This window comes from Novosphingobium sp. TK71, assembly GCF_055361505.1.
Map to the genome: position 1 here is coordinate 866071 of NZ_JBSZKA010000001.1, position 115343 is coordinate 981413.

A 115343-nucleotide genomic window follows, 5' to 3' on the forward strand; every position below is an offset into this window, starting at 1 on the left:
CAATGACCACGTCAATCGCGGACAGTCCTCCAACGACAGTTTTCCAACCGCGCTTCATGTCGCGGCAGTCGTGTCGATCGAGGACGACCTCGTGCCCGCGCTGGACCGGCTTACCGCGTCGCTCGATGCCAAGGCACAAAGCTGGCAGGACATCGTGAAGATCGGCCGCACGCACTTGCAGGATGCCACCCCGCTCACCCTCGGGCAGGAATTTTCCGGCTATGTGCAGCAGCTTCGCGATGCCTATCAACGCATCCGCGATGCCGAAAAGGGCGTGCTGCGACTGGCGCAGGGCGGTACGGCGGTCGGCACCGGCCTCAATGCCCCGGAGGGCTTCGGGCTGGCTGTCGCCGCCGATCTCGCGGAGCAGACCGGCAAGAACTTCGTCCAGGCGCCCAATACATTCGAGGCGCTCGCCAGCAATGACGCGCTCGTCCAGCTTTCCGGCACACTCTCCACCCTCGCCGTCGCGCTCACCAAGATCGCCAACGATGTGCGTCTGCTGGGTTCAGGCCCGCGTTCCGGCCTCGGCGAACTGGATCTCCCGGCGAACGAGCCCGGCAGTTCGATCATGCCCGGCAAGGTCAATCCGACCCAGTGCGAGATGCTGACGATGGTGGCCGCGCAAGTCATCGGCAACCATCAGGCCGTTACCGTCGGCGGGCTGCAGGGAGCATTCGAGCTTAACGTGTTCAAGCCGATGATTGGCGCGGCGGTGATCCGCTCGATCGATCTGCTCGCCACGGGCATGACCAGCTTTGCCGAACGCTGCGTGGACGGGATAGAGCCCAACCGTGCGCGTATCTCCGAACTGCTCGAACGCTCGCTGATGCTGGTGACCGCGCTTGCGCCCGAGATCGGCTACGACAATGCCGCCAAGATCGCCAAACATGCTCATGCAAAGGGCCAGACCCTGCGCGAGGCGGCGCTGGAGCTCGAACTCGTGGACGATGCGACTTTCGACCGGCTGGTACGGCCCGAAACAATGGTCTGAAGGAACGACCGGTTAAGGCTATCAGCCTTCAGGAAGCGGCGGCGCGCTCAAGGAAAGCGCCGCCACTTCCTGTTTCAGCTGTTGCCCCCGACCTCAGGCTCCTGCGGCAGCATGAGCGAAAATCGGCAGCGAAGCCCCTTCGGATCGAACTCCATCGACGACTGGCCCTTGTCGGCCGCAAAGCTGCGTTCGATCAGACGGGTACCGAACCCGCGGCGGACCGGCGGCGAGACCATCGGGCCGCCGCTTTCAAGCCACTCGATCACCAGCCTTCTGCCGTTTTCCTCATCCAGAATTCGCCAGTTTATCGCGATTTCCCCCGAGACCGACGACAGCGCGCCGTATTTCACGGCATTGGTCGCCAGCTCGTGCATGGCCAGCGCCATCGATACCGAGGCGTGCGGCACGAGCAGCACCGACGGGCCATCGATGCGCACCCGGTCGATGGCCGATCCTACCGCAGCCGCAACCGTGCCGCGCACCGTCACGCTCAGTTCCGCAGGTTGCCAGCTTCGTTCGGTCAACAAATCGTGCGCAACGGCGAGTGCCCGCAGCCGCCCCTCGAAAACCAGTCTCGCGTCGGCAAAGGATTTCGGGTCGCGGAAGGACTGGGTGGCAAGGCTCTGCACGATGGCGAGCGTGTTCTTGACCCGGTGGTTAAGTTCGTCGATCAGCAATTGCTGCCGTTCGACCGCTTCGAACTGCTCTGTAACGTCCTGACCCTGCACGAAAATCTGTACGACCGAACCTCGCTCATCAAGGATCGGCTGATAGATGAAATCGAGATATCGATCCTCGAAACGTCCGGTCCGCTCGCTCTCCAGAGAGACCCGGGAACCGCGTCCGATATAGGGGATCCCGGTACGATAGACCTCGTCGAGCAGGTCGACGAACCCCTGCTCCACAACTTCCGGCAAACCTTCCGCCACCGTCTTGCCGATGATCGGACGGCCCGCCGTCAATTGGCGATAGGCATTGTTGGCGATAGTGAAGACGTGGTCCGGCCCATCGACGATGGCGATGAAGCCCGGTGCCTGATCGTACATCGTCTTCAGACGCTGACTTTCCGCCGCCAGGTCGCGATTACGGGCCTGCACTGCCCTGGCGCGCTCGACGACATGCTTCTCGTCCCGCAATTGCCGCAGCCCGTGAAGTTCGGTCACGTCTACGGTGTGCTGGAGAATATGCGCCACCTGCCCGTTGCTGCCGAACAGGGGGGTGTGGGTTGCACTCCAGTAGCGACGCTCCATTCCGCCATCGGCGCGTGGTATATCGTAACGAACAAAGGCCAGTTCATCGGCACTGGCCGTTTCAAGGACCCTCTCGAAGGAAGCCTTTAGCATCTCATGACTTTCCGACCCCGGCTCGCTCGGGAAAGCCTCGAAAATGCCCAGGCCGGTCAGTTCCTCCCGGCTCCGCATGGTCGCGCGCGAATAGGCATCGTTCAGCCAGGCAATATCGAGATTGCGGTCAACGACGATGTAGGGGTTGGGAGAAAGCGCGAAGAGCGCCTCGAAATCGATGGACAATCAGGGCTCCATGCCTTCACGAAGAGCCCGTGCGCCCCGCGACGACAAGCACTGCGCCGAGCCCGGTTCCAAGTCAATCGGCTGCGATCCGTGTACCGGCGCCGCCTTGCCGCGAGGCAAGGTACATCAACAGCGCGCCGAGCGGTCCGAAGGCCGCCGCCATCGTCGTCAGCGAGAGATTGAGGCCGTGAGCGCCGTAGACGCGATCGGTGAGCAATCCGACCATGACCGAGCCGAATGCCCCGCCGGTGAGATTTACGAGCGCCATGTACAGCCCGGTGTAGAGCCCTCGCAAGGTGGGCGGCACCACCGCAACGATCAGCACGAAGATCGAGGCGACGGATATCGAGCTCACGAACAGGTTCACGTAGGACATCGCCACTGCAAGCTGCACCGTGGGCACGATCGGGCCGACCAGCGTGGTCACGGCCAGCACCGCCATCGACGAGAAGCTGAGGTAGTAGGCCGCCCTGTCGCCGAAGCGGGAGCGCAGCCACTTGTAATAGGGATGAACCGCAAGGCACCCTGCGATGCCGCCCAGCAGGAAGGCGGGACCATATGTGGTCGCCACCAGACCGGGGGTCATTTCGTAGGAACGCATGAGCATCGCCGGGTACCAGTTCAGCAACCCGTAGTTGTTCATCGACCATGACACGATGCCGAGCGCCAGCAGCACGATGAGCTTGCGGTTGGCGCGGGCGAAGGCAAGGGCTTCCCCCTTGGCGGGCGCCGCGCGCTGTCCGCCGCCACGCTCTTCCCTGACGGATGACTGGACCAGCAGCGCCACGAACAGCCCTGGCACGGCCAGAAGCAGGAACACCACGCGCCAGGGCTCCGCGCTGTCGATGAAGGGCAGATCGTATGGCCCGCCTGCGGCAAACCGGGTGAGCAGATGCGCGCCCAGCATCATGGCTATGCCGCCGCCGACGTAGAGCCCGGTGGTGAACAGCCCGATCGGCTTCTGCACCTTGTCCTGCGGAAAACGGCTTGAAATGATGCCGATCGCCGCCGGATTGAGCCCCGCCTCACCCACGCCGACAAACATGCGGGCAATGAACAGGGTGACGAAACCGGTGGCGAGGCCGCTCGCCGCCGTGGCGACAGACCAGACGAGGATGCAGGCGGCCAGGATTGTCACTCGCCGTCCCCGATCGAGCATGCGCCCAATGAAGACACCGCCGAAAACATAAAGCACGGCGAAGGCCATGCCGGTCACCGCCCCCAGTTCCGCATCGGATAGCGAGAGATCGGCCTTGATGTCCTCCACCAGGAAACTGAGGATCACCCGGTCGATATAGCCGAGCACCGAAACCGAGAAGAGAATGGCGACGACGTACCAGTCGTAGGCGCCGGCGGTCCTGGGGCCGGATGCCGCTGGCGACGCCTCTTCGATTTTCATCGTCGCTGTCATTTCCTCGATCTCCCGCATCTTGTCTTTATCGTTTTCGGGCGACCTAGCGGCCCTGGAACACCGGCTGGCGCTTTTCCCGGAAGGCGGCAATCGCCTCCTTCGAATCTTCCGACTTCGAAAGCTTATGGGTGTTGTTCTGCTCGTAGCGATAGCCGTCGCGCAGGGTCATGTTCTCGATCGTGCGCATGGAATCCTTGGCGAGGCGGGTTGCCATCGGGCTCTTCGAAGCGATGGTCCGGGCCATGTCCATGACCCAGGGCATCAGTTCGTCCTGCGGCAGGCAGGCCTCGATCACACCGCGCCGGTAGAGTTCGGCGGCAGGCGCCCGCCAGCCGGTCAACATCATGCGGCGGGCCATCGAATGCGGCAGGATACGCGCGGCATGTTTCCCGCCGCCCATCAAGCCGACGTCGACCTCAGGCAGCCCGAACACCGCATTCTCGGACGCCACGATGATGTCGCAGCTCGCGGCAAGCCCCAGTCCGCCGCCCAGAGCCGGGCCATTGACGGCGGCGATCACCGGCTTGTTGCATTCGATGATCGCATAGCTGGATTCCCGCACCGCGCGGTTCCGCTTCCAGGTCGAACCCGGTGCTGACAGGTCGGGGCGGTTCTTGAGATCGGCCCCGGCGGAAAAGCACTTGCCCGCGCCCGTCAACACCGCGACGCGCACGTCGTCGCGATCGCTGATCTCGTCGAAGGCATCGGCAAGGCCGTGGATCATTTCCATCGACTGGGCATTGACCGGCGCATTGTCCATGGTGACCACGGCGACATGGTCGGCAACTTCAAGTCTGATCATCTTCCAGCATCCTCTGTTCCGCCCGCCATCAGACCTCAGGACGCCACCTTCCGTCGCGCTTCCGAACCTGCGGAGCGGGTTAATTCCATATGCGATTGAAGGCTCACTCGACCTCGGCCGCATCACCGGCGTCGCCGAAGGCGGACCAGCCGCCATCCACCGGCACGATCGCTCCGGTGAGGTAGGACGCACGTGGTCCGGCAAGGAACGCGATAGCCTCGGCGATCTCCGCAGGATCGCCCAGCCGGCCCAGCGGAACCCGGCGGCGAACAGGGCGCAGCGACCGCTTGCCCTCTGCCTCCAGCGCGGAAACGCCGGGCGTCGCGATATAGCCGGGGGCAACGGCATTCACCCGCACGCCGCACGCCGCCCATTCGCAGGCCAGGGAACGCGTCATCGCTTCCACCCCGGCCTTCGCGCCGCAATAGGCATTGCGCCGGGGCAAGCCTCCGCGCGCTGCTATCGAGGACATGTTGACGATTGCGCCGCCACCATTGCGGGCCATCACCCTCGCCGCGGCCCGCGCCAACCGGAAAGGCGCCATGAGGTTCACGGCAAGGCTAAGGTCGAACGCAGCCAGCGTCTGGTCTACCGTGGGCAGGAAATCGTCGGCGATCGCAGCGTTGTTGACCAGTACGTCGATGCGCCCGTGACTTTCGGCAATCCCGGCGATCGCGGACTCCACGGCTTCGCCGTCCGTAATGTCGAGCACATGGCCCACGCGCCCGGACGGCAGCGCGGCAAGAGCGCTCTCGTCACGGTCCAGCACGATGACCCTGGCGCCTTCGGCTTCGAAGCGATCCGCCGTCGCGGCGCCGATGCCCCTCGCGCCCCCTGTAATGACGACCACGCGCTGCGAAGGCGGGTCAGCTTGCGGTGCAGGACCGGTCGCTGCGGCATCGGAACCGCCGTAGACGCCGTAACCGCCATCGGCGACCACGCTTGCGCCGGTGACATAGCGATTTCCCGCCAGCCAGTAGACCGCCTCGCCGATCTCCTCCGGCATGGCCATGCGGCCCAGCGGCACCCGCCGCGCCACCGCCGAGGTATCGACCTTGCCTTCCGCCACCAGAGAGGCGACGATCTCGGTCTCGACATAGCCCGGGAGCACCGCGTTGACGCGCACGCCGCCATGCGCCCACTCGCACGCCAGCGCCCGGGTGAAGCCCAGCAATGCCGACTTCGACATGGCATAGGCAGCGCGCCCGGGGATCGTCAGGAACGCAATCAGCGAAGAGAGATTGATGATGCAACCCTCTCCCTGCCGCAACATGGCCCGGCCCGCTTCACGCGCGGCGAGATAGCTTCCGGTCAGGTTGACCCGCAGGAGGCGCTCGGCGGTTGCCATGTCGATATCAAGCGCGGACCGGCCTTCCGGATCAACGATCCCGGCATTGTTGACCAATACGTCCACCCGGCCATGCCGCGCGAGAACCGCCGAGATTCCCGCAACGATGCTGCTCTCCTCCGCCATATCCATGACCAGGGCGGAATGCGGCGCCCCCAGCGCCCGCGCCGCCTTAGATACGGCGCCTTCGTCCCGGTCCGCCAGCACCACGATATCTCCGCGCGAGGCGAAAAGGCGGGCCGTGGCAAGGCCGATCCCGGCTCCTGCGCCCGTGATGACGATGATCCTCGATGGCAATGGCATCTGCGCGTTCTCCCATGGCTTCCGGTCTCGGGCCGGCTTCGTGGTACGGTCGTGAAATAAGGGCCAAGCATTTGCCGGAGACGCCCTCAATCGCGGGTGCCGTCCACTGCCGCCTATCACCTATGCGATAAGCCGCCCCGCCCTGCGCTGCGCTTTGGCCGCGCCTCCCCCGACTATTAAGCGCCGGAGGAAAGGACGGAGAAGATCATGTCGGAAAGACTTTCAGGACGGGTGGCTCTCGTAACCGGCGCCTCGCGCGGTTTGGGACGGGCTATCGCCGAACTCTACGCTGCGCAGGGAGCTGCGGTTGCCGTGCTCGATCTCAAGGAGCACTGGGCGCAGACGGTGGTGGACGGGATTGTCGCACGCGGCGGACGCGGCATCGCGGTCGGCTGTGACGTATCGGATCGCGAGGCGGTACAAGCCGCCGTCAGCCGCACCGTGAACGAGCTGGGCGGCCTCGACGTGGTGGTGAGCAGCGCGATGTGGAACCGCTATGAACCGATAGCGGATATCGCTCCCGAGACGCTGGCCCGCATGTCCGGCGTCGGGTTCGACGGGATCGTCTGGATGATCCAGGCTGCCGCGCCGCACATGAGCGCGAAGGGCGGCTCCATCATCAACATCGCCTCGGTCTCGGCGCTCAAGGGCATGAAGAACGCATTGCTCTATTGCGGCATCAAGGCGGGCGTCGGCGGATTGACGCGTGCCGCTGCGGTCGAGCTGGGTGCTCAAGGCATCCGGGTGAACGCCATCGCGCCTGCCACCGTGGCGACCGAAGGGGTCAAGTCGATGCTGGATGCAGAAGCGCTGGCCGAACGCGCCGCGCGCATTCCGCTCGGACGATTGGGCGAAGTGGAGGATATCGCCAATACCGCACTGTGGCTGGCATCCGAGGAATCCGCCTTCGTCAACGGACAGATGATTACCGTGGACGGAGGCCTGGCCAACGGCATTCTCTGACGCGAAATGGGGCGGCTTTGGCCGCCCCGCACCGTCAAAGCCAGTCGGCCTCCACCGCGAACAGATCCGACGAAGCCGTGCAAGGCGCGAGCCATGCGGCGATGCGCGGTATCTCGCAATCGAAGAAATACCGGCAGGCCGCCAGCGTACCGCCCTGCAGACGCGGCGAGGCCGCGCGCGCGGCTATCGCAAGATCCAGCCATACCCATCCGACAACGCCGTGCCCGAATGCATGGAGAAACGGCGTCGCCCGTGCCAGGGCCTGCTCCTGCGGCATCGTGCGCAGCACATCGAGCGCCGCCTCGATCGCATGCCATGCCGCCGACAGCGCATCGCCCATCGTCGCCAGTTCAGGCAGTTTGCCGGCAGCCCGGGCGGTTGCGGCGATGCGGGCCTTCAGCACCGCCGCGCCTTCTCGGCCACGCAGCAGTTTCCGGCCAAGCAGGTCAAGCGCCTGGATGCCGGTCGTTCCTTCGTGGATCGGGTTCAGGCGATTGTCGCGATAGAGTTGCTCGACATCGAAATCCCGCGTGTAGCCGTAGCCACCATGGACCTGCATGGCGAGGGCATTGGCCTCCAGCCCGAACTCCGACGAAAAGGTCTTCACGACGGGTGTCAGCAGGGCAAGCAGAGCGGCGCTTTCGGGATCGTGTTCCTCGTCCACCAGGCGGGCGGCAAACAGGCAGAGGGCAAGCGCGCCTTCGGCATAGCTCTTCTGGGCCAGCAACATCCGTCGCACGTCGGCATGCGCGATGATGGGAACCGCGCCTGTTGACCCGCTGCCCTGCACGCGTCCCTGCAAACGCTCCTGCGCATAGCCCAGCGCATGGCCGAAGCCCCGGCACGCGATGGCCGCCGCACCCAGTCCGACAGATATGCGCGCCTCGTTCATCATCATGAACATCTGGCGCAGGCCCTGCCCCTCCTCGCCGACCAGCCAGCCGGCCGCACCTTCCTGTTCGCCGAATGCCAGCAGGCAATTCGGGATCGCCCGATAGCCCATCTTGTGATTGAGCCCCGCCACCGCAATCTCGTTACGCGAACCATCGGGAAGCACGCGCGGGACGATGAACAGCGACAGGCCGCCCGTTCCATCCGGCAAGGAGCCGTCCTCCCGCGCGACCTTCGCAAGCACGAGATGGACGATGTTGTCCGCGGCATCGTGCTCACCGCCGGAAATCCACATCTTCGAGCCCGTCAGGCGGTAGCGGCGGCCGAGGCCGTCTTCGCCGTGGAATTCGGCGCGGGTCCGCACCGCGCCGAGATCGGACCCCGCCTGCGGTTCTGACAGGCACATCGTGCCGAACCATCGGCCCTCGATCTGCGGCCGGGCAAAGGCTTCGACCTGGGCGGGGCTGCCGAACGATGCGATCAGCCGCGCGTTGGCCACCGTCAGCATCGCATAGGACGATGTGGCGATGTTGGCGGCGGCGAACCAGGCAAAGGATGCGCTCGCGGCCAAGAAGGGCAGGCCGTGACCTCCAAGGTGCTCCGGGAAACCGGCGGAGAAGAAGCCGAGCCGGGCATATTCCCCCAAGGCTGCGGCAACCTGCGGGTGAATCTGCACGCCGTCCGGTCCGAACCGGGGTTCTTCGGCGTCTCCTTCCTTGAAGTGCGGCAGGAAGATCTCCCGCGCGACCTCTTCCGAAAGGTCGATCACCGCATCCACCGTTTCGCGACCATGTGCCGCGAAGCGCGGCTGCGCCAGCACTTCGCCGATATCCAGCCAATCATGCAGCAGGAAATCGAGGAACTCGCGGTCCAGCAGACGACTGCTCATCGCGAGAGCAGCACCAGCGCATCAAGCGGCACCACGCCTTCACCCACTGGCATGACCCTGATAGGATTGATATCGACCCCGGCAAGCCGGTCCTGGTTGGCAGCGGCAAATCGCGAAAGCGCCGCCAGCGTTTCCGCCAGAGCGTCGATATCGGATGGCGGCGCGCCGCGAACCCCTTGCAACACCTTGCCGGCATTGGTTTCGGCAATCATCCGCCTCGCCTCATCCGCGGAAAACGGCACGGCACGGAACGAAACATCCTTGAGCACTTCGACGAGGATACCGCCCAGACCGAACATGACGACCGGACCGAGCGTCGGGTCCAGGCTGACACCGGCGATCACTTCCACGCCGCCCGCAATCATCGGCGCCACCAGAACGCCCTCTATCCGCGCTCCCGGCATGGCTGCCCTTGCCCTTTCGATCAACAGGCTGGCAGCCTCTCGAACGGCGGCTTCGTCCTTCACGTTCACCGCCACACCGCCGACTTCGGTCTTGTGCGCGATGTCGGGCGAACAGATCTTGAGCACGACGGGAAAACCGATCGCCCGCGCCGCGATCACGGCGTCTTCCGCATCGCCGGCAAGCCGTTCATCGGGGAATGTCATCCCGGCTGCCGCCAGCACCCGTTTCGCGCCATGTTCGGAGAGCGCGCCTCTGGCTTCTACTGGCGAGGGCAGCGGGGGAACAGGCTCTGCATGGCTGGCCGCCCGGGTAAAACTCCGCCGGAAGTGCACAAGCGCTCCCAGCGCGCGGGTCAGCGCCACGCTGTCCTCAAACACGAGGAAACCACGCTCCTCATAACGGCGTACGACATCCTGCGGGGCTGACATGGTGACGGCCTTGATGATCCCGTCATGCCCCGTTGCCGCTGCATCCAGCGCTTCGGCCAGGCGCGCCGAATAGGACGGCAGAGCCGGCGCGGTGCCAAGAACGGCCACGAAGATATCGTAGCCGCCCTGCTCCATCACCGTGCGGATGTAACGGGTCATCAACGGCAAGTCGGTCATCGCCTGCGCCGTCGCGTCGATGGGATTTACCGGCGAGGCATAGGGCAGCAAGGCCTTCAACTCCGCCTGTGCGGCCTCGGGCATGGGGGTCACGGCAAGGCCCGCCTCATCCGCGTCGTCCGCCATCTGGATACCCAGCCCGCCCGACATCGAAAAGATGCCCAGCTTGTCGCCTTCCGGCACCCCGGCCCGGGCAAGGGCATAGGCAACGTCGATCTGCTCTGCAGTGCTGCGGGCACGGTGGGCGCCGAACTGGCGGCAGATTGCATCGAAGACCGCGTCCGACCCCGCCAGAGCAGCGGTATGGCTGCCGACGGCATGAGCGCCGACTTCCGAACGGCCGACCTTGAGCAGCACCACGCCGATACCGCGCCGACGCGCCACATCCAGCGCCTCGAAGAACAGGGCGCGGTTCCGCACGCCCTCGGCATAGGCCATGACCACTTTCACGCCCTCGCGGTCCACCACCCAGCGCAGGGCTTCCGCCATGTCCACGTCGCACTCGTTCCCGGTGGTGATCCAGTGCCTGATGCCCAGCCCGCGAGACCGCGCAAGCTGCGCGATATGCGAACCATAGGCGCCGCTCTGCGAAACGATGGCAACCGGGCCCGGCTCCAGGAAACCGTCATCGAGCATGACCGAGAAGGTGCCGTAATAACCGATCGAGGAATCGGCCGCGCCAAGGCAGTTCGGACCCAGCAGCCGCAGCCCCCCTGCCCGCGCTATGTCCACTATCCGCGCCTGCTCGGCCCGTCCTTCCTCACCCATTTCGGCAAATCCCGCCGCGAAGACGATCGCCGCCTTCACGCCTGCCGCCACGCAATCTTCCACCGCCTGCCGCGTAGCCGCGGCCGGGACGGCCAGCAGGGCAAGGTCCGGCGCTTCCGGCAAGGCCGAAAGCGAAGCGTAGGCCGGCTCGCCCTGCACCGTTTCGCGCTTGGGATTGACGGGATAGACCGGGCCGGAGAACCCGCTCGCGCGGAGGTACTTGAGCGGCCGCCCGCCGATACGCGCGGCATCGTCGGACGCGCCGACCAGTGCGATCGAACGCGGCGCGAAAAGCGCGTCGAGCCCGCCGCGCGATGCGCCGATGGCTGCCGGTTGTTCAGGCTGGGACAGGGTGGCTTGGCCGCTGGTCGTCACGATCACCTCTTCCGATGGTTCAGGCTTTTTCACGCAAGAGCCGTGGCACGGGGCCGGCACGCCCGATACCGATCGGCCGGCGGGGCCGCATGTTTCATATCCGTGATATGGCTGGGCGATCCGTGCAGACGCGGGACGATATGCATCGCCCCACTTCCCCTGTTTCCCATTTGTGATAGCGACCGCGCGGCGCCGCTGAAATCGATATCAGCCTTGTGATAATCCCCCTCGAAACCCGGCTCCGAATTGAACCGGACGCCATCAGCAGGGATGCCTTGGGCGTCTGAAACGGAGGCGGCACCCGCAACAACGGGCCGCACGAGACAAAAAAGAACATGAAGGCGCGACGCGCCGGGATTTTGGGAGGATCGCTGAGTGAACATCTCCAGGACCATCAAGGCTGGGCTCTTGGCAACGAGCGCCGGGCTCGTGCTGTGCCACGCCTCTGCCGCGCTGGCGCAAGACGCCGCGCCGCAGGCGGACACGGCGCAGGAATCGAACAACGGCGGCCTTGATACCATCGTCGTTACCGCCACCAAGCGGGGCCAGGCATCCAACGTGCAGGACGTCCCCTTCGCGGTCACCGCATTTGGCGCGGCGCAGCTTGAGGAACAGCACTTCCAGACGTTCCAGAGCCTCAGCTACTCGATGCCGAACGTCCAGCTCAGCCAGATCGGCACCACCCCCGGCTACGCCAACTTCTCGATCCGCGGCCTGGGCATCAACAGCTCGATCCCCTCGATCGACCCCACTGTCCGCGTGTTCATCGACGGCGTCTACCTCGGCGTGAGCGCGGGCGTCGTCTTCGGCAACTTCGATATCGAAGGGCTTGAAGTGCTACGCGGCCCGCAGGGGCTGCTGTTCGGTCGCAACGTCACCGGCGGCGCCGTGGTCGTGCGCACCACCGTTCCCAAGGATCACTTCGCCGCCGACTTCAAGGCCTCGGTTTCGTCAGGGCCGGAATACAAGGTCAGCGGGACGATCACCGGCCCGATCGTGCAGGACAAGATCTCGGCCAAGCTCGCCGTCTACTATGACAAGGACGAGGGCTACTTCCACAACGATTTCAACGGCAACGACCACCTCGGCAAGAACCGCACCCTCATCGTGCGTCCGGCCCTGCGCTTCACGCCGATCGACGGGTTCGAAAGCATCTTCCGTTACGAATACGGCAAATATGACGGCGATGGCGCCGTGGCGACCAACCATGGGCTCTACCCGGTCAAGAGCTTCCGCGTGAACCTCGACGAAGAAGGCTTCGCGCACAACTACTGGCACATGGCCTCGAACGAAACGAACATCGATACCGATTTCGGCAACGGCAAGATCACCAACATCATGGCCTACCGCGAGTACAACTCGAACGTGGCCAACGATATCGACGCTTCACCGGTGCACAGTTTCCATTCGGGTAACACCACGCACCAGAAACAGATGAGCGACGAGCTTCGCTATGCCGGAACTTTCGGCAGAGTGGACGTAACGACCGGACTTTATTTCTTCACCCAGCGCATCGCCTACATCGAACAGCGCACGCTTTCGGGCGGCACGCGCACCCTTTCGGGCGGCGGCATCCAGAACCAGGATACCTACGGCGCATTCGGCGCGGTGGACTGGCACTTCACCGACAGCCTGACGCTGAACCTCGGCGCCCGCTATTCCAGCGAGACCAAGTCCGTGAAGGTCGCCAACCTCACCGCGACGGGCTGCGATTACGAAGCGCAGACCTGCGACTTCACCTTCCACGGAAAGAACACCTGGAAGGGCCTGACGCCGCGTGTCGGCCTGCAATGGCAGCCTGATCCCGAAACCCAGGTCTATGCCTTCTGGGCCAAGGGTTTCCGCAGCGGCGGCTACAACTTCCGCAACGTCAACCCGGCCGTCGATCCGGGACCGTTCGATGACGAAGTGCAGAACTCCTACGAAATCGGCATGAAGAAGGATATCGGCGGCATCCTGCGCGTGAACGTTGCCGGTTTCTGGAACAAGATCGACGGCGTCCAGCGCGAAATCCAGACCCCGGTTCTGGGCAGCGGCACGGCGCAGATCATCACCAACTCGGCCAATGCCCGCATCCGCGGCGTGGAAGGCGAAGTGACGCTGCGCCCGGGCGCCGGTTTCACCCTGAGCGGCCAGTTCGGCTATACCGAAGGCAAATACACCAAGATCATCTACGACCTGAACAACGACGGCGTCATCAACGACGTCGACTACGGGCTGAAGCTGCCGCGTCTCGCACCGTGGACTTATGGCGGCACGCTGGCATGGAGCCATGATTTCGACCAGTTCGGCGTCGATGCCCGCGTCAGCGCCAACCACCGCGATGCCGACTGGTACAACGACGCCAACACCGGCCTGCTGCGCGGCGCCACCATGGTCGATGCCAACCTGACCTTGCGCCATGGCGGTTACAGCATCTCCGCCTATGCCACCAATCTGCTGAACGAGGCGACTTACGGCACCGAGGCCCCGTTGCCGTTCTTCGCCGGATCGACCTTCGCCCCGCTCAACAAGGGCCGCGTCTACGGCATCGAACTGGCCGCGAAGTTCTAGGCAATCCGGAACTTCCCAATCCACTTGGAGACTGTCCGGGAGAGCATCTCTCCGCACATCCCGGACAGTGCCTGAGGGGCCGGCGGGCACCAACCCACCTTTTATGCCCGCCGGTCCTCTTTTTGCTGCCCCCCTGACCCGCAAGCGACACTGGCGCGAGTGCGCAGCACTTCTTGCGCCAGACTTCAATATACCATAGGGGGGTATCCTATGGCTCACTTGACCGAAAACAACGACGCGCTCGTCATGCGCGTCCGCCGCCTCATCGGGCAGCTCCAGGCCGTCGAGCGTGCGCTCGTCGGCGGGGAAGACTGCGCGAAGACGCTTCACCTGGCCGCAGCAGTACGCGGCGCGATCAATGGTCTCATCGACGAACTGATCGCCGATCATGTGAAGGCGCACGTCGCAGCCCCGGACCTGACGCAGGACGAACGAGAAGAAGGCGCGGAAGCCCTGATCGCGGCGATCCGCCGCTATGCCAAGTAGAAGGCGCTGCGCCATGGCCACTCACTTCGACCTCGATCGCTTCGCACACGACCACGACTTTCTCGGCGCCTCTCATGACGAGAACGCGCGGCGAACCCTGTGGGTCGTCCTGCTCACTGCCCTGATGATGGTGGGTGAAATCGTCGCCGGCTACCTGACCGGCTCCATGGCCCTGCTGGCGGACGGTTTCCACATGGCCACTCATGCCGGCGCGCTGAGTGTCGCCGCCATTGCCTACCGCTATGCCCGGCGGAATACCCGCAATCCGGCTTTCAGCTTCGGCACCGGCAAGGTCGGCGATCTTGCCGGGTTCGCCTCGGCGCTCGTGCTCGCGCTCATCGCGCTGGGCATCGGCGTGGAATCGTTCCTGCGCCTGTTCCGCCCGATCACGGTGGCATTCGGCGAGGCAACCGTGATCGCGGTCATCGGCCTGGCCGTGAACATCGTCAGCGCCCTGCTGCTATCCGGCCATCATCATCACGATCACCATGGACACCACGAGCATGGGCACCACGGCCATAGTGGTCATGGCCACGGGCACCATGGGCATGGCGACAACAACCTGCGTTCGGCCTATGTCCACGTTCTTGCCGATGCGCTCACTTCGGTTCTGGCGATCGCGGCACTGCTGGCCGGACGCTACCTCGGCTGGATCTGGCTCGACCCGGTCATGGGCATCGTCGGCGGCGTCGTCATCGCGCGCTGGGCCTGGACGCTCATGAAGGAGACCGCCTTCGTCCTGCTGGACCGCACCGACACGCACGTCGCCGAAGAAGTTCGCGAGGTCGTGGAAGGGCCGGGAGATGCCCGCATCACCGACCTCCACGTCTGGCGGATCGGTCCGGAGGCCCACGCGGCAATCATCGGCGTCACCGCCCACGACACCGCCGTGGACACCGCCGAATTGCGCCGACGGCTCACCCCGGTCCACGAACTTCGCCACGTCACCATAGAACGGCATTGACTGCCGCAAGGGTCACGGGCGCAGCACCCATCCTCCGTCGACATGGATGGTCTGCCCCGTGATCCACTGGCCCGCCTGCGAACAGAGCAGCAGCGCGGTGCCGACCAGTTCGTCTGGCTCTCCGCGCGGACGCAGCGCGCAGGTCATCTTGAGGAACTGGATGAAAGGGGAATCGTCCGGCACCAGCATCTTTCCGGCATCGGACATGACATTGCCCGGCGCGATGGCGTTGCAGGTCACGTTATCCTTGCCGAACTGCTTGGCAAGCGTGGTGGTGAGCCCCACCAGCGCCAGCTTCGAGATACCGTAAAGCCCGGTTGCCGGGAATGCCCCGCCCGACGTCTGGTTGACGATACGCCCACCCCCGCGCGCGCGCATGGAAGGCAGGACAGCCCTTGCACAGAGCAGTGCGCCGTTGAGGTTCACGGCAAAGGCCCGGTTCCAGGCATCGAGGCTGATCGTCTCGCAATTGTCGTAGCTGACATCGACCATGAGCGCGGCGTTGTTGATGAGGATATCGATCCCGCCAAAGGCATCGGTCGCTGCAGCAGCCATGGCCAGGGTCGATTCCTCGCTTGCGACATCCACCTGCACGGCCAGCGCCCTGCCGCCCGCCGCGGCGATCTCGTCCGCAACAGCCTGAGCCCCTTCTTGATTGAGATCGGCAACCACCACGGCCGCGCCTGCATCGGCAAGTCCAAGTGCATAGGCCCTGCCGATCGAATTGCCGCGCCCGCCCGCTCCGGTGACGACAGCGACTTTTCCGTCAAGACGGAACTGGTCGAGAGTGAAGCTCATGGATGGGTCTCCGTAAGGTCAGCGCCGATCGCGGCGGAAAGGAAAGGTTCGGCGGCAATGCGAAGCGCCTCGGCGCCCGCCGCTTCGGGAAGCGTGGCCTTGAGCAATTTCACGTCCTTCACCAGCAAGGGCGCGCCGTGGGAGAAGGCCTGCGGTGACGGCAGTCTGGCATAGACCTCGAAACCGAAACTGCGGCCGCTGCTGGCCTTGACCAGTTCGCGTAATGCCGCACCTTCGAGCCCCAGTTCCGCACCTGCCTGCATCGCGGCATGGGCAAGCCCCATGTTCGCGGCCATCAGTGCGTTGTTGACGATCTTGGCCCGCTGGCCTGCGCCTGCTGCGCCGAGGAGGACGATCATCCCGCCGAACGTCTCGAAAACGGGCCGCGCCGCCGCGAAGTCGTCAGCCTGACCGCCGCACATCACCGTCAGCGTGCCGGCTGATGCCCCCGCGCCGCCGCCACTGACAGGAGCGTCCAGGAAGGCGATACCCTTCGCCGCGCACCGCGCCGCAAGCCGCTGGCAGTTCTCAGGCAGGATCGTGGAATGGACCACGATGCGGCTACCCGGCCGCATCGCCGCCAGCAGTTCTTCGACGATGGCGGCCACACCGTCATCGTCGACCACGCAGATGCCGACGTGATCGCAAGCCGCGCCAAGCTCCGCGATGGTCGCCGCCGCCCGCGCTCCTGCGTCCACGAATGGCTGAAGCGCCTCGGGACGCCGCGCCCAGACGGTGAGCGGATAGCCCGCCGCCGCGATGCGCTCGGCCATGGGGCCGCCCTGGCTGCCGAGCCCGATGAAGCCGATGGTTTCCTTCGCGCTCATCCCGCGGTGATCCCGGCGTCGATCGAGATGCAATTGCCATGATAGCCGCGCCCGGCAGGCGAGGCGAGCAACGCCACCATGTCGGCCACATCGTCCACCTCCACCGTCCCGCGCATTCCGGAGAAGCGCTTGAGCAGTTCGATGTCGCAGCCTTCGGGCGGCTTGTAGTTGACGGCGATGTTCGTGATCATCCCGCCCGGCGCCACCGCGTTGATGCGGATGGGCTTGCGCATATACTCCATCGCCATGGCCTTGGTCATGTTCACGAGACCTGCCTTGGTGGCGCAATAGGCCGCGGCATAAGCCTCACCGATGAATGATGCGCAGGACGCCACGTTGACGATCGCGCCGTTCGCTTCCAGCAGATGCGGGATTGCCGCCTGCGAAAGCATGAAGGGTGCCGTCAGGTTGACCGCCATAGTGCGGTGCCAGAGTTCCTCGGCCATCTCGTGCGAATGGGCGAGATAGATGAGCCCCGCCACGTTGCAGAGGGCATCGAGCCGACCGAAGCGTGCCGTTGCCGCCGCAACGGATCCCTTGCAGGCGGCGGGGTCCGAAAGGTCGGCGGCATGGACCAGCACTTGCGCGCCGATATCGGCCAGGGCGCCTTCGGTCTCTGCCAGCCCTTCCGCATTCACGTCCACGATGCAGAGCGCGGCTCCGGCCTGCGCCAGCTTCAGCGCCACCGCACGGCCGAGACCCGATGCGGCGCCGGTAACGAGGGCCACTTTGCCCGTCATGTCGATTGCAATGGTCATGTCGGTTTCCTTCGCCTCACCCGTTCCAGGGCAGGCCCTTCTCGAACTTGGCGGCCATCTCGAAGACCACGCCCTGAACCACCGAGGCTTTCGGCCATCCCGCGTGGACCGCATATTGCAGCACGAATTCATGGAGTTCGGCCGGCGTGCAGTTCCCACTCGCCATGGCGGCATGGAAATGGCTGCCGATCGGCACGACCGCGGCGGAATCCGCAACGCCGACGAGCGTGAGGAAACGGCGCGAACGCTGGTCCAGCCCTGGGCGGCACCACATCTCGCCGAACACGAAGTTGAGGATGCCGTGTTGCAGGTACGGCATTCCGTTGCCCACGCGCGGGCCGTCGAACGTCATGACTTCGCGGAAGGCGGCAAAGCCCTGTTCCATGCGTGTCTGCGGATCCCACGGTTCGCCGCGGATCGGTGCCCAGGGCGCCGGGTCGAGGCCCAATTCCGCCTCCACGCGCGTGATCGCGGCATCGAGATCGCCGCCCTTGTCCCACCCGGCATAGACCGCCACGTGCAGCGCCGCTTCCCGCAATTCGGCCAAGGTCAGGTCGCCAGTCGTCAGAGCGCCCCTTACATAGCCGTCAAGCGCATCGCGCGGGCCATTGCTTCCGGCCGACGAAGCCATCGAGATCAGGAAACGCGCACGCCGATCCAGCCCCGGACGCGACCAGATTTCCGCATATATGAAGTCGCGCCAGCTTTCCTGCAGCAGGCTTGCAGGCTGGGCTGCCGCCCTGCCGGTCACTTCCGACTGGACCGCGATGCCGCGCGAGGTCCGCTCACCCGGATCGAGCAGGCTCACGAGTTCACCTCCGGGGCTGCCATGCTCATCCAGACGTTTTTCGGCTGGAGAAATTCGTGAAGGCCCTCCACCCCGCCGAGCCGCCCATGACCGCTCTTCTTGAAGCCACCGAAGGGACAATTCGGCTGCATCGCCTCCCCGGAGCCGTTGACGTGGATCATGCCGGACTGAAGTTCCCGCGTGACGTGGTGTGCGCGGCGCAGGTTCTGCGTATGGACATAGGCGCCAAGGCCATATTCGGTGCCGTTGGCCAGGGCGATGGCTTCTTCCTCGGTATCGAACGGCGTGGCCACCAGCACCGGGCCGAACACCTCGTTCTGCGCGATTTCACAATCGTTGGCGACGTCGGCGATGACCGTTACCGGCAGGAAGAACCCGTCCGCGAATTCGCCGCCAAGGCGCTCGCCCCCGGCCACCACGCGGCCGCCATCGGCAACGCCGCGATCGATCATGCCCTTGATCCGTTCCAGGGCGCCCCCGCTGATGACCGGGCCGAGCACAGTGGCCGCATCGAAAGGATCGCCGCTTTTCACATGACCGGCCATGGCAGCCAAGATCTGCAGATACTGGTCGTAGACCCCGCGCTGGACGAGCAGGCGCGTTCCGTTCACGCAGCCCTGACCATTGGAGGAAACGGCGCCGGTCAGGCCCTTCTTGGCGGCCAGCATCAGGTCGGCATCGTCGAAAACGATCACCGCCGACTTGCCGCCAAGCTCCAGCCCCACGGGCTTGAGCGATTGCGCTGCCGTGGTCAGCACCTTTTTGGCGGTGGCGCCGGAACCGATGAATTCGATCTTGTCGATACCCGGATGCGCGACCATCGCTTCCCCGACATCCGCCGCACCGGTCACGAGGTTGACGACGCCTTCGGGAAGACCGGCCTCGTGGAGGATCTCGACCAGCTTCATCACGCTGTAGGGAGCAAGGTCGGGCGCCTTCAGAACGATGCAGTTGCCCGCCGCCAATGCGGGCGCCATCACCATCGTTGCGGCGAACAGCGGGCCGTTCCAGGGGACGATGATGCCGACCACGCCATAAGGTTCGTAAGCGACGTGATCGTGCGCGGGCGCGCCCCACATCGGGATCGTTCGCCCGTGGATCTTGTCGCACCAGCCCCCGAAGTAACGGAACTTCTGTGCAGCGTCGTAGCCCATGTAAGGCGCCGTCATCGCGACCGAACCGTTTTCGGATATCAGGCTCGGCGCAAAATCGGCGGAGCAGGCCTCGAACAGTGCGGCGATGCGGAACATGAGATCGCGGCGCTTGTCCACCGGCATCGCCCGCCATGCGGGAAAGGCCTTGCGAGCGGCCGCGACCGCGCGGTCCACGTCATCGGCGTTGGCCATGCGGATTTCCCGCGTGACCTTGCCGGTGGCCGGATAGACATGCGCCAGCATTTCGCCGCCGCCTTGCTCTTCATGCCGCCCACCGATGATCAGCGGATGACGCGGCAGTGCGTCAATGGATGGATTCCTGAAAGCCATGGCATTCGCTCCCTGGCCGGCAGGTGCTCCGGCCCTGTGTTATACCGCATTCGGTCTTGTTGCCGAATATAACGGGCATGTTTTGATTCTATCAAGCCGATCCGCCGCAAGATCGCCCTTGCGAAATCATAATAATATGCTCATTTTTACAGGATGACATCGACAGAGGCTGAACGGGCAACCGGCCGCAAGAGCGGCGAAAAGCGCCAGGTGGTGCGAAATACGGCAGAATGCCTGCGCAACCGGATATTTTCCCTTCCGCCCGGAGAGCAGATCGGCTCGCTCCCGGAGCTTGCCCGGGAGTTCGGCGTGGGCATCGTCACCGTTCAGCAGGCGGCGCGAATTCTCGAGCACGAGGGCCTGCTCGAAGTGAAACGCGGACCCGGCGGGGGCTACTACGGCAGGAGGCCGGGCCGGGCCGACCTTGAAAGAGTGCTCAGCGCCTATGTGAGAAGCGAAAAATCCTCCTGGCGGGAAGTGCTCGACATAACCTCGCTCCTGTTCAACCGCCTCTGCGCGGCATCGGCGCGCTGCAGCGATCAGCCGCTTCGAGACGAACTGCGCAAAGTCAGGCAACATATCGCGCAATGCGCCGATGAAGCCCAGCTCGGGCCGCTTGAATCCGGGTTGCAGGAAACCCTGTTCCGCATGGTCGATCAGCCCTTGTTCGAACTGCTTACCCGCGTGGCGCTTGAAACCTCCCGCAACACCCACCCCGATGGACCGATGCAGGGGATGTTCGGGCTGGACCAGTGGAAGGCGGGACGGTTGAAGATCATCGATGCCATCCTGGAGCAGGACCCGGCGCTTGCGCGGTTCGAGGCGGATCGACAGAACCGGCAGACCCTTGTCGCGCTCTACGGGCTCGACGACATCTGATCTGGTGAGACCATCCGCCCACTTTGCCGCGCGGCCTCCGGCGGCTAGGGCATGGCGATGCAATACCGACTACTTCTCGACGGCCGCCTGAAACAGGGCGCTGCCGCAATGGACGTGCTCAATCCCGCAACCGGCGAGGTGATCGCGGCAAGCGGATGCGCCGATGCGGCGCAGGCGGAGGAAGCCGTCGCCGCCGCGCTGCGCGCCTTTCCCGGCTGGCGCGCACGTTCGCAGGACGAGCGCGCCGCCTGCCTCGAAGCGATGGCACAGGCCCTTGCAGCCCGGAGCGAGGAATTCGCGCGCCTGCTGACGCAGGAACAGGGCAAGACGCTGGCCGAGGCACGCGGCGAGGTCGAAGGGTCCATCGCCGCGCTGCACTACCATGCCGGGCTGCGACTGGAGCCCGTGGTCCTCAAAGAGAACCCTTCCGAGAGAGTGGTGGAGCAGCGCTATCCGCTCGGCGTCGTCGTTGCGATCGTGCCGTGGAACTATCCGCTGCTGCTGCTCATGCTCAAGCTCGCTCCGGCGCTGCTCGCGGGCAATTGCGTTATCGCCAAACCCGCACCCACAACGCCGATTACGACGCTGCGCTTCGGCGAACTCGTCGCCGACCTGCTTCCGCCGGGCACGTTCCAGACGCTGGGCGACCGCGGCGACCTTGGACCGGTGCTGACGGCACATCCCGATGTGGCTCATGTAAGCTTCACCGGTTCCACCGCAACCGGGCGCAAGGTACTTGCCAGCGCCGCGGGCACGCTCAAACGCTTCACGCTCGAACTGGGCGGCAACGACGCGGCGATCGTGCTGGACGATGCGGATATAGCCTCGGTTGCGCCACAGCTTTTTGCCGGTGCCACGGCCAATGCCGGTCAGATCTGTCTCGGCATCAAACGCATCTACGTCCACCGCGACAAGGCCGATGCGCTTTGCGAGGCGCTGGTCGAACTGGCGCGTGCCGCCGTCATCGGCAATGGTCTGTCGGAAGACACCACACTGGGCCCGGTTCAGAACGCGGCCCAACATGCCCGCCTGGGCAGCCTGCTGGAGGAAAGCCGAAGGCTCGGCCAGGTCCTCTGCGGCGGTGTGCTTCCGGACGGCCCGGGCTGGTTCGTTCCTCCCACCGTGGTGCGAGGGCTGCCGGACAATGCAAGGCTCGTGCGCGAGGAACAATTCGGTCCGCTGATCCCGGTCATGGCCTATGACAGCCTCGACGAGGCCATCGGGCGCGCCAACGCCAGCGAATACGGGCTCGGCGCCTCAGTCTGGAGCGGCGACGTGACGCGCGGGATGGCCGTGGCAGAGCGGATCGACAGCGGCCTCGTCTGGGTGAACCGGGTGTTCGACCTGCCCTTCGAAGTCCCCCTTGGCGGCGCGCGGCAATCGGGCATGGGGCGCCATCAGGGACTTGCGGGTGTGGAGGAATTCACGCAGGCCCGCATCGTCAACGCTGCACTCCAGGTCATCGCTGAGAGGTCGTAATGTCGGATATCCTCCTTTTCTCCTACGGAACTCTCCGCCAGCACGAGGTCCAACTGGCGCTGTTCGGCAGGCTGGTGGAAGGCGAACCGGATGCGATACCGGGCTGGCGCCAGCGGATGATCGAGATCACCGACCCCGAAGTCATCGCCAAGAGCGGCACCCGCTGGCATCCCATGGTCGAACGGAGCACCGATCCCCAGGATGCCGTCGAAGGCACCCTGTTCCGCCTGTCCGAGGCCGATATCGCCGCCGCCGATGCCTATGAGGTCGATTACATCCGCAAGGAAGTGCGCCTGAAGTCAGGTACGCTCGCCTATATCTACGGGGACCCGGCGGAATGATCGTCCGCCCCAAGCCGGGACTTCGCGAGGTTGCCTTCGCGGTGCACGGCTCCATCCTGCCCCGCATTCTCGGCCGTTTGTTCTCGATCGCGGCGATCGGCGTGGTCGCAGTGCTGGCCGCAAGGTCGCATCCCGGCCTGTTCGCCCAGATCAGCGCGATCCCCTTCACCCTGATCGGGATCGCGCTTTCCATCTTCATGAGCTTTCGCAACAACGCCTGCTATGATCGCTGGTGGGAAGGAAGAAAGCTCTGGGGCTCGCTGGTCATCGCCTGCCGGTCCTTCGCCCGCCGCATCGCCACGCTGGACGAGGCGGACCGGCAGTTCCTGCTGAAGGGCTGCATCGGCTTCGCCGCCGGTCTCGCCGCCCGCCTGCGCGGCGGCGAGGAAGTGGCTGCGATAGCCGGCCCTTGCGGCCGGGGCACATGGAACGATGCCGTCAACCCCACGGACGCATTGCTGGTCCAGATGGGCCGCCGCTGCCTCGACCTCATGCAGCAGGAGCGGATCGGAGCGATCCACCATTCGCTGATCGAGGAACAGCTTCATCTCATGGCGCAGGTCCAGGCAGGCTGCGAGCGTATCGCGCAGACGCCGGTGCCCTTCAGCTATTCGCTGCTGCTGCACCGCACCGCCTATATCTTCTGCCTGGCCCTGCCTTTCGCTCTGGCCGGATCGCTGGGCTGGTGGACGCTGCTGCCGGTGCTGCTGGTCAGCTACACATTCTTCGGGCTCGACGCATTGGGGGATGAACTGGAAGATCCCTTCGGCCTCGAACCCAACGATCTCCCGCTCGACGCGATGGCCCGCACGATCGAGCGCGAGATGTTAAGTGCGCTGGGCGAAACCGACCTGCCCGCACCGATCGCGGCGCGGGAGCACCGCCTCAGTTGATCCGTCAGCAGGTGAAGAAGCGGTTGAGCCCCAGCGCCTTGAGACCGCGCCGATACGTCATCGAACTCATGTCGGCGGGAATATGCGCCTCCTCCGCCGGATCGAGGGGCAGCCATTCGGGCATCTGCGCCTCGACGATGGCCTTGTCCTCCTCGAAGATGCGCAAGTTGAAATCATAGACGTCCTGCACCGGCAGGTCGGTGTCGAAATTCCGGCCGATCGGCGCGAAGAGGCGCGTCACCCTGGCGGAAACCGGCGAAGCCGCATTCATGATGACAAGCCGGTCCTTGCCGGGGAAATGGATTTCCAGCGTTGCCGTGAACGGCAGATGGCAGCGGAAGTGGCGCAGCCAGTTGAAGCCCGGCACGCCGCGCTGCGACACGCCTATCGGATAGTTCCCCACGCTGCTCCAGTATTCCGCCTCGAACCCGTAATCCGTGCGCCGGGGCGTATAAGTGGGCACTTCGGCATTGTCGGGATCGGCAAAGGTCGCATGGTGGACGAAAGCGAAGTGAGCGACATCGAGGAAGCCTTCGAGCTGACGGCCAGCAAAGCCGTTGATGTCGATCCATGGACAGACGATCTGCTGGAATTCCGGCTCGTCCCAATGGGGCATGTCGGCAATGGCGCCGGGCGGAGGCGCGGTGTCTTCGGTATCGAGGCAGGTCCAGACGAGGCCATAGCGCTCGATGCTCGGATAGGCCTTGAGGCTCAGCCGGGCCGGGATATCCCGCGAGGGATGTGCCGGCACATGGACGCATTTGCCGCCCTTCCCGAATGTCAGCCCGTGATAGGCGCAGACGACGCCGCCCTCCCCCGCGGTGCCCATGCTCAGCGGCACGCCGCGATGAGGGCAGACATCAGGCGCGACGACGACCTCGCCATCGACACGATAGAGCACGAGAGGCTGGTCCAGCAGTTTGGCCCCGAGCGGCTTCTCGTCCACTTCACGGGACAGCGCGACCGGATGCCAGTGGCGGGCGAGGATGGCCCAGTCCTCCGGCTCGAAAGTGCAACCGCGCGGTGGCACCGCCCCGGTTGTCGGTCGTTCGAGAGTGGCGGTGCTGGCGGCGGTGGTCATGGGCAGGTATCCGGTTGCGAAAAGGCGGCTCCACCCATCCCGCGATCAGACCTCTCTATCAAACGCAATGATTCACACGTTGCGTTGCAAAAATAAGGTACCCCGTGATGCGAGCCGCTCTTGACGGCTAACCTGCAAGCCCGCCAAACGAGCGCCCCCGATCCCTTCCTGGAGCCCGTGCATGTCCGCCACCCCTGCGAGCCGCGAAGCGGTGGGACCGCGCTACGACCTTGATACCATTCGCCTTGCACAGGCCCGGTCCTGGCTTGCGCTGGAGAGGATTGCCGCCATCGTCCGGCCCGGAATGCGTGAAAGCGAGGTCCACGAGGCAGGCCGTGCCGTGCTGGCGGAACTGGGCATGGAAATGTCCTGGCACCCCCTGCTGATCCGCTTCGGCGCCAATACACTCAAGATCTTCAGCGACCGTTCGCAGGGCGACGCCGTGCTGGCCGGAGACGATATTTTCTTCATCGACATGGGCCCCGTGTTCGACAGCCACGAAGGCGATGTGGGCGCGACTTTCACGGTGGGCGACGATCCGGAGATGAAAGCCTGCGCCGCCGCCTCGAAACAGTTGTTCGAGCGCGTCCGCACCATCTGGAACGCGGGCGCGGTGACCGGCAGCGCACTTTACGACCGCGCCGCGCAGGAAGCGCTGGCGATGGGATGGGAACTCAATCTCGACATTCGCGGACACCGCGTGAGCGACTATCCGCATTCGGTGCACAAGGGCGGGAACCTCGGAGATTTCGAAGCAGTGCCCGGCAAGGGACTGTGGATCCTGGAAATTCAGATCCGCCATCCAACCCGGCCGTTCGGCGCTTTCTACGAAGACCTGCTGGTCTGACACGCCTTCGAAACGGCAAAGGCCCCGGAAGCAGGACGCTTCCAGGGCCTTCTTTCGTAAAGCGGTGCGATCAGGCGGTCGTTTCGGGAACGCCCGCACGCTCGAAGGCGATGCCGGGATAGTCCTGCGACGCGGCCTCTTCGCAGGCTTCGCGATAGGCCTTGAAACCACCGGTATACATGGTGAGCCCGCGCGATTTTCCCGCGATATTGGTGCCGGTGTACCAGGTCTTCGCCTTGGACACGAGCGTGCCTTCGGCAAGTCCCGCCACGAGGTCCATCCAGCCCTGCTCCGCCTCTCCCGTGGGTTCCATCGCGGTCAGGCCATGGGAGCGCATGTGGCTGATGGCGTCGGCGATCCAGTTCACGTTCTGCTCGTTGATCGTGAAGATGTTGGCAAGCGCCGAAGGTCCGTTGGGGCCGCAGATCATGAAGAGGTTCGGGAAGTCCTTCATCATCAGGCCTAGGTGCGAATGCGCGCCCCCCGACCAGCGTTGATTGACCGTTTCTCCGCCGCGTCCCACCACGTCGAAAGCCATGAGCGCGCCGGTCAGCCCGTCGTAGCCGGTGGCGAGTATCAGCATATCCAGCTCGATCTCGCGGTCGCCCACCTTGATGCCGTTATCGGTGAGGGTGTGGATCGGCTCCCTGAAACAGTCCACCAGCCTGACGTGCGGCAAATTGAAGGCTTCGTAGTAGTGGGTGTCGAGGCAGGCCCGGCGTGCGAAGATCGGATAGCCGCGCGGCTTGAGCATTTCGGCGGTTTCGGGATCATTCACGACCTCGCCGATCTTGCCGCGGACGAATTCGGCCACTTCCTCGTTCGCTTCCTCGTTCTGGAGAAGGTCCGAAAACGTGCCGAGGAAGGTGTGTCCGCCGTTCTTCCAGGCATCCTCCATCAAGGAAATGCGCTGCTCGGGCGGCACGCTGAAATAGGGCCGCGTGGACGAGGGACGCACCCCGCCAAGCGGACTGTTGCGCGCCGACGCGCGCATGGCGGGCAGGTGGCGCTTGATCTGTGCCTGGTACTCCGGCGTGTAGGCGTGATTACGCATCGGCATCGTGAAGCTCGGCGTGCGCTGGAACACCGTGAGTTCCTTCGCCTCCTGCGCCACCACCGGCACGATCTGGATACCGGTGGAGCCGACGCCGACCACGCCCACCCGCTTGCCCTCGTAGCTCACCGGCTCCTTCGGCCAGCGTCCCGAGTAATACAGTTCGCCCTTGAAGCTGCCGTTCGCCACGAATTCGGGCACCTTGGGCACCGAAAGCGGTCCCGTGGCCATGACCGCGTAACTTGCCTCGAAGACCTTGCCGGTATCGGTATGGAACTGCCAGACCTGACGGGCCTCGTCGTAGGCCGCCCGCTCTACCCGCGTCCCGAACAGGTAATCCTTGCGCAGTTCGTGACGGTCGGCCACGAAATTGATGTATTCCAGGATTTCGGGCTGCGCTGCGAACTGTTCCGACCACGACCACTCCGCGTCCACTTCCGGCGAGAAAGTGTAGCAGTAATCCACGGTCATCAGGTCGCACCGGGCGCCCGGATAGCGGTTCCAGTACCAGACCCCGCCGACATTGTCGCCCGCCTCGATGCCGAGCACCGAGAGGCCCATTTCGCGCAGCTTGTAGACCATGTAGAGGCCGCCGATGCCGGCGCCGACGACAACCGCGTCATAGGCGGCATCCACCCGACCAGCGCTGTTTGCTTCAACCATTTTGCCCATCATCTCCCGGAGCATTGACCCGCCGATTATGCGGGAGGGATGGTCGGTAATCCGACCGTTTGGAGCGATGCGGAGCCAAGATCACATCCGTGAACGCGGCCCCGCGAGATGCACGTCTCCCGCGCGTCAGGCGGCGCTTGCGAAGCGCGAAAGGTGATGCTCGGCAGAGCCGTAGGCGCAATCGAGCATCATCAGCCGCTTGAGGTGGTGGCTGATGACGAGTTCGTCCGAGAACCCGACGCCGCCGTGAAGCTGGACCGCCTGCCGCCCGACGTAGAGCCCGCATTGCCCCACGCGCACCTTGGCGGCGCTGACCGCGCGGCGGCGCTCGGCCACCGGCCGGTCGAGGCTGAGCGTTGCCCGGTAGGACATCGAACGCGCCTCTTCGAGGGCGATGGCCATGTCGACCGCCCGGTGCTGAAGCGCCTGGAACGTGCCGATGGCGACGCCGAACTGCTTGCGGGTGCGCAGGTATTCCAGCGTGGCCAGATGCGCCGCCTCCATCGAGCCGACCGCTTCCGCCAGGTTTGCACAGATCGCCCTGTCCACCGCCGCCTCGATGACCGACAAGGCCGATCCGGCGCGGCCAACGGGGATCGCACCGGTCACATTCTCGAAGCGCAGGCGCGCGTGGCGATGCTGGTCGATGGCCCGGAACCGCTCCACGGCAAGGCCGGGCGCGGCGGCGGGAACAAGAAACAGGCCGATGCCTTCCGCATCCCGCACATCTCCCCCCGTTCGCGCGGAAACGACGAACCAGTCGGCGCCTGCCCCATCCTCGACGTGAAGCTTCTCGCCGCTGAGCGTCCAGCCTTGTGGACCTTGCGTGGCGGAAAGACCGACATGGGACAGATCGTACCCACCGCCCGCTTCGAGCAGCCCGGCCGCGGCGCGGGCACTGCCCTGCGCGATCGCCGCCAGTACGTCGGCAGCCGCCGGGTTGCCGCCGATCAGGGCGGGAACCAGCACACTGCTGGCGGCATAGGGGACCGGCACGAGATGGCGGCCAAGGCCCTCCATCAGCGCCATGACGTCAACCGCCGATCCGCCAAGGCCGCCATCGGCCTCCGCGATGGGCAGCATCAGCCAGCCCAGCTCGGCCATCCGCGCCCATGTTCTGGCGGAGATTTCCTCGAAAGCGTCGATATGGCGAAGCCGCTCAGCCGCCGGCCAGAGGTCGCCGCCGAGACGGTCGGCGCTGTCCTGCAGCATGCGCTGCTCGTCGGAATATTCGAAGTTCATGGCAGCCTCACAGACCCAGCGCGCGGCGGGCGATGATGTTGTGCTGGATCTCGCTCGATCCGCCGTAGATCGAGGTGACGCGGGAATAGAGCGCGCCCTGCATCGCATAAGGCATGTCGGGGACCGCATCCCCGTCCAGCGCCCGGAAATGCGCGGCCTCGGGCCCAAGCGCTTCCATCCACAGCGCCATGCCGCGCTGGTAGAGATCGGACCAGCGCAGCTTCACCATCGAGCCGCGCGGGCCGGAATCCTGCCCCGCCGCCAGATCGGCGAGCAGCCGAAGCACCATGGTCTCGAGCGCCATCGCCTCTATCTCGATCTGGGCGAGCTGCGCGGCGAAGGCCGGGGTCTCGACCAGCGGAATGCCGCCCACGCGCCGGGCCGAGGCAGCCTCCCGCACACCGTCCAGCACTTGCGGCAAATGGAGCGCGGTGGCCGAGCAGACCATCCGCTCCCGGTCGAGCAGGACCTTGCCGTATTCCCAGCCCCGGCCTTCCTCACCCACGAGATTGCCGACCGGCACCCGCACTTCGTCAAGGAAGACCTCGTTGGTGGTATATTTCTCGTCCATGGTCTCGATCTTGCGGATCGAGATGCCGGGGGTCTTCATATCCACCAGCAACAGCGAAATGCCCTGCTGGCGCCGGGCTTCCTGCGATGTGCGCGCCAGCACGAACATGTGGCTGGCGACCTGGGCAAAGCTGGTCCACATCTTCTGCCCGTTGAGGATGTAGTGATCCCCGTCGCGCACCGCCGTCGTGCGCAGGGAGGCGAGGTCGGAACCGGCGCCGGGCTCGGAATAGCCCTGGCACCACCAGTCATCGGCGTGGATGATACCCGGCAGGTAGCGGTCCTTCAGCGCCTGCGAGCCATATGTGAAGATGATCGGGCCGATCAGTTCGAGGCCCTGATGGAACTGGATCGGCGCGCCGGCACGGGCGGATTCGCTTTCGAAGATGTAGATCTGCGCAGGGCTCCACCCGGTGCCGCCGTATTCCACGGGCCAGGTCGGCGCGCCCCATCCCCTTGCGGCGAGCGCCTTCTGGTAAGCGATCAGTTCTGCGGGTTCGAGGCGCAGCCCCGATCTTACGCGGGTGAGCCAGGTATCCGGCACATGTTCGGCGAAGAAGGCGCGTACCTCATCGCGAAAGGCCAGTTCGTCTATTGTGAAATCGAGGTCCATGCCCGTTTGACTGCACGGGGACGGGTGCCCGCTTCCAGTGTCAGCCGGGCTCTGCGGGCACTAATTCCAAGTGTGATTGTCTGGAACGAAGCGCGCCTCGCCGATCCCTCGTGCACCGAGCCCGGAAATCGCCAGCATCCGCCCCGCATCCGGGTGATCGGATTTCAGTTTATGCCCGGAATCGGAAATCGTCGTGACATAGAGCGTGGCCATATCCGGGCCGCCGAAGGCCGGGCACGAGGGATAGGGCACCGGCAGGTTGACAAGGCGCAGCAGTTCTCCCTCAGCAGACAGGCAGGCGATCTGCGCGGAGATCACCAGCGCAACCCAGATGCGCCCCTCACTGTCCACCGTGGCGCCGTCCGGCGCGGTGCCGGCAGCTGCAAAATCGAACAGCGCCTTCATCGGCCCGAGCGCGCCGGTTTCCGGATCGTAAGGATAGCGGCGCAGCACGCCCTCCAGCGAATCCGAGACATAGAGCCAGCGCCCGCACGGCGAAAAGCACAGCGAATTGGTCAGCCGGAAGCCATCCAGCAGCTTCTCGGCATCGCCGCCCCGGCCAAGCCGCCATAGCGTGCCCAGCGCGCTTTCCTGCCCGCCATGCTGCATGGTGCCTGACAGGAAGCGCCCCTGCCGGTCCATCTTGCCGTCATTGAAGCGGATCGCCCCCTTGCCGATCGCGGGGCGGACGAGATCGCGCACCCGGCCGTCGAGGTCGATCAGCGAGAAGCCGTCGGCAAAGGCGGCTACGAGGCCATCTTCGGCCAACCCGATGGAGCCGACCTGCCGGTCGAAAGTCCAGTCGCGCACGAGCGTTCCCGATGTATCGACGGCCATGACCCGGCCCTTGCGGATATCGATCCACCAGAGCCATTGGCGTTGCCCGTCCCACACCGGGCTCTCCCCGAGATCGCTGGCGATCGGGGTGAAGAAGGCAATGTCCATCGGCTCTACTCCTGCGAAGCGCGCATCACGGCCGGAATGCCTTCGGAACAGGCATGGAGACCAAGGTGCGCGACAAGCTGGAAAACCTGAGCGATTTCGTCAACGCCCGCCCCCAGTTCCAGCGCCCGGCGCGTCTCGGTCCGCACCGCCTCCTGGCTGAGGTGCGTGGGAGAGGCGGCCAGCGCCATACGGATCAGGGCCCGCTCCCTGGCAGTCAGGCGCGAGGTGCCGTCAGCCGTTTCAAGCAGATCGACCAGCACCCGCGCCCATTCCGGGGAGACGGCCGCCATCGCCGCCAGCCAGCCAGGCCGGTCGCCGTGCAGCGCCTCGTAGCGATCCAGCACCGCGCTGTCCGCCTGCTCTACTGGTAGCGCGCGGCCCATTGCCGCCAGTTCCTCTTCCAGAACAGACATGCCCAGCACCACGCTGTCGAGCCCCTGCATCGTCGCCAGTTGCAGGACCTCGACGAGCTCACCCGGCGTGCAGCCCACCTGCAAGGCCAGACGGACATGAATCTCCAGCCCCGCCAGAAAAAGATGCGTGGTGGAGCCATCGACAGCGACGTAGATCAATTCGCGCATCCGCGCCGAAAGCGGCCCGACGCGCGCCGGGGTCGAGGAATAGGCGAGGTAGGCCTCAAGCCATTCGGGGCTGTGTTCCAGAAGGCCGTCGTTGAATTCGACCCAGTAGCCCCGCGCCTCGATATAGGCGCGCCTGAAGGCCTGCTTTTCTGTTTCGGACCGCAAGGCTCTCTCCCTTTTGCGCAGCCCGCAGAACGTCTGGGGGCAGGCACGGCGATGTCGAACCCGCCGTGCCTGCCCCCACAACTATCACGTCCGTGATCGCCCGCTACTCGGCCGCTTCGGCATAGTGCTGCTCTTCGCGAAAGGCCTTGAACTCGGCGATGCACTCCCGCATCGCCTCGATGATGTCGTACTGAGACTTGGCAATACGTTCGGCGAGCCCGCCCACGCCGATCGCCAGCGGAATGCCGTGGATCTTCTCGCCCAGCGAGATCGAGATCTGCGACACTTCCTTCAGCGGCTTGTGAGCAAGGTAGGCATGGCCGATCTGCCGCGTCCAGCGGATTTCCCGCATCAGTTCGGCGTGATCGAAGCGGCGCCCCTCAGCTAGCTGATAGTAATTGGTGTAACGGCAGATCTTGTCGATCTCGCGGTCCTTCATCTCGCTCATCAGGGCCAGACCGCTGGAGGAATCGACCAGCAACCGCATCGTTCCCACCGGCGGCACCATCTTGAACTCGTGATCGGGCGCCTTAAGCAGGATGTACTGCACGAACAGATCGTTCTGGGTGGAAAGCCCCACGGTCTCGTCAGTGCGGCGCTGGAGTTCGTCCACCAGCCAGCGATAGCTTTCGTCCGAATAGACGAACCCCGGCAGCCAGTTGCCCAGCGCGCCGACACGCATGGTGGGCAGATAGGTGCGGGTCACGCGATTGTAGTTGAGGTAACCCATGACGACCATGGATTTCAGGAGGTTGGTGGCGCTGGACTGCGGATAGCCCAGGATCGTGTAGACCTCGTGCAGACGCATGGGCCTGCGTTCCTCGGCAAAGAGTTCGAGGACCTCAAGGGTCCGTGACGCCGATTTGACCGTTCGCCGGATCATTCTCGCCTCTCCATTTTTATCCGGAGCTTTCGCGCTCCTTTTTTCTCGTGCCGATTGGTAACGCCGTTCCGCCGGGCAAGGGAATGGCCCGCAATCGATATCACATATGTGATTCCACGGGATCGCGGCGAATGCAACTTCGCGGGTCAGGCGCGTTTCGGGCCGCGACTATCCAGCCTGTGATATTCCATCCGCAGCCTGCTCCCTGCGTTGCCGCTCCCGCCCGCCGGCCACATCAAGGCCCTCAATCGCCGGGAGAAACCCGCGCGGAACGTAGAGGAGCCTGCCGCACCATGATGGGGCTGATGCAATGCCTGCCGCTGACCATCGGCAGCGTGATCGACCACGCAGAACGCAACCACAACGACACCGAAGTGGTATCGAGAGGCACAGAAGGCACGCTCGAACGCTCGACCTGGGGCCGCGTTGCCCAGCGGTCGCGCCGCGTCGCCGCCGCCCTGGAATCGCTCGGCGCGAAGCCCGGTGATCGCATCGCCAGCCTCGCCTGGAACCGGCTTCCCCATCTCGAACTCTATTACGGCGTTCCCGGCGGCGGCTATGTCCTCCACACGCTCAACCCCCGCCTGTTCGAGGAGCAGATCCGTTTCGTGCTGGCCGATGGCGGCGCGCGCATCCTGTTCGTCGATCCCGATCTTCTTCCCTTGGCGGAGGGCGTTCTTGCCATTCACGATGCGCCGGTGACCGTGGTGGTCCTGTGCGAGCGGAAGGACCTGCCGGAATCGCCGCTGGCCGATATCGTCGCCTACGAGGACCTCCTTGCCGCTGCCGAACCGCTGGCAGCCTGGCCGGACATCGACGAGCGTTCCGCCGCCGGGCTCTGCTACACTTCGGGCACGACCGGCAATCCCAAGGGCGTGCTCTACAGCCACCGTTCCACCGTGCTTCACGCCATGTCGCTCTGCTCGGCGGATTCGATGGCGCTGTCGGCGCGGGACCATGCGCTGCTGCTGCCGCCGATGTTCCACGTCAATTCATGGGGCGTGCCCTATGCCTCCGCCATGTGCGGGGCCAAGCTGGTGCTGCCCGGCAGCGCGCTGGACGGGGCTTCGCTCCACGCGCTGATCCGGGATGAGGAAATCACGTTTTCTCTCGGTGTTCCAACGGTATGGTTCACTATCCTCGACAGGATCGAGGCAACGACCACGGCCGAGGAACGCGCCGCGCTCAAGCTGGACCGCGTGTTCATGGGCGGCGCCGCCACCCCGCGCGCGCTCGTCCAGCGGTTCCGGGACCTTCTGGGCGTGGAGACGATGCAGGCCTGGGGCATGACCGAAACGAGCCCGGTCGTCGCGGTGTGCCGCACGGCAGCCCGCCACCGCGACCTTTCGCCAGAGGCGCATCTGGACTTGCGCGCCAAGGCCGGGCGTTGCCTGTTCGGCAGCGAGATCGGCATCGGCGCGGAGGATGGCAGCGTCACCGGGCCCGGCGGCGAAAACGTCGGCCCGCTGCTGGTACGCGGGCATTGGGTGGCCAGCGGCTACTTCGGCAAGGAGCCCGGCTCCGCGCTTGATGCCGGGGGCTGGTTCGACAGCGGCGACATCGCCCGGATCGACGGTGACGGCTTCATCCAGATCACCGACCGCGCGAAGGATGTCATCAAGTCCGGTGGGGAGTGGATCTCCTCGATCGAGCTCGAGAACGTCGCCGTCGCCCATCCCGCCGTGCGCGAAGCCGCGGTCATCGGCGTCCCGCATCCGCGCTGGCAGGAACGGCCGCTGCTGTTGCTCTGCCTCCATGAAGGGGCGAGCGTTAGCTGCGCGGAAATGCTGACGCACCTGGCCGATCACGTCGCGCGCTGGTGGCTGCCGGACGACGTCGTCTGCGTGGACGAACTGCCGCACACCGGCTCGGGCAAAGTCATGAAGGCCGAACTTCGCCATCAATTCCGCAGCCATCTGGAACAGGCAGGCTGACATGAAGAAGATCTACGCGGTATCCGCCGCCCGCACCGCCATCGGCGCCTTCGGCGGCACGCTCAAGGACAGGACGCCCGGCGACCTTGCCGCCCACGTCGGCCGCGCGGCGATCGATCGCGCCGGGATCGCGCCCGAAGCGGTGGGCAACGTGGTGTTCGGCCACGTCATCACCACGCATCCGCGCGACCATTTCGTTGCCCGCATTGCCGGGATCGGCGCCGGCGTGCCGGAGGAAGTGCCCGCGCTGACCGTCAACCGGCTTTGCGGCTCGGGGCTTCAGGCCCTGATAAGCGCCGCGCAGTCCATCATGCTCGGAGACTGCGAACTGGCCCTTGCCGGCGGAACCGAGGTCATGAGCCGCTCGGCGCATTACCTTCCGGACTTGCGCTGGGGCCGCAAGATGGGCGACGCCCGCGTGATCGACGGCCTCAACGGCGCGCTGACCGACCCGTTCCACGACATTCTCATGGGCGTTACCGCGGAAAACGTCGCACGCCGCTACCGCGTGACGCGTGAGATGCAGGATGCACTGGCACTTCTCAGCCAGCAGCGGGCGGCGCGGGCGATCGCCGAAGGGCGGTTCCGCGAACAGATCGTCCCCGTCGATATCGCCGCCCGCAAGGGCAACGTGCGCTTCGATACCGACGAATACGTTCGCCGCGATGCGCAGCCGGAGGATTTCTCGAAGCTCCGTCCCGTCTTCGCGGAAACGGAAGGCACCGTCACCGCCGGGAATGCCTCGGGCATCAACGACGGCGCCGCCGCACTGGTGCTGGCAAGCGAACAAGCGCTCAGCGATCATGGGCTCACCCCGCTGGCCCGTCTCGTTTCCTACGGCCATGCCGGGGTTTCGCCGGAATACATGGGCATCGGCCCGGTTCCGGCGACCCGCAATGCCCTTGCCCGCGCGGGCCTGACCGTCGCCGATCTCGACGTGATCGAAGCCAACGAGGCATTCGCCGCGCAGGCCTGCGCGGTGACGCAGAAACTGGGGCTCGATCCCGAACGGGTGAACCCCAACGGCAGCGGCATCGCGCTGGGCCATCCGGTGGGCGCCACCGGCGCCATCATAACCGCCAAGCTGCTCTACGAACTGCGCCGCAGCGGCGGCCGCTACGGTCTTACCACCATGTGCATCGGCGGAGGACAGGGCATTGCGGCGATCTGGGAGCGTATCTGAGATATCCTTCCCAAACCGATGAAATAACACGGCATTGCAGGCATGGAACGTTCCCATGCCCGCAATGCCGCATGGGAAGGCGGCCTCAGACGCGGCCGGTGCGGCAGCTTTCGTAAAGGAACCACGCGCGGCGCTCGGTCTCGTCGATCCAGACCTCGATCAGGCTGGCGCTGGCGATATCGCCATATTCATCGCAAAGCGCGTGAACGGCGCGCATCTCGGCCACGAGCTGCTTGTTGTCGCCATGGAGTTCCGCCAGCATGTCCAGCGGATCGACATAGTCGGCATTGTTGTCGAGCAGGCGCTGGTGGCCGGAAATGTCGGAGATCGAACGGATCGTGGTGCCGCCCAGCTTGCGCGCGCGCTCGGCAATGGGGTCCGTCATCGCGAAGATCTGGTCGCCCTGCTCGTCGAGCAGAAGGTGATAATCGCGGAAATTGGGGCCGCTCATGTGCCAGTGGAAGTTCTTGGTCTTGAGATAGAGCGCAAAGACATCCGCCAGCAGTGCCTTGAGCCCGCCGGAGATATCGCGCGTCGCATCGGCGCCAAGGTCGGTGGGCGTACCCAGGCGGCGCTGGGCGGGTGTGACGAGGGTGTGCGTGTCGGACATGGGAGAGGCTCCTTCTGACGTGGCGGCGTCGGATGCCGCCATCCGGTCAGCCAGATAGGCCCTGCGCGCCGCCTGACCCAGCCACACCTAGGTATGGCCCGATGCCGGTATGGTACTGGCGGTATGGTCCGGTATCAGGCCAGCACCGCCTCGATCGCCGCCAGCAGCGCATCGGGGTCTATCGGCTTGGTGAGAAAGGCCGCCGCACCGCCAGCCTCTGCCTGCGCGCGCGCGGCGGGGGTGGGATAGGCGGTCATCAGGATCACCGGCTGCGTCCAGCCCTGCCGGGCCAGCTCGGACTGGAGTTCGAGCCCGGTCATCTCCGGCATGTGCAGGTCGGTGACCACGCAGGCGATCCGGGCGCGCAGGCCGCTTGCCAGCAGGCCAGCCGCGCGGTCGAAACCCAGGCCGACCATTCCCGCCGAACGCATCAGGCTGTCGAGGCTGCCCCGAACCCCGCTGTCGTCGTCGACGATGGCCACGATCGGGGGGGAGGCGGATGGATCGGGAAACGGGGCGACCAATGTTATCTCCGGCGTCTTCGGGCGGGGCCTTTCCCTCGCCCTGCTGGCCCCCCCTAGCCCAGTTGGCCCGGGGCGAGCACGCCCGCCATCATACTCAGGTGTTATAGCGATGGATGGATTCGTCCCGCACGCCCAGCATCTCGGCCATGCGCACCAGATCGGCGAGCGACTGCGCCGCCATCTTGCGCATCACGTTTCCGCGATGGATCTTCACCGTGATCTCGGACAGGTCGAGCCGGGCGGCAACCTGCTTGTTCATCAGCCCGGTCACCACCAGCGCCATGACTTCGCGTTCGCGCGGCGTCAGGCTCTCGTAGGTTCCCCGCAGGAGCGTGCGGCCCTCCAGTTCGGCGCGGCGTGCGCGGTCGGAATCCAGCGCCGCCCGGACTGCCTCCAGCAATTGCCCATCCTCGAAAGGCTTGGGCAGGAAATCTATCGCGCCAGCCCGCATGGCCCGGACGGTCATCGGGATGTCGCCGTGCCCGGTGATGAGGATCACCGGGATCGCCAGCCCCTCCGCCGCGAGCCGCTCCTGGAAATCGAGCCCGCTTTCGCCCGGCAGGCGGATGTCGAGCACGAGACAGCTCGCCACCTCGGGGCGGCGGGCTGCAAGGAACTGTGCCGTGGAGGCGAACAGCGCGACCTCGAACCCGCTTGCCCGCAGCAGGCTGCCGATGCTGCCGCGCACTTCGGCATCGTCGTCCAGCACGCAGACCAGCGCGGCAGTTTCGCTTCCGTTACCCGTCATGCCGGCACGATCTCCATTTCCATCCTCGCGGGAAGGCGCAAGCGGAACGTCGCGCCGCATTGCGCATTGTTGGCGGCGGTCAGCGTGCCGCCATGCTGTTCGGCGATGGAACGGCAGATCGCCAGCCCCATGCCCATGCCTTCACCCTTGGTGGTGAAGAACGGCCGGAACAGAGCTTCCGGATCGCCCTCGATCCCGGTGCCGCAATCGGCGATCTCGACCGTCACGCCGCCCTGCCCGTCCGGCGAGGCGCGAACCGCCAGCGCGCGCCGTTCGGGCGCAAGCGGCGCCATCGCCTGTTCCGCGTTGAGCATGAGGTTCATCAGCACCTGCTGCAACTGCACCCGGTCCCCCAGCAGCTCGGGCAGGCCCGGCGCTAGCACGATGTCGAGCGCGACGCCCTTGGCCTGGAAATCGCGCCGCAGCAGGGCCGCCGTCTCCTCCACGAGCAGAGGAAGCGCGATGCCTTCGCGCTTGGGATCGGCCTTGCGGGCGAGTTCGCGGATGCGGGCGATGACATCGGCGGCGCGGGTGCCGTTGCTCGTGATATGGTCGAGACAGTCGGATACTTCGGCGGCTGAGGGCGCCTCGCGCTCCAGCCAGCGCTTGCCAGAGCGGGCATATGTGATGATCGCCGAAAGCGGCTGGTTGACTTCATGCGCGATAGAGGCGGCAAGCTGGCCCAGCGTCGTCACCCGCGACATGTGTGTCAGCTCCGCCTGAGACTGGGCGAGCCGCGCCTGGGCGCGGTTGCGCTCGGTCACGTCGAGCGCCATGACCAGCACGCGCTTCCATCCGCCGTGATCGGGCGGCAGCGATACTTGCAGCAGCACGTCGATCACCTCGCCCGCGCGGGTGACGAAGCGGGTCTCCTCCTCGATCGATTCCGCGCCGTCCAGCAAGCCCGAATAGATGCGCGACAGGGACTCGAAAGCCGCCGCGGTCGCGAATTCGCCGATGGTGCCGCCGATCAGCTCGGCCCGGTCCGCCAGCCCGAACAGCCGCGCCGCGGCATGATTGGCGTTGCGCACGCGCGCGGAACCGAAGGCCATGTCGACCATGCCGTCTTCGATATCAGAGCCTTGCAGCGCGCCGAACAGGCGATAGGCGCCCGACCAGTCTGATTCCCATATCGGAAAGCCCGCCGCCGAGAAGATCGTGCGATAGCGGGCATCGGATCGTTCCCGCTCCGCCCCTTCGGCAAGCTGGCGCAGGAACAGGACGGTAGTGACCAGAAGCGCCACGAGGCTCACCGCAAGCCGCATCGCGGGCGAACCCATCGGCGCGCTCCAGTGCGAGACGCAGTAACCCGCGAATGCGAGCACCGCGCAGAACACCGCCGCGAACAGCACCAGTTCACGCGACTGGGTGCGGCCCACCAGCACCACCACCGTGGTATAGAGCACCGCGACCGCACCCTGGAACGGGCTCAGCACGTCAAGCGCAAAGATCCCCAGCGCCAGAAGAGCGGCCGATAACGCATAGATCTTGCTGACCAAACTTCTTGCCTCGGCATCGCCGTGCATCGCCGCCTCCTGCCAGGAACCGTACCGGGGCCTGACGGGGAACGTGCCGGGGAGTTTTCCGGGGCGCAACCACAACCTTCGGTTAGGTCCGCTCATGCCAGCGGGACGGCAAGGACCACGCGGGTACCGGGGCGGGCATCCTCCCAGACCAGCGCCGCGCCGATCCGCGCAGCCAGCATCGCGATCAGCCGGGCACCGAAACCGGCGGAAGGCAGCGCGCCGCCATGCCCCGCGCCGTCGTCCTCCACCGTCAGCCTCAGGGCATGGGGTCCTGCGAGGCTCAGGCCGATCCGCACCTCGCCGGGCGCTTGCGCGGCATAGGCGTACTTGCAGGCATTGAGCACGCATTCCGATGCGATGAGCCCCATCGCCGCCGCGAGCCGGGCGGGCACCAGAACAGCATCCGAACGGACCCGCAACCGCCGCCCGGCCGCCGCGTCGCAGCACCCCGCCTCGATCTGCCGCGCCAGCGTGCGGAGATAGCCGCCGATATCGACCACGGCCGAAGCCGCCCCAGCCCCAGCCCCTGCCCCTGCCCCTGCCTCTGCCGTCCGCGTAAGCTGGCGGTGGACCCCGGCGATCGCGCCGATCCGCCCCAGCATCCGGTCCAGTACAAGCCCGGCTGCAGGATCGGAAACCTCGCGCTTTTCCGCAGCGATCATCGCCATGAGAAGCTGGAGATTGTTGGCGATGCGGTGATCGCTTTCCTCGGCTGCCAGTGCGGCTTCCGGCCAGGCTTCCCCGCTTCCGGGCAGCGGCGCGGCATGGCGGGCAGGACCTTCCCGGTTCGGCGTGCGTTCAGCCATCGGCATCGGGTTTTCCTCCTGGGCTGGCCGCTCCGGCCGGTTGGGATGAGGACTTTTCGCCGCACGGCCCGCGTCTGGCCATCATACGCAGGTTTGGGGGCTTAGGCGGTTTGGGGCTTGGGTTCGGGCCCTTAAACCTGCGTATGATGGCGCGGGATGCCGCCCGGCCCGATAACCATCGGTACACGGCGGCGCAGCCCGTCCGACCATGTCCAGATTTCGCCTTGGAGACCGGCATGAGCACGATCGAAACCCGCGAATACCAGATGTTCCCCGTGCTCGCCCCCGCCGAGATCGCGCTTGCCCGCCGCTTCGCCAGCGGCCCGGAGCGGCGTTTCGAGCCGGGCGAGACCGTATATGCCATCGGCGACCGCGAAGCGCCGACCTGGCTCGTGGTCAAGGGTCAGATCGAGGTGCTGCGCCGCGACGGGCTCAATCTCGACGGTTCCGGGCGCGAGGTCCACCTTACCACGCACGGCCCCGGCCAGTTCACCGGAGAGATCAACCAGCTAGCGGGTCGTCCCTCGATCGCGGGCGGCCGGGCGGGCCCCGAAGGCTGCACCGCCCTGCCCATCGATGCCGCGCACTTGCGGGCACTGATGATCGGCTCGGCCGAACTGGGCGAGAAGGTCATGCGGGCGCTTATCCTGCGCCGTGTCGGCCTGATCGAGGAGGGCGGAGCGGGAACCATCCTGATCGGCGTGCCGGGCAGCCCGGACGTGGTGCGCCTGCAGGAATTCCTGCGCCGCAGCGGTTATCCTTTCCTCGTGCTCGACGTGAGCGCCGATGCCGAAGGCAAGGCCATGGTGGAGCGGCTGGGCGTGGCGCCCGCCGAATACCCGCTCGTCGTCTGTCCGACCGGGCCGCTGCTGCGGCGCCCCCGGAACGAGGAGCTGGCCGCCTGCCTGGGGCTCACCTCCCATATCGATCCCGAGACCGTCCATGACGTGGCCATCGTCGGCGCGGGGCCGGCCGGGCTGGCGGCGGCGGTCTATGCCGCGTCCGAGGGGCTGTCGGTGGTGGTGCTCGATGCGCGTTCGATGGGCGGGCAGGCAGGCGCCTCCGCCCGGATAGAGAATTACCTCGGCTTTCCCACCGGCATCTCCGGGCAGGCGCTGGCCGGGCGCGCCTTCAACCAAGCGCTCAAGTTCGGTGCCAAGATCGCCATCCCCGTCGCGGTGGAGAAGCTGGAACGCCGGGACGGACACTTGCAGCTCGCCCTTGCCGGGGCGCGAAAGGTGCAGGCGCGAACCGTGGTCATAGCTTCCGGCGCGAAATACCGCCGCCCCGCCATCGCCGGGCTGGAGCGTTACGAGGGTTCGGGCGTGTTCTACTGGGTTTCGCCGATCGAGGCGCGGCTCTGCGCCGGAGAGGAGGTCGCCCTGGTGGGCGGGGGCAATTCGGCCGGGCAGGCGGTGGTGTTCCTGGCCCCGCAGGTCAGGCGGCTTCACCTGATCGTCCGGCGGGAACTGGCCGAGACGATGTCCCGCTATCTGGTGGACCGCATTGCCGAACTGCCCAATGTCGAGGTCCATGTCGCCGCCGAAGTGGTGACGCTGGAGGGCGACGAGACGGGCCTGATGTCCGGCGTCGAAATAAGGCACAATGCCGACGGTTCGCTGCACCACCGGGCGCTGCGCCACCTGTTCCTGTTCATCGGCGCCGATCCCAATTCCGACTGGCTGCCCGGCGAGGTCGAAACCGACGGCAAGGGCTTCGTGCTGACCGGCCGGGGAGACCGGGGGGCGCAACCGCTCGAAACGGGAATGCCCGGCGTATTCGCCATCGGCGACGTGCGCGCCGGCTCCACCAAGCGCGTGGCTGCCGCGGTGGGTGAAGGCGCAGCGGTCGTGGCTCAGATCCATGCCACGTTCAGCCAGGAACTTGCTGAAAAGACGGAGAAAGCATCATGACCGGCTGTTCGCATAGCATGACGATCAACACCGTGACGCCAAGCGCGAAAGGCTGCGAGGAATGTCTGCGGATCGGCAGTCCCTGGGTTCACTTGCGGCTGTGCCGAAGCTGCGGACACGTCGGCTGCTGCGACGATTCTCCGCACCGCCATGCCCGCGCCCATTTCCACGAAACGCATCACCCGATCATCGAGGGCTACGATCCACCCGAAGGCTGGGGCTGGTGCTATGTCGACGATATCGAAATCGACCTGCCCGACCAGACACCGCAATGGGGCCCGATACCGCGCTTCTATTAGAAACGCGGTATCGGAACGGTGCTTATCCTCCCCCGAAGCGCCGTTCCGCCTCAGCCGGGCAGTGGAGGCGATATCCCTCCCCCGACCCTCGCAGCCGCTGCCCGGCGCTTCTTCGTCATATCCGGCGTCTCGCCCGATCAGGCGACCTTGAACTGCGAGGCATGGGCGGTCAGCCGGTCCACCTCGTCGGTCAGGCTGCGGGCTGCGGCGGAGGCCTGCTCCACCATGGCCGCGTTCTGCTGCGTGGCGATATTCATGGCGCCGATGGCGGCGGTAATCTCGCTGACCGACGTGGCGGAAGCGCGGTTGCCGGCCGCCATCCCGCCCAGGAGCTGATGGACCTGGCCGACATCGCCCGCGATATTCTCGAAGGCGCCGTCCACCCGTTCCACCGCGCCCACGGCGGTAACGATCTCCGCCTGGGTAACGGTAAGTTGCTCGCGCGCGCTGCGGGCCTCTTCCTCGGAACGCATGGCCAGCGCCGAGACGAGATCGGCCACGACCGCGAAACCGCGCCCTGCCTCCCCGGCACGGCCCGCCTCGACGGCGGCATTCATGGCAAGGACGCGGGTCTGGAAGGCGATCTTGTCGAGCCCTTCGATGACGCTGTCGATGTTGGTGGCGCTTTCGGCCACGCGGCGCATCGCGCCCACCGCTTCGGCGGCAACGTCACGGCCACCGCCGACCGTGGCGATCGCCTCGTCCGCGCGGGCAACGGTCTGGCTTGCGGCATTGGCGCCCGCCTTGAGCCGATTGTCGATTTCGGCCAGCGCGGCAGAACTCTGTTCGAGGCTGGCTGCGCTGGCCTCGGTCCGGCGGGCGAGATCCTCGGAAGCCTGCGCGATCTCGAACGAGCCGCCCCGGATCGCCGCCGTGCTGGCGCTGGCCGCGCCGATCAGGCCGCGCAGTTCCGAAAGCGCGGCATTGTAGTTGCGGCGCAGCTCCTCGTAGCCGTCGGGGAAGGCGCGGGCGATTTCCGCGGTGAGATCGCCCGAGGAAAGCTCCGCAAGGCTCGAAGCCAGCGTCTGGACGACCTGGCGCTGCTGCGCGTCCGCCGCTTCCTTGGCAATCGCCGCATCGCGGAACACCACGAGGGCGCGGGCGATCCCGCCGATCTCGTCAGGCCGGTCCGTTCCGGTGATTTCGATGTCGAGCTGGCCTTCCGCCAGATGTCCCATCGCCGCTTCCGCCGTTTCGAGCGGCGCGAAGAGCTTGCGCGCACCGCGCATGTAGCCGGCGGCCGCCAGCGCGGTCACCAGGACGGCAACCAGCAGGATATTCCAGCCCAGGCTGTTCACATGGGCATAGAATTCGTCGGCGGACACGCCCACGAACAGGATGCCGATCACTTTGCCGGACCGGTCCTTGATCGGATCGTAGGCCGCGAAATAGCGCTTGCCGAGGATTTCGGTCTCACCGCGATAGGGCTTGCCGGCGTCCAGCACCTCGTCGTGCACCGGACCTGCGGCCAGACGGCTGCCAAGCGCGCGGCCGCCCTGCTCGTTCAGGACATTGGTGGCGACGCGCGTGTCGCCCATGAAGATCGTGGCGGTGCCGCCGACCAGTTCCTTCATGCGGTCCACCGCGGCGTTGTTGTCGTTAAGCACGACCTCGCCGGCGTAGAGCCGGCCTTCGCGCAGGCTGTTGTCCAGCCCGTTCTGGCGGAGCACGGACCAGGCCACGCGCATGTTGGTATCCAGCCGTTCGGTGCCTTGCTCGCGCGCGCTGCTCACGAGCAGGAACCGGGTGCCGAGGAAGATCGCGGCCGACAGCAGGACAAGCGCGGCGACGGCCATCAGGGTAACCTTGGCCGAAAGATGTTGTCTGTTCAGGAATTCACGAAAACGTGTCATGACGAATTCTCTGCTGGGGGGAAGAAGAGAGCGGACATCGCATTCGAATGGAGCTGATCTTCCACGCGAAACCGCGATTGCAATCGTTATAGGACGGCTGTCCGGCTTCAGGACTCCAGCCCGCCATTTTCCGCCGAAAATGCGTTTGAACCGGCCCCGGCATCAATTCGGAAACATGAATCTTTTGTAACCTGGCCTCCACGCGGGCTCCATGCCCGCCGGGTTAGAAAGGCCGTGCGGTCCGGGAACCGTTTGTGACATTCGCACCCTCGTCATTGCCTCTGGTTCCCGGCCCGCACCCCCAAATACCAAATACTCCGGGCGGCGCCCCCCGCGCCGCCCGGATCTTTGCGAGAAACGCAGTGGCAGCACCCGTCTTCTTCGATCCCACCGGCAACCGGCGCGTCCGGGTTCGCCGCATGGGTCTTTTCCTGTTGCTCGTGGCTCTCGCGGCCTGCGCGATCTTCGCGACGACCGTTGCCAGCGTTCCCGCCCCGCCGCCGCTGCCGATCGCCTACGAGCACGCCTCGCCGCTGCCGTTCCGCGCGCAGATCGGGCACCTGACCCGCCGCGCCCGCAAGTTCCTGTTCGGAAAGGCCACCGTGCCGGCGCCCACGCCGGGCGCTAAGCCGATCACCGTCGGCTTCTACACGCCGTGGAGCGACGACAGCGCCACCTCGCTCGAGCGCCATATCGACCGGCTGGACTGGGTCGCCCCGGCCACGCTCTCGGTCGACGGGACCGGCGCGCTCAAGATCGAGGACGACGCCCGCCTCGCGCATATCCTCGCCACCGCGCTGCACCGCCCGCTGGTGGTTCCCGTGCTGCAGAACACCCTCGACGGCGAGTGGCAGGGCGATGCCGCCGCCGCCCAGCTCGCCTCGCCCAGCCGCCGCCATGCACTGGAAGCGCAGGTTTCCGCCTATCTCGACAAGACCGGCTACGCCGGCGTCATGGTCGACTTCGAGACCATGCCCGCCGCCAGCCTGCCGAACCTGCGCCTGTTCCTTGGCGAACTGCGGGCGCAGCTGGCGCCCCGGCACCGCATCGTCTCCGTCACCATGCCGATCGACAATCCCGAATGGTCGCCCCGCGCCTTCGCGCAAGTTGCCGACCGGCTGGTGCTGATGGCCTATGACGAACACTGGCAAGGCGGCACCCCCGGCCCGATCGCCTCCAACCCGTGGTTCGCGCAGAAAGTCGCCCATGCACTGGCCGGGCTGCAGCGCGGCAAGGCGATCATCGCGCTGGGCGAGTACGCCTATAACTGGCACGACGGCAAGGCGGACAGCATGACCGTCGAGGAAGCGTGGCTCGACGCGCACGACAGCACCACCGCGCCCCAGTTCGACGCGATGAGCGGCAATGCCGGCTATTCCTACGACGATGCCCAAAGCGACGGGGATCACCGCCACGACGTCTGGATGCTCGACGCCGCCGCGACGTGGAGCCAGATGAAGATCCTCTCGCGCCTCGGCGTGGGCGACATCGCGCTCTGGCGGCTCGGCTCGGAGGACCCAGGGTTCTGGAACACCGTGAAGGCGTGGCGCACGCACAGCCTGCCCAACCTCGCTCACCTCGTGCAGGCCGCCAATGTCGATGTGGAAGGCCAGGGCGAGATCCTCGACGTGACCGCCACCCCGCAGGACGGCAGCCGTGCCGTCACCTTCGACAAGACCACCGGGATGGTCTCCTCGGAGCGCTATGTCCGGCTTCCCACGCCCTATGTCGTCCACCGCACCGGCGCGCTGCCCAGGAAGCTCGCGCTGACGTTCGACGATGGCCCGGACCCGACCTGGACCCCGCGCATCCTCTCGATCCTGGAACAGTACCACGTTCCCGGCACCTTCTTCATGGTGGGCGAGAACGCGCTGACCAATCGCGACCTCGTCAAGCGCATCGCCGACGATGGCGACGAGATCGGCAATCACAGCTACACGCACCCCAACATGGCCGAGGAAGCCGCCACCGGGATCGGCCTCGAACTCAACGCCACGCAGCGCCTGATCGAGGCCACCACCGGCCATTCGATCCGCCTGTTCCGCGCGCCCTATTTCGGGGATGCCGAGCCGACCACGGCAGACGAACTCGTCCCCGCCGCCATCGCGCGCCAGCACGGCTATACCGTCGTCGGCCTGCACGTCGATCCGGACGACTGGAAGCGCCCCGGCGTCCAGCACATCATCGACAGCACCATCCAGCAGGTGGAATCGGCCTCGCCCGACCGCTCGGAGAACGTGATCCTGCTGCACGACGGCGGCGGCGACCGTTCGCAGACCGTGGCGGCGCTTCCCGTCATCATCGAGCGCCTGAAGCAGGACGGCTACACGTTCGTCCCCGTCTCGACGCTCGCCGGTCTCTCGCACGACGCGGTGATGCCCAAGGTGGACGGCGTGGACCTCTTCGCCGTGCGCGCCGACGTGGCCCTGTTCGGGGCGCTGGCGGCCATTCTCGTGGCGCTGAACTGGACCTTCTTCTTCGCGATCTCGCTCGGCGTGCTGCGTTCCGTCGGCCTCGCCTCGCTGGCCAGCCTGCTGCGCCGCCCGCAGCCGATAGACGCGCCGGAAGACACCTGCGCGCCGCTCGTCACCGTGATCATCCCCGCCTACAACGAGGAGCGCGTGATCGAATCCTCGATCCGGCGCGTGCTCGAAAGCGACTACCGGCAGCTCCAGATCATCGTCGCCGACGACGGATCGAAGGACCGCACCAGCGCCATCGTTGCCGAAGCCTTTGCCGGCGATGCCCATGTCGAACTGCTCACCCTCGTCAACGGCGGCAAGGCGGCCGCGCTCAACCGCGCGCTCAGGGATGCGCGCGGCAGCGTGATCGTGGCGCTCGACGCCGATACCCAGTTCGAACGCGAGACGATCTCGCGCCTCGTGCGCTGGTTCGCCGATCCCGCCATCGGCGCGGTGGCGGGCAATGCCAAGGTCGGCAACCGCGTCAATCTCGTCACCCGCTGGCAGGGCGTGGAATACGTCACCGCGCAGAACCTCGAAAGGCGCGCGCTGACCCGGCTCGATGCGATCATGGTCGTGCCGGGCGCTGTCGGCGCGTGGCGGCGCGAGGCGCTGGACGATGTCGGCGGCTATCCGGAAGACACCCTGGCCGAGGACCAGGACCTCACCATCGCTATCCAGCGCAAGGGCTGGAAGATCGCCTACGACGAGGACGCCGTGGCATGGACCGAAGCGCCGGAAAGCTTCAAGGCCCTGTCAAGACAGCGTTTCCGCTGGTCTTTCGGGACGCTCCAGTGCCTGTGGAAGCATCGCGGCACGCTCAGGAAGGGCCGTCCCTCCGGCCTCGCCTTCATCGGCATGCCGCAGGCCTGGCTGTTCCAGATCGTCTTCGCGGTGATCTCGCCGGCGATCGACCTCGCCCTGCTGATCTCGATCGCCGGCACCGCCCTTCGCGTTTCCCAGCACGGCTGGGCCCAGACCCAGACCGACGTGCTGCGCATGGGCGCCTACTGGCTGGCCTTCACGCTGGTGGACCTCGCCTGCGGCTGGATCGCCTATCGCCTCGACACCCGCCGCGAACGGTTCCGCCCGCTGCTGCTGCTGGCCCAGCGCTTCGTCTATCGCCAGCTCATGTACAGCGTGGTGATCCGCGCGGTGGGTGCGGCATTCGCGGGCAAGGGCATCGGCTGGGGCAAGCTGGAACGGACCGGCCGCGTCAACGCCAGCCCTGCGGCAACCACCGCTTCGCCTGCGGTGGCAGCGCAGCCGGAACTGGAAGCGGTGCCGTAAATCCCTGCCTGACGCCGCGTTGGGAAACAGGCCCGTCAGCCGGCGGAAGGATCGGTGGGTTACCGGCTGTCCGCCGTCACTCCCTGGCCCCCAGCAACAGCCGCACTTCAAGCCCGCCCCCCGGCGCATCGGCCAGTTCGACGCGGCCGTCGTGCAGTTTCGCCACCGCTTCCACCAGCGCAAGGCCGAGGCCCGATCCCGCCACGGAGCGGGTGGGATCGAGGCGGCCGAAGCGCTGGAGCGCGGCCTCGCGCTGAGCTTCGGGAATGCCCGGCCCATCGTCGCGAACGCCGAGCACCACCTGCCCCTCGGACTTGCCCGCGAACAGCGTGATCGCGCTGCCGCCGCCGGCGTACTTCACCGCATTGTCGATGAGATTGCCCAGCGCCTGCCCCATCAGTTCGCGGTGGAGCAGCACCGAAAGGCCCTCCGGCGCCTCGGCGGCGAGCGTGAAACCCTCCTCCTCGGCATAAGGTTCGTAAAGCGCGGCGAGGTCTTCCAGGAAGCCGCCAAGTGCCGCTTCCTCGAACCGTTCGCGGCCTATCCCTGCTTCCGCGCGGCCGATCTGAAGCGCGGTGGCAAGGATGCGCGTCAGCGTATCGGCCTCGGCCAGCGCGCGGTTCATCGCCGCCTCTGCCGCGGGATCGCTTGCCTCCAGCGCGGCCTGTTCCAGCGCCGAGCGCAGCCGGGTGACGGGTGAGCGCAAGTCGTGCGCCAGCCCTTCCGCCACCACGCGCAGTTCGCCCACCAGCGTCTCGATCCGCGCCAGCATCGCGTTGATCTCTCCCGCCAGTTCGTCGAAAGCATCGCCCGAACCGTCGAGCGCGACCCGCGCGTCGAAAGCGCCGCTGCCCACCCGGTGCGCGGTCTGCGCCATGTCGTGGACGCGCTGGCCCACCAGCCGCGAGGTCAGCACCGCCACCAGCATCGCCAGCGGCAGGGCAAGGAACAACGCCGCCACCAGCGCCTGCTCGAAACTGTGCTGGAGCTTGAGGTCGCGCCCGATCTCGATCCCGGCCAGCAGGGTGGCCCCATCCGGCAGCCGCGTCTCGGACAAGGCCATGTGCTGGGGCTGGGTGCTGTCGCTGCGGTAGAGCACCGTCTCGAACAGGCCGCCCGCAGCGGGATCGGGCGGCGGGAGCGCCGAGAGGTTTCCGGCAAGGCTGCGGCCCTGCGCATCGGCAAGGAGAAGCACCGGCGCGCGGCGTCCTTCGCTGCCCAGCCTCCGTTCGATATTGGCTGCCAGCGCCGTGACGCCGCCGTCCTGGTAAGTGTCCAGCAGGTCGTCGCGCAGTTCCTCGACCAGCGCCTGCTGTTCGTCGCGCACGCTCTGCTGCCCCGCGATCCACACGAACGACAGCACGCCCCCGGTCGCAACGAGCTGGAAGAGGACCACCGGAACGAACAGCCGGAAGGTGGTGGAGCGCAGGAACGGCCGCAGGCGCTTGCCCAGCCGCGCCCTCAAGCGGCGGTACCCAGCCGGTAGCCCGCCCCGCGCACGGTGTGCAGCAGCGGCGCGGCCCCCGCCTCGTCGAGCTTGCGGCGCAGGCGGCTGACATGGACGTCGATGACATTGGTGCCGGGATCGAAATGATAATCCCACACCGCCTCCAGCAGCATGGTGCGCGTGACCACTTCGTCGACATGGCGCAGGAAATATTCGAGCAGGCGGAATTCGCGTGGCTGCAGGTCCACCGCGCGGCTGCCGCGCTTCACTTTGCGCGCCAGCAGGTCCATCTCGAGGTCGCCGCAGGCCAGCCGCGTCTCCACCGCCGCCTGCCCGGCGCCCCGCTTGACCAGCAGCCGCACCCGGGCGAGCAGCTCGGCGAAGGCGAAGGGCTTGGTGAGATAATCGTCGGCCCCCGATGTCAGCCCGGCCACCCTGTCCTCGGTCGATCCCAGCGCCGAAAGCACGATCACCGGCGTTTCTATGCCGCCCGCGCGCAAGGCGCCAAGCACGGACATGCCGTCCATCTGTGGGATCATCCGGTCCAGCACGATGGCATCGTAAGTGCCGTCGCTCGCAAGGAACAGCGCATCGCGCCCGTTGCCCGCCCGGTCCACCACGAAGCCTTCCTCCGCCATACCCTTGGCGATGTACGTGGCCGTGGCATCGTCATCCTCGACGACCAGCAGCTTGTGACCCATGTTCTCGTCCGGCCCCTTCACGCCTCGTGGATCACGTCCTGACCGTCACGGAGCCTTGCGGCCCTGCTCGCCGGCGAGGTCGATCATCCGAACCGCGCCCTGACGCACCACTTTGAGATGCATAGGGCGTGGACCCTGCGCAGACAACTCTTCCGCCAGCGCCTGAAGGGATTCGGTATGCTGGCCGTCCGCGCTCTCGATCCAGTCACCCACGGTGAGCCCTGCGCGCTCGGCGTTGCCGCGTGCGCGAACGCTGGTGACGACGAGGCCCGGCTGCGGGCCGGGAACCGGGTCCGCGGTGAAATCCAGCACCCGCCGCCAGGCCTCGCCCGGCTGCGCCACCGGACCGTGCGGCATGGTGTGCCCGAGCAGGCCGAAATGCCGCTGCGCCCAGATATCCCCCCAGGTAAGCGCGCCCGTCACCGCGAGCAGCGCGCCCAGCATCGGCAGCAGGTTTATGATCCGGCTCCTGTTCCCGCTCGTCTCGGTCATGCGCAATGGTCCTGCGAGCAGGCGTTCGGCCGGGGAGAAGGGGGCGAAATGGGCATGCCTTGGAACGGTCCTCGATGCCAGTTCGCGACTGGCCGCAGTCTGCACCCTTGCCCGGCACTATCGCAGCAGCGCTGCGCGAAGTCACATTAAGGAAAGTCCATGTTTGCTCCACCCTGCGGCAAGGTCTGCAGGCGCAGACCGGCACCATGACCAGGGTAGCAACACGCAGGCGCCGGCGCTGGATCGGGCCGCTCATCACGGGAATCGTCGTTTTCGCGGTGCTTCTCGGCGCCGTGTTCGGATGGCTCGGCGCCTGGAACGCGAGCCCCTTCACCGATCTGCCCGGTAAGACAGGGGCAGGGTCAGGCGCGCGCGCGCAGGGCTATGCCGCCGTCGTCCTGTCGGGCGACATGGGCCCGCGTACCGGGCTCGGCGGTGAAATCGCCGAGCGCCTCGCAAGCCATGGCGTCGCTACCGTCGCCGTCAATTCGCTCAACTACTTCAAGGTGCGCCGCACGCCAGAGCAGGTCACGGCCCTGCTGTCGGACGCGATCCGGCGGGCCATGGCGCTGGGCCATGTCGGCCGCGTGGTCGTGCTGGGCCAGTCGTTCGGGTCGGACATGGTCCATGTCGGCCTCGAACACCTCTCGCCCGACATGCGCCGCCATGTCGCGCTGGTCGTGCTGACGGTGCCCACGCAAACGGTGTTCCTGCGCGTCTCGCCGCTGGAATGGCTCGACCGTACCCCGCCCGATGCCCCCGCCATCGCCAGCGCCCGCAAGCTCGACTGGCTGCCGGTGGTGTGCATCCATGGCCAGGATGAGGCCGACAGCCTCTGCCCCCTGCTTCACCTGCCGCGGCTGACGCAGATCGTCCTGCCCGGCGACCATTATCTCAACAAGGATGCCGACCGGCTGTTCGGGGTGATTCATCAGGCGATCGCCCGCCTCGTGCCTTCCGGTCCGGAGACTGCCCGATGATCCGAGTTCCCTTTCCCCTGCGCTTCCTCCTCCCGGTACTGGGCATCGCCCTCGCCGCGACCGCCCCGGCCCAGCCGTCGAACGCGCCCAGCCCTTATGGACGCTGGCTCAATCCGCACGGCGACGTGGAGGTTTCGGTGGCGCCCTGCGGGGCCATGCTTTGCGGCACCGTCACCTGGGTCGGCGGGCAGGCGCTGGCGGATGCCGCCGATGCGGGCGTGCCCCATCTGGTCGGCACCCAGCTCCTGCGCGACTATCATCCCGAAGGCAGCGGCGCCTGGCAGGGCGAGGTCTATGTGCCCGACATGGGCGAAAGCTTCTTCTCCCGCATTCACCAGAGCGATCCCGCGCACCTGAAGATCAGCGGCTGCATCCTGCACGGCCTGCTCTGCAAGTCGCAGACATGGACGCGCCGGCCGTGAACGCGCACCTCAAGTCGCTGGCAGCGCGGCTGGCGGTTCCCGCCCAGCTCGCCGTCGCCGCGCTGGTGCTCGGCCTTGCTGCGCTCTGCCTGCACCGGCTGGCCACATCGCTGGACATTCACGCCGTGCTGCGGACCGCGCGGGCGATCCCCGGCTGGCGGCTGGCGGCGGCGTTCGCGCTCACGGCCGGCAGCTACCTGCTGCTCACGGCCTACGATGTCATGGCCCTGCGCACGATCGGCCGCCCCCTGCCCTACCGCACGGCCGCGCTCGCCTCCTTCACCAGCTACACGCTGAGCCACAATCTCGGCTTCGGCATCCTTACCGGCGCAGCCGCGCGCCTGCGCATCTACGGTGCGAAAGGCCTCGGCACCGGCGAAGTCGCCCGCGTGACCGCCATCGCCGGGGTGACCTTCTGGACCGGCGTCTTCGCCTCGGCCTCGCTGGCGCTGCTGGTCCACCGCCGTCCGCTTGCCGTCGCCGGGCACGTCGTCTCGATGGGCGCGCAGCACGCGGCAGGCGCGGGCCTGCTGGCGCTGCTGGTGGGCGCCACGCTGATGGCGCGGCGCTGGCACCTGCCCCGCCCTGCCGCCATTGCCCGCATGACGCTGGTCGCCCTGGCCGACATCGCCGCCGCCTGCGGCACGCTCTACGTCTTGCTTCCGCACCTCGCCATCGCGCTCTATCCGCCGCTGCTGCTAGCCTATGTCCTGGCCATCGTCGTCGCGCTGGTGAGCCACGTTCCCGGCGGCCTCGGCGTGTTCGAGGCAACCGTAGTCGCGCTCTGCCCGCAAATCCCGCCCGGAGAACTGCTCGCAGCGCTGCTGGTCTACCGCATCGTCTATTACCTGCTGCCGCTGGCGCTCGCCCTCGTGCTGCTGGTCCGGCACGAACATGCGCGCTGGCGCCGTCCGGCAGCCCTTGCCGCGCGCGCGGCGGAGACCATGATCGTCGGCCTCGCGCCGCGCGTGATTGCGCTGCTGGTGTTCTTCGGCGGAGCGATCCTGCTGCTGTCCGGCACGACCCCGGCGCTGCCCGAACGCATGGCGGCGATCCGGGGCGTGGTGCCGCTGCCTTTCGTCGAAGCCTCCCAGATCGCCGCCAGCCTCGTGGGAACCACGCTGCTGCTGCTCGCCCCCGCGCTCTACCGACGGCTCGACGCGGCTTTCCTGCTGACCCGCGCCCTGCTGCTGGCCGGGGCCTGCTTTTCGCTGGCGAAAGGCCTCGACTATGAAGAGGCGCTCACCCTGCTGGCGGTAGCGGGCGTTCTGCAACTGGCGCGCAAGGGTTTCTGGCGGCGGACCGCGCTCACCACCGACGTGATGAGCGTGAACTGGATCATGGCTATGGTCGCCACGATCGCGCTGATGATCGTGATCGGCTACTTCACCCAGACCTTCCCCGCCTATCGCAGCAGCCTCTGGTGGAAGTTCGCATGGTCGGGCGATGCCTCGCGCTACATGCGCACGAGTTTCGCGGTGGCGGTGCTGACCGGCGCTTTCGTGCTGCTGGCGTTCCTGCGCCCGTCCCGCCACGCGGTCCAGCCCGGAGACGCCCCGGTCGACGTGGCGCAGGCGCTGACCCATGCGGTGCGCAGCGAGGCGATGCTGGCGCTGACCGGGGACAAGCTGTTCCTTGCCGGACCCGACAGCCGCAGCATGCTGATGTATCAGGTGCAGGGCCATTCCTGGATCGTCATGGGAGACCCGGTGGGCGATCCGTCCGACTGGCCCGAACTGCTCTGGCGCCTGCGTGAGCGCGCCGACGCCAACCAGGGCCGCGTCCTGCTCTATCAGGTGACCCCCGCCGTGCTGCCGATCGCCATCGACATGGGCCTGCAACTGATGAAGTACGGCGAGGAGGCCCGTGTGCCGCTGGCCGAATTCGGGCTGGACGGCCCCGCCGCCCGCCCGCTGCGCCACGCCATGCGCCGCGCCGAGCGCGAAGGCGCGGAATTCGCCATCGTCCCGGCCGCCCGCACCGGCGCGATCATGGGCGAACTGCGCGCCGTTTCCGACGCCTGGCTGCACGCCAAGGGCCAGCGCGAGAAAGCCTTCAGCGTCGGCCGTTTCGAGGCGGACTACATCGCCCGCTGCGACATCGCCGTGGTCCGCTGCGAGGGGCGGATCGTCGCTTTCGCCAATCTCTGGAAGACGGCGGGCCGCGAGGAGCTTTCGGTGGATCTCATGCGGCACTGCGCCGAAGTGCCTTACGGCTGCATGGACTTTTTGTTCACCCGGCTCATGCTCTGGGGGCGGCAGGAAGGCTATCAGTGGTTCAATCTCGGCCTTGCCCCGCTCTCCGGTATCGAGGCACGGCGGCTCGCCCCGACATGGGCGCGCGCTGCGGGGATGCTGTTCCGCCACGGGGAAGCCTTCTACGGGTTCGAGGGCCTGCGTAACTACAAGGAAAAGTTCTGCCCGGTGTGGGAGCCGCGCTTCATCGCCTGCAACGGCGGCATGGCGACCGGCCGCGCGCTGCTCGATCTCCAGTCCCTGATCGCCGATGGCAAGGGCAGCGCGGCGCGTCAGCAGGCGCGGCTCCGCCTTCGCGATGCGGAAAGGCTTCAATTGGCCTGAGCGAAGCGCTCCCTGCGGTTCAGGCTGAACTCGATCGGCACGGACACGTCGAGTTCGTCGGGCCGGTCGCGCGGGATTTCCGGCAGGGGCTCCGCGCGCCGCACCATGCGAAGCGCTTCGGCATCGAGCGCGGCAAAGCCCGAGCGGCCCACCACTTGCGCGGAAAGCACTTCGCCTTTCCGGTTCATCCGGAAGCGGAGCTGCACCACGCCCTGCTGCCGGCGGCTGAGCGCATCGGCAGGATAGCGGCGCATCTCCTCGATCCGGGCGAGCAGCAGGCCCTCGAAAGTGGTGTCGCCCTTGCGCGGCTGCGGGGGAGGCGGCACGTCCACCGCATCGACAGCCATCCGCACCGGCTCGAACGTCAGCGCGGCGGGCGCGAATTCCACCGGCGGCGCCAGCACGAGCCGGGGCAAGGGCGCCGCCATGGCCGGGGCGACCGGCAATGTGCGGGCCGGAACCGGGGGCTCCCGGCTTTCCTTGGGCCGCGAGGGATGAAGAATGCGCACCGGCGCGGCCGGCAGGGCCTTGAGCCGCACGACCGTGACAGGCGGCGAAGGCGGCTGAACCGGGGCCGGGCCAAGGCGCCACTGCATGAACAGCACCGCCCCCAGCAGAACATGGAACCCGGCTGCCATCGCGGCGGCCATGCACTTCCTGGTAACCGAGACCTGATCTGCGACGCGAGCCATGCCGCGCCTTATACGCTAATGCGAATTATTCGAAACACTTGCCGGTTCGGGAAGAAATCTCCGGCGTTCAGGACGCCGCATCGGTGAGATAGGCGCCGGGCTTGATGTCCCGCATGGCCAATGTCGTGTTGAAGTGCCGCACGCCGGGGAGTCTTCGCAGCCGGTGGCGCAGGAATTGGTCCAGTTCCGGCACCCCGCCGGTCATGACGTGCAGCAGATAGTCGAAATCGCCCACCGTCGCGTGGCATGCCAGGATCGCGGGCTGATCGAGCACGGCGCGTTCGAATGCCTCGTGATGGTCGAACTCGATGGAAACATGGACGAAGGCGCTGGTGGAAAGCCCGATCGCGGCCGGATCGATCGTGGCCCGATACCCGGTGATGACACCCGCCTTCTCCATCGCCTGCACGCGTTTCCAGCTTGGCGTCTTCGACAGTCCCGCCGTTTCGCCCAGGCTGGCGAAACTGAGCCGGGCATCACGCTCAAGCGCTTCGAGCAGGCGGGTGTCGAGGGCATCGAGGACCAGCGGCTTTCGCATCGGAACGTTCGTTCTCCAAAACCTGCTATATGTTACCATACGTTCCGGTGACTACCGGAAATGCCACGATATTTGGGCCAATGTCCCGGAACCGCAGTGCTAAACGTCCTCTCACACAAAGGATTGGGAGGCAATATGGAACGCCGCAAGGTCTACGAACTGCTCGAAGCGCCCGCGACGCTGGACTACGAGCTCTATCTCGACACCGAACGCCTGCTGTCCTGCCAGAAGCCCTTCGACGAGCTGTGCAACCGGGACGAACTCCAGTTCCAGATCGTCCATCAGGTCGAGGAGCTCTGGATGAAACTCATGGCCTATACCATCGTTGAGGTGGACGAGTATCTTCGCGCCGGGCACGCTCTGCGCGTCACCACCCTGCTCGCCCGCTGTCATCGGCTCCTGCGGATGATGATCGACCAGCTCGACGTCCTGGAAACCATGTCGCCCAAGGAGTACCAGCAGATCCGGCTTCAGCTTGGCAATGGAAGCGGCCAGGAATCGCCCGGTTTCCGCGTGCTCCTGCGCATCATTCCCGATCTTTGGCAAAGCTTCGAGGCGACCTATCTCACCGCCGCCGGCCGCACCGTGCGCGACGTCTACGACCATGGCTACGCGCATGACGAAGCCTATGTCGTTGCCGAGGCGCTGATCGAGCTGGACGAACTGTTCGGCAAATTCCGCTGGCATCACCTGTTCCTCATCCACCGCTCCATCGGCATGGGCTCCGCTTCGCTGAAGGGCCGCTCGGTCGACCTGCTCCAGGCGGGCGCGAAGCACCGCTTCTTCCCCGCGCTGTGGGACGTCCGGGTCGAGATGACGGACGAATGGGGCCACGATTATGGACGCGTGCGCGAAAGCATCGCCGAAGCCGGAGCCCACTGACCCTCATGCGCGACCTGTTCCACCTTCCCTCCGGCGGCCCCTATCTGCTCAGCCACTCGGTAGGCTGCCTGCCCCGCCGCGCCCGCGCCGCGCTGGAGACAGGCTACCTCGAACCCTGGCAGCAGACGGGCGGCGCCGCCTGGGGGCCATGGCTGGAGACGATCGAGGGCTTTCGCGCCGCACTGGCCGCGCTGATCGGTGCCGACACCGCCGAGGTCGCCCCGCAGCAGAGCGTATCGGCCGCGCTGTTCTCCTTCCTTTCGGGCCTCCGGGCGGTCGGCGGGCGGAACCGCATCCTGATGTCGGAACAGGCCTTCCCCACGGTCGGCTTCGTCGCTGCGGGGCTGGAACGACTGGGTTTCGAGACCGCGTTCATCCCCGCCGCACGCTCGCCGGGCGACGCGGCGAACTGGGAGAGCCACATCGACGGCAGCGTCGCCGCCGTCGTCGCCATGCATGTCCACTCCAACACCGGGGTGGTTTCGCCGCTCGCCGAAATTGCGGCGCTGGCACGCCATCATGGCGCGATCTCGGTCGTCGATGCCGCACAGTCTGCCGGAATCCTGCCGATCACGCCTCGCGAATGGGGGGTCGACGCGGTGATCGGGTCGAGCGTGAAATGGCTCTGCGGCGGACCGGGCGCAGCATGGCTCTGGCTCCGCCGCGAACTGGCAAGCGTGATCGAGCCGCTGGATCTCGGCTGGTTCGGCCACGAAGACCCCTACGCCTTCGATATCCGGCATTTTCGCCATGCCGCCGATGCCCGCCGCTTCCAGGGCGGCAGCCCGTCCATCGCGCCATTCGCCCTCGCCCGCGCCGGGATCGAGACGATCCTGGAGATCGGGCAGGACGAGATCCTGCGCGGCAATCGCGCCTGCATCGCCGCCTTTGCGGAAGCCGTGGGCCGCCCGGTCGACATGACGGATCGCGGCGGCACGCTGTGCCTCGCGTTCGATGATCCGGCCGCGATCGCCTCGGCGCTGAGCGCGCAGGGCTTTCATTTCGACATGCGCGGCAAGTGCCTGCGCACCTCGTTCCACGCCTGGAACAGCCCGGAAGAAGCCGCCCTGCTCGGCCGGACGATCGCAGACACGAGGCTGGCGTTCCGCGCCGCGGCCTGACCGCCGCCGCATGTCCTTGGGGATCGGAAGGCCCGCCCGGCTTTTCGTGACCCGGCAGGAATGCTAGTCGGTGCCTCCTGAAAGCGCGATCCCGCCGGATGCGGGACATATCCGGGAAAGACAGACAAGACGATGACCGAAGCAATCCAGCCCGCGCCCGCCGCGCTGCCAAAGACCCTGTCCTGGCCGCACCTGCTGGCGCTCGGCGTCGGTTCCATCGTCGGCACCGGCATCCTGACGCTGATCGGCGTCGGCGCCGACCGTGCCGGTCCGGCGGTGCTGGTTTCCTTCGCCATCGCCGGTGCCATCTGCGCCTGCGCCGCGCTCGCCTATGCCGAGCTTTCGACGATGATGCCCACCGCCGGCAGCGCCTACAGCTACAGCCACAAGGTGCTGGGCAGCACGATAGGCTGGATCGTCGGCTGGAGCCTGATCCTCGAATATTCGCTGGTGGTATCGACCGTCGCGGTCGGCTGGTCGGGCTATGCCTCGCCGCTGCTCCACGCAGTGGGCTTCCCGAAGGCACTGACCGAGGGCCCGGAACTGGGCGGTCTCGTCAATGTCCCCGCGGTGTTCATCATCGCCGTCGTCGCGGGCCTGCTCGCCTTCGGCACGCGGGAAAGCGCGCGGATCAACACGGTGCTTGTCGTCATCAAGATCCTGACGCTCAGCCTCTTCGTCGCCGTGGCCCTGCCCGCCTTCGACGCCGCCAACCTTTCCCCCTTCATGCCTTACGGCTTCGGCAAGTCGATGAGCCCCGACGGGATCGAACGCGGCGTCATGGCCGCCGCCGCGATCATCTTCTTCGCCTTCTACGGTTTCGATGCGATCTCGACCGCGGCCGAGGAAACCCGCAATCCCAGCCGGGACCTCGTGATCGGCATCATCGGCTCGCTGGCGATCTGCACGCTCGTCTACGTGCTGGTTGCCGCCGCCGCGATCGGCGCGATGCCCTTTACCCGCTTCGCCGACAGCCCCGAGCCGCTCGCCCTGATCCTGCGCCAGATGGGCCGCGAGCCGGTCGCCCGCGTCGTCGCCATCGCGGCCGTGATCGCCTTGCCCACCGTGCTGCTCGGCTTCCTCTACGGCCAGAGCCGCATCTTCCTCGCCATGGCCCGCGACGGCTTCCTGCCCGCCTCGCTCGCAAAGCTCTCCTCGCGCGGAACCCCGGTGCGGGTCACGACGATGACGGCGGTGATCGTGGCCATCCTGGCCGGCATCCTGCCGATCTCGGAAATCGCCGCGCTCGCCAATGCCGGCACCCTCATCGCCTTTGCAGCAGTGGGCACCTGCCTGATCGTGCTGCGAAAGCGCGAACCCGGCGCGCACCGCCCCTTCCGCGTGCCCGCCGGCATTCTCGTCGGCGTGCTGACGATCGGCGGCTGCCTCTATCTCTTCGCGAGCCTGCCGAACAAGACGCTGCTGGCCTGCCTCGGCTGGAACGTCCTGGGTGCCGCGCTCTTCCTGCTCCATGGTCGCCGCCGCGCCGCCTGACGCGCGCGCCCCGACCGGACCGGTGAACTCCCGTTCATCGGCTTGCAACCCTGTAATCCGCCCATTACCGATGGCCGGATGATCGCCTTTACCCGAACGGCCGCTGCGGTCGGCGCGCTGCTTGCGCTTTCCCTTGCCGCCCCGCGCACCGTCCAGCCTGCAATGGCTGCCGAACCGGTCGTCCCCGTGCTTTACGGCGGCGCCACGGTGATCGACGGCACGGGCGCAGGCGCCCGCGCCAATCAGGACATCCTCGTCCGGGGAGACCGCATCCTCGCGATCGGCCCGCACGGTTCACTCCCGGCGGAAGAGGTCGCAGGGGCGCGCAAGGTCGATCTTTCCGGGCGCTGGGTCATTCCCGGCCTGATCGACACGCACGTGCACATGGCGACCCCGCCGAACCCGAAGCGCGCGCAAGGCCAGCTCCGCCGCCTGCTCTATGGCGGCGTGACCTCGGTGCGGGACATGGCGGACGACCTGCGCTCGGTCAGCGAACTCGCGCGCGCGGCCCTCGTCGGCGAAATACCGGCGCCGGACATCTATTCCGCCGCCGTCATGGCCGGGCCGCCGTTCTTCGGCGATCCCCGTGTCGGCGCGGTCAGCATGGGATACACGCCCGGCACCGCGCCCTGGGCGCAATCGATCGACGCCAGGACCCCGATCCCCACCGCGATCACCCTGGCGCGCGGCACCGGCGCCACCGCGATCAAGATCTACGCCGACCTTCCCGCCGATCGCATCGCCGCGCTCACCGCCGAGGCACACAGGCAGGGCATGAAGGTCTGGGCGCACAGCGCCGTCTTCCCGACACGCCCGGCCGACGTCATCGCCGCCGGGCCCGACGTGGTCAGCCACGCGTGCTACCTCGCCTATCAGCTCGAACCGGTCATGCTCGCCTCCTACGAGGACCATACGCCCGTTCACGAAAACCTGCTGGCGAAGAAGGGCGACGATCCCGTGATCGCCGGGCTCTACCGCGACATGCTGGCGCGTGGCACCCTGCTCGACGCGACCGGGAGCCTGTTCGTGCGCTATGACCGGCTGCGCAGGGAACACCCGGAAACCCGCGCGCTGCGCTGCACCGGCGCAGCCACCGCGCGCCTCGTGCGGCAGGCATGGAAAGCGGGCGTGCCGGTATCGACCGGAACCGATTTCGAGGCCGATACCGCCAGCCCATGGCCCGCGCTTTACGACGAGCTGGACTTCATGGCCCGCGATGTCGGGATGCCGCCGCTGGCCGTGATCCATGCAGCAACGCTCATAGGGGCCAGGGCCGCCGGGCAGGAGAGGGACACCGGATCGATCGAGGCGGGCAAGCTTGCCAACTTCGTGGTGCTCGGCGCCGATCCGCTGAAGGATATCGCCAACATTCGCAGCATCGAAAGCACGGTGAAACGCGGCACGGCCTATGCCCGCGCCGATTACAAGCCCGTGACGACCGAGGAAATGGGAACGGACGATGATTGACCGGCGTGCACTGATCGCCCGCGGCGCGATGACCATGGCCGCCGCGACTTTCGCGCCGCGCACGGCCATGGCTGCGGCGGCATCCGCAAAGGGCCGGATCGACGACTGGATCGTCATCAATGCGCTGGGCGGCCTCGCCGATCCCAACAGCGAAAGCGGCGCCGATGTGGAGCAGTTCACGCCGCGCGTGTTGGCCGAAGCGGCGGCCTCGGGGCTGACGGCGGTGAACGTCACGCTGGGATATGTCTCCGGGCCTGCCGAGCCTTTCGAGTTCAGCGTGCGCGAAATCGCGCAAACCGATGCCGCGATCCGCGCCAACAGCGGCAGGCTGGCAAAGATCCTGACCGCCGCCGACATCCGCAAGGCCAAGGCGGACGGCAAGGTCGGCGTGATCTACGGCTTCCAGAACGGCGCGATGATGGGCAGCGATGCGAGCCGCGTCGATATCTTTGCGGGCCTTGGGGTGCGCGTTTTCCAGCTTACCTACAATCCGGCGAACCAGCTTGGCGACGGTTCGATGGCACCGGAAAACCGGGGCCTGACGCCGTTCGGCCGTGAGGTGGTGGAGCGGCTCAACGCGGCGAAAGTGATGGTCGATCTCTCGCACAGCGGCGAGCGGACCTGCCTTGAGGCGGCGCGCCTGTCCCGCGGGCCGATATCGATCAACCACACCGGCTGCCGCGCCGTAACCGACCTGCCCCGCAACAAGACGGACGCCGAACTGCGGCTTGTGGCGGAAAAGGGCGGGTTCGTGGGCATCTACTTCATGCCCTTCCTCAACGCTTCGGGCCATGCCACGGCGCAGGACGTGGTGCGCCACATCGATCATGCCGTGAACCTGTGCGGCGAGGATCATGTCGGCATCGGCACGGATGGCACCGTCACCCAGATCGACGACCTCCAGCACTACCAGAGCGTCCTTGCAAAGGAGATCGCCGAACGCCGGGCCGCCGGGATCAGCGCCGCGGGCGAACGGCCGGACACCTACCCCTTCGTCACCGACCTGCGCGGCCCCGACCAGTTCCGCGAACTGGCCCGCCTGCTCGCCGCGAAGGGTTATTCGAGCACGCGGATCGAGAAGATCATGGGTCTGAACTTCCTGCGCCACGCGCAGACCGTCTGGGGCGGCTGAGCCCGCCCCGTCAGCCGTGCGTGATCGCGCCCGCTTCCCAGAGCGGGGCGCCACGGGTTTCGCGCAAGGAGGGGATCGTGCGGCCATCCCGGTCGGTCACGCCGTATTCGGCGGCGAGTTCGGCGTTGATGAATGTCCCGCCGGAGCGCACGTGCAGGTTCGGGTCCATGGCCAGCGCCGCGATCACCCGCCCCGGGAACTCCGGCGAAGAACCGGCCGCGCTGTTGAGCTGGCTGGCCATGCCGGGCACCGACTTGAGGTTCTCCAGCGCGCGCTCGGTATACGTGAAGCCCTGCCAGAGCGAGAGCGCCGTTACGCCTGATTCGCGCAGTTCGTGGCCCATGTCGCGCATCATCCGGTCCGTCGCGGTCTTGGTCGTGCCGAAGACCACGTCGTAAGTGTACGTCACCCCGACATAGCCGGAAAGCGCCGCGATCAGGCCCGATCCCTGCGGCACCATGATCCGCGCGGCGTGCCAGGCCGCGATGTAGGCGGCGCGCAGCCCGGTATCCCAGACTTCCCATTCCGCCAGCGGCTTTTCCCAGAAACCGTCGCGCCGGGTCATCGCCTCGGGAATGGCCATGGCGTTGTTGACGAGCAGATCGAGCCGGCCCTCCTCACGCTCGATCCTTTCGAAAACGGCCGCGATCTGCGCCTCATCCGCAAGGTCCATCTGCACGGCAATGCCCTTGCCGCCGCGCGCATCCACTTCGGCCACCGTTTCCGCCAGCGTTCCCGGCAAGGCGCTCTGCCCCGCCTCCACCGTTCGGCCGGTGACGTAAACCGTGGCGCCATGTTCGGCCAGGGCACAGGCGATGCCCTTGCCGATGCCGCGACTGGCACCCGTGACGAGCGCGACCCGGCCGACCAGCCCGTCGGAAATCCGTGCCATCAGCCCTGCTCCCTGGCCGGATTGCGCGGCGCGCGGCGATTGACCAGCGGCCGCTGATAGGAGGGGTCTTCCGCGTTCCGGCTCGATACGCCGTTCAGCGCGATATCGGGTACGTCGGCGAAGGGAATGGGCATCGGCTGCGGCACGAAGCCCCATTCGATCACATTGGTCCGCAGCGCGATTTTCCACTGCCCGGCCCGCCTTTCGAGCCGGTCGATATAGCGCCCGCCGGCCACCCAGAGGCTTTCATCGCGGTTGCGGCCGGTGAACTGGTAGTAGGTTTCGGTATGGGCCGTATCGCCGTCGAGGTCGATCGTGGTCTGGAGCAGGGCGTGATGGGTCAGGATCTGCCCCGCCTCATGCATCGGGATCGCCCAGTCCCAGCAATCCGCCGCACTGCCGACGAACGGCCCCGCCGCCGTTTCCGCATCCTCGTGGAAGGCCGACAGATAGATGTCCCGATCGAAACGATCCATCCCGCGCGAAAACCGCGCGAGGCACTCCATGATATCCTGCTTGTCGAGCAGTTCGCCGAGACGGCTTTCACGGTCACTTGCCACGATAATCGACCTCCGAAATCGGCTTCCAGACCGGAGAGCCCCGGCTTGCACGGGCCGAGGCGATCACGCTGCCGTCCACGTCCGCAATCCCGTATTCCTGCGCCAGTTCGGCTGTGACGAATTCCCCGCCCGATCGTTTCATGATCTGCGGATCGGCTGCCAGCGCAGCCACGACGCGGCCGGGGTGTTCCACCGAACTGCCCTGCATCGAGGTGATCGAGGTGGTCATCCGGTCGCCCATCCTGGCGAGGTTGTCCCGCGCCTTCTCGGTGAGCGTCAGCCCCTGCCAAAGGGTGAGCGAGGCGACGCCGTGCGGCTCCAGCTCGATCGCCATGTCGCGCGCCATGCGGTCTACCGCGGATTTCGAGGTACCGAAGATCACGCCGTAAGTATACGTTACTGCAGCAAAGCCGGAGATCGCCACGATCAAGCCCGAGCCCTGCGGCGCCATGATCCGCGCCGCATGCCACGCCGCAACATAGTTGGAACGCACGCCGACATCCCACATCTCGAGATTGGAAAGCGGCTTTTCCCAGAAACCCTTGGGCTCCAGCAGATCGTCGGACAGCGTGAAGGCATTGTTGACTAGAATGTCGAGCCGGCCCTGCTCCCGCTCGATCTGTTCGAACAGGGCCGCCACTGCCGCATCGTTTCCATGGTCGCAGGCGACCGCCACGCCGCTACCGCCGCTGGCGCGCCCGCGTTCGTCACATTCGGCCGCAGTGCCGCCGACGGTGCCGGGGAGGTAATAGTCCCCCTCGCGCACGGTGCGTCCGGTGACGTAGACCGTCGCGCCCTGCTCGGCCAGCACCAGCGCGATGCCCTTGCCGATACCCCGGCTGGCGCCCGTGACCAGCGCGACCTTTCCGGACAGCGGCGCGCTCATCCGCGATCTCCCGCGAACCATGCCTCGCTGTAATCGCCCTTGGCCCGGCCCGGGAAATGTTCGGCGGTAAAGGGATAGCCCATGACGCCCCTGGACCAGTCCGCCGCGGCGCCCCAGTCCTGCTCCCAGTCGTAGAGCATCACCCGCCCGGCGATGCGCCATACTCCTCCGCGCTTCTCGAAACTGTCAAGATAGCGGCCGCCGATGCAAGTGTCGCGGTCGCCATTGCCCATGTCGACGCGGTGATAGGAAAAGACGTGCGTTTCCGCCTTCGCACGGTCTCCGTCCAGTTCGATGAACGATTGGCCGATCAGGTGCTGGGTGTCCTTGATCGCATCCGCGCCCGGAACGACCCATGCCAGATAGGTTTCGAAATCGCCGCTGTGGACGCCGTAGTCGAAACGGGCCTCGGGCCACCAGCAGCCCCGGATAAGCTCCGCGCTGCGCCGATCCTCGCCCCGCCCCAGCCGCGCGACACAATCCCGGATGGCTTCGCGATCGACGAATGCCGCCAGTTCAGGGCTCATGCTTCCTCTCCGTTATCGGTTCTTTCAAGCCCGTATCGCATCGCCATGGCCGTTCGACTTGACATATCCGGACAGAACCCCGGCATCGCCCCGGCGTCTCGCCGGGGCGATGCCGGACCTCAGCGGAACTTCGCTCCGAACTGTACCCCGTAAGTCACCGGCGCATTCCATACCGAGCCGGTGCCAAGCGTATTGAACAGCACCTGCGTGCGATAGCGGCGGCCCGTCACGTTATCGCCGTAGACCGCCACGGTGTAGCGGTCGGAGGGATCGGTCCATTCCGCGCGCAGGGCGAGCACTTCGTAGCCCTTCTGCTTGAACTGCTGTTCGGGGTCGAAGTAGAAGCTCGAGGTGTAGTAGAGGTTGCCCGACAGCATGAGCCTGCCGCCGCCGAGATCGAGACCGTAGCTGGCGCCGATATTGCCGGTGAATTCGGGCGCGCGCTGCATCTTGTAGCCGGAGGCATCGGTCGTCGTCTGGGTAAGCGCGCCGGGGCCTATACCGCCCAACGCCGTGGGAATGCAGGCGATCGGGTTCGTCAGATCCGCAACGGTCGGGTCGCAGTAACTGTAGTACGGAGCGTTCGGGAACGACTTGTAGCGCGCATGGGTCCAGGCAGCGCCGCCCAGCAGGCTGAAATCGTTCGTCACCTTGTAGCGGAGCTGGGCTTCCAGTCCGTAGATTTCCGAGGATGCGGCATTGCGGATCTGCGCCGCGCCGCTCTGGAAGCTGGAAACCTGGAGGTTCTTGTAGTCGTAGTAGAACCCGGCAAGGTCGGCCTGGAGGCGGCGGTCGTCGTACTTGAAGCCCACTTCGAAGGCGTTGATCTTCTCCGGCTTCACCGGCTGCTGCGAATAGCCGCCCACGTTGAGGATGCCGGCCTTGTAGCCGCGCGTGAACGAGGCATAGACGCTCGATTCCTCGCTCGGCTTGTAGCGCACGACCACGCGCGGCGTGAAGCTGTCGTTCTTGAGCGTGTTGACCGGGATGCGCACGCCCGCTCCCCCGGAATAGGGCACGACTTCGCCGTTGGGGCCGATATAGGACGTGGTGGTCGCGTTGGTGACGAAGTAGCCGTCATCGACGATATCGTGGCTGTAGCGACCGCCGAGCGTGAAGAAGAGGCTGTCGCTGACCGCATAAGTGGCATCGAGGAAGGCGGCGTAGGACTTCGTATTGGTGTTCGAACCGCCGAACTGGCCGTAAGGCGAACCGCCGAAGCTTGCCCCGATGTCCCAGGTATCGCGGATCTGGAAGTAATTGAGCCCCGCAGTCCACTGGAGCGGCGACCCCGGCTTGGAATTGAACAGGAATTCCTGGCTCCAGGTCTCGTCATTGACGCCGACGTAGATGTTGAAGAACGGCAGCCCGGTGGCGTCGAGATCGCCGTAATAGGGCGACAGGTCCTTGCGATACTGGGTGTAGGAGGTGAAGTCCGCCACGCCGAGGTCGGCCTTTATCGTGGCCTGGAGCGCGTCTGAATTGGTGCGGAAGCTGACCGGCGTGTTCAGCAGGACATCGCCCGGCTTGGTCGCATAAGTGGAGCTGGGCGCGTAGAGATAGACCAGCGGCAGGCCCTTCGAGCTCGAAGTCCCGTAGAACGCCTGCCCGGCGGAGGAAATCTTGTCGAAGAAGCCCGCGCCGCCCGACTTGTCGACATAGGCATTGACCAGCTGGGTCGTGGGATCGTCGGTCTCCGCATGGATCCAGCGCAGCAGCAGCGAGACGTCGTCGGTGATATCGGCCTTCAGACCGACCCGGATCGACCAGTTTTCATACCTGCCGATGTTGTCGTCATCGTTGGACAGATCGGTGAAGTAGCCGTCTCCGCGCCGGTAGAGACCCTCCACGTCGAGCGCCACGCGGTCGCTGATGCCGAAGGTGGCATAGGCCTGCGCCTTCACGGCGTTGAAGCGGCCATAGCTGACCTTGGCCTGGGCGCTGGTTTCGGTGCTGGGTTCGGCCGTGGAGACGATGATCGCGCCGCCGGTGGTGTTGCGTCCGAACAGGGTGCCCTGCGGCCCCTTCAGCACTTCGATGCCGCGCACGTTCAGCAGATCGAAGTCCGACATGTAGGTATTGGCCTGGAAGAAGCCGTCGACATAGATGCCGACATTGGGGCCGCCGCCGGAGGTGGTGATGGCGGTGCCGACGCCGCGAATGGTCGGCTGGACGGCGGGGCCCTGACTGTCGAAGCGCAGGCCCGGCGTCACCCTTGCGGTATCGGAAAGCTGGTTGACGTTGGCGGTGGCAAGCTGCTCCTGCCCGAGCGAGGTCACGCTGATCGGCACATCGCGCGATTGTTCGGCGCGGCGCTGCGCGGTGACGATGATCTCGGTGCCGGTGGGCGTTTCGGCGGCGGGCTGCTGCTGGGCCAGAGCCATGCCGGGCACACCTGCAGCGGCGGCCGCAAGCGCGAGCATGGAAACCGATCGCGCGGAAATCGAGCGCACCATTCAAAAACCTCCCCTGTATGCGCTGCCGTCCGTATGTTCGCGGCTTCGCGCATCTGAACCGAGGAAGAAGCCCCGGCCCCCGGCGAACCGCCGCAAGAACGGACCTGAGCCGACCTCTTCCTCAACCTGATGGTAATGCCCTCTGCCGGGCGCTGTAGCTTGACGAATTCGGACAAACTGGAATGCGCACCGCCGGTTTCGCCATGGCGATAACGGCTCGGCGGTGCGGATTGCCGGGGCATGTTGCTTTCATGTCGCGCATCCGCCTTGACCGATCCCGACGAAGTTGCGCGAAGTCCAGCTGATCCTCACGCCCGACTAAATCGATCCGATTATGCAAAAACATTTTCTTTTTGCGACGGGACGTGCTTTTTTGACAGTCAAAGCCAAGAGGCACTGAAGGGATGGGGATGATGAAGGGAATGAAGATTTCCGCGCGCGCGGTTCTGGCAACTGCCTGTGCGATGCCGCTTCTTGTCCTGGCCAATTCGGTCTTCGCGCAGGGCGCCGGGCCGGTCGATCTGGAAGTGATTCCCGCCGCGCCCACCTGGTCCAGCGATGTCGCGCCCGGATCGTCCTGGACGCTGAGCTTCTGGGCCGCCCTTTCCAAGAATTCGCACGGACAGCTCGTCGCCCTGGCCGACCCGGCAGGAACCCCGATCGTGTCGATCGCGCTCGACGGCGCAAGGCCCGTGCTCTCGGCCGGGGAAGACAGCGCCTCCGGCCCGGTGCTGCGCGATGCGGCAGGCTGGCACCATTTCGCGCTGGTCGCCACCGACAAGGGCGAGCGGCTCTATATTGACGGCCGGCCGGCAGCGGCGCTGGCCCGCCCTCTCGCATCACCGCCCGCCAGACTGCTGGTAGCGCCATCCGCCAACCCTTCGGGCAGCGTGACGGGCCGCATCGCCGGGTTGAAGCTGGAGGCGGGCGCAGCCACCGAGCCGGACTTGCGCAAGGCCGCCGCGCAGGCGCCCGATCCCGCGCTGATCCAGTTTACCGAGACCAGCGCCCGCTGGCCGCTTCAGGTGCGCCAGATGCAGGGCCAGCTCACGCCCCAGCCTCCCGCCACCCTGCCCCGCAGCGCTACCGCGCCGGACAAGCCGGTCGCCAAGCCGGTGCCGCAAGTACCCGCCCTTGCGCCGCAGGGCGATGCGCGGTGGACCTTGCAGAAGTGGACGCTGGCCGAGGCGCCGGCCGTTTCCGGCGATGCCGCCGCCATCTCCCGCCCCGGCTTCACGACCGGGAAGTGGTACGCGGCCACCGTTCCCGGCACCGTGCTCACCACCCTTGTCGACCGGGGCGTCTATCCCGACCCCGCGCACGGGCTGAACAACCTCGTCATTCCCGAAAAGCTGGCGCGGCAGGACTACTGGTATCGCACCGAGTTCGATCTTCCCGCAGAAGCTTCCGGCAAACGGCTGGAATTGCTGCTGAACGGGGTGAACTTCAGTTCGCAGGTCTGGGTGAACGGCACCGAGGTCGGCACCACCAGAGGGGCCTTCGTGCGCGGCCGCTTCGATGTCTCGCCCTACCTGAAGCCCGGCCGCAACGCCGTGGCCATCCGCGTTTCGCCGCCGCCGCATCCGGGCCGCGCCCATGAGGAATCGCTGACGGCAGGCGTTGGCGAGAACGGCGGGGCGATGATGCTCGACGGGCCGACCTTCGGCGCCTCCGAAGGCTGGGACTGGATCCCCACCATCCGCGACCGCCAGACCGGGCTCTGGCAGGACGTGCAGCTCCTCGCCTCGGGCGATGTGCGGATCGGCGATCCGCAAGTCGTCACCACCCTGCCCAATCCCAACAATTCCGTGGCCAATGTCGAGATCACGGTTCCGGTCTCCAACCTGTCGGACCAGCCCCGCACCGCAACCGTGCGCGCCGCTTTCGACGACGTGACCGTGGAGCGATCGATCACCGTTCCGGCGCGCCAGTCCACCTCGGTGCGCTTCTCGCCCGAGACCGACGCCGTGCTGGCGGTGCGCAATCCCCGGCTCTGGTGGCCCAACGGATACGGCGACCCGGCGCTGCACACGCTTCACCTGACCGCCTCGGTCGATGGCGGCAAGTCCGATGCGAAGGATCTGCGCTTCGGCATGCGGCAGGTCACTTACGAACTCTCGCTGGTGGACGGCGAAGGCAATCTCGACCGGGTCGCCGTCGACTTCGAGAAGGCGCGGGCGCTCAGCCAGCAGATCGTGGACGAACGGCACGAGGCGATCCGGCAGGTGCGCGGCGGCTGGGCCTATTCCTTCGCGCCCGGCGCCGAGAACTCCCCCGCCGTCACCCCGATCCGGGGTGACGAGGGCCTTTCGCCGTTCCTGGTCCTGCGCGTCAACGGCGTGCGGATCGCCGCGCGCGGCGGCTCGATCGGCATGGACGACTTCATGAAGCGCGTGGACCGCGAGCGGCTGGAGCCCTTCTTCAAGCTGCACAAGGACGCCCACGTCAACGTCATCCGCAACTGGGTGGGCCAGAATACCCAGGCCAGCTTCTTCGATCTCGCCGATGAATACGGCCTCATGGTCATGAGCGATTTCTGGGAATCGACGCAGGACTACAATATCGAGGCCGAGGACGCGGACCTGTTCCTCGGCAATGCCAGGGACGTGGTCCAGCGGTTCCGCAACCATCCCTCGATCGTGCTGTGGTTCGGCCGCAACGAAGGCGTGCCGCAACCGATCCTCAACGAAGGGCTGGACACGCTGCTCCGCAAGGAGGACGGCACGCGCCTTTACATGACCTCGTCCAATCGCATCAGCCTGCACGATTCCGGCCCCTACAACTGGCGCGCGCCGGAGAAGTACTTCACCGAATACTCGAAGGGCTTCGCGGTCGAGGTGGGCACGCCGTCCTTCCCGACACTGGAATCGTGGGAGCGCGCGATCCCGGCGAGCGAGCGCTGGCCGATCAGCGATACCTGGGCCTATCACGACTGGCACCAGACCGGGAACGGCGCGGTCAAGACCTTCACCGATGCCATGGACCGCGAATTCGGCAAGCCGACCAGCCTGCCCGATTTCGAGCGCAAGGCGCAGATGCTGGAATACGAAAGCTACCGTGCGATCTTCGAGGGCATGAACGCCGGCCTCTGGACCGAGAATTCGGGCCGCATGCTCTGGATGACCCAGCCCGCCTGGCCGAGTTCGGCGTGGCAGATCCTGTCCTCCGACTATGACACCCACGGCGCGTTCTACGGGATGAAGAAGGCCTCCGAGCCGGTTCACGTCCAGATGAACCTGCCGGACCACAAGGTGATCGTGGTCAACAACCGCATGGCCGCGCTTTCCGGCGTGACCGTGCGGGCCAGGGTGCAGGCGCTCGACGGCCGCCAGCTTGCGGCGCAGGAGACGAAACTCGATCTCACCGCCGGCAAGGTTAGCGAGGCCTTCACGCTCGACCTTGCGCCGCTCATGGCCTCGGGTCCGGTTCTGGTGCGACTGGAGGCGGTCGACACATCGGGAACCCGGCTTTCCGACAACTTCTACTGGCAGGCGGCGAACGACGAGGCGCTTCAGGCGCTCAGCGCCATGGCGCAGGTGCCCCTCACCGCAAGCGCAAGGGCGGCGCAGGACGGCGACGAGACGAGGATCGAGGTCACCTTGACCAACCCCGGCACGACAGCCGCGATCCAGACCAAGCTGACCCTGTTCGATGCCAAGGGAAAACAGGTGCTTCCGGCCTATTTCTCGGACAACTACGTCTCGCTTCTGCCGGGAGAGACCCGTAACGTGACGATCACCGCGCCCACCCCTGCCGCCGGTAATTCACCTTCGGTCAAGCTGCGCGGCTGGAACGTCGAACCCCGGACCATCGCCACAGGAAAATGACCTTGCGCCTGAAAATTCTGCCTGCTTTCGCCCTTCCCTCCCTTGCCCTGTCCTCCCTGGCTCTTTCCGCGCCGGTTCTTGCCCAGACGGCTCCGACCGCGCCCGCTGCGCCCAATGCGGCGCAGGCGGCGGACCTGCGCCTGCGGACGGACTGGGCCTGGACGACGCGCTACCGGGACGCCAATCTGGCGGATGCGGCCACTGCGGCCCGCCCCCGCATCGTGTTGATGGGCGATTCCATCACGCAGGGCTGGTACGATCTTGACCGGCCGTTCTTCACGCCGGGCCGGATCGGACGCGGCATCGGCGGGCAGACGACCTCGCAGATGCTGCTGCGCTTCCGGCAGGACGTGATCGATCTCAAGCCGCAGGTCGTGCAGATCATGGCCGGAACCAACGACATCGCCGGTAATACCGGGCCGATGACCGACGAGCAGATCCAGGGCAACTTCCGCTCGATGGTGGAACTGGCGCAGGCGCACGGCATCCGCGTAGTGATCGCCTCGATCCCCCCGGCCGACCTGTTCCCCTGGCGCCCCGGCCTCGACACCGGATCGCGCATCCAGCGCATCAATGCCTGGCTCAAGAGCTATGCCGCAAAGAGCGGCGCGGTCTATGCCGATTACTGGACGGCGATGAAGGGCACCGGCCTCGGCGCGCGTGAGGGGCTCACCTCCGACCATGTCCACCCGACGCCCGCCGGATACGAAGTGATGAACAAGGTTGCCGAGGCAGCATTCAAGCAGGCCCTCGCCCTGCCCGCGACAAGGCCGCTGGCCGCCGCCCGCGTGCCATGATCGGCGCTCTGGCGGCGCTCGTCCTGACCGCGGCGGGGACGAGCGCCGCCGCGCCCGTGGTGGAAACCGATGCCGGCGCGATCCGGGGCGAGACCGCCGAAGACGGGCGCAGCCTGTTTCGAAGCATTCCCTTTGCCGCGCCGCCCATCGGCGACTTGCGCTGGCAGCCGCCGCAACCCGTCACGCCGTGGCAGGGCCTGCGCGAAGCCACGCGCTCCGCCCCGGCCTGCATGCAGGTGGATTACGGCTGGAACCATGAAGCGGCGGCGAACCAGTCGGAGGATTGCCTCTATCTGGAAGTCGGCACGCCGTCCCTGCGGCCGGAGCAGCCGCTGCCGGTCATGGTCTGGATCCACGGCGGCGGCAATCGCGGCGGCGGCGGTGCGGGCACGATCTCCTCGCCGATCGTCAGGCGCGGCATCGTGCTGGTCAGCGTGCAGTACAGGCTCTCCGCGCTCGGCTTCCTGTCCCACCCGGCGCTCGGCGCACATTCTGGCAATTACGGGTTGATGGACCAGCAGGCCGCCCTGCGCTGGGTCCAAGCCAATATTGCCCGCTTCGGCGGCGATCCGGCGAATGTGACGATCTTCGGCGAATCCGCAGGGGCTCAGGACGTCGGGCTGCAAATGCTCTCGCCCGGCGCCCGGGGGCTGTTCGCCAAGGCCATCGCCGAAAGCGGAACTCCCGGCTTCGGCCTGCCGCCCCGGAGCCTGACCGAAAACGAAACACTCGGCGAGCATATCGCCGTGGCCGCCGGGGCCCCGCCCCATGCCTCGGCACGGCAGCTTCGCGCCGTCCCGGCAGCGGCGCTCATCGCCGCCAGCGAGGCGGCGGACGTTCCCGCGCTGGATGATGACAGCTTCATCTGGCTTCAGGCCGTGGTCGACGGAGTGGTGTTGACGGAAACCCCGGCGGCATCGCTGGCACGCGGGACTGGCAACGACATTCCGCTGGTATTGGGCAACAACTTCCACGAACTCGGCCTTCACGGCACGCCGCAGCGGGCCATCGCGCAGGGGTTCGGAACGAATGCGCCCAGCGCGCTGAAGGCATATGGCCTGACGCGCGGCGGCACGCCGCCCGCCGATCTCGAATTACGGCTGGCGAACGACCTGACATTCCGCTGCCCCGCCCTGCATGTGGCTGCAGCGAGGACGCTCGGCGGCGGCCAGACCTGGCACTACCAGTTCAGCATCGACGGGCCGGGAGAGGCCCCGGTCACCCACGGTTCGGAAATCCGCTACGTCCTCGGCGCCGCAGGGAGCGCGGAAGGCGCGCTCGCCCCGCTCGCCGCTTACTGGACCGCGTTTGCAGCCACGGGCGATCCCAATGCCGCCGGGCTGCCCGCATGGCCCCGTTTCGGTGCGGACGCCGCCACGCTGGAATTCACCGCGAACGGCGCACGGCTGGTGCACCGCCTTTCCGCCGAGGTCTGCGCGCTGCGCAGCGCACCCTGATCGGGGTCAGGCGGCAGGAACCGCCTCGTCCACGTCCCAGAGCAGCGCCGCGCCGCGCACGCCCGAACTGTCGCCCCAGCGCGCCCGCACGACTTCGCCGGTCCACGCGCCGGAGAAAGTCCGCGCCCGCACGGCCTGCGCCAATCCCTCGTAGATCGGCTCGACATTCGACATGCCGCCCCCCAGCACGATGGCGTCTGGATCAAGCAGGTTGGCAACCACCGCGAGGCCGCGCGCCAGACGGTCGCGGTAGCGCTCCAGCGCCTCGCGTCCGTGCGCGTCCCCGGCCTCGGCGGCGGCAACGATGGCCGGCGCATCGAGATCGCGTCCGGTCGCGGCTTCGAACGAGCGGCGGAAGCCCGTTCCCGAAACCCAGGATTCGAAGCATCCGCGCAGCCCGCACCAGCAAGGCGGCGCGGGAAGCTCATCGGGCTGCGGATCGGGAAGCGGCATGTGCCCGAGTTCCCCGGTCAGTCCATGCGCGCCGCCCACGACGTGATGGTCCAGCACGAAGCCGCCGCCGCAGCCGGTGCCGATGATGAGCCCGAAGACCGACGCCTTGCCCGCCGCCGCACCGTCGATGGCTTCCGACAGGGCGAAGCAGTTGGCGTCATTGGCAAGCCGGACCTGCCGGCCCAGCGCCGCTTCGAGATCGCGCTGGAACGGGCGTCCGTTGAGATAGGCAGAATTGGCATTGCGCATGAGGCCGGTGCCGCGCGCCGCCGACCCCGGCGTGCCGATCCCGATCGTGCCGCGCATCCCAAGCTCGCCTTCGACCGCCGCCACAAGTTCGCAGAGCGTCGCCAGCGCGCCGTCATAGGAGCCGGGCGTCGGCGTCCGGCGGCGGTGCAGCACCGAGCCGTCGGCAGCCAGCGCCGCAGCCTCGATCTTGGTGCCGCCGAAATCGATTCCAATCCGCATGGTCATGCGGCCGCTCGCCGCATCGGCGCGAAACCCGCCATAGCCCTCTCCGGTAAAACTGCGCCTTCGCCAGGCAAATCCATACACGCCCGCGACGCTTCAAGTGTTCAAGCGCACTTTGGCACGTTCACCGAATAAGACAATTTCTTTTTTTTAGATCGGGTCCGAGCGACCGGCCTGCATGAGGATGGCATCGGAGGGCAGGAGCTGGTCAAGGAACGGCAGGATCGCCGCGCCGATGGCCGGTGCTTCCGCCGCCATCTGCGCCGGATGGACCGGCACGCGATTGGGCATGGAAACCTGCGCGAGGGCGGCGTCGAGCCGGGCGCTCAACCGTTCGATCAGCGGCACCGGAAGCCGGCCGCCGATCACGATGGCGTCGGGATCGAGCAGGCACGACACTGCCACCAGCGGCCCGGTCAGCGCGCGGGTGGCGTCGGCGATCCACTGGTCCATCGTGGTCGCCATCACCGGATCCAGGGCGAGCAGGTCCTCCAGCGCATCGAGCCTGCGCCCGGCCTGCAACAGCCGCTCCTCGATTGCCGAAAGCGAAACGGTGTCCTGCACCACGGCCCCCGGCTCGGCCGCGCCGACATCCGGCATGAGCCCGATTTCGCCGCTCCGCATCCGCGCGCCGCGATAATAGCTGCCGTCGATCACCGGCCCGCCGCCAAGACCCGCGCTGATCAGCAGGTAGAAGAAGCTCGGCCTTTCCTGCCCGATCACGCCTTGCGCCTCGCCAAGAGCGGCCGCTGCTGCGTCATTGTCGACATGGACGGGCCAGGGCAGGATTTCCTTGAGGAGGCCGGGGAAATCGACTTCCGACCAGCTGCCGTATCCTTCCGGCTTGTGCGGCAAGGCGATCCCGCCGAGATCGTCGGGCCGGGCAAGACCGATCCCCAGCACCCGTTCCCGGTCGACTCCGCCCGCCGCCAGCAGGCCGTCGATTTCCTCGGCAACGATAGCCAGCACGTCGGACGGCAGCGCGAAGCGGACTTCGCGGGTGACGCGGCTGCGCACTTCGCCGGCAAGGTCGAGCGCGACGAGAGTGATGTGATCGCGGTCCACGTTGAGGCCGATGGCGAAGGCCCCGTCCGGGTTGATCGCAAGGCGCAGGGCCGGCTGCCCCCGGCCGCCATGCTTGCGGCCGAGGTGGGCGATCAGGCCCATCTCGTCGAGCCGGGAGGTGATGTTGGCGATGGTGGGCGCGGTCAGGCCGGTTTGCCGGGCCAGTTCGATACGCGTGGTTTCGCCGCTGAGCCGGATGGCCTGGAGCACGATGCGCTGGTTGTAATCGCTCGCCCGCGCCAGGTTGGTGCCGGACAGCGAGATGGCGAGCCGCTTGCCACGGGCTTCCGCCGAATCAGGTGATGCGACGATGCGATCCTCTCTTTTCATGGCTCAGACGATTACATCCGGATTGCTCGCCGAACTAACAAAAAAGAAAAAATTTAAGTTGACGCTCTTCCCTATTGGGCAGATGTGTATCGCAACGCGAGTCACCAAGAATACTCGCACCCGGAGAGGATAAGCGGCAGTACGACCGCGGGTCGACGCCCCTCTCCGAAAAGAATGAGGCACGCATCGCGCGTGAGTGGAGAGGAGTTGAGGGGAATGAAGCAGCATAGTTGCGTGCGTCGTGGCGTCCTGTTGGCGGCCACGTCTATCGTTGCACTGGGTTCGTCGCATGGCGCCTGGGCCGAGGAAATCGCGCCGGTCCTGACCGGAACCGCCACGCGCCTTGCCGTGGCGGAACAGGCCGATGGCGGCGGTACCGCCGCTCCGACGGCCGATCCCAGCGCCGAGGAAATCATCGTCACCGGCATCCGCGCCTCCCAGGAACGCGCCGTCAACATCAAGCGCAATGCGACTTCGGTGGTCGATTCCATTTCTGCCGAGGACATCGGCAAGCTGCCCGACGTCACCATCTCGGACTCCCTCCAGCGCATTCCGGGCGTGCAGATCCTGCGCAGCGCGGGCGAAGGTTCGACCATCAATATCCGCGGCCTGCCGCAAGTTACCACGCTGCTCAACGGCGAAGCCTATCTCGGCGCGCAGTCGATCACCACGATCCAGCCGAACTTCAACGATATCCCCTCGCAGCTCTTCGCAGGCGCCGACGTCATCAAGTCGGCCACCGCGGATTCGCTGAACGCCGGCATCACCGGCACCGTCAACTTGCGCACCCGCCGTCCCTTCGACCTGAAGGAAGGCGTGACCGTCGCCGTCGCGGCGGAAGGGGCCTACGGCGACAAGACCAAGCACAAGTTCGACCCGAACTTCAACGGCCTGCTTTCCTGGCACAACGACCGCTTCGGCTTTATGGTCTCCGCCGCCTATTCCGACGTGCGCCTGTCGAATTCGCACAACGGCATCCAGGAAGGCTACGGCGCCGCCCTGCATAACGAAGGCACGCTGGACGCTACCTCCACCAACGGCTTCTCGCCCGCCAACCGCCCGCGCGGCACGGCGGTAGCCGGCGGCGTGGACGTCAACGGCAACGGCAATTCCAACGATGCCTTCATCGTTCCGCAGGGCTTCACCGGCTGGAACAAGATCAACCAGCGCCAGCGCCTCGGCATCAACGGCTCGGCGCAGTGGATGATCAACGACGCCCTCACCCTGACCGGCGACGCTTTCTTCACCCGCCAGAACGAGCATGACCGCACTGCCGGTTTCCAGATGCAGAACGTGAACTGGCAGGCGGCGGAATTCGTCCCCGGCCAGTCACGCGATACGGGCGCAACTTATGTCGGCGGTGACGGGCGCACCTACAACATCAATACCACCCAGGTTTACAACTACGATCTCGGCAACTTCGATTCCTACGCCCAGACCGATCGCTACAAGTCGCAGTCGCAGAACTACAACGTCGAGCTGAAATTCGACAATGGCGGTCCGTTCAAGGGAAGTCTGCGCGGCATCTATGGCAAGGCGCACCAGTACTACGACCAGAGCTACCTCCAGTTCAGCATGTCGGACGGCCGGCAGTGGCAGCCGGGCGGCATCGGCCACTATCCCGACGGCGACCGCGTGTTCAACGAGAACGGCTACACCGTCAACACGATTGCCGGGCTGAACTCGCTTCCCGCCGTAGTGGACTTCACCGGCAACAAGCCGGTCTTCACCCTGCCCTCCCAGCTCCTGAGCGAACTGGGCGACATCAGCAACTATGCGCTCAAGACGATGTCGTCGGAAGGCAACTATCGCCGCAAGGGCGACCTCAAGGTCCTGCGTGCGGATGGCTCCTACGAAGCCTCGCCGGACCTCACGGTGAGCTTCGGCGGCCGCTATTCCGAACGCTCCATCAATGACTACGAGTTCGACCGCGCTGCGCCGCTCTATGCCGGCATGGCGAGCGATCCGAACGGCTGCCTCGTGAAGTGGAAGGCGTTCGACGTTCCCATGAGCGACAGCTCGTGCAGCGCCGGCGACGCTTCCGGCTTCTACACCGCCGGTCTCACCCGCCTCGCCAACGATCCGACCCTCGGCGGCCGGGTCAAGCTGTTCAACCCCGGCGTTGCGGGCGTGCCTGCCATGTACGTGCTCGATCCAAAGGCGATGGATAACGCCCTGGCCTTCCAGAACGAGTTCTACCCCGGCAACGTCGAGGTCATGAACCCGGGCGCATCGTTCAAGGTCGGCGTCAAGCAGATCTCGGGCTATGTCCAGACGGACTTCCATGGCGACCTGTTCGGCGTGCCCTTCTCGGGCAACGGGGGCGTGAAGGTCATCAACACCAAGCTCGACATCACCCAGTACATCACCGGAGGCCCACAGCCTTACGGGCTCGCCAACGAACTGGGCGGTTCGGTCAACACCAAGCGTGATTTCACCGACATCCTGCCCGCGTTCAACGTGGCCTTCGACCTGGCGCAGAACCTGAAGTTCCGCTTCGCCTTCTCGAAGACGATGACCCTGCTCGACCTCAACCAGTGGGGCGGCGGCCTGAACCCGACTTACGCGATCGACACCAGCATTCCCGGAACCCCTGTCTTCCGCGTCACGGGCGGCAGCCAGAACGGCAACCCGAACCTCGATCCCTGGCGCGCCACCAATGTCGAGGCATCGCTGGAATACTACCTCGGCCGGGGAAGCCTGCTGAGCCTGGGCGCTTTCCACATCGCGGTGGACAGCTTCATCCAGAGCGGCAACGAGATCCGGACCGACCTGCCCGACAACGACGGCGTGGTGCGCAACCGCACGGTCTCGATCAGCACCCCGGTGCAGGGTTCGGGCGGCTCGCTGAAGGGGGTCGAGGCCGGTGCGAAACTCTCGTTCACCGATCTCGGCTTCATGCCGGGCTTCCTGGAAAACTTCGGCATCGACACGAACTTCACCTTCTCGCCCTCCAGCACCGGCGACAAGGATCTGGCGGGGCGCAAGATTCCCTTCCAGGACAACTCGAAGATCCAGACCAACGCGGCCGTGTTCTACCAGGACTCGCACTTCCAGGCCCGCGTGGCGTGGAACTTCCGTTCCAAGCGCGCGGTACAGTCCAACTTCGGCGGCATTGCCGGTCTGGAACTCTACCAGGCGCCCACCAACTACGTCGACGCCTCGATCAGCTACGACGTGACGCCGAACATCACGATCTACGGGCAGGGTTCCAACCTCACGGGCGAGTACGAGAAGTACTACCTCACCTGGAAGGACCAGAAGGCCTACAACAATATCTTCGAACGCCGCTTCACCATGGGTGCGCGCGTCAAGTTCTGACCTCCCCCCTTTCTCCCCCGCCCACCTCCTCCGGGCGGGGGGGATCCTTTTTCCATCGCGACCGGCTAGGTTCACGACCTGGACAGGTCTTCGGGGGGCCAGACAATGGCGAAGAATGCGATCCGTTCCATCCTGATCGTCGGCGGCGGCACCGCCGGCTGGATGACTGCAAACCTGCTGGCAACGCGCCTGCGCCGCCTGCCGATCGAGATTACCCTCGTCGAAAGCCCCGACATCCGCACCGTCGGCGTGGGCGAGGCGACGGTTCCCGCCATTCGGGATTACTTCAAGGCCATCGGCGTTACCGAGTTCGAAGTGATGCGGGCCACGCAGGGCACCGTGAAGCTCGGCATCGAATTCCAGGACTGGGCACGGCCCGGGGAACGCTTTTTCCATCCCTTCGGCCGCTACGGCGTGGACGCCTTCGCGGTGCCGTTCCACCAGTTCTGGCTCAAGCGCCGCATGGCGGGAGACGAGACCCCCCTCTCGGCCTATTGCCTGGCGACCGAGGCGGCATCGCGCGGTCTCGTGCTGCTGCCGCCCGACCAGCCCGCCAACGACCTCGGCGTGTTCGACTGGGCGATCCATTTCGACGCGGGCCTCTTCGCGCGGTTTCTTTCCCGGCGCGCCCGTGACGATCTGGGCGTGCGCCATGTCGAAGGCACCATCTCCGGCGTGAACCGCGATGGAGAGACCGGACGCATCGCCTCCGTCACGCTCGAAGGAGGGGCCGAACTGGCGGCCGATCTCTTCGTGGACTGTTCGGGCTTCCGCAGCCTCCTGCTGGGACAGGCGCTGGACGTGCCTTACGAGGACTGGACGCACCTGCTCCCCTGCGACCGCGCGGTGGCCGTGCCCTGCACGCATGGCGAGGACCTGGCCCCCTTCACCCGGAGCACCGCGCTTTCCGCCGGGTGGCAGTGGCGCATCCCGCTCCAGCACCGTGTCGGCAACGGCTACGTCTATTCGAGCCGCCACATCTCCGACGACGAGGCCACCGCCACGCTGCTCTCGCGGCTCGAAGGCGAGACGCTGGCCGAACCGAACATGCTGCGCTTCAGGACCGGGCACCGGCAGCGCCTTTGGGAGAAGAACTGCGTGGCGGTGGGCCTGGCCGCGGGCTTCCTCGAACCGCTGGAATCGACCTCGATCACCCTCATCCAGAGCGCCGTCGAACGCCTGCTCGACCACTTCCCCGACCGTGACTTCGATCCCTCGCTGGCGGATGAATTCAACCGCATCACCCGGCTGGAATATGCGCGGATCAGGGACTTCCTGCTGCTCCACTACTGGGCGAACCGCCGCGAGGGCGAAGCGATGTGGGACGAATGCCGCGCGCTGGAACTGCCCGAGACGCTGGCCGCGCGCATCCGTGCCTTCACCGGCGGCGGCAAGCTGCCGCGTTTCGAGTGGGACTCCTTCCAGTCGCCGAGCTGGCTTTCGATGTACGCCGGTTTCGACATCTGGCCGCCTCGCCACGATCCGCTGGCGGACCAGTTGACGGTGGAGGAACTGGGCGCCTCGTTCGCCAAGATGCGTGAGGCCATCGGGCGCGCCGCAGCGCTGGCAGTGCCGCACGCCCGCTTCATCGCCGAAAACTGCGCCGCCCCTGCCGCGCCTCACGACCATGGGCGCGTGCCCGCCCATTCAGCCTAGGAACGCCCGATGCGCCGTACGCTCGCCACTCTGCTTGCCCTTTCCGGAAGCGTACTGCCGATGGCGAGCGCTCTTGCCGAGGACACCGGCCCCGCCGCCGCCGCGCATGCCGAACTCTGGCCCAAGGCGCAGAGCGTCGGCCTTGTCGATCCGGAAACGGAGGCGAAGATCACCCGGCTGATGGCGCAGATGTCGGTGCGGGAGAAGGTCGGGCAGATGATCCAGCCCAGCATCGCCGCGATGAAGCCGGAGGAACTGCGCGAATATCCGGTGGGCTCGATCCTCGGCGGCGGCAACGATCCGCCGCTTTCGGGCAACGACCGGGGCCCGGCCAGCGACTGGATCGCCACCGCCGAAGCCTTCCGCCAGATCTCGATCGAGAAGCGCCCCGGCCACGTGCCGATCCCGGTGATCTTCGGCATGGACTCCGTCCACGGCAACTCGAACGTGTTCGGCGCCACGATCTTCCCGCACAACATCGGCCTTGGCGCGATGCGCGATCCGGCGCTGATGGAGAAGATCGGTCAGGTGACGGCCGCCGAAAGTGCCGCCTCCGGCTTCGACTGGGCCTTCGGCCCCACCGTCACCGTGCCGCAGGATGACCGCTGGGGCCGCGCCTACGAAGGCTATTCGGAACGGCCCGAGATCACCCGCGAATACTCCGCCGCCATGGTGCGCGGGCTGCAGGGGGCGCCCGGCAAGAGCCGCATCCAGAACGGCAATGTCGCCGCATCGATCAAGCACTTCCTGGCTGACGGCGGCACGCACGGCGGCATCGATCAGGGCGACGCGCAAGTCCCCGAGAAAGACCTGATCGAGATCCACTCGCCGGGTTACGTCAGCGGCATCGATGCCGGGGCGATGACGGTCATGGCCAGCTTCTCCTCGTGGAACGGGGTGAAGAACCACGGCAACAAATCGCTGCTGACCGATGTCCTCAAGGGCCGCCTCGGCTTCGAAGGCTTCACCGTGGGCGACTGGAACGCGCATGGCCAGATCCCCGGCTGCACCAACGGCAATTGCGCGGCAACCTTCAACGCCGGTCTCGACATGGCGATGGTGCCCAGCGACTGGAAGGACCTGTTCAACAACACGCTGAAGCAGGTCGAGGACGGCACGATCCCGATGGCGCGGGTGGACGATGCGGTGCGCCGCATCCTGCGCGTGAAGTTCAAGCTGGGTCTGTTCGATCCCGCCCGCCCCTACGAACACCGGACCGAGCTCGGCACGCCGGAGCACCGCGCGGTAGCGCGTCAGGCGGCGGCGGAATCGCTGGTGCTGCTCAAGAACAACGGCGCGCTGCTGCCGATCAGGCCGGGCCAGAAGGTGCTCGTCACCGGCACCCATGCCGACGATATCGGCATGCAGACCGGCGGCTGGACGATGTCGTGGCAGGGCACCGGCAACACCAATGCCGACTTCCCCGGCGCCACCTCGATCTGGGGCGGCCTGAAGACCGCGATCGAGGCGGCGGGCGGCACCGCCACGCTGAGTGCCGAAGGCAAGGTCACGGGGCCCAAGCCTGACGTTGCCGTCGTCGTCTTCGGCGAGACGCCTTATGCCGAAATGGTCGGCGATATCTCCACGCTGGAATTCCAGCCGGGTGACAAGCAGGCGCTGGCACAGTTGAAGGCGCTGAAGGCGCAGGGGATTCCGGTCGTCTCGGTGTTCATCTCGGGCCGCGCGCTCTGGGTGAACCCGGAGATCAACCAGTCCGACGCTTTCGTTGCCGCCTTCCTGCCGGGTTCCGAGGGCGAGGGCCTGGCCGACGTGCTGGTCGCCAGGAAGGACGGCACGCCGAACAAGGACTTCCGCGGCAAGCTCAGCTATTCCTGGCCGAAGAACGCCGGCCAGTTCCTCAACAACGTGGGCCAGCCGGGCTACGATCCGCAGTTCGCCTATGGCTACGGCCTGACCTACAAGGACAAGGGCGCGGTTCCGCAGCTGAGCGAAGTGGCCGGGCTCGATGCCTCGCTTTCCAACGTCTCGGTCTACTACCTGCCGGGCAAGGTGCTGGCGCCGTGGAAGCTCGCAACAGGCGGCGCGGTCGCGGTGAGGAATGTCGACGGCGGCGGCACGCAGGAAGGCGCGCGCCAGCTCACCTTCACCGGCCCCGGCGAAGTGCGCATCGAAGGGCCGACGGTCGATCTGAACCGCCAGAGCAACGCGATGCTCAGCTTGCGCATCGATTACCGCATCGATGCCAAGGGAACCGTCGCGCAGAAGCTGGGCTTGGGCGAGACGCTCCTCGACGGCGCACAGGTCTTCACCGCCGCGCCGGGCCAGTGGGCCAGCGTCAAGGTTTCGCTCTCCTGCTTCGCCAAGGCCGGGGCGGACATGACGAAGATTTCACGTCCCTTCGTGCTGCAAGGCAATGCGGGCCAGACGATCGCCATTTCCACCGTCAAGCTCGATGCCGATCCCACCGGCGCGATCTGCCCGAACTGAGCTTTAAAGAGAGAATGCTCCCCATGTCGCGACTTGCGAAATTCGCCGCACTCGCCCTGAGCCTTGCCCCTGTGGCCCTCACCAATCCGGCGCTGGCGGAGGAAGTGGACCAGAACCGCCTGCCGCCCTCGCAGGACCCGGCACGCGTTGCGAACGGCCTTGCGCAGACGCCGCCGATGGGCTGGAACAGCTGGAACAAGTTCGCCTGCAACATCTCGGAAAAGACCATCCGCGACACGGCGGACGCACTGGTCGCCACCGGGATGAAGGATGCGGGCTACAATTACCTCGTGATCGACGATTGCTGGCATGGCGAGCGCGATGCCAAGGGCTTCATCACCGCCAATGCCAAGGCCTTCCCCTCGGGCATCAAGGCCACGGCCGACTACGTCCATTCGAAGGGCCTCAAGTTCGGCATCTATTCGGACGCCGGCACCAAGACCTGCGGTGGCCGCCCCGGAAGTCAGGGGCATGAGTATCAGGACGCGATCACTTATGCCTCATGGGGCGTCGATTACCTGAAGTACGACTGGTGCAGCACCGGCAGCCGCAATGCGGAAGAAGCCTATGCGCTGATGTCGGACGCGCTGCGCTCCACGGGGCGCGACGTGCTGCTCTCGCTCTGCGAATGGGGCACCAACCGCCCATGGCTCTGGGCCTCGAAGATCGGCAACATGTGGCGCACCACCGCCGATATCACTGACAAATGGTCGGGCAAGCACGGCTATGCGCTGGGCATGCTCGATATCGTCGATCTCAACGAGCCGCTCTGGGCTTATGCCGCGCCGGGACACTGGAACGACCCGGACATGCTGGAAGTCGGCAACGGCGGCATGACCACCACCGAATACCGCAGCCATTTCTCGCTCTGGTCGATGATGGCCTCGCCGCTGATCGCGGGCAACGACGTGGCGAACATGAGCGCGGACACCAGGGCGATCCTGCTCAACAAGGACGTGATCGCGGTCGATCAGGACAAGCTGGGCCGTCAGGGCCGCCGCGTGGCGAAGGACGGAAACGGCGAAGTCTGGGTCCGCACGCTGGCGGACGGCAAGCGCGCCGCGCTGCTGTTCAACCGGGGCGAGACGCCGGTGAAGCTGACGGTGAACTGGGCGCAGCTGGACTATCCTGCCGGCCAGTCGCTCAGGCTGCGTGACCTTTGGGCGCACCGCGATCTGGGCGCGATGAAGGGCAGCTTCTCGGCGCAGGTCCAGCCGCATGACGTGGTGATGGTCACGCTCACGCCGGAAAGCTGATCACTCCGCCAGAAGCGGAGGGTCGATGGCATCGGCCGCCGAATTGGCGCGGGCCGATGCCTTCACCCGGTCTATCAGGGTGATGAGGCGGGCGGCATCGTCGCCGGTCGGGCAGCGATGCGGCTCTCCGCGCAGGGCCTGCACGAATTCGCGGAGCTGATCGGTGAAGTAGTGATCGAGCCGGCGCCCGCCCATCGCGCGCGGATTGGCCAGCACGCCCTCCGGCGGAGTGACCAGCACTTCGCCGTTCCAGCGCAATATCTCGCCGTGCTCGATCTCCAGCACGCCGTGCTCGAAGTGCAGCACCTTGCGGTCCAGCACCGAGGGCTGGTTATACGAGATGTGGACGCTGGCCATGCGGCGGCCGGGATAGGCCAGCAGGATCATCGCCTCGTCCTCGCCCTGCCAGCCGGACTGGTGGCGCGCAGCTTCGGCATGGACGCGAACGGGATCGTCCTCCCCCATGACCAGTTGCACGAAATCCAGCGCATGAGGCGCGAAAAGCGAAAGGATCAGCCCCTCCTCCGGGCTGCGCTCGGCCCACCACGGGGCCTGCGGACCGTCCCATTTCACGCAGGTCGAAACCTCCAGCGCACGCAGGCGGCCGCACTGCGCCGACCTTTCCGCGCTGGCGCCCGAGAGGATGTCCGCCATGCAGCGCACCGCGGCGTTGTGCCGGAAGGTATGCCCCGCCGCCAGCACCAGCCCCCGCGCCTGCGCCTCGCGCGCCAGCATCGCGGCATCGGCCCCGGTCTCTGCCACCGGCTTCTCCACCAGCACATGCCGCCCTGCCCGCAGCGCCGCCAGCGACTGTTCGGCATGAAGCGCGTTGGGCGTGGCGATCAGCACCGCCTCCACCTCCGCCAGCGCCAGCGCTTCCTCCAGCGAGGTCAGCGCCCGGGCACCGAACGGCGCAGCGGCGGCCTGCGCCGCGGCCCGATCGGCATCGACCGCCGCGACCAGCCTGACATGGCCGGGCAGCGATGCGGCGGCGGCGAAATGCGCGCCGGAGATGCGGCCGCAGCCGATGATGGCGAGACCGGTCGGCGGTCTTGTCTGGTCGGTCATCGTCGCGGGGCTCCGGTCGGGAGAAGGAAATCCGCACCGAAGGACGGGTCGACAGGCCGACCCACCCTTCGGTGCCGTTCAGGCAGCTTTAGGTGCCGCTCGGTCTACTCCGGCTTGTGCAGCAGCGCCTGCGGCGCGGCGGGCGGCTTGGGCGGCGTCCAACCCGCCGGAACCGGGGCAGGCTTCTGTTCGCGGGCATAGTTCTCAAGGCTGGAAAGCGACGGGCCATAGTCCTCCGTCGGCGCGTGAAGCCACTTCTCGCCATAACCGCGCGCCGCCGCCACGAGATCCGCCGGAAGGCCCTTTTCGCCGTCCTCGATCGTCTGGAAATGGGTGAAGTAGTTCACATGGCCTTCGGCCTGCCCCATCAGCATCCACGGCAACCACGGCGTGATCCGGCTCCAGGCGCCGATATGCGGGATATGCGTAAGGCGCGGATTCTCAACGTCCTCGCGCTTCACCGTATAGATGAAGTGCTCCGAAACGCGGTTCATGGGGCCGGCGGATTCGCGCACCCACTTCGCCGGGTCCAGTGCGTTGGGATACTGCATGTCGATGTCGGTACGCAGGATCAGCGTGCCGTTGGGACCTTCCTCCCAATCCTGAAGGAAGGGCTTGCGCGGCGGCTTGTCCTTGTTGAGACCGCCGTAGGACGGGGGTTCGGGCGCCCACTGGCTGATCGTGAAGTTGAACGGATCGTTGGCGATCGGCACGACCTTCACGGTCTCGCCGGTGTAGGGATTCTGCCAGTTTTCCAGTATCTTCCCGGTTTCGAGATCCCGATAGAACACGATCTCGCGCAGCATCCGGCGATAGGAACCGTCCTCCAGCCGCTTGGTCCGCACGAAGCTGAAGCCCTCCACGCCGAACAGCGGACGAACCGGCTCGTTCGGCCGCACGCCATAGGCCTTGCCCTTCAGCCAGCCGCACTTTTCCTTGGCAGGATCGATATCGGCATCGATACGGACGTAGACGTCGCGGTTCCACTCCGGGTCCTTGAAATCGATCTTCGTCTTGAAGGCAGGCGTTGCCTTGCTGGGCCCGGTGGCGGCCTGCGCCAGCGACGGTGCTGCCGCAAGTCCTGCTGCAACTCCTGCGAATCCGAGGCTTTCGCGGCGGGAGAACTTCATTTCGTCCATTCGATGATCCCCTGTTGGGTCCGGCATCCGTTCGAACCGGTTGATCGGTTTTTTGCGCTTTCGAAAGCGCGCGGCATCGCGATAGGGTGCGGTGATCGCCAAGCGGATAGCCGGCGGCGGCGGGGCTGCCCCGAACCGCGCATCGCCGCAGAACCGTAACCGCGCACAGGATCAAGCGGAGTCGCAGCAGAATGCTCAACACCTTCCAGCAATCGCCCCACGCAGCCCTGCCGAAAGCGAATGCCGACGAGGCCTCGCGCCAGGAATTCGCCAAGAGCTTCAAGGGCTTCATCCAGTCCGGCCTGTTGCCCGGCCTCGGCCCGGTCTATCAGACCCGCGTCTCCCAGTCGTTCGAGAAACAGCACGGCCGCGCCCCGGTGGACCGCCGCGACATCCGTACCGGCATGGTGGGCGATCTCTACTTCCAGCACTATGCCGCCGCGAACCGGATCGCGCAGGAACTGCTGTGGGAATCGGTGAACGGCTCGGTGGACCGCCAGCTTCCCGAACTTCTGGAAAAGGCGAAGGAACTGTCCGCCTCCACCCCGGCAAAGCTGCAGATTCCCGAAGATTTCGTCCCGCCGCGCTATGTCACCGCGCTCGACATCCACTGCATGCCCGGCGGCTATTGCTCGGAAGTCTGCGCACAGGACATTTCGGTGGGCGCGCTCTACGACCGGGGCGTCTACCTCTATGCGATGGGCTATACCGGCCCCGACAATGACGACATGGGCCGCTCGGTGGTGAACTACCTCAAGCGCAACCGGCCTGATTTCAAGCCCCGCCGCATCCTCGACATGGGCTGCACGGTCGGCCACTCGACCCTGCCCTACAAGGAACTGTTCCCCGAAGCCGAAGTCTGGGGCATCGATGTGGGCGCGCCGGTGGTGCGCTATGCCCATGCCCGCGCCGCCGCGATGGGACAGGAGGTCAACTTCGCGCAGATGAGCGCCGAGCAGACCACTTTCCCCGACGGTCACTTCGACCTCGTCGTCAGCCATATCCTCCTGCATGAAACCAGCGGCAAGGCCATGCCCAGGATCTTCGAGGAAGCACACCGCGTGCTCGCGCCCGGCGGGTTGATGATCCACGCAGACCTTCCTCCCTTCGATCTCATGGACCCGTTCACCCAGTTCATCCTCGATAACGAGACCTGGTACAATAACGAGCCGTTCTGGGGCGCCATGCGCGACATGGACCAGATCGCGCTGGCCGAAAAGGCGGGGTTCGACCGCGCAGACGTGCGTTTCGATACCGCGCCGATGGCCGTGATGGAATTCGCCGCCGCCGCCGAGGGTTACAGCCAGGAAGCCTCCGAGCATGTTGCCGAGCGTGACTTCACCGCCGGCGAATTCGCGCCCGGCGGTGGCTGGGAAGTTCTCATTGCCCGCAAGCCCGAAGAAAAGGCCCTCGCTGCGTGAACGACATGACCATGACTGAAGAAACCACCGGCGAACGCCCGCACGTCATCCGCCACGCCAGGGGCAAGCGCCCGCAGTTCTACGACACGCCCGGCCTCGATGCCGCCATGTCGATGATAATGGTGCTGGCCAACGAGATGTGCGTCCTGCGCGACCGGCTGGATTCCGCCGAGCGCGTCGCCAAAGCCTCGGGGCTCGACCTCGCCGCCGGGATCGAGACGCTCCAGTTCGACCAGGACGCCCTGGAAGAGCGCGAGCAGCGCCGCCAGGATTTCCTCCAGCGGCTGTTCTATCTCCAGCTCAAGGATGCCGACGAAGCGGCCAAGGCCCAGACCGAAGCCGCCTACAACCAGACCATTGCCGATATAGCGCAGCAGTAGAGCTGCTGCCGGGACAAGTAAAAAGCCGCCGATGCCGGACGCATCGGCGGCTTTTTCGTACCTCCCGTCTGCCTCAATCCGCCAGTCGCCGCAGTTCCGGGCCGATCTCGGTGCCGATACGGTGCGTGTCCGCCAGCCAGTCGAACCCGGTGACGAGGAAATTGTCGATCCCCGCCTCGCGGTAGCGCATCAGGGCCTGCACCAGGGTTCCGGGCGATCCGACAAGGCACATGACCTGGAGGCGGCCTTGCGTCGCCTTGGTGAGCCCGGTCCACAGGCATGGGTCCAATGCGGCATCGTCCGCCTCCACCGCGCGCTCCGCCGCATCCTGTGCCGCCCGGCCAAGATCGCGTCCCAGTGCCCCGAACGCGGCCTGCCGCGCCTCGACACCGCGCAGGAGGTCGCGGGCGCGATCCCATGCCGCCTCGTCGCTGTCCGCCACCACAAGGCGCATCGACATCGAGAAACGCGGATCGCGGCCATAGACCCCCGCCTCCCGCCTCACTTTGCCGACCAGTTCGGCCACTTGCGCCGCGCTGCCCGGCCCCAGCGCGTAGACGTCCGCCAGTTCGGCGCCGTAGCGCAGGCCCAGTTCAGAAGTTCCCGCCCAGAACACCGGCACGCTGCCGTTCACCGGACGCACTTCGCTGCCGGCCTGCTCGAACTGGTACCAGTCTCCCTCATGGTCGAAGGGGTGCTCTCCGGCCCACATCCGGCGCATGACCTGCACATATTCGCGGCTGCGGTTATAGCGCTCCTGCTTGGAGTGGTAATCGCCGTCACAGCGGGTTTCGATGTCGGAAAAGGCAGTGATGATGTGGACGCCCGCTCTGCCGCCGGAAAATTGATCGAGCGTCGCGAAGGCGCGCGCGGCCATGGTCGGGGCGATGAAACCGGGACGATGCGCAACCATCAGCTTGAGGCGGCTGGTCGCCGCCGCCACCCATGTCGCGGTAACGAGGCTGTCGGCAGACTTCGCGTTCTGGCCGATCAGTACCCGGTCGTAGCCCGCCTGCTCATAGGCGCGCGCGCATTCGGCGACGAAGGCGGGATCGTAAACGGCAGGTTCGACGCTCGCCTCGGAACCCCGGTAGGGCGAGACGAGGCCGACGAGCTCGATGGGTTTGCGTGACATGGCATGATTTCCCGGAATGGAGCCTGAGGATCAGGCCTTCGCGTCCTGCCCGTTCTCCAGCGCCTGAAGCTGCGCGGGATCGAGCCGGTAGAAACACAAGGCGACGATGGCACAGAGCATGGCCGCCGCGGGGATCGCGGATTCGCAGAGCATGATCGCCAGGATCGCCCGCTCGCCCTGCACGGCCGCCTGTCCGCTGGCCGAAGGAACGTAGCCCATCGCGCCCAGGAACACCCCCATCGCCGCCAGCGCCGCGGCAGAGGAAAGCTTGTCGAACAGCGTGGTGAAGCCCGCAAAAGCGCCCTCGCGGCGCTCTCCGCTCTGCACATAGTCATAGCGCACGGCGTCGGACAGCAAGGCATAGGCGCACAGGATCATGCCCCCGCCCGCAAAGCCGCTTGCCAGACCGCGCAGAGAAACCAGCACCATGCTCTCGCCCGGCGCGGCGGCAAGCCAGCTCAGTTGCACCAGTCCGAACAGCGCCAGCGAGGCCATATAGCAGGCCTTCTTGCCAACCCGGCCCGAAAGCCAGACCCACACCGTCATGCCCAGCACCATCATCACGGTCGCCATCATGAAGTAAGTGCCCAGCACCTCGTCGCCCAGCCCGAGAACGACACGCGTGAAATAGGCAAGCGCAGCCGATCCGATCGCGGTGCCGAACAGCAGGAAGACATGGGCGATGGCCAGAATCCGGAAAGGTCGGTTGTCCCACGCTAGCCGGACCTGCCGGCCCAGCGCGACCAGCGGATTGCGGCGCACGATGGCGGTGGAGGCGCGCGGCTGCGTGCGCGGAGCGTCGCGCAGCAGGCGCACCGCCAGCACGGTGGCCAGCAGGACCACGAGGCCCACGACCATCGCCAGCAGAAGATGCCCGCCGCGCGTCGGCCCGGTCAGGCCGAGCAGCCAGGCGGGAAGCGTCGATCCGATCAGGGTGCCGATGGCATTGCCGTAAGTGCGCCAGGCCATGAGCCGGGTACGTTCGTGCGGATCGGAGGAGCTTTCCACCACCATCGCGAAGCCCGGGATCGTCAGCAGGGTATATCCGGTGGCGTGGATCGCCAGAGCCAGCGTGACGAAGACTTGCGCCAGCACGATAGAGCCCATGTCCGGCGCCCCGAACAGCAGCGCGAGGCCCAGCGGCATGGCGATGCCACCCGCGAAGAGGAACGGCAGGCGGCGCCCCCAGGGCGTCACCGCGCGGTCGCTCCAGGCCCCGACCGCCGGATCGAGGAAACCGTCGTAGATCTTGACCAGCGCGAAGATCAGGCCCGCCGCCCCTGCCGAGATGGCAAGGCTGTCGGTCATGAAGCGCAGACCCAGCACGGTGACGACATTCTGCCCCGCGGCATGTGCCAGCGGGATCATGAGCGAACCGAACCGGATGCGCCATGTCCTGGAACCGGATGGCTTGGAACCGGCAGGCGGAGCGATGGTCTGCGGTATATCGATGGCGCGCGGAATCGTTCCCGCGCCGGTTAGTTCGCTGGTCAAGCCTGCTGCCCTCCTGCCGTGCATCCCAGTCGATGCCGTCCCTTGCGAAGGTGCCTGCGGGCAGCCGCCCGCCGCGCCGTTTCTGAGCATTCTCCGCAGAGCGGAGAACCGCGCGGGATCACCCTTCGACGAGCATCACGCTGACCTCGGCGATGCCGTCGCGCAGCTTCTTCACCTCGGCGTATTCGGCCGATTCCCAGAAGGCCATCGCGGTTCCGGCATCAGGCCACTCCATGACGACCGCACCGCCGCCTTCATGGCCTGCGCCTTCGAGCACCCGGCCCTTCCGCCCGCGCAGCACGTAGCGCGCGCCCCATTCCTCCGCGAGCCGGGCCACTGCCGGGGAATAGCCCGACATGAAGGCCTCCCGGTCGTGGACTTTCGTGGTGATGACGAACCAGGCAGGCATGTTCTGTCTCCGAAATGGGAACCGGACCGGTCGGTCCGGTTCCACGCGGGTCAGCGGATCAGCGCCGCATCCTCCAGGCTCTGGAACATCGCCTGGCGCATGAGGTAGGCACGGCGGCGTTCGTCGTCCTGCTTGATCGCCAGGAACTCGCGCCGGCGCGCATCGTGCGCCGATCCGCAGCCGCCGCTGATGAAGGCCATGTTCTGCTTGGTCTGGGCCTGGGTGAAGCTATGCGTCACTTCGCGGCGCTGGCGGTCGTAAAGCGCGAGGCTGGGCTCCATCGCCGCCTGTCCCTTGAGCACGGGCAGCAGCTTCTCGAACAGGTTGAAGGCATCGTGGATGCCCGAATTCATGCCGAAGCCGCCGAGCGGATTGTTGAGATGGGCAGCATCGCCCACCAGCATGACGCGGCCCTCGCGGAACGACTGGGCCACGCGCTGGTGGACCCGATAGAGCGTGCGGTGATGCGTGACGACCGAGGCGCCGTCCCCCATGAGACGATCGAAGATCGCCGTCTTGTTGGCTTCGGAAGTCAGTTCCGCCTCGTCCACCGCGCCGTTCACCGGCACCAGCACGCGCCAGACGGACGGCACCTTCAGCAGCACCAGCCATTCCTGCGGATCGGAAACGTAGTTCACCAGCGAAAGGTTGGGCAGGAACTGGCCAAGGTCGGTTTCGGTCGAAAGGGTCAGGAACCGCTCGGGATAAGTGAACCCGTCGAATTCGGTGCCAAGCCATTTGCGCACGATGGAATTCGCACCGTCCGCGCCGATCAGGAAGTCGGCGCGGACGCGCTCGATCCCCATCATCGTCTCCACGGCAAGGTCCACGCCGTTCTCGTCCTGCACGAACGAAAGCAGGCGATTGCCGAAGCGGACATCGGCATTGGCGTGATTGTCCAGCCCCGATGCCAGCGCACGGGAAAGGTGATACTGCTCGCACTGGATGCGGAAGGGATAGCGGGTGACGTCGTGCAGCTCGCTGAGATCGAACTCGATCACTTCGCCCGAAGCGCGGTCGCGCCACTGATAGACGGGGGCCTTGAGGCCGGTTTCCAGCAGCATCGGCGTGATGCCGATATCGTCCAGCATTTCGAGCGTCGGCGGGTGGAAGGTCGAGGCGCGCAGATCCTGCGCACAGTCCTGTCCGGCTTCGAGCAGGATCACCGAGATACCCTGCTGCGCCAACAACGTCGCCATGACCGTGCCGACAGGGCCGGCACCGGCAATCGCTACCTGGCAACGATCTTTCACTGACATTTGCGATGAAACTCCATTCAACGGGACCGACAGGCCTAAAAGCTGCCGTCCGGGCTTGCGGCGCCGACCGTGACTCTATCCGAGGCGCGGTGAGCGGGATCGGGGCTACGATGTTTGGGGCGGTGTTCGGGCGGCCCCGTTCAGACCTTCGCGGCCGGAACGGGAGCCGGTGTGACCTTGTCCAGCCAGCGTTTGAGGTCGCGGGTGAACTTCTCCGGGTTCTCCCACATCGGGAAGTGGCCGAGGTCGGGATATTCGATCAGTTCGACCGGCGCATGCGTGAAACGGGCGACCGAGGCCTTGGCCCCTTGCGAGATCACGTCGTCATAGCTGCACCATTGCAGCAGCACCGGCACGCGCACCGTTTCCGCCACTGCTCCGACGTCCGAGGTCTTGAACGCCTTGACGTTGGCCTGAATGTACTGCGCCTGGCGGCCCAGCGCGCCCGGCAGGTTGTTCATGTCGTAAATCTGGTCAACCATACGATCGGTCGGCACGAAGCCGGGAGGCGTGGTGTCCTCCAGCATCAGCTTCCAGAACCAGTGCGAGCGCCAGTCCGGCAGCACCGCCTTGTGGAACGAGAGCATCCACGCCAGCCGCGGATCGACCTTGCGGGTCTGGCTCGGCCGTTCGAGCGGCAGCATCGAAAACGCCATGGCCGTGGCGTGGCCCGGATAGGCGCGGTTGTATTCGAGCGCGACGTTCGATCCATTGGACGTGGCGACGACCGCGAACCTGTCATGGCCAAGCTGTTTCATCAGCCCGTCCATGAGCTGCGCGGAACGCGGCGTGGAATAGACGCCCGAAGGATCGGGGCCGGTCAGCCCATAGGGCGACCAGTCGAAGCGGACCACGCGGTAGCGGTCCTTGAGCCGCTCGGCGACGCCGTCCCATTCATGAAGGTTGACGATCGAGCCGTGAAGCAGGACCACGACCGGCGCGCCCGCCGGGCCTTCCTCGCGCACGTGCATCCGCACACCGTCCACGGTGACGAAGCGCGAGGGGCCGTCGGCCCAGCGCTTTTCGAGTTCCGCCCGGTCGCTCGCGCCCGCTCCTGCCCGCAGGGCCAGTACGCTTCCACCGCCGACCAGCACCAACGCGCCAAGCGCGCCCAGAAGGATATGGCGCTTATTCATGCCGCCACCGCCTCACGCGCGGGCAGGCCCAGCGTCTCGCGCAGGGTGCTGCCGGGATATTCGGTGCGCAGGCGTCCGCGCTGCTGGAGCAGCGGCACCACCTGTTCGACGAAGTCCTCAAGCCCGCCCGGCATGTAGCTGGGCTGGAGGGTGAAACCATCGCAGGCACCGGCATCGCGCCAGGCGATCATCATGTCCGCCATCTGTTCGGGCGTGCCGAGGAACACGTTATGGCCGCGCGGATGGCGCATGAAATTGGCCGCGAAAGCGCCGAGCGGCGTACCCTTCTCCTGCGCGGGGGTGATGGCGCGGGCGATGTCGGCCTTGGGCAGGATCGTCCGGTCGAGGATCGTGTCCACCGGGATCGCACCGGCAGGGTCGAAGGCGGTCAGGTCGCAGCCCAGCGATTCCGAGAGATATTCGATGGCCAGCGCATCGTCGGCAAGATCTAGAATGGCGAGATGGTTGGCGCGCGCCTCCTCCTCGGTGCCGCCGAGCACGCAGGACAGGCCCGGCATGATCCGCACGCCGTCGGGATCGCGGCCCACGGCGGCGATGCGGGTGCGCAAGTCGCTGCGAAAATCCACGCCCGCCTCGATATTGGCGGCCGGACAGAAGATCGCCTCGGCCGTGCGCGCCGCGAAATCGCGCCCGTCGGGTGACTGGCCCGCCTGGACGAGGACCGGGCGGCCCTGCGGCAGCAGCGGCCCTTCGCGGTCCATCGCCGCCCAGAGTTCGCAGGCCTTGGCGACGACTTCCTTGGCGTGGCGATAGCGTTCGTCCTTCGGCGGCAGGTCGTCCTCGCCGAAGTTGGGGGCGGTGTCGGGGTGCGCGGTGGTCACGATGTTCCAGCCCGCGCGGCCGCCGGAAATACGCTCCATCGTACCGAAGCGCTCGGCGAGCATTTCCGGGGTGTTGTATGTCGTCGAAACCGTTGCGACGAGGCCGACGTGCTTCGTCACTGCCGCCATCGCGGTGAGCAGGCTGACGGGATCGAGCGTCGGCATCGCCATGCGCTCCGGCGTGCGACCACCCGCCCCGCGCGACTGAAGCTGGTCGCCGAAGACGATCGCGTCGAACATGCCCTGTTCGGCGAGTTTCGCGACGCGGGCGTAATAGTCCATCGAGAACACACCCGCCGGGTTCGCGCGCTCATGCATCCATCCACTCGGGAAGAAGCCGATGCCCTGAAGGAAGGCCCAGAGGTGAATTTGCTTGTCCATCATGCGTTCTCCGGGATCACGGCGCCGCCGGGCTGGTTTGATGCGGTGGAAGGGATCGGCAGGCCGAGCCGCGCGCGCAGGTCGCCGCTCTCGGAGGGCCGCGCCGAAACGAGAGCGCCGAAGCGCGCCCCGATCAGGGGAAGCTGCGACAGGGCGTCGGTCAGGGTGAAGTGCAGGCCGTCGATTTCACCGGCCTCGAAACGGGCCACCGGTTCGGCAGGATCGGCATCGGGCGCAACCTTGAGCAGCCGCTTGCTTGCCGGCGGCACGGGCTGTCCATCGGCAAACAGCGCGATATCGGCATCAGCCACGGCGAGAGGGTCATCCCCGTCCACCACCAGCAGCGGATGGCCGAGCGGCGGGCGCATGGCGTTGACGGGACCGGCCACCTTGAAGAAGGCGCCTTCGTAGTTCGAGGCGCTGACTTTCGACGCATCGAGATAGCGTCCGCTTGCCTTGTCGAGGATCAGCGTATCGCTGCCCCAGCCATCCCACAGCGCGCGGGCGGCGCCCACCATGTCCTCGCCCATGCCTTGCGGCGCGCCTTCGGATACCACTGACCAGCCGGTGCGGCCCGCGCTCAGGAAATCGATGGCCGAAAGCGCCCGGGCAACGTGGAAGGGGTGCGCGTTCGACGCGGGAACCGTGGCGACGAGGCCGAGCCCCGAGGTCAGCGGCGCCGCCCATGCCAGCAGCACTTGCGCATCGAAGGGAAGCGCGCCGGAGCGGCCCATGACCAGCAGGTCGAGACCGGCCGCTTCGGCAGCGCGCAGGATCGGCGCGGCGCTTTCGGGAACGGCGAAGGCGGCCTCGGCGATCGAGGCGGAAAGGATGAAAGGTCTGGTCATACGATGATCACCGGTTCGTGAAGGGGATGGATGGGTTCGCAGCCGGTCTCGGTAATGCGCACGAGGTCTTCGCAATGGGCCGAGCCGCCGATGCCGGTATCCAGCGTCGGGCAGTCGACCGAGAGGATCATGCCCGGCTCCAGCACGATGTCCGGCTTGCGCCAGAAACCGCCGTGGACCTCGCCCGGCTCGTCGGTATGGGCCAGGCCGACGCTGTGCGGGCCGAAGCCGATCACAGCCTCGTATCCGGCCTTGCGGATGGCCGCTTCGCCCAGCATCGCGATCTCGGAATAGCGCAGGCCCGGGCGCAGCTTCTCACGCACCGCCTGCCAGCCGAAGGCGGCCGCCTGTGCCGCGCGGGCAGCGGCGCGGGTGGGCTCGCCGACGAAAACGGTGCGGGCGAAATCGCCGTGGTAACCAAGGTACTGGCTCACCCCGTCGAGCATCAGCGTCTGCCCATCCGCGACCTCGATACGCGACAGGTCCGAGGAGACGCGGTCGACATTGAGGAACACCGCCGTATTGCCGCGCGCGGCGGTTTCCATGCGGAACAGCGCCTGCAATTCGGCATGGCTGGCGCCGGCACGGATCGCGCGGCCCACGGCATTGAGGGCATCGACGTTGGACTTCGCCGCGCGCGCCATCAGGGCGTGCTCCAGCGGCGATTTCACTAGGCGGATCTCGCGCAGTATATTGTCGGCCTGCACCAGTTCGCCGGGATGCTCGCGCCGCAGGGCGACTTCGGCGATGACCCCGTGGTCGTAGCCGATCCGTCCCTGCCACAGGCCAAGACCGCGCATGGCCGCGGCGATGGCAGCCCCTGCATCCCCGCGCGCCGTCATGGCCCCGGCCTCACGCGCGGAAATCGCCTCGCGGTGAGCCTCGGCGGCGGTCGGAGGGCTGCTGGATCGGCGCGGCAGGACGGGCGTGTCCGGCACTTGCGCCGGGGTGTCGTCGCCCTCATCTCCGAGCGTGTCGTAGAGCCAGACGGCCACGTCGTTGCGGCTGCGTCCGTCGGCCCAGCTATAGTGATGGAGGAAGCGGCTGGTGACGAGGCCCCACTGTCCGGGCCGCTCCCGCGCGATCAGTGCGAAAGTCCCCGGAGGCTGCCCGGGCCGGGTCCGCCCGATCTGCGGCCAGTGCCCCAGCGCGTGGAACACGTTCACGGGATCGCCCAGCACCAGGCCCGCCAGATCGTGCCGTTCCATCACGGCGATCGCACGGGCCAGATTGATCGGCCCCTCGCGCTCTAGCGCCGCCAGAAGCGCGCCGTCGTCAGGAAGGAAGGATGTGTCCATGACGGCGATTATGAACCCCGCCGCCGGGCAATCCGGGGTGGGGGGATAAAACTATTCGCCTGCCGATCAAGTTTGCATGGAGGGGCGGCGGGTGACCGGCCTGCGATAGCCTCGGCCCCCATGAACGAACCCGAGATTCCCGATACCCTTCAGATCGAGCGCGCCTTCGTCCGGCTGGATGAGGGGCAGGTTCACTTGCGCCGCCTGCCCGCGGCCGATGCCGCGCACCGGCCCTTGCTCCTGCTTCACGCCTCGCCCGCGTCCTCATGGTTCATGCAGGACCTGATGACGGCCCTTCGCGCGGCGGGATACCTGGGCGAGATCGTCGCGCCCGATACGCTCGGCAACGGCGATTCCGCCGCCCCCGGACCTGCCGAGCCCGACATCGCCTATTTCGCGGATTCCGTGGACCGCCTGTGCAACGCACTGGGCTTCGGAGCGGTCGATGCCTACGGCACGCACACCGGCGCCCGCATCGCCTGCGAGCTTGCCGCCGGCCATCCCGCCCGCGTGCACCGCCTCGTGCTGGACGGCATCACCGAATACGAGGACGATCTGCGCGAAGCGGTGATCGCCAATTACGCCCCCGTGGTCGAGCCGGACGAATATGGCCGCCACCTGGTCTGGGCGTTCAACTTCTGCCGCGACCAGGCGCTGTTCTTCCCCCATTTCATGAAGGATGCGGAACATCGGCTTTCCGTGCCGATGCCGCCGCCGCAAGTGCTGCACCGGATCACGCTGGACGTGCTCAAGGCGCTCGACACTTATCCCAAGCCCTACATCGCCGCGTTCCGCTACCGCGCGTTCGAGCGCATGGCCCGGATCGCAGCGCCCACGCTGCTGCTCAAGCCCGAGACCGAACTGGCCCTGCTCAATGCCTCGGTGAAGACCGCGCTTGGCCTGCTGGCCGACGGGCATGAGGCGGCAACCGGCGGATCACCCGAAGCCAAGGCCGCCGCCATGGCCAAATTCCTCAAGAGGCAGCTACCATGAAGATGTCGGTTTCGAAGGATAGCCGGGCCGATGTCCGGTTAAGTGTCAGGACCTGCCTCGGCTTCGGGATCGGCACGGTGGGCGTGTCGATCATGCTCAACACCGTGACCACCTACTTCCCCGCGCTGATGTCCACCGTGCTGGGCCAGTCGCCCGAGATCGCCGGTTACCTGCTGATGATCTCCAAGCTGGCCGACGCGGTGATCGACGTCGCCATCGGCAGCCTGTCCGACCGCGCCCGCACCCGCTGGGGCCGGCGCAAGCCGTTCCTCCTGGGAGGAGCGCTGCTTTCGGCGGTCTCGTTCGTGATGCTGTTCGCACCGCCGGTCCTGTCCGAAGGGGCACTGCTGCTCTGGATGATCGCGGGGCTGGTGATCTATTCCACCGCCTATTCGCTGTTCAACGTGCCCTACATGGCCCTGCCCGCCGAACTGACCGACGGCTTCCACGAACGCACGCGCCTGATCTCGTTCCGCACGGTGTTCGTCTCGATCGGCCAGCTTCTGGCGATGGCGGGCACCGCGTGGCTGATCCAGAGCGGCGGCGCGGGCCGTTCCGGCTTCGCCACCATGGGCGTGGTCATGGCGCTCATCATCGGCGGATCGATGACGGCGACGGCGCTCGCCGTTCCGGTGAAGCACGGTACCGCGCCGGGTTCCGGCAAGCACCTGCCCGGTCCGGCGCAGCTTCGCGCGATCGCCCGCAACCGGCCCTTCATGATGCTGCTGGGCGCCAAGGTGTTCCAGTTCCTCTCCTTCGCCTCGGTCGCCTCGACGATGCTGCTGTTCATGCTCAACGTCGTGGGCGTGGGCTACAGCGGCCAGATCGCCTTTGCCGTGACCCAGAACGTCGTCACCGCGCTGGTCATGCCGCTGTGGGTCTGGACCGGAAAGCGCTTCGGCAAGCGCCGCACGTATCTGGCGGGCGTCGTGCTGTTCTGCATGACCACGCTGAGCTGGCTCCTGGCCGACCATTCGATCACCACGACCGGTATCGTCCTGCGCGGTATCGGCGGCGGCCTCGGCTCGGGCGCGATCATCCTGATGTCGATCTCGATGCTGGGCGACACCCAGGCCTATGACCGCCTGCTGACCGGCGAGGCGCGCGAGGGCCTGCTCTCCAGCGCCATAGCCGTGATCGAGAAAGTCAGCTTCGCGCTCGGCGTGGCGGTGCTGGGCGTGTTCCTTCACGCGCTGGGCTACGTGCCGACCACCGGCGGCGCCATCGTCGCCCAGCCCGCCAGCGCGATGCTGGCGCTGAAGCTCGGATTCTCGGTGATCCCGGCGGTCATGTTCGCGATCAACGGCCTGTTCCTCTGGGCATACGACCTTGACGAGGACAAGCTCGCCGCCGCGCGCCTGGAGACTTCCGAAGGCCTTGGGAACGCAGTGGCATGACCCGATCCCCGAACAGCGGAGATTCCTCTTTGGCCGCGCAAGGTGCGCAAAGCAGCGAGCATTCTGCCTTCATGACCGACACACCCTCGATCCGCCGTGCCTATACTACCTGCCGCCACGGCCAGATGCATTATCGCACTGCCGGGGCCGCACAGGCCGGACGCACGCCCATCGTGCTGCTGCACCAGAACCCCTCGTCTTCCTACGAGTACGAGGCCCTGATCCGCGAACTGGCGACCGACCGGCTCGTGATCTCCTTCGACACGCCGGGCTACGGCATGTCCGACGCGCCGCCCGCGCCGCCGGGGATGGCGGGCTATGCCGCCGCCTTCTCGGACGCGCTCGATGCGCTGGAGGCCGACGGCGTGCTCACCGGCAAGGTCGATCTCTACGGCTTCCACACCGGCACGCTGCTGTCCTGCGAACTGGCCATCGCCCGCCCGGACAAGGTCCGCGCATTGGGGCTGACCGGCATTCCGATGTTCGATCCGGCCACCCTTGCCGCCAAGCTCGAAGAAGCGCGCAATTTCCCGGAGCCGGACGAAAGCGGCGAAGTGATCCTCGGCCTGCTCGGCAGGCTCTGGGGCTATATCGTCACCAACCGCGATCCCGCACAGCCGCTCGACAAGGCGGTGTTGAACTTCGCCGACAAATCGCGCGTGCTGCACCGTTTCACCTGGGCCTACAGCGGCGTCTGGTCGTGGGATTTCTCGCGCCTCGGCCTCGTAACCCAGCCTGCCGTGCTCGTGCAGACGGCGGAAGACCTTCTCGAAGTGTCCCTCCAGGCCGCCGCGCGCATGCCGGACTGCCGGACGGTCCAGCTTCTCGATCTCGACAAAGACATTTTCGATCTTGCCCCGGAGCGTATTGCCCATGAACTGCGTGACTTCCTTGACCGCCTCTGACCTTCCGGTGGCCGAGGTTTCGCACTCGGTCCTCCACCCCGAGTTCATCGCCGCCGAAGTGGCGCGCCGCTATCCCGTCAAGGGCGAGCTGACCTGTTTCCTGCTCTACCGGGGCATGAACGATGTCTATCTCGTGCAGGACGAGGAAGCGAAATACGCCCTGCGCGTCTGGCGCAAGACCTACCGCGACGTTGACGACGTGGCCTACGAACTCGATTTCCTCGACTATCTGCGCGAACAGGGCTTCCCCGCCTCGGTCGGCGTGCCGCAGCATGACGGCAAGCTCTACTTCAAGGTGCTTTCCCCCGAGGGCGAACGCGCCATCGCGCTTTACGACTGGGCGCCGGGCGTGAAGTTCGGAGACCGCCTGTCCGAGGAAACCGCCTTCCGCATCGGCGCCGCCATGGCCCGGATGCACCTGCTCGGCAATGCCTGGGCGGGCGCCGACCACCGGTTCTCGACCGAGACGGCCAAGGACTACAACATCTGCATGCCGGCGCTGATAGACTTCGTCTACGACCGGCCGGACGACTTGCGCGACTATCCGGTGATCGCCGCCAACCTCGACAAGCGGCTCGACGAACTGGCCGCCTCGGGCAAGGTGCCGCTGGGCGTGTGCCACCGCGATTTCCACCCCAGCAACGTCCACGTCGCCGAAGACGGCGGCATCACCCTGCTGGACTTCGACGCCGCGGGCGAGGACTTCCTCATGCAGGACGTGCAGAACTTCGTCTGGGGCAACCTGTTCTACGGCTTCGACCCGAAGATCGGCGAGGCTTTCGAGGACGGCTACCAGTCGGTTCGGCCCTTCACCCGGGAAGAGACCGAGAATACCGAGCTGTTCCTGATGGCCAAGGCCCTGCGCCTGATCGCAGGCATGGCCCATAGCTCGACGGCGGTAGGACGCGGCACCCTGCGCTTCCGCAATCTCGACTGGCTGGGGGACTATGTGAAGACCCGCGCCCGCGCCTGCGGCCTGCTCTGACCATGAACGGCCCGATCGCGCTCGACAGGGCGGAGGCTGCGGCGATGCCATCGTCCGGCTCCCGCCCGGTGGCGGAAGGCTCGTGGCCGGGCGGAAAATCCGCCTGGGTCATGGTTTTCATGCTGTTCCTGGCAGGGGTGCTCTCGGTCATCGACCGGGCGGCGCTCAACATCCTGGTCGATCCGGTGCGCGCCGATATCGGCATCGGGGACGAGCAGATCGGGCTGTTGCAGGGCCTCGCCTTCGGGCTGTTCTATGCTTTCATGGGCCTGCCGATGGGTCTGCTGGCCGATCGCATCTCCCGCCGCAACCTGATTGTCGCGGGAATCGCGCTGTGGAGCATGGCGACGATCGGCAGCGGGATGGCCCAGACGTTCGGCTCGCTGTTCACCGCCCGCCTGCTGGTGGGTCTGGGAGAGGCGGCGCTGGGGCCGGCCGCGATCTCGCTGATCGCGGACCTTTTCTCCCCCGAGCGACGCGGGCGGCCGATCTCGTTCTACATGATGGGACAGGGCCTCGCGAACGGCGTGGCCATCTCGCTTACCGGCCTCTTGGTGACGGCCGCCGGTGCGGGCGCTTTCCTCGGCCTGCCGCTGATCGGCCACCTCGTGCCCTGGCGGATCGTCTTCGTGGTGTTCGGCGCCGGCGGGCTGCTGGTGGCGCTGGCCCTGCTTGCCTTCACGCGCGAGCCCGTCCGGCAAGTGCAGGCCGCCGCCGGAGCCGTGCCGCGCCTGCCCGGTGCGGCGGAAGCCGCCTATTTCTGGCGCAACCGCCGCGTCCTGCTGCCGCTCTATTTCGGTTTCGCGACCTGCTTCACGGTCGCCTACGGCGGTTCCGCCTGGGCGCCGACGATGCTGCTGCGTGGCTACGGCGCCGATGCCGCGTTCCTCGGCAAGTGGCTGGGGCCGCTCTCGATCCTGTTCTCCGCCATCGGCCCGCTGATCGGCGGAACGATGCTGGACCGCTCGATGCGCTCGGGCCGGACGATGGCGCGCTTCGCGATCCTCGCGGTCGCGCCGTTGTTCGCCCTGCCCTCCGTCCTGGCGGTGCTGGCGGGAGAACTTCACCTGGCGACAGTGCTGGTGGCCTCTTCGAACGCCGTGTTCTCGGTGATCGGCACGGTCATGTTCGCCACTTTGCAGTCCCTCGTCCCGCCCCGGATGCGCGGCTGCGCGATTTCGCTCACGCTCGTGCTCAACACCATCATCGGCGCCAGCCTCGGCCCGCTGATGGTCGCCAGCGTGACCGAGCGCGTGCTGCACGACCCGGCGCAAGTGGGCTGGTCGATTGCCGTGGTCTGCACGCCGTTCCTGTTGCTGGGCGCCGCGCTCTATGCCGGAGCCGGGCGCGCTATGCGCCGCGCCGCCGCGCGCGGCGACAGCGAATGCGCGCAGCTTCTTTCAAGCGGCGCCAACTGATCGAGACACACAATCCATGTCCGGGCGCAATCGCCCGGCCATGACAGCCTACCCAGGGGGGGAAACAGCGATGACGGTCGGTCGAATTCTCAAGACGGCGGGGGGCGCGGTCCTTGCCGTTGTCGTCCTGCTGGCGCTCGTGCTGCTGACGATGCGGCTGGGCTGGTGGAACCCGTCCTATGAAAGCGTAAAGGCGGCGCAGGCCACGGCGCCCTCGACGTTCGAACGCATCGGCACTGCCAATCTCCACATCCGCGACGAAGGTCCGCGCGACGGCCCGGTCGTGGTGATGCTCCACAGCTCGATGACGAACCTGCGCGAATGGGACGGCTGGACCGACGCGCTCAAGGACAAGTACCGGGTGATCCGGTTCGACTGGCCGCCCTACGGCCTCTCGACGGACAGCGCCCCCTCCACCGGGATGCCCGGCGTGGTGGCGCTGCTGGAAAAGCTGATGGAGAAGAAGGGCGTCACGCGCTTCGCCCTTGTCGGCACGTCCAGCGGAGCCACCGTCTCGACGCTCTACGCTGCGAAGTATCCGCAGAAGGTCACGGCGCTGGCGCTCTCGGCCCTGCCGCTGAAAGCGCCGCCGCCCAGCGATTTCAGCCGCCTGATGTGGGCGATGGTCTGGACCCACGAGACGCTGGTGCCCAACTACTACCCGCGCTTCTACTATCGCCGCGCGCTTTCCGAACTCTACGGCAAGCCCGAACGCCTCACGGACGCGACGGTGGACTGGTACTACCAGACCAACACCCTGCCCGGCGGCTTCGCCCGCGTGAAGGACTACTACGAAACCAACAAGAAGGCGGTCTGGGCCAAGGGCGCGGGCGACGACGCCGCGCGGGTCAAGGCGCCGATCCTGTTGCAATGGGGTGATGCCGATCCGGTGCTGCCGAAGTACCTCGCCGCCGATGCGGTGAAGGAATTCTCGGGCACGAAAGTGGACGTGATCCACTATCCCGATCTCGGCCATTACCCGATGCTCGAACTGCCCGGGGAAACCGCAAGGGACCTGCGCGCCTGGCTCGACCGGACGGTGACGAAGTGAGCGTGCCAGATCGAACCGGGCCCGATCTGGCCGGCACATGGGCCCTCCATGGCGCCACGCTCGGCCCCGATGGCGATACGCTTTACGAATGGGACGGCAGGATGACGCTCGTTCCCGGCGGAGATGCCTTCGCCGTCGCCATCGAGACCACCGGCTTCAAGACCTCCCGCTCGGTGAGCTTCGCCGAGAAGCTCACGCCCCTGCCCTCGGGCGAGTGGCACCTGCGCTATGGCTACGAGGCTGACCCCGAGCATTTCGCCACCGAAAGCCATACCTTCTTCGGCCTTTCACAGCTCACCTTCGCGCCGGACCTTGCAAGCGCGCGGGGCACTTCGTGCAACTACAACGGCCGGTACGTCGTCATGGAACTGCAGGCCACGCGGGAGGAACGGACATGAGGCCGCCCCTGATCCGGCTTGCGCGTATCTGCAGGCTCTCGCTGGCCGCCCTGGCTCTGTCTCCCGCCGCCGCGCAGACCGAGCCGGCCCCGCTCGGCGATGCCGCCCTGCGCAGCCGCTATGCGCTGCCCGGCTCGCAATTCGCCGAGATCGACGGGGAAAGCGTCCATTACGTCGTGGAGGGCAAGGGCCCGGCGATCCTGCTGGTCCACGGCTCCTACGCCAGCCTGCGCCAGTGGGACGATTGGGCCGCCAGGCTCTCGCGCCATTACCGGGTGATCCGCTACGACCAGTCTCCCGCCGGACTCTCGGGCCCCAGCCCTGCCGGAGACTATACCATCGAGCACCGCATCCGCGTGATCGACGGATTGATGGACCGGCTGAAGGCAGACCGCTTCGTCATGGTCGCGACATCCAGCGGCGGGCTGCCCGCCGCCGCCTACGCTGCCGCCCGGCCAAAGCGGGTGCGGGCGCTGGTGCTGAACAACATCGCGGCGGGGCCGGTGAAGTTCGACCTCGACGGCCTGCCCCCCGCGCTCAAGGCCGCGCTGGCCGAGGACCGGACCCACCTCGGCTGGCACGCGCCGGAATACTGGCGGCAGATCCTTCTCGCCAATGTCGTCGACCCCGCGCGCATCACCCCCGCGCTGGTGGCCCAGTGGACCGAACTCAACAGCCGCCCCTTGCGCGATCCCGCCATCGGCAAGGCGGTGGCGGCGTCCACGTCCTTCGCGCGAACGCCGGACGACTTGCGCCGGATCACCGCGCCCACGCTGCTGCTCTGGTCCGCCGACGACCACGAAACCACGCTGGAGCGGGATGGAAAACAGGCGCTCGCGCTGCTCGGCAGCACCGACAAGTCTCTCGAAGTCATCGACCGCTGCGGCCACATGATGCCGTTCGACTGCCCGGATCGGGCTCTCGAACGCATGATGCCTTTCCTCCGCCGCACTGCCAGGTGACAGGAAAAGGCCGCGCCCCCGTGAAAGGGCGCGGCCTTCGATCCCTCAGGCAAACGGCGCCCGGTCAGGCCGGCACGGGTTCCGCCTCCGCCAGTTCGGCATCGCGCTCGGCCACTTTCGCGCGCAGCAGCGGGATAAGGTCGCGTCCGATGGCGATCACGTCTTCCACCGGATCGAAACCGCGCAGGATGAACGCCGAAACCCCGGCATCGTAATAGTCCATCAGCGCATCGGCGAGCTGGGCCGGGGTACCGACAAGGGTGCCCGAATTGCTCTGCCCGCCGCGAAGCTGGTTGATGCCGTTCCAGAAGCACTTCTCCAGCCTGTCGCCGCGGGCGGCGAGTTCGGCGGTGCGCTTGAACCCGTCGGCCTTCACGGCGGCGGTGTTCGGCGCCAGCTTGCCCATGTTGGCGGCCACCGCCTCGCGGATCTCGTCGGCGCGGGCCCATGCCGCTTCCTCGCTATCGGCGATGACGATGCGGATCGACATCAGGAAGCGCGGGGAGCGACCATGCGGCGCGGCGGCCTCGCGCACCTTGGCGACCACTTCGGTCATCCCTGCCACCGTATCGGAGAGGGTGGCGAAAGTATCGCAATACTCGCCCGCCACTTCGAGCGCTGCCGGGCTCATCCCGCCGAAATAGACCGGAACCGTGCCCTGCGTGGGCTTGATCGCGGCAAAACCGCCGTTGAAACGGAACCACTTGTCCTCATGATCGACGGGCTTTGGGCTGGTCCATATCCGGCGCAGCACCGAGATATATTCCTTTGCGCGGTCGTAGCGCTCCACCTTGGTCCGGTAATCGCCGTCGGCCTGCGTTTCCTCGTCGCTGGCGGCGGTGATGATGTGGACGCCGACGCGGCCCGGCATCAACCGGTCAAGCGTGGCCAGCATCCGCGCGGCCATGGTCGGCGGGATGAAGCCCGGCCGGTGCGCCAGCATCACGCCGAGCCGCGTCGTGTTCGCGGCGACATATCCGGCGATGGTGAAGTTGTCCGGCATGATCGCGGCATTGGCGACCAGCACCTTGTCATAGCCCCATGCGTCATGGAGGCGCGCCATCCGCGCGATGCCTTCGGGATCGAACGTCTCGAAGGGAACGGGATGCGTTTCGCTCGAAATGTTGTGGTTGAGCAGACCGTTTATCTCGACCGGCATGAGGCTCGAAGCCCTCCTGGATAGTGCTGAAGGCCGAAGTCTATGCCCGGCTGTATCGGCGCAAAGCCGCCACTTTTCGGTATCCGACAGGTGGAACGGGGCTGCCGTCCCACCTGCCAGGAAAGGTCACTTGGTAGCCGAGCAGGCGTACCAGCTGCCGATCATCGCCCGGCCTTCGGGGTGGCCTTCGGTGAAGAAGTCCGCCCGGTCGGGCTTGAGGAAGAACGTGCCCTTGCGGTAGCCGACCATGACTTCTTCAGGGTCGAAACCGGCATCCACCGCGACCTTCATCCAGTCGGTACGCGCCAGCGAGGTCATGAACGGTTCGTTATTGTAGTGGCTTTCGAAATCGCAGCGCATCTGGTCCCAGAGCGAGAGATGCTCATGGCGCGGCGGCACATCCACGTGGCACATGATCCCGCCTTTGCGCAGCAGGCGGTGGCTCTCCTTGAAGATGCCGCGCATGCCCTTGGCCGAAGTCTCGTGGAGCACGGCGGAAGAGCAGACCAGATCGAAGCTCTCGTCCTCGAAGTCGGTATGCTCGGCGTCCTGCTGGCTGAAGTGGATCGCCGCGCCCATCGCCTCGGCGCGGGCATGGCCGTAGCGCAGCATCGGCGCGCCCACGTCGAGCGCGAAGACTTCCGCATCGGGGAAAGCCTGCGCGATCGCCACGGTCGAATGGCCGACCGAGCAGCCGAGATCGAGGATCCGCCGGGGCTTGAAGTCCGGGTAGAAGTCCTGGACATGGCTGGCGAGCGTGTGCCCGCGTCCGTCGTTCTTCCAGCCGCCGTTGAGATTGCGTAGGTACGTGGAAGCGAAACGGTCGTAGAGCGCGCCGGCGCGGAAATCGCCCGCGGCGGTGTCGACCGTGTAGCTGCCCGGCATGCGGTGATGATCGAAGGACGAGATGTAGCGCGGAATGGCAAGGTCCGGATTCAGGCGGAGGCTGCCCTTGGGCTCCGCCACTTGCGCCTCGACCTTGGCCGAAAGCTCGTCAAACTGGCGGTCGATCGCACCGTCGAGCGAAAGCCAGATGCGGTCCTGGTAGAACAGCGAGAGCGTCAGCCAGTACTGGTGCAGCGGATGGGCTTCCAGCGCCCCGCGAACCTGGGTGCTGGAGGTCGGCTTGCTGCCGGTCTTCTTCTCGATCTCCGGGACGATAACCTCGTCCAGCAGGCGACGGTCGAGCGGGTCCATGTTCTGGCTGGTCCAGGCGCGCATGGCGAGGAAGTGGTCCTCCATCGCCTGCTCGTCATGGTTGGACTGCGGCATGACCGCATGACCGAAATGTTCCTGGCGGTACTGTTCCATGTCTTGGGGCTCCCGTTCCGGATTAATCGCGGGTCACGGCGTCAAGGACGCCTTCATAATCGTGCTGGTCGGCCAGTGCCTCGGGCATCAGCTTGTCGCGGGCGGTGCCCAGCACGCGCTCGTAAATCCCTTGCCGGTAGGCGCCGCGATAGGCGCGCGCCTCGGCGTCCGGGGCGAATGTGTCGATATCAGCGGGGCCGTGCAAGCCCGCGGCCTTGAGCAGGCGCTCGTTCGCGTCGAGCCGGTCCTTCAGCACGACGACCTCGCCCATCAGCGCCAGCACGAGCCCCGCGAGGGCGTCCACCGTCCCGCTTTCGAAAACCACCGGCTGGCTGCCCTTCGACCGCGCCTTGCGGTCAAGGTTCATGCGCTCTGCCATCACGTCACTCCATCAGTTCGAAACGGAACAGGTTGCCGGTGCGGGCAACGATGTCCTTCTTGTCGAGATCGGGGCCGTGCGCCTCTTCGGTCACGGCATCCTTGGCCTTCAGATCATAGCCGGTCTGGCTGGAGAGGATCACGACGAGGTCGGTCCCGTCCTCCACCGCGAAGGGAAACTCGTGCCATGTGCCAAGGTGCATGGCGAAGCCCGCCGTCCCGTCGAAACGGAAGGCGCGCACTTGCGAAAGGTCGGGAAGCTCGCCCTCGCTCGGCGGCGCCATGACCGCCACGAAAGGCTTGCCGCCAAGCGGCAGGAATGCCTGGGTATGCTGGAAATGGCGCTCCATGTAGCGCACCTCGCCGGGGCGGCGATCCATCTGGGCCAGCGTGAGTTCCACCGGATGTTCGCAGAGGAAACGGGCGGGGTAGCTCATCTTCACCGCGCCCTTGTAGAAATCGACCGAAACCGGCTTTACCGGCGCATCGCGGCCGATCACCGCACCGAACGGCGCCAGCGCCTCGGGCGTGGCGGGTTCGACCGCAAGCTCGATCACGGTGCATTCAGGCGTTGAACTGCCGTTTTGCGTGGTCATGGATGCCCTCTGCCGCCTTTGTCCGCCCGATCATGCGCCCCGGAAAGGAGATTCGAGCAGGGATCGAACTGTTTGATCGCTGGCCGGATAGCCGCAGGGTGGATAGGCTGGCGCCGGGCGGTCGCGGGGGCTGGCGGGAATGGTCAAGCCTAGCGGCCGATATGGAAAATTCGGGTATTCTGATGAGCAGCGCGATTGTCGAGGAACAAGTGGTTTCTGCCCTGGTGAAGGCACTGGGAGCCGATGCCGTGATCCATGAGGGCGAGGCGCTCGCCTACTTCTCGAACGACGTCTATCGCGGCGGGGCCGCGCCCAAGGCGGTTGTCCGCCCGGCCGATGTGAAAGCGCTTCAGGAGGCCGTGCGCATCTGTGCGGCGGCCGGGGTCGCCATGGTCCCGCGCGGCGGCGGTGCATCCTATACCGACGCCTATCTCCTGCCCGAGGGCGGTCACGTCCTGATCGACACCGGCGCGCTCGACACGATCGAGATCGACGAACGCAATGCCGTCGTCACGGTCGGCGCGGGGGTCACGTGGATGGCGCTCAAGGCCGCGCTTGACGCCAAGGGCCTGCGCACGCCGTTCTGGGGACCGTTTTCCGGCATCGCCGCCACCGTAGGCGGCAGCATGAGCCAGAACACCCTGAGCCACGGCAGCACCGCGCACGGCATCTCGGCACAGTCGGTCCTGTCGATGGACGTGGTGCTGGCGAGCGGGGAAATGCTCTCGACCAGCGCCAGTTCGGCCATGCGCTTCTATGGGCCGGACCTCACCGGCCTGTTCACGGGCGACTGCGGGATCTTCGGCATCAAGGCACGCATTCGCCTGCCGCTGCTGCCGGTCCTGCCGCATTTCGAATGCCTGAGCTTCGCGTTCGAAAGCTTCACGGACTATCACGCCGCCTCGCGCGAGGCGGCCATGGCGCGGCTGGACGATTCCCACTTCGGCCTCGACCTTGCCCTGTCGCAAGGGCAGATCGGCCGCCAGGAAGGCATGGGCGCGCGCCTGAAGATCGCCGCCGAGGTGATGCGCAAGGCGCCGGACAAGATGAAGGGCCTTGCCCAGCTCGTCCGCATGGCGCTGGCGGGCGAGAACCCGATGCGCGCGGGCGCCTACATGTGCCACTTCATCATCGAGGGGTTCGATGCCGACGAGGCGGCGCACAAGGCCAGGATCCTGCGCCGGATGCTGGCCCGGCACGGCCGCGAGATCGCCAACTCGATCCCGACTTTCGTCCACTCGGTGCCCTTCGCGCCGCTGTTCAACGTGCTCGGCCCCGGCGGCGAGCGCTGGGTGCCGATCCACGGCGTGCTCGCCCATGACCAGGCCGTGCCGTTCGACGCCGCGTTCAAGGAACTGATCGCCGGGCGCAAGGCGGAAATGGACCGTCTCGGCGTCTGGACCGGCACGATGTTCTCCCCGGTCGGCGCCACCGGCTTCCTTTACGAAGTGGCGCTTTACTGGCCGGACGACCGCACCGCCTATCACCGCACGGTATTGGGCGCGGAATACCTGTCCCAGCAGCCGCAGTTCCCCGCCAACGCGGAATCGCGCGCCTATGCGGACGATCTCAAGCAGGCGATCGTCGCGCTGATGCAGGAATACGGCGCCGGGCACTTCCAGCTCGGCCGGGCCTATCCCTACCGCCAGCGGCTGTCTCCCCAGGCGCTTTCCCTACTGGGCGCGGTAAAGCGGGAACTCGATCCGAAGGGACTGATGAACCCCGGCGCGCTCGGGCTCTGAAACCGCCGAAACCCACGAAAAACGCCCCGGAAACGAATTCCGGGGCGTTTTTAAGGAGAATGGCGAAGCGCTCAGCGCTTCATGAGGCGCGCCGGCAGGGCTTCCGTCACCAGCCTGTCGAGACGGCGGCGCGCCCTTGCGCTTCCCCCGCCGAAGCCTTCGAGGAACAGCGCGGCACGCTCGACCGCCAGCTTCAGGGCCGCCAGTTGCGGCGGTCCCGGCTGCGAAAAATCACAGATAGCGCCGCCGAAGTAGTGGTTGGCCCCTTCGAGCACGAGGCCATAGCGATCGCCCCCCGCCGCAGCGGCAGTGAACGGCGCGAGGTGGCCCTTCCAGCCATCGGCGGCCATCCCCGGCATCAGGTCAAGCGTACCCGTCTGGACCAGCGCGGGCACCGACAGCGCGCCGTAGCCCGCCTCGGTCACGAGGACAGGGATCGGCGGCGGAGGCGAGAAGGCGATCACCGCCCTTGCAAGGCGCGGCACCAGCGGCGCCTGCAGCCCTTCCGGCAGGACCGGCTGCGCACCGCCCAGCATCGTCGCGACGAGGCCGCCATAGGAATGGCCCGCCGCCACGAACGGCGCATCGCCGATATGGGAAACGAGCGCGCGCATATCCTCGATACGCGCCTTCCAGCTTGCAAGTCCCTGGTACTGCGCGGTTTGCGGGTGCTCGCGCGAATCCACGTGAAGCGGTGCGAGCACCCGCCACCCTGCTGCGACCCAGGGCCCTATGATCGGATCGTAGTATGCAGGGGCCGATCCCGCCCCGTGCGAGAACAGGATCACCCCGCGCGGGCTGCCCTGCGGCCGCCATTCGGTGATGGAAACCGCGCGGCCTTCCGGCGTCTTCAGTTCGATGACCGCAGGCTGCGGCATCGGCTTTGGCGGGGAGGCCGCCAGCACGCGTCCGGCCACGGCCAGTCCCGCCGCCGCGACGGAACCGGCCAGCAGCGACCGGCGCGATACCGCAAGGCCCGTCTCCACGATCCGCGTCACGTTCAGGGCGCCGGCTTCTTGAGGTAGGCGATCACGGCCTTGCGGTCTTCCGGCTTGGGAAGCCCGGCGAAGACCATCGAGGTGCCGGGAACCACGCTGGCCGGACGGGTCAGCCACTTGTCGAGCGTGGCATCGTTCCAGGTCACGCCGGACTTGGTCATGGCTGCCGAATAGCGGAAGCCCTTCACCGTGCCGGACTTCTTGCCGACCACGCCCGAGAGATTCGGTCCCACCTTGTTCGCACCTCCGGCATTCACCGTGTGGCAGGCCATGCAGCGCATGAAGATGCGCTTGCCTGCCGCGGCGTCAGTCGCCGGCGGCGCGGCCGAAACGCTTGCCGGAATCGCCGCCATGGCAGCGAAGGCGGCCGCGGCCAGTGCCGGAAGGATGATCTGTCTGGTCATGTCTAACTGCCTACCCTTTGGAATGCGTCATTGTCGCTCCGGCCGGGATGCCCGGACGCCTTCTCTGCTTGGAAGGCTGCCCATCGGGTCCGCCGGGGCCCGTTCTTTCCAGTCATCCTCCAACCTAGGTCGTAAACGCGAACTCTGCCCGATACGCAGCGCCGACTATCCGCCTTGCGGACAGGCCGTTCAGCGATGCGCCTTGAGCCAGGCCGAGGCGCGCAGGGCCGCATTGGCGCGGATTTCCGCATAGAACAGCGCGAAATCGTAATAGTGAAGGCTTCCGCCCGGCATCGGCCTCACATCGAGCCCCGGCGCCGGATAGGTCACGGCAAGCCCCTGCTCGCACCGCACGGCCACCGCGCCGGGTCGCAGCGGCTTCATCGCGCCGAAACCGGGCTCGCCCGGAACCGCGCCGCGTGCCTGCACCGAAAGCGCAGCGGGGCGGGACCGGTCGAAAGTCACCGGGTTGATGCAGAGCGGGCGCTTGCCGGGAACGTCGCCATATCTGTCGACGAAGGCCTTTTCGTAAGCGGCGACGATGGGCGCAAGGTTGGCGCCAGCCTCAACCGCATTCCATTGCAGCGCACATCCGGTCTGCGCGGGCCTGTCGCAAACGGGGACGTGCCTGTACCGCAGGCCGAACTCGCCTTCCGAAAGATTGATGCCCACGATGTAGGCCGCCACCATGCGCTGCTGCAGCGGCGTGCCGTCGATCCGCCGTTCCAGCAGGTCGGCGATGTGCTTGGCGCCCTGACTGTGTCCGGCGATGATGAAGGGCCGACCATCGCCGACATGGGCGAGGAACCAGTCGAACGCGCGCTCCACGTCGGAATAGGCAAGCGCAAAGGCGGCATCCCGGTGCGCGGGGTCCATCAGCGCCTTGTAGCTGGCCGCCCGGTATCGCGGCGCCCAGATCCGGCAGCAGGCCCCGAACGCGCTGGCTTGCCGGGCCACTGCGCTCTCGTCCGTCCAGGTGCTGGCGGCGGCGTCGGCAGGGTCCTGGTTCCACGCGGTCTGGCTGCGGAAGGTGGTGGGATGGACATAGAACACATCCACCCCCGGAGCCTGCGCGACCGGCGCGGCGCCCTCAGGCGAGGCCGCCGCCGGGCCGGGACCGGCAGGGCCGGCGGCCCAGTTCCCGGCGACAGCGTAATCGGGTGCGGGCGGCGCGAGTGCGGCGATGTCATCCTGCGGTGCGGCGATGTCATCCTGCGGTGCGGCGCGGACCGGACCGGACCAGCACAGCAGCACCGCCATGAGGCCTGCTGCGGATCTTGCCGCCGACCGTGCCCTCAGCCGGGCAGACCGGCCGCGCTCACGCATCGGCGGGCAGCCGGTAGCGCGAGAACACCAGAAGGCTGACAAGCTGGGTTCCGGCCGGGATCAGGCTGTAGAGCAGGACGATGCCGGTGATCGCATGGGGCGTCTGCGTCACCGCTCCGCCGGTAGAGGATACGAAGCCGAACGCACTCATCACAAGGCCCGCGACGACCGGGCCGAGCGCAAAGGAGAGTTTCTCCATGGCCGAGAACAGTCCGGCGAAGACGCCTTCGTTGGCAATGCCCTTGCGGCGGCGTTCGTAATCGATCGTATCGGTGAGCATCGAGAGCGAGAGCATGACGAACGCCGAGTTCACTACGCCGATCACCGCGCCGCGCACCAGCACCAGAACGTGCTGCGTGCCCAGCGCGCCCACGCCGGGAATGTTCACCAGCACGTCGGTGGCCGGGTGGACGAAGAACCAGGTTACCGTCACCATCGCCCATGCGGCGGAGGCGATGACGTAAGTGCGCTCCTTGCCCCAGCGGCGCGAAAACGCGAGCCAGAGCGGCTGCGCGAGAATGCCCGCGATCGCCATGACGAGGATGAACAGCGGCACGATCCAGATCGCCTGAATCGCATAGAGATAGATGAAGCCGATCACGGTATAGCCCGAAGCCTGCCCGATGTTCTGGATCAGGCAGGTTGCCAGCAGCACCAGATAGGGCCGGTTGCCCTTGATCGCGCCAAGCTGGCTCAAGAGGCTGCCCGGCGCGGCATCGTCGCGGATCATCGGCACGCGGGCCAGGCCCAGCGCGGTCACCAGCATCGTGCCGAGGCACACTGCGCCCAGCACCAGTGCCATCACGGTCCAGCCATGCGCGCCGCCGCCCAGCGCATAGATCAGCGGCTGCGCCACGCCCACGCCCACCAGCACGCCCAGCGTCGAGAAGACCATGCGCCAGACCATGATGCGCGTGCGTTCGTGCGGATCGTGCGACAGCGCCGCCGCAATCGCGAGATAGGGCACGGAGAACATCGAGAAGGCGGTGGAGGCGAGGAAAAACAGGAAGCAGGTGATCGCCGCCGAAAGCAGCGGGCTGGAACTCTCGGTCAGCGTGAACAGCGCCACGAAGCCGAGGCTGGTGAGAACCGCTCCCGCGACGAGGAAGGGCGCGCGCCCGTGCTTTCCGCGCAGCCGGTCGGACCAGGCGCCGACCAGCGGATCGCAGACGATCAGCCAGAGCTTGGGGATGAGCACGACCAGCCCCGCCAGCCAGGCCTCTACCCCGAGCATGGTGGTGAGGAACAGCGGCAGCAGCACCGCCGGTGTATCGCGGAAGATCTGCGCCCCGAGCTGGCCGGTGCCGTAGCGCAGGAGGACGGAGGTGCCGACCCTGTCGTCATGCCCCGCCGGTGGCTGCGGGAGGATTGTCTGCTCGATCATGGTGGCCATGCGCTTCCCGAATCTTGTTTTGTTGCACTGCAACATGCGACGGAGCGCCCGCTCCGTCCATGGGATATTCATGCCATTGACCTTTGCCGCATCGCGGCAATTGCGCGGTTTATCCACCAGACGGACGTGGCGGTCCGCTGCGTGGACACCCTTCGGCAGCGATCCATGGTGGCCGCGAAGCCCCGAGACCCGAATTTCGGGGCGATCCTCCCTCTCCTGGAGACCTTCCGCAATGATTTCCCGCCTGCTCGCCTGCACAGCCGTTTCACTGGTTATCGCCGCGCCCGCGCCCGCAGCCGAACGCGACAGCCGCGCCATCGACCTTGCGGCCGCACAGAAGCGCGCGGGCGAAACGGTTTCCCGCATGTCCGCGCAGGAAAAGGTGGTCATCACTCACGGCATCATGCCCCTGCCCGGCGGCGGCCCGAAAGTGGAGATCCCGGCCGAAGCGATCATCGGCGCGGGCTACATTCCCGGCGTTGCCCGGCTTGGCATTCCGCACTTGCGGGAAACCGATGCCAGCCTCGGCGTGAGCTGGGTGATGGGCGCGCGCAAGGACTGGTCCACCGCCCTGCCATCGGCCGTGGCGCAGGCGGCAAGCTGGAACCCCGCACTGGTCGAGCGCGGCGGCGCGATGATCGGCTCGGAAGCGCGGGCCAAGGGCTTCAACGTGCTGCTGGCAGGCGGCGTGAACCTGGCCCGCGATCCGCGCAACGGGCGGACTTTCGAATACTTCTCGGAAGACCCGCTGCTGTCCGGCGTGCTGGCGGGCGCGGCGATCCGGGGCGTGCAATCCAACCATATCATCTCCACCATCAAGCACTTCGCGCTCAACGGGCAGGAAACCGGCCGCAAGTACGTGGACGTGAAGATCGCGCCCGCCGCCGCCCATGAAAGCGACCTGCTGGCCTTCCAGATCGGCATCGAGCAGGGCCAGCCGGGCTCGGTCATGTGCGCCTACAACCGCGTTCACGGGGCGCAGGCCTGCTCCAGCGACTGGCTGCTCAACAAGGTGCTCAAGCAGGAATGGGGCTACAAGGGCTTCGTCATGTCGGACTGGGGGGCCGTGCCCTCGATCGACGCGGCGATGAACGGGCTTGACCAGCAATCGGGCGACCAGCTCGATCCGGGCGTGTTCTTCGGCGCGAAGCTGGCCGAAAAGGCCGCGTCCGATCCGGCATGGGCCGCCCGGCTCGATGACATGAACACCCGCATCCTGACCGCCGTCTATGCCGCCGGGCTGGACAGCCATCCCGCAGAACCCGGCGGCACGATAGACTGGCCCGCCCATGCCGCTATTGCCGAGGAGGTCGCCAAGCAGGGCATCGTCCTGCTGAAAAACGAAGGCCATGTGCTGCCGCTGGCCAGGACCGCGAAGTCCATCGCGGTCATCGGCGGCTATGCCGACGGCGGC

At 66.6% G+C, this 115343-nt stretch carries 96 protein-coding genes (2 of these 96 only partly in view); 42 read left to right on the top strand and 54 right to left on the bottom strand.

Annotation, left to right across the window (positions count from 1 at the left end):
• Positions 1-994: the 3' portion of a class II fumarate hydratase gene (gene fumC, locus ACXJ16_RS20040; RefSeq protein ID WP_463923137.1), read on the top strand. The gene continues 386 nt to the left of window position 1, outside the view; the window shows 994 of its 1380 coding nt (coding positions 387-1380); its start codon lies off the left edge, out of view; its stop codon occupies positions 992-994.
• Positions 995-1068: 74 nt separating this feature from the next.
• Here the strand turns inward: fumC and ACXJ16_RS20045 are convergent, their stop codons facing one another.
• The 4 genes from ACXJ16_RS20045 to ACXJ16_RS20060 form a co-directional block, all read right to left on the bottom strand.
• Positions 1069-2523: a sensor histidine kinase gene (locus ACXJ16_RS20045; RefSeq protein ID WP_463923138.1), complete on the bottom strand. Its 1455-nt coding sequence runs from the start codon at positions 2521-2523 to the stop codon at positions 1069-1071.
• 73 nt (positions 2524-2596) lie between these two features.
• Positions 2597-3922, bottom strand: a complete 1326-nt coding sequence (locus ACXJ16_RS20050) for an MFS transporter (RefSeq protein ID WP_463923139.1) — start codon at positions 3920-3922, stop codon at positions 2597-2599.
• 55 nt (positions 3923-3977) lie between these two features.
• Positions 3978-4736, bottom strand: coding sequence for an enoyl-CoA hydratase/isomerase family protein (locus tag ACXJ16_RS20055; protein WP_054441958.1), 759 nt, complete (start codon positions 4734-4736; stop codon positions 3978-3980).
• Between the two features lie 103 nt (positions 4737-4839).
• Positions 4840-6387 (bottom strand): SDR family oxidoreductase, encoded by a 1548-nt coding sequence (locus ACXJ16_RS20060; protein ID WP_463923140.1) that lies wholly within the window; start codon positions 6385-6387, stop codon positions 4840-4842.
• A 207-nt stretch (positions 6388-6594) separates the two neighbouring features.
• On the opposite strand from ACXJ16_RS20060, the gene ACXJ16_RS20065 reads away from it, so the two are divergent.
• Entirely contained in the window at positions 6595-7350 is a 756-nt protein-coding gene (locus tag ACXJ16_RS20065; RefSeq protein WP_463923141.1) for an SDR family NAD(P)-dependent oxidoreductase, read from the top strand.
• Between the two features lie 34 nt (positions 7351-7384).
• Here the strand turns inward: ACXJ16_RS20065 and ACXJ16_RS20070 are convergent, their stop codons facing one another.
• Positions 7385-9130 carry an acyl-CoA dehydrogenase gene (locus ACXJ16_RS20070; protein WP_463923142.1) on the bottom strand — a complete coding sequence of 582 codons (1746 nt, stop codon included), beginning with the start codon at positions 9128-9130 and terminating at the stop codon, positions 7385-7387.
• Positions 9127-11283 carry an acetate--CoA ligase family protein gene (locus ACXJ16_RS20075; RefSeq protein ID WP_463923143.1) on the bottom strand — a complete coding sequence of 719 codons (2157 nt, stop codon included), beginning with the start codon at positions 11281-11283 and terminating at the stop codon, positions 9127-9129. The genes ACXJ16_RS20070 and ACXJ16_RS20075 overlap by 4 nt, the downstream gene beginning before the upstream one ends.
• 375 nt (positions 11284-11658) lie before the next feature.
• Here ACXJ16_RS20075 and ACXJ16_RS20080 point away from each other — a divergent pair, with 375 nt between their 5' ends.
• From ACXJ16_RS20080 to dmeF, 3 genes are all read left to right on the top strand, one after another.
• Positions 11659-13836: a TonB-dependent receptor gene (locus tag ACXJ16_RS20080; protein WP_463923144.1), complete on the top strand. Its 2178-nt coding sequence runs from the start codon at positions 11659-11661 to the stop codon at positions 13834-13836.
• A 210-nt stretch (positions 13837-14046) separates the two neighbouring features.
• The gene (locus ACXJ16_RS20085) at positions 14047-14322 is read left to right on the top strand and encodes a metal/formaldehyde-sensitive transcriptional repressor (protein ID WP_054441961.1); all 276 of its coding nucleotides are present in this window, start codon (positions 14047-14049) and stop codon (positions 14320-14322) included.
• A 13-nt stretch (positions 14323-14335) separates the two neighbouring features.
• A complete protein-coding gene (dmeF, locus tag ACXJ16_RS20090) occupies positions 14336-15286 on the top strand; it encodes a CDF family Co(II)/Ni(II) efflux transporter DmeF (RefSeq protein ID WP_454798193.1) in 951 nt (316 codons plus the stop codon).
• Between the two features lie 12 nt (positions 15287-15298).
• On the opposite strand, the gene ACXJ16_RS20095 is transcribed toward dmeF, so the two are convergent.
• Genes ACXJ16_RS20095 through ACXJ16_RS20115 form a run of 5 tightly spaced genes read right to left on the bottom strand, consistent with a single transcriptional unit; the run spans position 15299 to position 19961 of the window.
• Positions 15299-16084 carry an SDR family oxidoreductase gene (locus tag ACXJ16_RS20095; RefSeq protein ID WP_463923145.1) on the bottom strand — a complete coding sequence of 262 codons (786 nt, stop codon included), beginning with the start codon at positions 16082-16084 and terminating at the stop codon, positions 15299-15301.
• The gene (locus tag ACXJ16_RS20100; protein WP_463923146.1) at positions 16081-16911 is read right to left on the bottom strand and encodes an NAD(P)-dependent oxidoreductase; all 831 of its coding nucleotides are present in this window, start codon (positions 16909-16911) and stop codon (positions 16081-16083) included. Before ACXJ16_RS20100 ends, ACXJ16_RS20095 begins: the two co-directional genes overlap by 4 nt.
• Positions 16908-17669, bottom strand: coding sequence for an SDR family NAD(P)-dependent oxidoreductase (locus ACXJ16_RS20105; RefSeq protein WP_454798196.1), 762 nt, complete (start codon positions 17667-17669; stop codon positions 16908-16910). The genes ACXJ16_RS20100 and ACXJ16_RS20105 overlap by 4 nt, the downstream gene beginning before the upstream one ends.
• A 16-nt stretch (positions 17670-17685) precedes the next feature.
• Positions 17686-18477, bottom strand: a complete 792-nt coding sequence (locus tag ACXJ16_RS20110; protein WP_054441966.1) for a carboxymuconolactone decarboxylase family protein — start codon at positions 18475-18477, stop codon at positions 17686-17688.
• On the bottom strand, positions 18474-19961 hold the full coding sequence (locus tag ACXJ16_RS20115; RefSeq protein ID WP_463923147.1) for an aldehyde dehydrogenase family protein: 1488 nt from the start codon (positions 19959-19961) through the stop codon (positions 18474-18476). The genes ACXJ16_RS20110 and ACXJ16_RS20115 overlap by 4 nt, the downstream gene beginning before the upstream one ends.
• Before the next feature lie 153 nt (positions 19962-20114).
• Between ACXJ16_RS20115 and ACXJ16_RS20120 the strand changes: the two genes are divergently transcribed.
• From ACXJ16_RS20120 to ACXJ16_RS20135, 4 genes are read left to right on the top strand one after another with little or no spacing between them, the layout of a single operon-like run.
• A complete protein-coding gene (locus ACXJ16_RS20120; protein ID WP_454798198.1) occupies positions 20115-20840 on the top strand; it encodes a GntR family transcriptional regulator in 726 nt (241 codons plus the stop codon).
• Positions 20841-20891: 51 nt separating this feature from the next.
• On the top strand, positions 20892-22319 hold the full coding sequence (locus tag ACXJ16_RS20125) for an aldehyde dehydrogenase family protein (RefSeq protein ID WP_463923148.1): 1428 nt from the start codon (positions 20892-20894) through the stop codon (positions 22317-22319).
• A complete protein-coding gene (locus ACXJ16_RS20130) occupies positions 22319-22660 on the top strand; it encodes a gamma-glutamylcyclotransferase family protein (protein ID WP_185999732.1) in 342 nt (113 codons plus the stop codon). The genes ACXJ16_RS20125 and ACXJ16_RS20130 overlap by 1 nt, the downstream gene beginning before the upstream one ends.
• Entirely contained in the window at positions 22657-23553 is an 897-nt protein-coding gene (locus ACXJ16_RS20135; RefSeq protein ID WP_185999733.1) for a bestrophin family protein, read from the top strand. Before ACXJ16_RS20130 ends, ACXJ16_RS20135 begins: the two co-directional genes overlap by 4 nt.
• A gap of 4 nt (positions 23554-23557) precedes the next feature.
• Here the strand turns inward: ACXJ16_RS20135 and ACXJ16_RS20140 are convergent, their stop codons facing one another.
• Entirely contained in the window at positions 23558-24634 is a 1077-nt protein-coding gene (locus tag ACXJ16_RS20140; RefSeq protein ID WP_463923149.1) for a Rieske 2Fe-2S domain-containing protein, read from the bottom strand.
• Positions 24635-24815: 181 nt separating this feature from the next.
• Between ACXJ16_RS20140 and ACXJ16_RS20145 the strand changes: the two genes are divergently transcribed.
• The gene (locus ACXJ16_RS20145; RefSeq protein ID WP_463923150.1) at positions 24816-25481 is read left to right on the top strand and encodes a M24 family metallopeptidase; all 666 of its coding nucleotides are present in this window, start codon (positions 24816-24818) and stop codon (positions 25479-25481) included.
• A gap of 70 nt (positions 25482-25551) precedes the next feature.
• On the opposite strand, the gene ACXJ16_RS20150 is transcribed toward ACXJ16_RS20145, so the two are convergent.
• The 6 genes from ACXJ16_RS20150 to ACXJ16_RS20175 all read right to left on the bottom strand — a co-directional run bounded on the left by ACXJ16_RS20150 (position 25552) and on the right by ACXJ16_RS20175 (position 32206).
• The gene (locus ACXJ16_RS20150) at positions 25552-27198 is read right to left on the bottom strand and encodes a flavin-containing monooxygenase (protein ID WP_324699639.1); all 1647 of its coding nucleotides are present in this window, start codon (positions 27196-27198) and stop codon (positions 25552-25554) included.
• A 135-nt stretch (positions 27199-27333) separates the two neighbouring features.
• Positions 27334-28449, bottom strand: a complete 1116-nt coding sequence (locus tag ACXJ16_RS20155) for an acyl-CoA dehydrogenase family protein (RefSeq protein ID WP_463923151.1) — start codon at positions 28447-28449, stop codon at positions 27334-27336.
• Positions 28450-28456: 7 nt separating this feature from the next.
• On the bottom strand, positions 28457-29632 hold the full coding sequence (locus ACXJ16_RS20160) for an acyl-CoA dehydrogenase family protein (RefSeq protein WP_463923152.1): 1176 nt from the start codon (positions 29630-29632) through the stop codon (positions 28457-28459).
• A 60-nt stretch (positions 29633-29692) separates the two neighbouring features.
• Complete coding sequence (locus ACXJ16_RS20165) at positions 29693-30577, bottom strand: SMP-30/gluconolactonase/LRE family protein (RefSeq protein WP_463923153.1); 885 nt, start codon at positions 30575-30577, stop codon at positions 29693-29695.
• 5 nt (positions 30578-30582) lie between these two features.
• Complete coding sequence (locus ACXJ16_RS20170; protein ID WP_463923154.1) at positions 30583-31323, bottom strand: carboxymuconolactone decarboxylase family protein; 741 nt, start codon at positions 31321-31323, stop codon at positions 30583-30585.
• A 103-nt stretch (positions 31324-31426) separates the two neighbouring features.
• Positions 31427-32206: an IclR family transcriptional regulator gene (locus ACXJ16_RS20175; RefSeq protein ID WP_054434371.1), complete on the bottom strand. Its 780-nt coding sequence runs from the start codon at positions 32204-32206 to the stop codon at positions 31427-31429.
• Between the two features lie 293 nt (positions 32207-32499).
• Here ACXJ16_RS20175 and ACXJ16_RS20180 point away from each other — a divergent pair, with 293 nt between their 5' ends.
• Together ACXJ16_RS20180 and ACXJ16_RS20185 are read left to right on the top strand one after the other, a co-directional pair.
• Entirely contained in the window at positions 32500-34140 is a 1641-nt protein-coding gene (locus ACXJ16_RS20180) for a long-chain fatty acid--CoA ligase (RefSeq protein ID WP_463923155.1), read from the top strand.
• A 1-nt stretch (position 34141) separates the two neighbouring features.
• A complete protein-coding gene (locus ACXJ16_RS20185) occupies positions 34142-35323 on the top strand; it encodes an acetyl-CoA C-acyltransferase family protein (RefSeq protein ID WP_463923156.1) in 1182 nt (393 codons plus the stop codon).
• An 85-nt stretch (positions 35324-35408) separates the two neighbouring features.
• Here ACXJ16_RS20185 and ACXJ16_RS20190 read toward each other — a convergent pair whose 3' ends face one another.
• From ACXJ16_RS20190 to ACXJ16_RS20210, 5 genes are all read right to left on the bottom strand, one after another.
• Entirely contained in the window at positions 35409-35933 is a 525-nt protein-coding gene (locus tag ACXJ16_RS20190; RefSeq protein ID WP_463923157.1) for a Dps family protein, read from the bottom strand.
• Positions 35934-36067: 134 nt separating this feature from the next.
• Entirely contained in the window at positions 36068-36415 is a 348-nt protein-coding gene (locus ACXJ16_RS20195; protein WP_292636096.1) for a response regulator transcription factor, read from the bottom strand.
• A gap of 136 nt (positions 36416-36551) precedes the next feature.
• Positions 36552-37205, bottom strand: coding sequence for a response regulator transcription factor (locus ACXJ16_RS20200; RefSeq protein ID WP_185999743.1), 654 nt, complete (start codon positions 37203-37205; stop codon positions 36552-36554).
• The gene (locus ACXJ16_RS20205) at positions 37202-38731 is read right to left on the bottom strand and encodes a sensor histidine kinase (protein WP_463923158.1); all 1530 of its coding nucleotides are present in this window, start codon (positions 38729-38731) and stop codon (positions 37202-37204) included. Before ACXJ16_RS20205 ends, ACXJ16_RS20200 begins: the two co-directional genes overlap by 4 nt.
• A 92-nt stretch (positions 38732-38823) precedes the next feature.
• Positions 38824-39543, bottom strand: coding sequence for a sensor histidine kinase (locus ACXJ16_RS20210; RefSeq protein WP_463923159.1), 720 nt, complete (start codon positions 39541-39543; stop codon positions 38824-38826).
• Between the two features lie 230 nt (positions 39544-39773).
• On the opposite strand from ACXJ16_RS20210, the gene ACXJ16_RS20215 reads away from it, so the two are divergent.
• The gene (locus ACXJ16_RS20215) at positions 39774-41450 is read left to right on the top strand and encodes an FAD-dependent oxidoreductase (protein WP_463923160.1); all 1677 of its coding nucleotides are present in this window, start codon (positions 39774-39776) and stop codon (positions 41448-41450) included.
• The gene (locus ACXJ16_RS20220; RefSeq protein WP_463923161.1) at positions 41447-41749 is read left to right on the top strand and encodes a UBP-type zinc finger domain-containing protein; all 303 of its coding nucleotides are present in this window, start codon (positions 41447-41449) and stop codon (positions 41747-41749) included. The genes ACXJ16_RS20215 and ACXJ16_RS20220 overlap by 4 nt, the downstream gene beginning before the upstream one ends.
• A 137-nt stretch (positions 41750-41886) precedes the next feature.
• Here ACXJ16_RS20220 and ACXJ16_RS20225 read toward each other — a convergent pair whose 3' ends face one another.
• On the bottom strand, positions 41887-43602 hold the full coding sequence (locus tag ACXJ16_RS20225; protein ID WP_243692789.1) for a methyl-accepting chemotaxis protein: 1716 nt from the start codon (positions 43600-43602) through the stop codon (positions 41887-41889).
• Between the two features lie 362 nt (positions 43603-43964).
• On the opposite strand from ACXJ16_RS20225, the gene ACXJ16_RS20230 reads away from it, so the two are divergent.
• Positions 43965-47354, top strand: a complete 3390-nt coding sequence (locus ACXJ16_RS20230) for a trifunctional glycoside hydrolase family 18/polysaccharide deacetylase/glycosyltransferase family 2 protein (protein WP_463923162.1) — start codon at positions 43965-43967, stop codon at positions 47352-47354.
• Positions 47355-47430: 76 nt separating this feature from the next.
• On the opposite strand, the gene ACXJ16_RS20235 is transcribed toward ACXJ16_RS20230, so the two are convergent.
• Genes ACXJ16_RS20235 through ACXJ16_RS20245 form a run of 3 tightly spaced genes read right to left on the bottom strand, consistent with a single transcriptional unit; the run spans position 47431 to position 49994 of the window.
• Positions 47431-48819, bottom strand: coding sequence for a sensor histidine kinase (locus tag ACXJ16_RS20235; RefSeq protein ID WP_454798212.1), 1389 nt, complete (start codon positions 48817-48819; stop codon positions 47431-47433).
• Positions 48816-49502 carry a winged helix-turn-helix domain-containing protein gene (locus ACXJ16_RS20240; protein ID WP_463923302.1) on the bottom strand — a complete coding sequence of 229 codons (687 nt, stop codon included), beginning with the start codon at positions 49500-49502 and terminating at the stop codon, positions 48816-48818. The genes ACXJ16_RS20235 and ACXJ16_RS20240 overlap by 4 nt, the downstream gene beginning before the upstream one ends.
• Positions 49503-49547: 45 nt before the next feature.
• Positions 49548-49994: a PDZ domain-containing protein gene (locus ACXJ16_RS20245; protein WP_132470213.1), complete on the bottom strand. Its 447-nt coding sequence runs from the start codon at positions 49992-49994 to the stop codon at positions 49548-49550.
• 206 nt (positions 49995-50200) lie between these two features.
• Between ACXJ16_RS20245 and ACXJ16_RS20250 the strand changes: the two genes are divergently transcribed.
• From ACXJ16_RS20250 to mprF, 3 genes are read left to right on the top strand one after another with little or no spacing between them, the layout of a single operon-like run.
• Positions 50201-50974, top strand: a complete 774-nt coding sequence (locus ACXJ16_RS20250) for an AcvB/VirJ family lysyl-phosphatidylglycerol hydrolase (RefSeq protein ID WP_463923163.1) — start codon at positions 50201-50203, stop codon at positions 50972-50974.
• Positions 50971-51396, top strand: coding sequence for a DUF2147 domain-containing protein (locus ACXJ16_RS20255; protein ID WP_132469542.1), 426 nt, complete (start codon positions 50971-50973; stop codon positions 51394-51396). The genes ACXJ16_RS20250 and ACXJ16_RS20255 overlap by 4 nt, the downstream gene beginning before the upstream one ends.
• The gene (mprF, locus tag ACXJ16_RS20260; RefSeq protein WP_132469543.1) at positions 51378-53975 is read left to right on the top strand and encodes a bifunctional lysylphosphatidylglycerol flippase/synthetase MprF; all 2598 of its coding nucleotides are present in this window, start codon (positions 51378-51380) and stop codon (positions 53973-53975) included. Before ACXJ16_RS20255 ends, mprF begins: the two co-directional genes overlap by 19 nt.
• Here the strand turns inward: mprF and ACXJ16_RS20265 are convergent.
• Both ACXJ16_RS20265 and ACXJ16_RS20270 read right to left on the bottom strand, forming a co-directional pair.
• Positions 53963-54667 (bottom strand): energy transducer TonB, encoded by a 705-nt coding sequence (locus ACXJ16_RS20265; protein WP_463923164.1) that lies wholly within the window; start codon positions 54665-54667, stop codon positions 53963-53965. The genes mprF and ACXJ16_RS20265 overlap by 13 nt on opposite strands.
• A gap of 67 nt (positions 54668-54734) precedes the next feature.
• Positions 54735-55205 carry an Lrp/AsnC family transcriptional regulator gene (locus tag ACXJ16_RS20270; protein WP_185999751.1) on the bottom strand — a complete coding sequence of 157 codons (471 nt, stop codon included), beginning with the start codon at positions 55203-55205 and terminating at the stop codon, positions 54735-54737.
• Positions 55206-55340: 135 nt separating this feature from the next.
• Here ACXJ16_RS20270 and ACXJ16_RS20275 point away from each other — a divergent pair, with 135 nt between their 5' ends.
• The 5 genes from ACXJ16_RS20275 (at position 55341) to ACXJ16_RS20295 (ending at position 61301) form a co-directional block, all read left to right on the top strand.
• Positions 55341-56087, top strand: a complete 747-nt coding sequence (locus tag ACXJ16_RS20275; protein WP_463923165.1) for a tryptophan 2,3-dioxygenase family protein — start codon at positions 55341-55343, stop codon at positions 56085-56087.
• Between the two features lie 5 nt (positions 56088-56092).
• Complete coding sequence (locus ACXJ16_RS20280) at positions 56093-57208, top strand: aminotransferase class V-fold PLP-dependent enzyme (RefSeq protein WP_463923166.1); 1116 nt, start codon at positions 56093-56095, stop codon at positions 57206-57208.
• 132 nt (positions 57209-57340) lie between these two features.
• Positions 57341-58702 (top strand): amino acid permease, encoded by a 1362-nt coding sequence (locus tag ACXJ16_RS20285; protein ID WP_324699647.1) that lies wholly within the window; start codon positions 57341-57343, stop codon positions 58700-58702.
• A gap of 78 nt (positions 58703-58780) precedes the next feature.
• A complete protein-coding gene (locus ACXJ16_RS20290) occupies positions 58781-60169 on the top strand; it encodes an amidohydrolase family protein (protein WP_463923167.1) in 1389 nt (462 codons plus the stop codon).
• Between the two features lie 28 nt (positions 60170-60197).
• Positions 60198-61301 (top strand): dipeptidase, encoded by a 1104-nt coding sequence (locus tag ACXJ16_RS20295; RefSeq protein WP_463923303.1) that lies wholly within the window; start codon positions 60198-60200, stop codon positions 61299-61301.
• Between the two features lie 10 nt (positions 61302-61311).
• Here ACXJ16_RS20295 and ACXJ16_RS20300 read toward each other — a convergent pair whose 3' ends face one another.
• From ACXJ16_RS20300 to ACXJ16_RS20320, 5 genes are all read right to left on the bottom strand, one after another.
• Complete coding sequence (locus ACXJ16_RS20300; RefSeq protein ID WP_463923168.1) at positions 61312-62193, bottom strand: SDR family NAD(P)-dependent oxidoreductase; 882 nt, start codon at positions 62191-62193, stop codon at positions 61312-61314.
• Positions 62193-62753, bottom strand: coding sequence for a nuclear transport factor 2 family protein (locus tag ACXJ16_RS20305; protein ID WP_463923169.1), 561 nt, complete (start codon positions 62751-62753; stop codon positions 62193-62195). The genes ACXJ16_RS20300 and ACXJ16_RS20305 overlap by 1 nt, the downstream gene beginning before the upstream one ends.
• On the bottom strand, positions 62743-63639 hold the full coding sequence (locus tag ACXJ16_RS20310; protein ID WP_054434571.1) for an SDR family NAD(P)-dependent oxidoreductase: 897 nt from the start codon (positions 63637-63639) through the stop codon (positions 62743-62745). Before ACXJ16_RS20310 ends, ACXJ16_RS20305 begins: the two co-directional genes overlap by 11 nt.
• The gene (locus ACXJ16_RS20315) at positions 63636-64166 is read right to left on the bottom strand and encodes a nuclear transport factor 2 family protein (RefSeq protein ID WP_463923170.1); all 531 of its coding nucleotides are present in this window, start codon (positions 64164-64166) and stop codon (positions 63636-63638) included. The genes ACXJ16_RS20310 and ACXJ16_RS20315 overlap by 4 nt, the downstream gene beginning before the upstream one ends.
• A 119-nt stretch (positions 64167-64285) precedes the next feature.
• Positions 64286-66622, bottom strand: coding sequence for a TonB-dependent receptor (locus ACXJ16_RS20320; RefSeq protein ID WP_463923171.1), 2337 nt, complete (start codon positions 66620-66622; stop codon positions 64286-64288).
• A gap of 413 nt (positions 66623-67035) precedes the next feature.
• Here ACXJ16_RS20320 and ACXJ16_RS20325 point away from each other — a divergent pair, with 413 nt between their 5' ends.
• From ACXJ16_RS20325 to ACXJ16_RS20335, 3 genes are read left to right on the top strand one after another with little or no spacing between them, the layout of a single operon-like run.
• Positions 67036-70449 carry a glycoside hydrolase family 2 protein gene (locus tag ACXJ16_RS20325; RefSeq protein WP_463923172.1) on the top strand — a complete coding sequence of 1138 codons (3414 nt, stop codon included), beginning with the start codon at positions 67036-67038 and terminating at the stop codon, positions 70447-70449.
• A gap of 2 nt (positions 70450-70451) precedes the next feature.
• Positions 70452-71246 (top strand): GDSL-type esterase/lipase family protein, encoded by a 795-nt coding sequence (locus ACXJ16_RS20330; protein WP_463923173.1) that lies wholly within the window; start codon positions 70452-70454, stop codon positions 71244-71246.
• A complete protein-coding gene (locus tag ACXJ16_RS20335) occupies positions 71243-72703 on the top strand; it encodes a carboxylesterase/lipase family protein (protein WP_463923174.1) in 1461 nt (486 codons plus the stop codon). Before ACXJ16_RS20330 ends, ACXJ16_RS20335 begins: the two co-directional genes overlap by 4 nt.
• Before the next feature lie 6 nt (positions 72704-72709).
• Here ACXJ16_RS20335 and ACXJ16_RS20340 read toward each other — a convergent pair whose 3' ends face one another.
• Together ACXJ16_RS20340 and ACXJ16_RS20345 are read right to left on the bottom strand one after the other, a co-directional pair.
• Complete coding sequence (locus ACXJ16_RS20340) at positions 72710-73630, bottom strand: ROK family protein (protein WP_054438996.1); 921 nt, start codon at positions 73628-73630, stop codon at positions 72710-72712.
• A 147-nt stretch (positions 73631-73777) separates the two neighbouring features.
• Positions 73778-75022, bottom strand: coding sequence for an ROK family transcriptional regulator (locus ACXJ16_RS20345; protein WP_454798225.1), 1245 nt, complete (start codon positions 75020-75022; stop codon positions 73778-73780).
• 216 nt (positions 75023-75238) lie between these two features.
• Between ACXJ16_RS20345 and ACXJ16_RS20350 the strand changes: the two genes are divergently transcribed.
• The 4 genes from ACXJ16_RS20350 (at position 75239) to ACXJ16_RS20365 (ending at position 83703) form a co-directional block, all read left to right on the top strand.
• On the top strand, positions 75239-78343 hold the full coding sequence (locus tag ACXJ16_RS20350) for a TonB-dependent receptor (RefSeq protein ID WP_132469551.1): 3105 nt from the start codon (positions 75239-75241) through the stop codon (positions 78341-78343).
• Between the two features lie 105 nt (positions 78344-78448).
• Positions 78449-79999 carry a tryptophan halogenase family protein gene (locus tag ACXJ16_RS20355; RefSeq protein WP_463923175.1) on the top strand — a complete coding sequence of 517 codons (1551 nt, stop codon included), beginning with the start codon at positions 78449-78451 and terminating at the stop codon, positions 79997-79999.
• Between the two features lie 9 nt (positions 80000-80008).
• A complete protein-coding gene (locus tag ACXJ16_RS20360; protein ID WP_463923176.1) occupies positions 80009-82447 on the top strand; it encodes a glycoside hydrolase family 3 protein in 2439 nt (812 codons plus the stop codon).
• A 23-nt stretch (positions 82448-82470) separates the two neighbouring features.
• Positions 82471-83703: a glycoside hydrolase family 27 protein gene (locus ACXJ16_RS20365; protein ID WP_463923177.1), complete on the top strand. Its 1233-nt coding sequence runs from the start codon at positions 82471-82473 to the stop codon at positions 83701-83703.
• On the opposite strand, the gene ACXJ16_RS20370 is transcribed toward ACXJ16_RS20365, so the two are convergent.
• Both ACXJ16_RS20370 and ACXJ16_RS20375 read right to left on the bottom strand, forming a co-directional pair.
• Positions 83704-84771, bottom strand: a complete 1068-nt coding sequence (locus ACXJ16_RS20370) for a Gfo/Idh/MocA family protein (RefSeq protein WP_463923178.1) — start codon at positions 84769-84771, stop codon at positions 83704-83706.
• Positions 84772-84875: 104 nt separating this feature from the next.
• Complete coding sequence (locus ACXJ16_RS20375) at positions 84876-85910, bottom strand: DUF1838 family protein (protein WP_463923179.1); 1035 nt, start codon at positions 85908-85910, stop codon at positions 84876-84878.
• A gap of 191 nt (positions 85911-86101) precedes the next feature.
• Here ACXJ16_RS20375 and ACXJ16_RS20380 point away from each other — a divergent pair, with 191 nt between their 5' ends.
• Positions 86102-87331: a class I SAM-dependent methyltransferase gene (locus ACXJ16_RS20380; RefSeq protein ID WP_054438999.1), complete on the top strand. Its 1230-nt coding sequence runs from the start codon at positions 86102-86104 to the stop codon at positions 87329-87331.
• A 5-nt stretch (positions 87332-87336) separates the two neighbouring features.
• Positions 87337-87711: a hypothetical protein gene (locus ACXJ16_RS20385; RefSeq protein WP_324699945.1), complete on the top strand. Its 375-nt coding sequence runs from the start codon at positions 87337-87339 to the stop codon at positions 87709-87711.
• A gap of 73 nt (positions 87712-87784) precedes the next feature.
• On the opposite strand, the gene ACXJ16_RS20390 is transcribed toward ACXJ16_RS20385, so the two are convergent.
• From ACXJ16_RS20390 to ACXJ16_RS20425, 8 genes are all read right to left on the bottom strand, one after another.
• The gene (locus ACXJ16_RS20390) at positions 87785-88846 is read right to left on the bottom strand and encodes an LLM class flavin-dependent oxidoreductase (protein ID WP_463923180.1); all 1062 of its coding nucleotides are present in this window, start codon (positions 88844-88846) and stop codon (positions 87785-87787) included.
• Between the two features lie 30 nt (positions 88847-88876).
• Positions 88877-90340 carry an MFS transporter gene (locus ACXJ16_RS20395; RefSeq protein ID WP_443478180.1) on the bottom strand — a complete coding sequence of 488 codons (1464 nt, stop codon included), beginning with the start codon at positions 90338-90340 and terminating at the stop codon, positions 88877-88879.
• A 118-nt stretch (positions 90341-90458) separates the two neighbouring features.
• On the bottom strand, positions 90459-90749 hold the full coding sequence (locus ACXJ16_RS20400) for a DUF1330 domain-containing protein (RefSeq protein WP_463923181.1): 291 nt from the start codon (positions 90747-90749) through the stop codon (positions 90459-90461).
• 50 nt (positions 90750-90799) lie between these two features.
• Complete coding sequence (locus tag ACXJ16_RS20405) at positions 90800-92008, bottom strand: FAD-dependent oxidoreductase (RefSeq protein WP_463923182.1); 1209 nt, start codon at positions 92006-92008, stop codon at positions 90800-90802.
• 140 nt (positions 92009-92148) lie between these two features.
• A complete protein-coding gene (locus ACXJ16_RS20410) occupies positions 92149-93144 on the bottom strand; it encodes an alpha/beta fold hydrolase (RefSeq protein WP_463923183.1) in 996 nt (331 codons plus the stop codon).
• Positions 93141-94367 carry an LLM class flavin-dependent oxidoreductase gene (locus ACXJ16_RS20415; RefSeq protein ID WP_463923184.1) on the bottom strand — a complete coding sequence of 409 codons (1227 nt, stop codon included), beginning with the start codon at positions 94365-94367 and terminating at the stop codon, positions 93141-93143. The genes ACXJ16_RS20410 and ACXJ16_RS20415 overlap by 4 nt, the downstream gene beginning before the upstream one ends.
• A complete protein-coding gene (locus ACXJ16_RS20420) occupies positions 94367-95215 on the bottom strand; it encodes an LLM class flavin-dependent oxidoreductase (protein WP_463923185.1) in 849 nt (282 codons plus the stop codon). Before ACXJ16_RS20420 ends, ACXJ16_RS20415 begins: the two co-directional genes overlap by 1 nt.
• Complete coding sequence (locus ACXJ16_RS20425; protein ID WP_463923186.1) at positions 95212-96513, bottom strand: M24 family metallopeptidase; 1302 nt, start codon at positions 96511-96513, stop codon at positions 95212-95214. The genes ACXJ16_RS20420 and ACXJ16_RS20425 overlap by 4 nt, the downstream gene beginning before the upstream one ends.
• A gap of 120 nt (positions 96514-96633) precedes the next feature.
• Between ACXJ16_RS20425 and ACXJ16_RS20430 the strand changes: the two genes are divergently transcribed.
• The 8 genes from ACXJ16_RS20430 to ACXJ16_RS20465 all read left to right on the top strand — a co-directional run bounded on the left by ACXJ16_RS20430 (position 96634) and on the right by ACXJ16_RS20465 (position 104622).
• The gene (locus tag ACXJ16_RS20430; RefSeq protein WP_463923187.1) at positions 96634-97506 is read left to right on the top strand and encodes an alpha/beta fold hydrolase; all 873 of its coding nucleotides are present in this window, start codon (positions 96634-96636) and stop codon (positions 97504-97506) included.
• Positions 97503-98903, top strand: a complete 1401-nt coding sequence (locus ACXJ16_RS20435; protein ID WP_463923188.1) for an MFS transporter — start codon at positions 97503-97505, stop codon at positions 98901-98903. Before ACXJ16_RS20430 ends, ACXJ16_RS20435 begins: the two co-directional genes overlap by 4 nt.
• A 71-nt stretch (positions 98904-98974) precedes the next feature.
• Positions 98975-99808 carry an alpha/beta fold hydrolase gene (locus tag ACXJ16_RS20440; RefSeq protein WP_463923189.1) on the top strand — a complete coding sequence of 278 codons (834 nt, stop codon included), beginning with the start codon at positions 98975-98977 and terminating at the stop codon, positions 99806-99808.
• The gene (locus tag ACXJ16_RS20445) at positions 99777-100793 is read left to right on the top strand and encodes a phosphotransferase enzyme family protein (RefSeq protein WP_185999773.1); all 1017 of its coding nucleotides are present in this window, start codon (positions 99777-99779) and stop codon (positions 100791-100793) included. Before ACXJ16_RS20440 ends, ACXJ16_RS20445 begins: the two co-directional genes overlap by 32 nt.
• A gap of 2 nt (positions 100794-100795) precedes the next feature.
• Positions 100796-102211 (top strand): MFS transporter, encoded by a 1416-nt coding sequence (locus ACXJ16_RS20450; RefSeq protein WP_463923190.1) that lies wholly within the window; start codon positions 100796-100798, stop codon positions 102209-102211.
• 70 nt (positions 102212-102281) lie between these two features.
• A complete protein-coding gene (locus ACXJ16_RS20455) occupies positions 102282-103262 on the top strand; it encodes an alpha/beta fold hydrolase (RefSeq protein ID WP_463923191.1) in 981 nt (326 codons plus the stop codon).
• A gap of 2 nt (positions 103263-103264) precedes the next feature.
• Positions 103265-103660, top strand: coding sequence for a Cap15 family cyclic dinucleotide receptor domain-containing protein (locus ACXJ16_RS20460; protein ID WP_463923192.1), 396 nt, complete (start codon positions 103265-103267; stop codon positions 103658-103660).
• Positions 103657-104622 (top strand): alpha/beta fold hydrolase, encoded by a 966-nt coding sequence (locus ACXJ16_RS20465; RefSeq protein ID WP_463923193.1) that lies wholly within the window; start codon positions 103657-103659, stop codon positions 104620-104622. Before ACXJ16_RS20460 ends, ACXJ16_RS20465 begins: the two co-directional genes overlap by 4 nt.
• A 64-nt stretch (positions 104623-104686) precedes the next feature.
• On the opposite strand, the gene ACXJ16_RS20470 is transcribed toward ACXJ16_RS20465, so the two are convergent.
• From ACXJ16_RS20470 to ACXJ16_RS20485, 4 genes are all read right to left on the bottom strand, one after another.
• On the bottom strand, positions 104687-105781 hold the full coding sequence (locus ACXJ16_RS20470) for an LLM class flavin-dependent oxidoreductase (protein ID WP_463923194.1): 1095 nt from the start codon (positions 105779-105781) through the stop codon (positions 104687-104689).
• Positions 105782-105907: 126 nt separating this feature from the next.
• On the bottom strand, positions 105908-107092 hold the full coding sequence (locus ACXJ16_RS20475; RefSeq protein ID WP_292636070.1) for a class I SAM-dependent methyltransferase: 1185 nt from the start codon (positions 107090-107092) through the stop codon (positions 105908-105910).
• Positions 107093-107114: 22 nt separating this feature from the next.
• On the bottom strand, positions 107115-107471 hold the full coding sequence (locus tag ACXJ16_RS20480) for a hypothetical protein (RefSeq protein ID WP_054439114.1): 357 nt from the start codon (positions 107469-107471) through the stop codon (positions 107115-107117).
• A 4-nt stretch (positions 107472-107475) separates the two neighbouring features.
• Entirely contained in the window at positions 107476-108066 is a 591-nt protein-coding gene (locus tag ACXJ16_RS20485) for an ureidoglycolate lyase (RefSeq protein WP_463923195.1), read from the bottom strand.
• Between the two features lie 182 nt (positions 108067-108248).
• On the opposite strand from ACXJ16_RS20485, the gene ACXJ16_RS20490 reads away from it, so the two are divergent.
• Entirely contained in the window at positions 108249-109808 is a 1560-nt protein-coding gene (locus tag ACXJ16_RS20490; protein WP_463923196.1) for an FAD-binding oxidoreductase, read from the top strand.
• Positions 109809-109879: 71 nt separating this feature from the next.
• On the opposite strand, the gene ACXJ16_RS20495 is transcribed toward ACXJ16_RS20490, so the two are convergent.
• From ACXJ16_RS20495 to ACXJ16_RS20510, 4 genes are all read right to left on the bottom strand, one after another.
• On the bottom strand, positions 109880-110806 hold the full coding sequence (locus ACXJ16_RS20495) for an alpha/beta hydrolase family protein (protein ID WP_463923197.1): 927 nt from the start codon (positions 110804-110806) through the stop codon (positions 109880-109882).
• A gap of 2 nt (positions 110807-110808) precedes the next feature.
• On the bottom strand, positions 110809-111210 hold the full coding sequence (locus tag ACXJ16_RS20500) for a c-type cytochrome (RefSeq protein ID WP_054439023.1): 402 nt from the start codon (positions 111208-111210) through the stop codon (positions 110809-110811).
• 189 nt (positions 111211-111399) lie between these two features.
• The gene (locus tag ACXJ16_RS20505; RefSeq protein WP_463923198.1) at positions 111400-112470 is read right to left on the bottom strand and encodes a DUF3089 domain-containing protein; all 1071 of its coding nucleotides are present in this window, start codon (positions 112468-112470) and stop codon (positions 111400-111402) included.
• Positions 112471-112528: 58 nt separating this feature from the next.
• Complete coding sequence (locus ACXJ16_RS20510; RefSeq protein WP_463923199.1) at positions 112529-113929, bottom strand: MFS transporter; 1401 nt, start codon at positions 113927-113929, stop codon at positions 112529-112531.
• Between the two features lie 232 nt (positions 113930-114161).
• Here ACXJ16_RS20510 and ACXJ16_RS20515 point away from each other — a divergent pair, with 232 nt between their 5' ends.
• Positions 114162-115343, top strand: the 5' portion of a protein-coding gene (locus ACXJ16_RS20515) for a beta-glucosidase family protein (RefSeq protein WP_463923200.1). It continues 1032 nt past the right edge of the window; only the first 1182 of its 2214 coding nucleotides appear in the window; the start codon lies at positions 114162-114164; the stop codon falls past the right edge of the window.

Bases quoted from the DNA above. Each gene is read 5' to 3' on its own strand.
- ACXJ16_RS20050 (WP_463923139.1), bottom strand. From the start codon at position 3,922: ATGAAAATCGAAGAGGCGTCGCCAGCGGCATCCGGCCCCAGGACCGCC.
- ACXJ16_RS20055 (WP_054441958.1), bottom strand. From the start codon at position 4,736: ATGATCAGACTTGAAGTTGCCGACCATGTCGCCGTGGTCACCATGGAC.
- ACXJ16_RS20060 (WP_463923140.1), bottom strand. From the start codon at position 6,387: ATGCCATTGCCATCGAGGATCATCGTCATCACGGGCGCAGGAGCCGGG.
- ACXJ16_RS20065 (WP_463923141.1), top strand. From the start codon at position 6,595: ATGTCGGAAAGACTTTCAGGACGGGTGGCTCTCGTAACCGGCGCCTCG.
- ACXJ16_RS20070 (WP_463923142.1), bottom strand. From the start codon at position 9,130: ATGAGCAGTCGTCTGCTGGACCGCGAGTTCCTCGATTTCCTGCTGCAT.
- ACXJ16_RS20085 (WP_054441961.1), top strand. From the start codon at position 14,047: ATGGCTCACTTGACCGAAAACAACGACGCGCTCGTCATGCGCGTCCGC.
- dmeF (WP_454798193.1), top strand. From the start codon at position 14,336: ATGGCCACTCACTTCGACCTCGATCGCTTCGCACACGACCACGACTTT.
- ACXJ16_RS20095 (WP_463923145.1), bottom strand. From the start codon at position 16,084: ATGAGCTTCACTCTCGACCAGTTCCGTCTTGACGGAAAAGTCGCTGTC.
- ACXJ16_RS20100 (WP_463923146.1), bottom strand. From the start codon at position 16,911: ATGAGCGCGAAGGAAACCATCGGCTTCATCGGGCTCGGCAGCCAGGGC.
- ACXJ16_RS20105 (WP_454798196.1), bottom strand. From the start codon at position 17,669: ATGACCATTGCAATCGACATGACGGGCAAAGTGGCCCTCGTTACCGGC.
- ACXJ16_RS20115 (WP_463923147.1), bottom strand. From the start codon at position 19,961: ATGGCTTTCAGGAATCCATCCATTGACGCACTGCCGCGTCATCCGCTG.
- ACXJ16_RS20120 (WP_454798198.1), top strand. From the start codon at position 20,115: ATGACATCGACAGAGGCTGAACGGGCAACCGGCCGCAAGAGCGGCGAA.
- ACXJ16_RS20125 (WP_463923148.1), top strand. From the start codon at position 20,892: ATGGCGATGCAATACCGACTACTTCTCGACGGCCGCCTGAAACAGGGC.
- ACXJ16_RS20130 (WP_185999732.1), top strand. From the start codon at position 22,319: ATGTCGGATATCCTCCTTTTCTCCTACGGAACTCTCCGCCAGCACGAG.
- ACXJ16_RS20135 (WP_185999733.1), top strand. From the start codon at position 22,657: ATGATCGTCCGCCCCAAGCCGGGACTTCGCGAGGTTGCCTTCGCGGTG.
- ACXJ16_RS20140 (WP_463923149.1), bottom strand. From the start codon at position 24,634: ATGACCACCGCCGCCAGCACCGCCACTCTCGAACGACCGACAACCGGG.
- ACXJ16_RS20145 (WP_463923150.1), top strand. From the start codon at position 24,816: ATGTCCGCCACCCCTGCGAGCCGCGAAGCGGTGGGACCGCGCTACGAC.
- ACXJ16_RS20150 (WP_324699639.1), bottom strand. From the start codon at position 27,198: ATGGTTGAAGCAAACAGCGCTGGTCGGGTGGATGCCGCCTATGACGCG.
- ACXJ16_RS20155 (WP_463923151.1), bottom strand. From the start codon at position 28,449: ATGAACTTCGAATATTCCGACGAGCAGCGCATGCTGCAGGACAGCGCC.
- ACXJ16_RS20160 (WP_463923152.1), bottom strand. From the start codon at position 29,632: ATGGACCTCGATTTCACAATAGACGAACTGGCCTTTCGCGATGAGGTA.
- ACXJ16_RS20165 (WP_463923153.1), bottom strand. From the start codon at position 30,577: ATGGACATTGCCTTCTTCACCCCGATCGCCAGCGATCTCGGGGAGAGC.
- ACXJ16_RS20175 (WP_054434371.1), bottom strand. From the start codon at position 32,206: ATGATCCGGCGAACGGTCAAATCGGCGTCACGGACCCTTGAGGTCCTC.
- ACXJ16_RS20180 (WP_463923155.1), top strand. From the start codon at position 32,500: ATGATGGGGCTGATGCAATGCCTGCCGCTGACCATCGGCAGCGTGATC.
- ACXJ16_RS20185 (WP_463923156.1), top strand. From the start codon at position 34,142: ATGAAGAAGATCTACGCGGTATCCGCCGCCCGCACCGCCATCGGCGCC.
- ACXJ16_RS20190 (WP_463923157.1), bottom strand. From the start codon at position 35,933: ATGTCCGACACGCACACCCTCGTCACACCCGCCCAGCGCCGCCTGGGT.
- ACXJ16_RS20200 (WP_185999743.1), bottom strand. From the start codon at position 37,205: ATGACGGGTAACGGAAGCGAAACTGCCGCGCTGGTCTGCGTGCTGGAC.
- ACXJ16_RS20205 (WP_463923158.1), bottom strand. From the start codon at position 38,731: ATGCACGGCGATGCCGAGGCAAGAAGTTTGGTCAGCAAGATCTATGCG.
- ACXJ16_RS20210 (WP_463923159.1), bottom strand. From the start codon at position 39,543: ATGCCGATGGCTGAACGCACGCCGAACCGGGAAGGTCCTGCCCGCCAT.
- ACXJ16_RS20215 (WP_463923160.1), top strand. From the start codon at position 39,774: ATGAGCACGATCGAAACCCGCGAATACCAGATGTTCCCCGTGCTCGCC.
- ACXJ16_RS20220 (WP_463923161.1), top strand. From the start codon at position 41,447: ATGACCGGCTGTTCGCATAGCATGACGATCAACACCGTGACGCCAAGC.
- ACXJ16_RS20225 (WP_243692789.1), bottom strand. From the start codon at position 43,602: ATGACACGTTTTCGTGAATTCCTGAACAGACAACATCTTTCGGCCAAG.
- ACXJ16_RS20240 (WP_463923302.1), bottom strand. From the start codon at position 49,502: ATGGGTCACAAGCTGCTGGTCGTCGAGGATGACGATGCCACGGCCACG.
- ACXJ16_RS20245 (WP_132470213.1), bottom strand. From the start codon at position 49,994: ATGACCGAGACGAGCGGGAACAGGAGCCGGATCATAAACCTGCTGCCG.
- ACXJ16_RS20250 (WP_463923163.1), top strand. From the start codon at position 50,201: ATGACCAGGGTAGCAACACGCAGGCGCCGGCGCTGGATCGGGCCGCTC.
- ACXJ16_RS20255 (WP_132469542.1), top strand. From the start codon at position 50,971: ATGATCCGAGTTCCCTTTCCCCTGCGCTTCCTCCTCCCGGTACTGGGC.
- mprF (WP_132469543.1), top strand. From the start codon at position 51,378: ATGGACGCGCCGGCCGTGAACGCGCACCTCAAGTCGCTGGCAGCGCGG.
- ACXJ16_RS20265 (WP_463923164.1), bottom strand. From the start codon at position 54,667: ATGGCTCGCGTCGCAGATCAGGTCTCGGTTACCAGGAAGTGCATGGCC.
- ACXJ16_RS20270 (WP_185999751.1), bottom strand. From the start codon at position 55,205: ATGCGAAAGCCGCTGGTCCTCGATGCCCTCGACACCCGCCTGCTCGAA.
- ACXJ16_RS20275 (WP_463923165.1), top strand. From the start codon at position 55,341: ATGGAACGCCGCAAGGTCTACGAACTGCTCGAAGCGCCCGCGACGCTG.
- ACXJ16_RS20280 (WP_463923166.1), top strand. From the start codon at position 56,093: ATGCGCGACCTGTTCCACCTTCCCTCCGGCGGCCCCTATCTGCTCAGC.
- ACXJ16_RS20285 (WP_324699647.1), top strand. From the start codon at position 57,341: ATGACCGAAGCAATCCAGCCCGCGCCCGCCGCGCTGCCAAAGACCCTG.
- ACXJ16_RS20290 (WP_463923167.1), top strand. From the start codon at position 58,781: ATGATCGCCTTTACCCGAACGGCCGCTGCGGTCGGCGCGCTGCTTGCG.
- ACXJ16_RS20295 (WP_463923303.1), top strand. From the start codon at position 60,198: ATGACCATGGCCGCCGCGACTTTCGCGCCGCGCACGGCCATGGCTGCG.
- ACXJ16_RS20300 (WP_463923168.1), bottom strand. From the start codon at position 62,193: ATGGCACGGATTTCCGACGGGCTGGTCGGCCGGGTCGCGCTCGTCACG.
- ACXJ16_RS20310 (WP_054434571.1), bottom strand. From the start codon at position 63,639: ATGAGCGCGCCGCTGTCCGGAAAGGTCGCGCTGGTCACGGGCGCCAGC.
- ACXJ16_RS20315 (WP_463923170.1), bottom strand. From the start codon at position 64,166: ATGAGCCCTGAACTGGCGGCATTCGTCGATCGCGAAGCCATCCGGGAT.
- ACXJ16_RS20320 (WP_463923171.1), bottom strand. From the start codon at position 66,622: ATGGTGCGCTCGATTTCCGCGCGATCGGTTTCCATGCTCGCGCTTGCG.
- ACXJ16_RS20325 (WP_463923172.1), top strand. From the start codon at position 67,036: ATGAAGGGAATGAAGATTTCCGCGCGCGCGGTTCTGGCAACTGCCTGT.
- ACXJ16_RS20335 (WP_463923174.1), top strand. From the start codon at position 71,243: ATGATCGGCGCTCTGGCGGCGCTCGTCCTGACCGCGGCGGGGACGAGC.
- ACXJ16_RS20340 (WP_054438996.1), bottom strand. From the start codon at position 73,630: ATGACCATGCGGATTGGAATCGATTTCGGCGGCACCAAGATCGAGGCT.
- ACXJ16_RS20345 (WP_454798225.1), bottom strand. From the start codon at position 75,022: ATGAAAAGAGAGGATCGCATCGTCGCATCACCTGATTCGGCGGAAGCC.
- ACXJ16_RS20350 (WP_132469551.1), top strand. From the start codon at position 75,239: ATGAAGCAGCATAGTTGCGTGCGTCGTGGCGTCCTGTTGGCGGCCACG.
- ACXJ16_RS20355 (WP_463923175.1), top strand. From the start codon at position 78,449: ATGGCGAAGAATGCGATCCGTTCCATCCTGATCGTCGGCGGCGGCACC.
- ACXJ16_RS20360 (WP_463923176.1), top strand. From the start codon at position 80,009: ATGCGCCGTACGCTCGCCACTCTGCTTGCCCTTTCCGGAAGCGTACTG.
- ACXJ16_RS20365 (WP_463923177.1), top strand. From the start codon at position 82,471: ATGTCGCGACTTGCGAAATTCGCCGCACTCGCCCTGAGCCTTGCCCCT.
- ACXJ16_RS20370 (WP_463923178.1), bottom strand. From the start codon at position 84,771: ATGACCGACCAGACAAGACCGCCGACCGGTCTCGCCATCATCGGCTGC.
- ACXJ16_RS20375 (WP_463923179.1), bottom strand. From the start codon at position 85,910: ATGGACGAAATGAAGTTCTCCCGCCGCGAAAGCCTCGGATTCGCAGGA.
- ACXJ16_RS20380 (WP_054438999.1), top strand. From the start codon at position 86,102: ATGCTCAACACCTTCCAGCAATCGCCCCACGCAGCCCTGCCGAAAGCG.
- ACXJ16_RS20385 (WP_324699945.1), top strand. From the start codon at position 87,337: ATGACCATGACTGAAGAAACCACCGGCGAACGCCCGCACGTCATCCGC.
- ACXJ16_RS20390 (WP_463923180.1), bottom strand. From the start codon at position 88,846: ATGTCACGCAAACCCATCGAGCTCGTCGGCCTCGTCTCGCCCTACCGG.
- ACXJ16_RS20400 (WP_463923181.1), bottom strand. From the start codon at position 90,749: ATGCCTGCCTGGTTCGTCATCACCACGAAAGTCCACGACCGGGAGGCC.
- ACXJ16_RS20405 (WP_463923182.1), bottom strand. From the start codon at position 92,008: ATGTCAGTGAAAGATCGTTGCCAGGTAGCGATTGCCGGTGCCGGCCCT.
- ACXJ16_RS20410 (WP_463923183.1), bottom strand. From the start codon at position 93,144: ATGAATAAGCGCCATATCCTTCTGGGCGCGCTTGGCGCGTTGGTGCTG.
- ACXJ16_RS20415 (WP_463923184.1), bottom strand. From the start codon at position 94,367: ATGGACAAGCAAATTCACCTCTGGGCCTTCCTTCAGGGCATCGGCTTC.
- ACXJ16_RS20420 (WP_463923185.1), bottom strand. From the start codon at position 95,215: ATGACCAGACCTTTCATCCTTTCCGCCTCGATCGCCGAGGCCGCCTTC.
- ACXJ16_RS20425 (WP_463923186.1), bottom strand. From the start codon at position 96,513: ATGGACACATCCTTCCTTCCTGACGACGGCGCGCTTCTGGCGGCGCTA.
- ACXJ16_RS20430 (WP_463923187.1), top strand. From the start codon at position 96,634: ATGAACGAACCCGAGATTCCCGATACCCTTCAGATCGAGCGCGCCTTC.
- ACXJ16_RS20435 (WP_463923188.1), top strand. From the start codon at position 97,503: ATGAAGATGTCGGTTTCGAAGGATAGCCGGGCCGATGTCCGGTTAAGT.
- ACXJ16_RS20440 (WP_463923189.1), top strand. From the start codon at position 98,975: ATGACCGACACACCCTCGATCCGCCGTGCCTATACTACCTGCCGCCAC.
- ACXJ16_RS20445 (WP_185999773.1), top strand. From the start codon at position 99,777: ATGAACTGCGTGACTTCCTTGACCGCCTCTGACCTTCCGGTGGCCGAG.
- ACXJ16_RS20450 (WP_463923190.1), top strand. From the start codon at position 100,796: ATGAACGGCCCGATCGCGCTCGACAGGGCGGAGGCTGCGGCGATGCCA.
- ACXJ16_RS20455 (WP_463923191.1), top strand. From the start codon at position 102,282: ATGACGGTCGGTCGAATTCTCAAGACGGCGGGGGGCGCGGTCCTTGCC.
- ACXJ16_RS20465 (WP_463923193.1), top strand. From the start codon at position 103,657: ATGAGGCCGCCCCTGATCCGGCTTGCGCGTATCTGCAGGCTCTCGCTG.
- ACXJ16_RS20470 (WP_463923194.1), bottom strand. From the start codon at position 105,781: ATGCCGGTCGAGATAAACGGTCTGCTCAACCACAACATTTCGAGCGAA.
- ACXJ16_RS20475 (WP_292636070.1), bottom strand. From the start codon at position 107,092: ATGGAACAGTACCGCCAGGAACATTTCGGTCATGCGGTCATGCCGCAG.
- ACXJ16_RS20480 (WP_054439114.1), bottom strand. From the start codon at position 107,471: ATGGCAGAGCGCATGAACCTTGACCGCAAGGCGCGGTCGAAGGGCAGC.
- ACXJ16_RS20485 (WP_463923195.1), bottom strand. From the start codon at position 108,066: ATGACCACGCAAAACGGCAGTTCAACGCCTGAATGCACCGTGATCGAG.
- ACXJ16_RS20490 (WP_463923196.1), top strand. From the start codon at position 108,249: ATGAGCAGCGCGATTGTCGAGGAACAAGTGGTTTCTGCCCTGGTGAAG.
- ACXJ16_RS20500 (WP_054439023.1), bottom strand. From the start codon at position 111,210: ATGACCAGACAGATCATCCTTCCGGCACTGGCCGCGGCCGCCTTCGCT.
- ACXJ16_RS20505 (WP_463923198.1), bottom strand. From the start codon at position 112,470: ATGGCGGTGCTGCTGTGCTGGTCCGGTCCGGTCCGCGCCGCACCGCAG.
- ACXJ16_RS20510 (WP_463923199.1), bottom strand. From the start codon at position 113,929: ATGGCCACCATGATCGAGCAGACAATCCTCCCGCAGCCACCGGCGGGG.